Origin of the sequence: Paenibacillus allorhizoplanae, assembly GCF_927798215.1 — a bacterium.
In the GTDB taxonomy this organism is placed as follows: Bacteria; Bacillota; Bacilli; order Paenibacillales; family NBRC-103111; genus Paenibacillus_E; species Paenibacillus_E allorhizoplanae.
The window spans coordinates 1-115,343 of record NZ_CAKMMW010000021.1; the positions used below are offsets into that span (position 1 = coordinate 1).

Consider the following 115,343-nt stretch of genomic DNA (forward strand, 5'->3'; position numbering starts at 1 on the left):
TTCTTTAGGTTACCTTTCACCAGTTCAATATGAAGAAAACTACTACAAAGAAGTTAGTTAATTCTCTTAATAGGTGTCTACTTTCTTGACAGAGGTCCAGAAATCCATCTATTCGCATAAATGAGTAACCTAACAGGCTAGGAGGTGTGGTGGGGCTTCAGGGGTAGGTTGAGGTGACTCCAGGGTTAGGTTGGGGTGACTCCAGGGTCGGGGACTATTCCCCCTACCCTTGCCCCTCTCCCTTCATCTTCAAATAACACTCAATCCCATCCAAGATCCGCTCAAGTCCGAAATCCAGATCGTTGCCGATCGGATTCTCCACCTCATCCGTGTAAGCACCTGCCATCAAGATGGGATGCAGATGGGGGAAACGATCCGGCTTGACCAATTGCTTTAGTGCTGCGCCATAATTGACCCCACTAAATGCTTCCGGACTCGCACCATCGCGGATAGCCTTATCCATATCCCGCGCAATCAGACCGCATGCTCTGGAGTAGCTGCTGACGAGAAGTAGAAATGACATCTTTTCAAAATCGTTCAGCGGAAAATCCCGCATAATTCTCAACATCCAGTCGATCACCTGAAGATTGTTTGGCCCGAGGGGAACGCTCGTAATATGCATATCGCCATACCACGCATGTTTGCGGAACACATCTACGCAAGCCCAGACGTATTCCCCCATTTCCTCGCGCCACGGCTTACCTGGCACCTCGGATGGAATCGGAATGTCACACACTGCATCCTGCATCAGCACGAGCAAATCTTCCTTACTTGTGATATAGCGATACAAAGACATCGTCGTGTACCCCAACGACTGGGCTACCCTGCTCATCGACACTGCCGCAAGTCCATCGCTGTCAGCAATAGCAATCGCCGCGTCAACGATTTTTTTGATGCTGAGCTCACCTTTGGGCCCTCTGCGGGACGGTTTAATAATTCCCCAGCTAAGAGCTACACCTGAGGGTAAGCTCTGTATGATTTCATCATCGATCTCGTCGCCGATCTCCATGTTGTTCCATCCTCCATTATCCTTGCAATCCGAAAATGTATACATCATATACAGTATATCACAATCGCATCTAGATTGATTAGTGGAGGCAACCTAAGAGGACGATTTGAAAATTTACAATTCCGTAATATTCTATTTACATGCCCCTTACATAGTTTTGGTATAAGTAAGAAGTTAAGAGAAATGTGGGTAACCACGAGGGGAGATTTACTACTAATGAAACGTAAATGGATCGTGTTAACATCTTTACTGCTTGCTCTTCCTGTGGCTGTTTCTGGAACAGTAACTGCTCAGCAAGTGAACGGAGTAACCTCCGAAAATGTAACCTATTCGAGCAATGGACAAGTGATTAAACCATCAGCACCTGCTGTAAATTTAGAAGGCAGCTTGTACATGCCAGTTCGTGCGCTTTCTGAAGCTTTAGGTAAATATGTGGATTGGGACGAGTTCCGTAACAGTGTATCTTTAACGGACAAGCCTGTTTTAACTGGTAAATATGAGCTCAAGGCACCAAATCTTGCAGAAGGTATCAAAATGGGAGTTGGCTCATCCTTAACGCACATTCCAGGAGACCCTGATAATGTATTCTATACAACGGCTGATCGTGGGCCAAATGGTCAACCTACTATTAACGGTAAAACTGTGCGTACGTTCCCACTGCCAGACTATACACCAACGATTTATAAAATCGAAGTAAGTAAGGGCGAAATTAATATTTTAGACAAGTTTCCTTTGAAGCTGTCGGGTATAGACCCTGTTTCAGGAAAAGCAACGATTACAGGACTACCCAATATTAAAGGTCGCGATGAAGAGCCTTATGATGCAAAAGGTGAAAAAGTGCTGGCATATGACCCGTACGGACTTGATATTGAAGGCTTAGCTTACAATCCTAAGGATGATACTTTCTGGATTTCCGATGAATATGGTCCATCCATTGTCCATGTGAAGCGTGATGGTACGATCATTGAGCGTATTGTGCCTAAAGGTTGGTCAAATCAAGCGTCTGCTCCGCTTGTGCCATCCCGCGAGATGCTGCCAGAAGTGTACAACAAACTTCGCCAGAACCGTGGAGCTGAAGCGGTAGGCATTACGCCTGATGGCAAATTTATGTTCATGGCTATGCAGAATGCGCTACGTAATCCTGATAAAGCCATGGACAATTCACGTCAGGTTCGAATTATTAAGTTTGACCTAGCGACGCTTAACCCTGTTGGTGAATTTGTATACGTCCTAGAGGATGCGAAGCAATTTAAGGATCTTGCGCAAGGCGATATCGTCATTTCCGATATGGTTGTCGTAAACGAGAACACGCTGTTAATCGATGAGCGGGATAAATTCTCTGGCGATAAAGCACAGTTAAAGCGTATTTATGCCATTGACCTTTCAACAGCTACCAATGTTAGTGGCAAATACGACAGTGCGACAGCGGCAGGTAAAACGCTTGAGCAAATGACGATTGCAGATCTGAAAGCCAATGGTATTCTGCCTACGACGAAGCGAACCGTACTGGATGCAGTTGCATTCAAGTTCCCTTACGAGAAAATTGAAGGTGTTTCGCTCATCAATGGTGATACACTTGCTATCACGAACGATAACGATTTCGGCATTGACAGCACAACACCAGAAAATGGAACACTACTTTGGACATTTAAACTGCCATACACAATTAAATAGGGATTCGCAACGAACAGACCCGGAAGTCCAATGATGGACTTCCGGGTCTATTTACGTCACGCTATCCCTTCCTCACCGCATGCGCTTTGCCATATACTCCCTGGGCGTCATCCCAAATTTAGCCTTGAATAGCTTATAGAAATAACTCTCGTTCTCTACACCTACGCGCTGCATGATCTCCTGAATACTTAGCTTGGAGTTCTCCATCCATTCCACCGCTTTATGCAGCTTCACTTGATTCATATATTCGGGAATTGACATCCCGAGGTGAATCTTGGATATTTTGCTCAACTTGTAAGCAGGCAGTCTCATCATTTCAGAAATACTTGCAGCGGAGAGAGAAGAATCGAAATAGTTGGAATCGATAATCTCTTTAATCGTATCGGCGACAACTTGGTTGCCTTGAATCCCTTTTTCCTCACCTTCACTATGAATGGCGCGTACCGCTTCCAATAGAAGTCCCTCGAATTGCTCAATCGTTTCCTCCTCATACAGCTCGCGACTCATCAGCCTAGCGGGAACAGCAATTGGCTCTTTACTCGTACGGTTCATCTCAAAAATAGTCTTCTTCAAATGGTGCACCACCTGCATACTAACCAGCATGATGCTGCCATAGTCTAGCTTGCGAATATGACCGAATACGTCACGGAGTCTCTCTTCTGTTTTGATCGCATTGCCTTTGGGAACGGCATCGGTAAATTTGCTCACCAACTCCAACACTTGCTCTACATCCACACTCCCCATGTTGGAAGCAATACGTGCTTGTGTAATCACAGACTTCGTTCCAAACACATACCGATAAGAGCTGTTAGCTAAGGTTTCATTATAGGCGGCAGCAATCGCTGTATATTCCATAATGACATTGCTGACCGTTGCCGAAAAAGTGATATGGTAGTGCTTTTGAATGTAGTTTTGCGCTTCATGCAGTGATTGTTCCACCTGTTCCACGGATTCGTGTTGTCCATCAGCCGTGTTCAATAAAATCGTAAACGAGTCATCTTTCATATCTACAATTTGAGCGATACCTATTTGAGATAGGGCATCCGCAGTTACATTCGCAATCACAAAGCGGAGCAACTCTCTTTCAGCCAAGCTTTTATGACTTAGGATTTTTTTATACTCATCGATGCGCAAAACACAGATTAGGAACGGTTTATCTTTCGTCAGGGCATCATTCAACTGCCTCAATATATCCTCAAATTCAGCTGCATTCATACTGTAGCTATCTGATATCACCTTTTTCAAAAAGTAAATCTTCATAATACTCGTATTATTGTTCTTCTCGAGATTGTACTCATAGAGCTGTTCTCTCGACTTACGATACACCTCGGTCAAATAGGAAAACTCGTCTTTCACGCCAGGCTTCAGGAAGCCCTCTCTTCCCGCTCCACCGAGCGATGTCTGTTCCATGAGCCGCCTCACCGGCCTGTAAATGCCTCGAGAAACCGATAGCGTTAAAAGCAGCGCCCCGACAAAAACAGCTCCTGTAATGAACAGAATCGTATCCATCAGCTGCTTCAGATTCGCGTACACTTCTTTATACGGCTTCGCTTCCAACAGCGTCCATCCCGTATTCTCCAAATAAATATAAGAGACAATGAATTTCTCGCCATCGACTTTCGATTCGTAAAATCCAGCCGGCTCTCCCGCATGCATCCGATCTTGGGAAACCGATGTTTCAAAGGCTTGCTTAATCGTAACGGCCGAGGCATTGTCAGCGATCAAATGGGTGGTATCGGTTTCAATAAATTGATTCTTGTTGTCTAAAATGTATAAATCGCTTGGCGTCCGCGAGTCAAATTGATTAATCGTTCGAATATTATCGACGAGCCAGTCCAACTTCACATTGAGAATGATGGCACCGTCCATCACGCCTTGTTCATCCACATTTTCAAACATGACATAACTCAGCACAGTATCGTAGGTAGGCTTGGCGCTGCTGCCTCCGGTTTGCATTTTCCGCACAATCGCTTTCAAAGGCGTAATATGAGGATTCTCCGCGAGAACCTTATCTAATTCAGCATCCTTATGGTACAATTCACCAAATGTGGAGTAATACAGCTTCTTATGGTTGTTATAGACATAGACCGATTGAACGAATGGATAATTGGCAACGACGGTCGCATTCAGTTTATTAATCGTATTCATATGATCATACGTCTCTTCGTCATTCAAATACATGAGCGCTTTGACGTCATTATTACCGTAGGTAGAAAAAGTCAGCTTGCTGATCATCGTATCCAAATAATCGATATTGTACTTCATTTGGGACAATAACTTCTGGCTTCCTTCGTATTCGCTTTGAAACACATTTTTCTCAACATTCACATAGATAAGACTGGAAAATGAAAGTAAGATGAGCAGGATCATGCAGTTAATCCATAGAAAAATGCGCAGCAAATACTTCTTCTCCTGAACGATTCGCCAAAGTTTCATGCCAGTTCCCCCGTATCTAAATCTATCTCTGTACGAATAAATCTACCTTATTATAACGCTTTCAACAAGAACAGTCCCTAATGATTTGTCTCATAAAACGCTGAGCTTCAGCGGAAACTGCAAAAGACAGAGAAAAGGGAGACGGGGTACTAGCACCCCGTCTCCCTCCACCACTCACCCCATCTTACTCTTGTACTGCGTCGGTGTAACCCCTGTATGGCTCTTAAACAATTTACAGAAATAGCGATAGTCGGAAATGCCGACTGCGCCGGATACTTCGTATATTTTCATCGTGGTCCGCTCCAGCATCTCGCTCGCTTTCTCCATACGAACCCGGTTCACGTATTCCAGAAAGTTCTCGCCGATCTCCTGTTTGAACATCTGCCCCGCATACGAGGGATGCATATGAACGAGCTTAGCAAGCTCTGCCAGCTGCAAATCCGCTTGATAGTGCTCGCGAATATAGCGACACATCCATTGAATCTCCTTGCGTACAGTCACCGGAGGCTGGGCTTGCTGATTCCACCATTCGCAGATGGCATCAATGGTTGCCAGCCACCACTCACAGTATGTGTTCCACGTCGTCAACCGATCGATGCCACTTAACCTAGCGACGACTGCGTCTGGCAGCCGCACAAGTTCAGGTTGCAGCATTTGTCTCGTCAGACGGAGCAGATCCCCCGGATGAATCGGTGGCACGCCGAGCGTGATCATCACGCTTACCGCCTCCCGGAAGGCCTCCACATTCTCACGCTGCAGGGCTTTGACGACAGCTGCCGTCCACTCCCTCGTCTGCTGCGCATCGAGTCGCCGAAGCACGATCGGGGGTTTCACACCCTCGGAATAGAAATACGCTGCCAGCCCATCCCTGCCTTTACGTATAAGGTCGGAAAGCTGTTTCTCTGTCAATCTTAGCTTCCCTAATTCTTCTACAGATCCAATATGAACGAGGCTTTTCACAGGAGCAAAGCTACTTACCGCATCTTGCACCATTCTTGCTAGTTGGCTCAAATGAAAGGCAGGAATCTCTCGCTTCGACCCGATTAGCAATAGTAAATGGCTATGTTGCAGGGGCAGGATTGCCAACCCGTTACCATCGCCTAGCATCTGTGCATCTAGTTTGGCTTCAAGCATTTCGGCTAGTTGGCTTTGCAGCTGCACGAGCTCCTCCATAGATGGGCCTGCTTGCCCGGCAGCTATCTTCTCATTTACATTCGCACTTATATCCACATTCCCCATCACACGCCAACCTACAGTTATACCCGCGACATAACCTGCGGATTCAACACCTGTGAGCCACTCACTTGGTACTGGAAGTTCTTGCATACTTCCATCACCATCCATCAGACGCTCTGTCCATTGGCGTTTCCGCGCCCACTCTTTTTCCCGTTCGAGCTTAAGCTGCATCTCCAGCTTCTGATCAATATCAAGCTCTTGCTCCAGTTCCTCTGCTACCTTGCGGCAAGCTTCAAGAATTTGCTCAGGCGTTTGCGCAAGCTTAATTAAGTAGTTATCCACACCTAGTTCAATCGCTTGCCTCGCATATTCAAATTCACCGTAAGCGGTCAAAATAACGATTCGGACACGTGGCCACCTTTTCCTCACATAAGCAGCCAGCTCCAATCCGTTCATATTCGGCATCGTAATATCGGTAAGCAGCAAATGGGGCACTTCCCGCTCGATCATGCTGATTGCTTCTTTGGCGCTAGAAGCCGCGCCCATGAACGTAAATCCCCCGTCTGACCAAGGAATACGCTGCGCAAAGCGCTCCCTGACCCATTTCTCGTCATCTACCATCAGTATTTTCAGCATGATCGTTCCGTCCCCTCTCCCTGACACTATCCTTGCTCTCTCGGCTCTCCGTCCGGCAGATGAATCGTCACCGTTAACCCCTCATCCGGTTCATTGGCAAAATGCAGGCCATACGGATACCCGAATGTCATCCGCAGTCGCTCTTGGACATTCCGCATCCCCAAATTGTTTAACCCTTTGTTCGCATTGACAGCACCTGTTTCCTCTAGCAGCAGCTTCAGCTTATCCGGCGGAATCCCCGGGCCTGTATCAGAGATTTCCAGCACCACGCCTTCTCCCTCATGCTCTTTGCCACAAACAATAATATGATTGACACCTTCTTTACTGAGTCCATAAAAAATACTGTTCTCCACCAACGTAATCAACGTTAGTTTCGGAATCGGCGTCGCATTATAGATCTCAGGAACGGCAATATCCATGACAAATACGTCCCCATACCTAAGGTTCATAATCTGCACGTAATTGTCCAATTGCGCTAATTCATCCTCGACCGTTACAATGTCCCCTACCTTGTCTGTTGAGTATTGCAGCAAACCCATTAATGAACGAATCATCTCGCACATCTCCTGCGTTTGTCCCGTTTCTCCCAAACAATAGATGGCATTGAGCGTATTATTCAGAAAATGGGGATGAATCTGCGATTGCAGCACCTTGAGCTCGTGATGCCGCTTCTTTTCTTCCGCTACGCGCAAATCATCAAACAAGGACTGGATGTCATCCATCATGCCGTTGAAACCATTGGCAATATGCGTGAACTCATCATTGCGTTTGAGTTTGATGCGAGCTTCGAGCTCTCCGCGCGCCGCTGCCTTGAATTGTCGTGTGATGGCTGTCACGGGTTTGCGAATATAGTTCGTAATCCAAACAGAAAGGATGAAGGCAAGGATGATCGCCACTAACAACACAAATACCAGTTGCTGTTTCAGTGACTCCAGTAAAGGAAAAGCTTGCGACTCCTCAATAACGGAGAAGACGAACCAATCCCAACGGTTTTGATTAGAGCTTAGAACCATATAGTTGCCAAATGAGGTGTGAACGGTGTTAAAGGAAGTACCACTTTGCTGCGTAAGGACCTGTAACGCCTCTTTCATTTCCAAATGATTGAGATACGTCTTCGGGTACGCTAGATATGTGTTCGTGGAGAGATAATCGCCTTGGCCTGTAAACAAATAAATGCGCCGCTGATTGTCGGGATCGTCTTGAATAATTTGCGGTCCGGTCAGGGCATTTAAGTTGACATCCATGGCCACCACTCGCCGGCTGTCGATTTGCTTAGAGACTGTGAGGACGAAGTGGTCATTGATCGTATGAGGAGGGCTCCACCAGAAGCCCGTTTTACTCGTTTGAGTGGTAATTTCCGCTATGCGTTCTGCCGGGACATAAACACGATAACCAAACGGAGAGCTGATCCGTACCTTGTCATCTTCAATGACATAAATACTGGCGATCTCCTCCTGATGGTAGGACAACACATTTTCCATGAGTTGGACGAAATCTTTTTCCCCCATATTGTAGAGGACTGGCGTGGAGAGGAAAATCAATTGCGTTTGGATATTATTCATTAGGGTTTTAATATAATTTTCGACTTGTACGACGGAGCCTTGCAGTACTTTTTCGTTGTTTTGCTTGATGGGCTCGAACAGCCGTTGGTAGCTGAATACACCGATCACCAGAAACAGAACGATAACAGACATAAAGGTAAGAATGAAAAGCTTAGTGGAGACGCTGGAAATGAAGTTAGTTCTTCTAAGCCGACGAAACATGCCAGATCCCCCTATACCCTACAAACCATAATATGGAACTCTTATATGTAAGTATAGAAAAATATTAGAAATTTAACTAGCATTCATTGCTAGAATCTCCATAACGGACAACGACGCCCAGCACTTGCTGTGGCGCTTTGCGGTATAAGTCATAAGCTTCTCCAATACGCTCCAATGGTAAAATGTGCGAAATCAGCGGCGCGATGCTCAGCTTCCTCTCTGTCAATAAACGAATATATTCCGCCATATTGCGGCCCTCCGTCCAACGAACAAGTCCGATCGGATAGTCGATACCCTTCTTCTCGTAATCGCCCAGATATCGTCCAGGTCCGCCTGCACGGGAGATGAGGATTTGCGCTTCCTTTTGAAACATCAGCTCCCGATTGAACACCATGCTTACATCACCCACGATAATTAGCTTCCCCTTATCGCGAATCCAGCCCAGCGCCTTATCGATCATCTCACTGTTGCCGCCACCGACACAAAGAATGACAGCATCCACACCAGCTCCTCCGGTAATATCCGAGAGGTTACGCATCATGTCTTCCTCTTGATCAAAAACATACCGTACGCCGGAGGCGGTTAGCTTCTCCGTACGCTCTGCAACACGATCGATACCGATCACGATGTTCGCCGAGGCTTGGGCAACTTGGCACACGATCTGCCCCAGTATGCCTAAGCCAACAACGAGGACAGACTCCCCGAATCGCAGATCGGCTTGCCGCAACGCATGAATGGCAATCGTGCCGAGCCCTACATGAGCTGCTTCTTGGGCATCCACTTGCTCCGGCAACGGGGCCACCAGATGCTTCGGTACCTTGAGAAGCTCGGCATGACGAACAAACGGCGAACCATAGCAGGCGACGCGGTCCCCTTTTTTCACATGCGAAATACCTGCTCCAACTTCCTTAACCTGACCCATGGCACTATAGCCTAACGAAATGGGCTCATGAGATCGGATATCCTTCAACATCATTTCGGTGCCTGGACTGATCGCAGAGTATGCCGTTTCCACTAACACGTAGTTGGCTTCTACCGCCGGCTCTTCCAGATCAATGATTTCCACGCTGCCTTCTCGTGCAATGACTGCTCTCATCGATGTTACAATCCTCCATTACCCCTTAATTGAACCCAGCAATGCGCCTTTCACAAAATACTTTTGCAAGAAAGGATAGATAATTAATAGCGGTAAAGTAGCCACAACAACGACGGCCATCTTGATCGTTTCTGGCGGCAAGGCATCCAGTACGAGTGAATTAATCGATAACTCTGTAGAGACATTCGGCGTTTGAATCATACTTCGGAGCACGACCTGCATCGGCATGAGTGATTTGTCAGATAGATAGAAAATCCCTTTGAAATATTCATTCCAATGGGTAACGCCGTAGAACAGACCAATCGTCGCCATAATCGGTGCAGACAACGGTAGAACGATCCGAAATAACGTAGCTAATTCGCCACAACCATCAACTCTCGCAGCTTCCTCTACTTCGGTAGGAAGATTCTCAAAGTAGGTTTTGACAATCAATAAATTAAAGGTGGATACCATACCGGGTATCACGAGTGCCCAGATCGAATTATATAAGCCAAGGCTGCGCACCATAATATAAAGCGGGATAATACCCCCGCTGAAAATCATCGTAAACACAAGTGCCATCAGGATAAAATTGCGGCCTGGCACTGACTTTTTGGATAACGGATAGGCCAGAAGTGTCGTCACAATCAGATTCAGCGTCGTCCCTACCACCGTGATGAATACCGTAATTTTCAGTGCTTGTGGGATACGTGGAGAGCTGAATATCTCTTTGTATGCTTGAAAAGTCATGTGCTCGGGCCATAACACGAAGCCGCCATTTCTCATAACTTCCACATAAGGCGTAATAGAGACGATAGCAACATAGTAGAGCGGGAATAACGTGATCAAGGCGAAAAAGCCCAAGACTGCATAAATCGCCACGTCTACTGCATGATCCCCTTTGGTTTTATGACTCACAAAAGACATGCGAATCCCCTCCTTTTCTAAAATTGCTGTATGCTGTTACCATATCCCCGAGCCCCCGAGCTTCTTAGCAAGCTTATTTGCGCCTATCACGAGCACAAGCCCTATGACCGATTTGAACACACCCATGGCTGCAGCCACACCAAACTCAAGACGCTCAAAGCCATAGCGATACACCCAAGTATCCACAATATCTCCAACATCGTAGACACGTGCATTTAAAAAGATGAAAACCTGATCGAAGCCTGCATCCAAGATGCCGCCAATGCGAATAATCAGCAGGAGCACGAAAACATCACGGATACCCGGCAACGTAATATGCCAGAGCTGACGCCAACGTCCTGCACCATCTACGACGGCAGCCTCATAAAGTTCCTGGTTGATGGATGCCAGAGCTGCTAAGTAAATAATCGCTCCGAATCCGGTATTTTTCCAAATTTCGGTTAGAACCAGCAAAGGCCTAAAGAAGTCCTTATTCGTTAATAAATCAATCGATCCCCAACCCATATCGCGTACGAAGGTACTGATCAAACCAGAACCTGGGGCGAGGAAGGAAAAGGCTAAGCCATACACAATGACCCACGATAGAAAATAGGGCCCATACGTAATCGTTTGTACAGCGCGCTTAAACCATCTGACTCTGACTTCATTCAACATCAGTGCAAGGATCACATCCGGCACCATGCTGCCAACGATTTTGTAAATACTAATCAATAAGGTGTTTCTCATAATGCGTACAAATTCAGGATTATCAAAAATGACACGAAAATTATCGAACCCCACCCAAGGACTTCCCCAGATGCCCTTCATGAGGTTGTAGTCTTGAAATGCAATTAAAGCTCCCACCATCGGGGCGTAGTGAAACAGCGCATAATAGACCAACCCAGGGATCATCATGAGGTAAAACCATCTGCTGAGATATATGCTGCGTAGCTTGCCCTGCCTCATCGGGCGTGAAACGGTAGGTTTCTCTTGTCTTGCAGCTATGGTTTCCGCCATCGCCATCTCCTCCTAGTTGTCTTCTCCAGGTAGAAGGCAGAAGGAAACCCCCAAACAACCTAGGGTTCCCCTCGATGCCTAGCCACATTTATTTGAAATCGTTCAGCTTCTTATCCTTTAGTGCCGCGCTGATTTGCTTCGTATACTCCGTGAAAATTTCCCTACCTTTGAATTTCGTCATCAGCTCTTCACGGTATTGCGGCCAATTTTTGCCACTCTTATCTTCAAGCACTGCTTTGATGTGGTATTTACTCATTTCTTTACGGAAATCTCCGATATTTATGCCAGCAGGAGGAACTAAGCTTACAGGAGGCAACGCGTTATGCTTCGGAAAGCTCTCGACGGTTTTCAAAATCGCACGGTCGTGCTCAGAAATACGGGAATCGATCAGCTCAAATCCAAGAATATTCGGCTCATCTGGTGTAAAGGCAGCGTACACATTCAACCAGTTGCCAGCTTTCGCGATATCCGCTTCGAAATTAGCCACGTTCAACGTAATCTTGTTGCCAGCTTTGGTATAATGTTTGCCTTCTTGACCATAATGCGTTAGCAAGAATCCCTCTTCACCTGTTAGCCAATTGAGAATTTCCAAGGAGCGTTTCACTTTGTCAGGGTTTTTGTCGGCCGTTGTTTTACTAATTAGAATCGTACTTTCAGGTACGTTGTATTTCCAAATGATCGGCTTATCCAGCGGGAAGATAGGCTGCCAATTCGCTTTAGGATCAAGTGCCTTCGAGCGGTTTTGCACGCTAGTTGCTAAGCTGTCCAAGGCGACGTTTTTATCACCGCTGAAGAACATGCCAATCTTGCCTTGAGCTGCTTTATCTAACTGAGCAGGTGCCTTATTTAAGAACCAATCCGGATCTACAATCCCTGCATTGTTCCATTCCACGACTTGTTCAAGGACACCTTGCACTTTAAGGTCCGTGCGGTTATCCACGTAGCTGTTGTCAACAATTTGGAAATCCGCGACGAAGCCGTTATTTAACCATTGTGGGAAGTCGAAAGGCAAGGTTACACCACCGCCTGCTGTTGAGAAGCCATACGTATCTTGCTTACCGTTGCCATCTGGATCACCTTTGGTGAATTGCGTCATGACATTGGTCAATTCAGCGTAATTTTTTGGAGATTTAAGTCCCAGCTTATCTAACCAGTCCTGACGGATGTACCAAGCTATATAGGTATTACGTTGAAAAGGATCAATCGCCCGCGTGAATTCGCCTTGCTTAAGCTGGAACGCGTCTACCTCCTCTTTGGACACCCATTTGAAGTAGTTCGGTAAAGCTTCTTTCGTGAAGTAAGGAGTTAGATTAGCTGTGATCCCATCCGTGATGTATTTCTGTGACTCTGCACCGCCTGCTATGAAAAGATCAGGAGCCGCTCCTCCAGCCAATGTGGCGTTGAGCTTGTCATGGTACTCTTTGCCCATCACCATATAATCAATTTTCAAATCTACGTTGAATTTCTCTTCGATGGCCTTCTTCACGAAATCTTTGTCCCCGGAAGGTAACGTCACATTCGCTAGGTAACCGCTGGCTACAGACCAGTTCAGAGCGAGCTTAGCTGGCTTCGCTGTTCCCGTTGCGTTGGGTGATCCCGTTGCTGTTCCCGATGTTTCTGTGGTTTTGTTATCTGAGCATCCTGTAAGCGCAAACATGGTGGCGAGTCCTAATAGAGTCAATTTTTTCATTGTAAAAGCACCCCTCCTATTTATTCTTCGTGAGCTGTGGATCGTGAAGCGTGATGCCGTAAGCGTGTAGCGGTAAGCGGAACATAAAACACTAAAAACATTGGATACTTCGCTGCTGGTCCAACTATTTGGTAACGTTTACTTGTTCTTAGTATAGGTCGGTTACATGAGTGAAACTAGCAGACGATTTCAAGAAATAGTGGAGATAATGCAGAACTAACTTAAAAGTGTGGAATTAATTCGACGTTGTAGACTAACTTGTCTTCACGTGCCTTTGTCACGACACGCAAGTCGATAATATCGACTTACACACTCCTAATACCTTTGTCACGCACCCACAAGTCGAAAAAACCGACTATTTCGTCTCCCACTCACTATGCGATTACTCCCCCAACGCCCATTAGTCCGACATGATCGAATTAATCTCCCTGTCCACCTCATCAAATCTTTATTAGTCCTAAATAACCCAACTAATTCGCCCCAAACAACCGCATCGTGAGGAAAATGAACAAATAGTTCGGAAAAATCTGACTATTCGTCCTTATCAAATGAAATCCTCGTTTTAATTCAGAAATATCGGACTAAAACAAAAAACGCCGCATGCTCCCACAAAAGGAGACTACGACGTTTTTCATTACTCTGTATCAGCTAACCGAGTTGTTTCTCGTTCTATAAAAATAAGCGGGACTTCAAATTCTCGCTCCTCGCTGGCCTCTACGGTATGTCCAAACTTATGAAGCAATTTATGGATGGCCATTTGCGCCTGAAGCTCATAAGGAATGTCCCAGCTGGAAATACCAGGGTAACTATGCTTAGCCATATAGTCGTTATTAATACCGATCATTTGTAGGCGGTTCGGGAAGTCGATCTTCTGCTTATTGGCTGCCGAAAGCAATTTTAATGCAACGTGATCATCAAAAGCGACGATTCCCGTGCGCTTCGCTGGCCCATCCATCACCTCTTGGAGAAATACGTCCACGTCCAGTTCCTTCATTTCGACGATACGATGGGAAATCACAACGCTCAGTTGTTGTAGACCCAGATGAAATCCAAGCCGCCGCTGTTCATCAATCACATTCGAGTGCTTGCTGCCCACGTAGATAAGTTCATCGCAGCCACGCGCCACGAGCAATTTCGTTGATTGTCTGCAAGCCTCGGCAAAGCCTAAATTTACAGCCCCAACGGATATATCCTCGGGCCAACCCCAGCCATTAATGAGCACAAGAGGCGTTCCGCTATTTACGATGGCGCGTGTGGATTCCTTCCCCATTGCTAAGCCATGACAGATAAGTCCATCCACTCTTCGCTGCAGTAACACTTCTAAGTTTCTTCGTTCAATCGTCGGGTCGAATCCTCCTGAGGAAAAAACAGATAAATGATAGCCCGCATGGTGGGCTTCCATCTGTAAAACCTCCGCTAACCGTCCATAATAACTCGTCAACCCAGGAACGATGAGGCCAATTTCAAAGGTTTTGTTACGACTTAAACCTGCTGCCATGGTATTGCGTCGATATCCCAATTGTTCTGCCGCTAATTCGACCTTGCGAATCGTCTCCTTCGACGAACGGATTCCACCTCTATTCAGCACATTGGAGACCGTGGCAATCGATACCCCAGCTGCTGCTGCCACTTCTACAATTGTGACTTGTTTGGGTCTGCTCATATGTGTTTCAGCTCCATCGGTTAAACGTTTAACTTGCTCCTTTAGATTAAATTGATCTAATAAGCCTGTCAAGCGAAATCCAATGGAATCCCCGCACCTTTGCAAAAAAAATCGCTCCCAGAGCATGAACCATGCCCTAGAAACGATTCTTGTCATCTGTTAAGCCTAATTAATGTGGGTATACCGTCTCAAATTCATCGCCGCAAGGACCGCCACTCGGGTTAATCTCCAAGGAGACAGCTTCCCCATTTGCTCGATACAAAGGTCGGTAATGATTACTAATATGTGTCGCAGAAGCATTGGCATAATGGCAGATGAACGCGCGGCGGAAGCGATCCTTAGTCTTATTTCGATAGGAACCATGAATTAGATTGCCATTGAAAAAGAGAACATCCCCCCGGTCCATGATGACTGGCATTGCCTTCTCGTCCTTCGGCGGTTTCACGTAGTGAGTCGTAAAAGATTCCTTCGAATCTGCGATATCGGGACATGAGATTTCGAGGGCATTCGTTTTTGGTACAACGAGTAATCCTCCATTTTCCTCATCAGCCGCGTCAATAGCTGTCCATGCTGCAATACAATTGCCTGGCTCCACCTGCAAATAAAAGTTATCCTGATGAAGCGCCTGCCCCCGGGAGCCTGGTGGTTTGTAATAAAACATACTTTGCGCAGCGAGTGCTTCTTCCTCATACAAATCTGCTAGAACCTCTAACACGGGCTGATGAAGCATGTAGGTTTTCGCAGTCTCATTAAACCGATGCGGGTGCATGACACGCGGGTAGCGTTTCAATGGGTCGACGATCTCCGTCGATAGATCAGGTTCAAAATATCCTGGAACCGTCTGATTGCTAATCGCTTCAAAGGTTTCATCAATTTTAGCCAAATCATCTTCTGAAAATAGCCCTTTCACGATTACATAACCCTCAGTCTCAAAATGCTGTTTTTGTTCCTTCGTTAATTTAATTAGTGATTGTGTCATCGTTATTCCCTCCAATTGAACCTTTATTTCTATGTCTTTAGCATATCGAAATAACCCGTTACATAGAAGTAATAATCATGCTATTGATTCCTATAATCCTGCTATTCCGTGCTATAATAAAATCTAACTTAATTAGCTTGAGAAGGGATTACCCAACATGATATTGGATGCAAATGGATTGTTCGCCGGCCATTACATAGAATCAGATTCGTATGTTACTAAACGTCCTCAAGGTCGGGATGATTGGTTATTAATTTTCACACTGGAAGGAGCAGGTTATGTTAATTACCTTGGTGCAGAACATGTTTGTAAGAAGGGTGTCCTCCTTTTAATAGCACCTGGGACTCCCCAACACTATGGCACATTGACAAACCATACCTGGCAATTCGTATGGGCGCATTTCCCCCACACACTTTCTGAAACCAACTTGCTTCCTCAGGAAGATCAAATATTCCTTACCATAGAAAATGAGTCCTTACAGGAACGGATATACTCAGCATTTGCCCGTATATTAGCGGATTCGCGGGAACGCGGCGAGTATTGGTTCGAGCTCTGTTGCAGCTCTTTACGAGAAATCCTGCTAATCATGGCGCAGAAAAACATACGCAAAATGGATCCCCGCATTGAAGAGGTTCTCCACCTACTCTCTGGGCAGATGCGCGAACAGATTCGGCTTGAGGATCTTGCCCAGACCGTCGGTCTCTCCCCGTCGAGATTATCTCACCTTTTCAAAGAGAGCACTGGCTACTCCATTATCGATACATTGAATCGCATGCGGATCCAACAAGCCGTTATGATGCTAGCCCATACGGGACGCAGCGCTTCGGACGTTTGTTACGATGTTGGTTTTCAAAATTATAATCATTTCACGAATCAATTTCGTAAATGGCAAGGCATGACCCCGAGTATGTTTATGAAACGTCCACGTTAAAAATAATTTTCGTTTATTCCTATCAGAATACTATGAATTAATGTATAATGATGATAATAACTATTCATTGTGAATGGAGGAGGATGACGATGAGAGCTCAATTTTGGCATGGCGATTACGATTGTATAGATGAGGTTCCCTTGCATCGCGTGCGGGGTAATCAACTAGGGATTCTGCTAAGTATACTGGCCAGCGTTCTCAGTCAGCAGCTATGGATTCTCGTCCTTCCGTTAATTGTTCAGCTGATTAGTCGTACTTATGGCGTGAAATACAATGTATTTGTCCGCCTGTTCTCTCCACTTTTTCCGGTTAGCACACGAACGGAAAGCCGCGAATTACTGCGATTCAACAACTTATTGGCTATCCTATTTCTCATCGTTACCATTACGGCATTGCTTTTAAATATGACGACGCTCGCATACATCACACTAAGTATGTTAACTATTGCTGTCGTGCTGGCGTTAAGCGGATTTTGCTTCGGGTGCTTCATCTATTTTCAATGGAAACAGTATTGGGCACAAAGAAGAGATGCATAAGTGGCCATGCCGAAAGAGGCTGTTCCGGAAATGGAAAAGGAGCTGGTGCGTTTGCACCTAGCTCCTTTTTTATGTCTATACAGTACCCTCGTCTGTCACTTCTGCAATCATGCTCGCTTCTCAGGTGTCGAAATATCCACATACACATTCCCCTCAATGAGGAGTGGTTTATATCTTTCCAGTTCTGGCAGCACCATACCTACGGACGTTCCCACGATATCAAACTCGGCTCCGTGACAGGGGCACCAGAAGAAAAGCTCCTTTTTCCGACTTCGTTGCGCTTCTGTAGCTGGCTCCACCGAACATCCCAGATGCGTGCATGCCGGTGAAAGGATGACAAGCGCGCCGCGCTCATCTTTGGTCACATAGACGAAGCCCTGCTTAGGCGTTTTTACCCAGGCATCCTCGATCGTAGCGGTATAAAAAATTTTCTCATAGCCTGTCATAGCGTGCAGCTGCTCTATTGCGCCAACCTTTACGAAACTAGACGGAATCTCCCGTGTGGCCGGCTCATCCTGCTTTTTCCCATGAACCGCTCCGTAATAAAACAACGCTGTATCCCCAAGTAACACGCCAGATACGCCTAGTACAACTTTGCTTGAGGTGCTCAAAAAGGCTCTTCTTGTGATCTTTCGCGGTAAATGAACTGTCATTCGAATGTCAACTCCTTCACGATGTGCGAGAACCGCTAATTGAGTACCCTGATGCTTTTAACTGTAGGCCGATCCATAGAAACAAGGAAGGTACTACAAAAAAACAAAACGTAATATGTGGCCCAGGATCCAAATTAAGCGCATCTACCACTCCGAATATATACAAGTAATATCCTAAAAATATCATCCAATTAAATCCCATCATACTTGGAAATAACCATGCATATAGCCCAATTAAGAAACCGACTAAGCTTACAAATGATACCGAGAGAAGATTTGTAGCAACTGACCCGAGGGGTTTAAGAAAGATGTTGCCAAGTAATGTATAGCCAGAAAGGACCACCAGCATCACAATCATGCTAAACAACGGATGATTACCTATTCGAAATAGAATTCCTGTCATCACTAGGAGAAGGAAGTGAAATACAAAGGATAGTAGGATATTACGCCCGCCCATTCCTCCCGCCTCCACTTTACTTTTGACTTATAGAATACAAAATGTGTAAACAGGCCTCCGCCCCTTCAGTCGCATAGCCTTTTCCCCCTCCTTCTTTTTGACATAACAATTCGCTTTATAATTTTTCCTTATTTTAACATATACCAAGAGATTTTGTCTGATTCTACCCATTCAGTCCGTGAAAAGCACAAAAAAAGCTGGATCTATGATCACAGCTTCTTCATTCTTGCGTTTATCCGAAACGAGAATTAAACATATTGCAGGCAATACTTCAACAATTTTCATTCCAATATGGATACATTTATAATTCGAACATTATCCGGTAAACAGGTTTACTTCTAATTTCATTGTTAACGCAATAAAAGCTAGTATTGCCCAAATGAATGTCATATATACATAGACGGGAAAATTATTTCTTTACAGCAACCTTTTGGCATAACAGTGCCTTGGCTTACCATTGTACATGGGCCGGGTGAATTGAAGGACGAACCCTGCAGCTTCTAAATTATGTTTGCTCACCAGATTGTCGGGATGAACTGTTGAATAGATGTATCGGTAGCCGTTGTCCCGTGCTCGCCTTTCACGTAATTCATGGAAGTAGCGTTGCAACCCCAAGCCACGAACGGTTTCATGAACGATTGTTGCATCGAGAATCGCTACGTATGCTAAATCTGACTCTGGCACCCCAAACTCCCTGCCCAGATTGCTTTCACTCGAACCAGGAAACGCTAGAGCGGAGTAAGCTACAAGCTTCCCATTTTGAAAAGCGCCGTAGATTTCACCCTTTTCCTCGATATGAGCGTTCAAATACTGTTCATCGTCCATGGCAAAAAGTTCTTGTGACGCCAGACGAGACACAACATCAACCATAAGCGCTCGAATTGCTGGAACATCCGTATGCCCTAAACGGCGGATCTCCAAATTAGCTATGTTTTGAACCAACATTAGAATACTCCTTTATCTATGATGTTAATTATTTACTAGGCATAGGTCTTACTATTAGAAAAATAAGAAGGATCATCCCCATATACCCGAAGAGAGGGTAAAGGTATGTAAGAAGTGAAGTAAAACCAACCTGACTGATCAATAAACAGGTCAGCAAAATAGCCAGAACTACCCAATTGCGTGGCAGCGGATATATACGCCCAATATGTCGTGTAATTCCGAACACATTCCCAATCAACGTTGTTACGATTTCCCCGTAAATAACTAAGATGAATAGCACATGGAAGAACCGTCCAAAACCTCGTATAATTTCAGCCATCGGAATTTCAAAATTCAAAATCTCCGGCATCCGCGAATGTATCGCAAAATGACTGATCAATAGCATGACACCTAGCCCAATGCCGCCCCATAGGCCGCCCCACTTCAGTATGCTTTCATCCAGCACCTCACTACCTAACGGCACCAAGACCGCTTGAGCAAAGGCAAAATTTAAGGCGACATACGTAAGTGGACTCAGGATCCATTTCAAGTGGGTGCTTCCTTGTAGTTCTTGCCAATTCGTCGCTTCCCCAATCCCATCTATCCCAACAACTCGGATAATCACAAGCACCATGAAAAAAAGCATTAACGGCATCACAAGAGAATTAATTGCTAGAATCCCATGCATTTCTTTGCTCATGACCAAGTAGCATAGCAACATACTAATAATAATCCCAAATTGATAGGGTAGTCTTAGCTGCTCCTCGAAAATAGAGCCAGTCCCCGACATCATCACAGCGGTCACGCCGAACAGGATGATAAACGTCAAGGTATTCGCGACTTTTCCAAAAAAACCTCCAAATAAATAATCATTCAACTCCTGATAGGAAGACGCCTTAAGTCGATGCGAGAGGACCATCATTTTCGTCCCAATCCATATAAAAAAAGCCGTTGCAATCAATATGCCAACTCCGCCATAGGCTCCGTAGATTGTGAAGAAATGCATAATGGACTGCCCCGAGGCAAATCCCGCCCCCACCACAGTCCCCATATACGTTGCGGCAATTTGTAAAATCATGAGCGTTTTTGACTTCATAGCTCCCCCATAGTCAAGCAATATCTTGTACATCTCCATTGTATGTAAGATAAGCTTGTATATGCCAGTTGACTGGAGCTTTGTGTTGCTAGTTACTGACTTACGAACTAAACCAATTGGGCATACACTTCTCAAAGTTTTGATGATCATCCAACACAACCCGAATTCTACCCAACATAGATTCAAGCTGCTCTGGAATCACCTGCAGCGTCCAAGTAACTGTCCCAAAAATAATCATAGCCGTGTACAGCGCATACAATCGCCAGAACTCCTCCGGAACAGTACCATCGAAGTAACCTAGTATTTGCCCCCTGCAGAACGGGATACTAACCTCGCGGCTAAAGTAGGCGATTTTCAAAAAATCATGGTAAGGGTCTCCCCAGTCGAATCGGTTAAAATCAATGACCCCCGCGTAGCTGCGATTATGAATGAGTAGATTGCTCGTATGAAAATCATCATGCTGGAAGCGATTAGGGCGATTGCTCATGTAAGTCGCATTTTGATTAATAAAAGAAATGATTGCATCCTCTTCGGGAAGCTTAACGCCGCAATTGCGATAACTCTCATATTGACGAATATGTTTGGAGAATCTGTTTTCATACCAGTCTTCTTCGGAGTGAGGAGCAGGTATGTCATGCATGAGACGCAGCTCTCGTCCAGCTTGTAGGCCAATTTGGTATTGTTCGTCATCTGATAAGGAAGGTAAAATATCAAAGGCATCCTCGCCTTCCACATAACTCAGCAGCATATAGCAAATATCAAGCGATTCGATGGCACCGAACTGAATGGGTTTCGAAGTTTTTACCCCACGATCAAATACCTTCGTAACAACTTCAAATTCTGAATCCTTCTTTTGCATTTGCTTCAGAGGGGCCGTTCGTAATACATATTGAGGCGTTTCGCTATTTTCATATAAAAAATACTTACTATCAAAGGAGAAGCCTTTGGTAATCCGTGTAATTTCGGTCACGTTTTGCAGGAAAGGTAAGTGCTTCTGAAGATCTGATACGTTCATAGGAATGCTCCTTTGGATGAGAGGATTTCACAATAAGACAATTTTATTCGGTTTCCAAAAATTACACAATCCGATATAAAGATAGCCACTACCTTTTATGCCCAGCACGTTCTACGATAAGAACTGTAACATGTAAGCGTTATCAAAATGAGGAGGTAATTTATGTCTATGTCCATGAAACTCCCAACTAGATTTGCACAGTTACAAGTCACAGTACTCATTATGATGTTCGTTCTTGCACTAATCGTTCCAGGGCGCAGCTACGCGGCTACTACCAATTGCAGTACGGCTTCCTGCCTTACGAGTGCGCTTGCGAGCGCTGCAGCCGGTGATACCATTATTCTCGCAGCTGGTACTTACACTGGGAATTTCGTTGTTGCTGCCAATGGAACCTCGTCTAACCCAATTATCATTAAGAGTGCAAGCGCTACTTCCAAAGCTATTCTGAATGGAGGCGGCACCTCAAGTGGTTATGCGTTGTACATTACTGGAGATTATGTTCAAATTAAAGACTTGAAAATTACAAATGCGAAGAAAGGGATTATGCAAGATAACGCAAACAATGGTTTGATTGATGGCGTTGAAGTTTACAATATCGGAGAAGAAGGCGTCCATTACCGCGATGGGAGCTCGAATAATACAATTCAAAATTCTTATGTTCATGATACGGGCACGCTTACCCCTGATTACGGTGAGGGTGTTTATGTCGGATCTGATGTAGGTAAATGGGGAACTTATAATGCGGCTACGGACAATAACAAAATTAGCAATGTAACCATCGGCCCGAACGTTAGGGCTGAATCTGTCGACATTAAGGAAGGCACGACGGGGACCATTGTGGAAAATAGTACATTTAACGGTACGGGGATCAGTGGAGCGAATTACTCCGACAGCTTTATGGATGTCAAAGGGAATAATTCGATCATTCGCAATAACACCGTGAATCGAAACGGGAATTCGGTCATTATTGATGCCTTTCAGGTTCATGAACGTTCGACAGGCTGGGGCTTTAACAATGACTTCTACAACAATATAGCGAATATGGATAATAGCACACCTTACGTTGTCAATGTAGATGGCGGGTCTGCAAAAGCATGCGGAAATACTCGCAGTCCTTCTGGCAATATGTATGTGGGCAGCGTTACTACCTACACCAGCTGTTCGAGTGGCGGAGGCACAACTCCTGTCCTACTTAACGTATCCGCCATAACGGATAGTGGAAATGACGGTAATGTCCCGCAAAATACAATCGACAACAGCTTGAGCACACGTTGGTCCTCACAAGGTGATGGACAATGGATCAGGTTCGACTTGGGTTCCAGTAAAACGGTTGGATACTTGTCGATTGCTTTTCATCAAGGGGATGTACGTACCACAACGTTCGATATCCAAGTCTCAACTGATGGGTCCGCGTGGTCAACGGTCGTAAGCAATAAAGTGAGTACGCAGACGCTCTCACAAGTGCAATACGATTTCACAGACACGGTAGGCCGCTATGTAAGAATCGTTGGGCATGGCAATTCATCCGGAAATGGATGGAATAGTATCACTGAGGTAGATATTTACGGGAATTAGTTGAGGAATAGATATTAAAAACGGCTGTCCAATAAGTAGATGCTTCTACTTTAGGACGGCTTATTTGATGTGGATCTTAATCGTAATTTATCTGAGAAAATAGATAGCAAACAGGTGGAAAGGAACTATAACGGAAACCGTAGTTCCATTCCATGGGACCTCCACATAAAAATTTCATTACAGCACTTGCGCTATCTCCCACACATGCCCATCCGGATCGGCAAAACAAGCCGTACGCCGCCCCCAAGGACGCGTTATCGGTCCATTCAATAACTTAACGCCACAGACTTTCAGCTCATCACATACCTGGTCAACGTCTGGCACTTGAATCGTAAACTGAAACCGCGCGCCATCTCCGTTGCCACCAACTTGTGCCGGCTCAATCAACTCGCGGGCATTCGATTTATGTAACAGATTGATACTTGTATTGCCATAATCGAACACCACGCAGTTTTCATCTTCAAATATGATCGCAAGTTTGAACGTCTCTTGGTAAAATGCCTTCGACCGATGCAAATCTTCTACAAACAATGTAATCTCAGTAATTTTGTTCGCCCAGCCACATGTCGTCATGCCATTCGACCCCTTTTTTCATTTTTTTCCCGCTAAAGATATAGAGCATAAAAAATCGCCACCTTCAAGGCACAAATCTGCACCTCTTTTTAAAGCAACACATCGCAACTGCCATCCATGAAAGATTAATTTGCTGAAAGCCTTTATCAATAAAAATAGATATTGCAAGAATAACTTTTAGTAAACTAAACAAAATTCCTAGTGTTTTAATTACTTTCCTCAGAATCAATCACACTCCTAATCGCGAATCACAGTCACCTTATTCCACTTGCCTTTAAAATTCTTCTGTACGATTCGTTTATCGTATATCGCAGCAAGGTGCTTATTCTCTGAGAAATAGGGAGTTGGCCTAATAATAATTTCAAGTACATCGTCAATTCCACATGGGGCAGCTAAGCGTACATGATCCTGATCGTCTAGCATCAACCCCAAAGCGGTTGCTGTCTCAGGGAACTTGGACATTGCATCCGTGGAAGACGAATAGGGAGGGTTGTCATTGACCACATGCATTCTTGCCTGGTTTTTTACGGACCAAGGTATGTTTGGAATGATTTGTTTTAACTGTTCCTCCAATCGTTTTTCAATATCCTCACTTACATTTGATGCATCAAAATAGATGACATCTACATCGGAGAGTGGCGTTCGTTCTTCATATTCATGAAGGGTATCCCAGATTTTTGAACGAACAAAGCCCGCACAAACCCACCAATCAGGGAGCTGTAAGGACCGAGCAGCCCTGAGGACGTCCATCATCCATTCATCCGCACATATCAGGGCAATAATATCCTCTTTACTTTTTATCAACTCAAGAGCCTCCTCGATAAGAACGTATATTCCTATATTATAGAAGGCAATGTTGTTATTGTAAAGTTATCCCATTTTTTTACCGTTCACTTTTGGGGTAAAAAAAAGAACTACCAACAATATGCGAATATCGCGATACTGTTGGCAGCCTTTATAAGCTTTTAGTCTAGCTTCATGTAATAAAGATTTGTAACATCCTCTTTGATAATGGTATGTGCGCCTGGCGCAAGTGAAACACTAACAATGCCATTCGTCATTGCATAACTTGTTCCGTCTATTTTAACCTTGAGTCCGTTTGCTGGATTAAACACTAAGGTTAATGTTTTAGCTGTTGTTGTGGTAAAATCAATAATGGTTGAACTCTCCATTTTTAAACATTGCGTTAGAGTTAACCCATTGTATACCACGGTTCCCTTACTTGTTGAAAGGTTCCCGACAATCGTGAAGAAGCTGCTTGTTTTGCCATCTGTGGTAAAGTTATGAACAATGGAAGTACCTGGTGTAGACGTTGGGGCTGGTGTCGTCGTTGGTGTAGCTGTTGGTGCTGGCGTAGTCGTTGGTGCAGGTGTGCCTGTTGGTGGTGTTGAGTTACCACCTACAGATACAAGTTGAGATGTGTAACTTAGTATTTTGGACATAAGTGCTGAATTAAGGTCAGAAGATGTGTCATCAACTGCATCATTAAATGTCCATGTAAAGTCTCCATTACCAAGGCGTCCAGCTTCTGACGTAACAACTTGTTCTACCGTGCTTACACTATCAATGTCAGCTGCATTTACTCCCGTATCGATCGTCGTATCAAAGTTATTATAAGTTGTTCCACCTACTAGTGCTTTGTATGAACTTGGAACTGTCTCATTTCTTGTTGAAGCTAAATACGCATCAAATGAAGTTGCATTAGCTGGAGCTGATCCTGCATTGGAATTTGCATAAATAAGACCTCCAACAAGATCTACGATACTATTATTGTAGGCTTTAATCATACCACCATTCTCACCGGAGAATGTTCCTACAGACCCACCTGCAATATCCGTACCTTGTAAGGAAATCAACATCGGATTTTTAGAATGTCTGTAATAATTTGACTCTACAAATGCCGAACCTGCTGTTGTAATACCAGTTCCATATTTGGAGACACCATCAAAGAAGTTATTATAAACATGAATAGTTCCTTTTCTTATACGTGGATGACGTGAGTCTGAATGGTCAAACCAGTTATGGTGAAAGGTTACAAAGAATTCAGATGATTCACTCAAACCGATTAGAGCAGCTTTTCCAGAATCCCAGTAGTGATTGTACGAGATTGTCGTATACGTTGATGCGCCCTTAAGGTCAGTTGAACCATCACCTTTGGCTTGGTCAGCATCTGATCCTGCTTTTCCATATGTAATATCATTATTATGCACCCAAATATTAACATTTCCTGTATCCATTGAAACGGCATCATCTTGGAATAACAAAATACCAAGGTTTCTTACTTCTACATTACCGACATTTCTAAGTAGAAATCCCCATCCATAAACAGTTGCATCGTTTCCGATACCTTCAATTGTTGTATTCATTCGCGTATAAGCTGAAGCACCTTTTACTTGAAGAAATCCACCGCTGTTAATGGATGAACCCATGTTAGCATCTGTCACTTTTCCAATGAATCTGATTGCAAGTGGTGTTTGATCGTAGCCTTTTTGTCTTAGTGCCAGAATTGCACCTAGACCAACAGCCGTTTGTTTATCACCTGCGCTATTAATTTTCACATCAAGAGATACGGTTTGTGCAGTCGCAGATGTTATATAAATAACTTGCGCACCACTCGGAAGTGTACCATCTTCGTTATAAGCACCTGATCCTGTGCCAAATGTAGATTGATTTGCAAAAGCAAATCCAGATCTGTCATGTGCCGTTACGGATACCGTATTTGTAACCGTACTTTCTTTTGAACCATCTGATAGTACTGCTTCAACTTTCATTACATAACTTCCAGCTGCAAGCCCTACAGCATCAGCTCTCCATTTGGAAGGGTATTGTCGGATTAATTGCGTATCAATTTGTTGGTATTGCGAATCGGCTGCACTTGAAGGTTTAACATATACATTATACCCTTGAGCATTGCTTACAGGTGTCCATTCTACATAGGCTGTTTCATTCCAGCCTCCACTGCCCGTGATCGAAACTCCGATAGCATGTACGGCCTTACTGGCCACTCCGCTTGCGATAATAGATAGCGCTAAAGCAAACAATAAAACGTAACTCGTTACTTTTGAAACACTTTTTTTCAATGTAATTCCTCCCACGTATAATTGTTGTAACGTATCAGAAACCGCTTACAAATCTACGTATCCCCCCTCGCCTCATCCAAGCTCAGACTCAGCTTATCAGTTTGGAAAGAGGTTCCGAAACAATCATTTGCTCATATTTTCCATTTTTCTGAGCTAATGATTATCGGAGAGAAATATGATACTCTCGACAAATCTTCAAAATACTGGGATTCATCGAGGTATAAGTAAAAAAAGTTACCAACTCGGTTGGCAGATTTGCGATTTATATAAATTACTTGAACCCATATTATTCATGGGATGCTCTAGTGAAGATTTTCAAATATATACCATAAACAAAGAGACCCTCAGCAACAGGCTGAGGGTCTTCGTTTTAGTCATCCACTTTACACCAACTGTGCAATTGCAATAAAATCCAAGAGATCAAATAGACAATGACGGATTCGAAACTGGGAACCAACATGTTTTGCGGCAAAGTCTCTTAGTTCCCCGCAAGCGCTGCGATATCCGTAGCCGTCAATGCGTTGCCAAAAGCAAATACCTCGTCGATCTTGCCGTTAAAGGCATTCGAGAAATCCGGCCGTCTTCCTATAAACACATGGCTGGTGTTGTTGTATTGTGTCGACGGAATTGAACTGATGTTGGAGTTGCTTAATGTGCCGTTGACGTAGAGCCTTAACGCGACACCCGGCTCGTAAACGCCCGCCAGATGGATCCATTGGCCGACCGGCAGCGTACCTGCTGTCTCCACGGTTATGGAAGAATTCGAACCCGTTGCGATCTGGAATACGCCTTTGCCTCCTGATTTCACATTGAGGCTCCATGACCTGGAGTTGGAACCGTATTCCTTTGAAATGATTCTGCCATCGCCCGCGAAGCTGTCGACATAGATCCAGGCGGCAGCAGATATGGCACCGGTGAATTGCAGCGCAGCGGGAGTTCCCAGATCGATTTCATCGTTTATACCATCGAAATCCAGACTGTTTCCAATCTTGCCCGCTGTCCATACGGGGCCGTTGATCAGGGTTCCGTTCAAATGATTACCCGAGGAATCCGACGCAACAGTTCCCGATGTCTCATCAAGGTTCCAGTGGCCCACAACGGATGTTAAATACGATACTGTAAACTGAATCGTATACGTATTGCTCGTCGTTCCATCGGAAGATGTCACCGTCACAACAGCCGTGCCCGGTATACTCGTCGGCAACGTATATGCCACTGTAGAAGGCCCGGCCGAGCCGGCATCCAGCGATGTCGCCGTCACCGTCGGTACGGGTGAGCCGGCCGGCAGGGCGACAACGTAGCTATACGTATTCGGGTCGAACCCTGCAACGGACTGTCCATTCACCTGCAGACCGCCAAGCATCGCCGGCACCCGCACTCTGTACTCTGCTTGGTTTACCCCATTAACCGAGCTGTTTGCCGTAATCGTTGCACTACCAGCGTAAGCTCCGGTAATCGCTACAGAAGCTACATCCGTAAAACTTGTAGAAGTTATAGGCGCAGCAGCACTGCTTGATTTCCAGTCTGCACTCAAATTGGCTGTGTTCGGAAAAGCTTTAGTTGAATTGATCTGCACAGTCTGCCCTACGGGAATCTCAGTAACCGAATTATCTGCTTTGATCGTAATCGGCACTGAAAATCCATTCGCCAGCCTTACAAACAAGGTAGAATATTCCGCAGCTCTATTAAATGACGCTTTCGTTCTATCGACTTGGATGGTAAAGGTTACTTGGCTATTGCTTGCAAAAGTCCCCGAAACAGGTGTAACCGTGTACCAGTCCTCTTCCGTATTGCGGCGAATCGTATAGTTTCCTGAACCGGTCAAAGCACCTGTAGAGATTGTAAAACTAGCCGAGTTATCCGTAGCAGGGATCGCGACCAAATATTTGTCCGATTGGAATGGAATAGGTCGTTTAGGAAACAGACTGCTTCCCCCCGCTTCAAACGCACCGATATCCGGAGCGCTGCCAGAGTAAGACTCCGCGAAGTTTTTCACAACAGTTCCTTGATCAATGACATTCACTTCTCTGGCCGTATCGACACCTGAAGCGGTTGGTGTGAAAACACCAGCGCCAGGGTTGGTCATCTTACCAATCTTGAACAACCCGTGTGCTTCAGCACCAGCGTTGGCTAATATTTGACCTGCTCCATCTGCAGCCGTTGTGCGCCCCAGCGCATCGTAATCGAAATTCGTTCCTGGATTGATTAATGGATTATCTTCAATATTATAGTAACTAGATGTACCGCTGGTGAAATTCCTCATGACAACGATCAGGTTATTTCTAGTGCCGCCGTACCAGCCCTTTGGCGTACTGCTGCCTACAATCGCTTTCGGAACGGCATAAATTGTATTATTAAAAAACCAAGTTTCGCCATCATACGTCGTGCTGCTATTACCGCCTAATTTGATGACTGATCCAGTCCCCGTACGTCTGAAGTCGTTCATATTGTATAGTACGTTATTAAAGGCATAACTAGGACCCACCATGTTAGGTGCAAAACTCAGCCCGGCATAGCTCATCTCTACACGGTTGTCGAACACCCTGATATTCGACTGTCCGCCGTCAAACTCAACACTATCATCATTGGCGTAACCAAAGAAGTTGCCATAAATATCAGCATCTTTATAGAACCCGCCGCTTTCTTGGCTATTATAATAGCCGCTGATAACATCATTAAACCGGTGATATTCATCCGCTCCACTGAAGTCGTTATACCGAACTACGATGCCGCCTGCACTTCGAAGATACATGGCTTCAGGACCTTGCGGGTGAGAATTACTGAACGCTTGACCATCGGAGGTGATTCCCGTCCAAGGATTCGCGTAGCCTCTCGGCTCGTGAACGTAGCTTCTTTCCACAACAATGTTCTTGGCATCTTCGATTCGTAAGCCGGCATCCCCTTCCAACATGTTTCCTTGATCGTCAATAGGTGTTCCATAGCCAACATCACTCTTATTAATAAAATCAAGCTGCTGCTGCGTATGAACGGTATCAACGGCTACCCGTCCCCAGCCGGAGATGTCGGCATTGGTGATTCTGACATCATGATCGGTATTGTTCAAATAAATACCGTTTTTCTTACCACCTTTGACAATAAAGCCTTCTAATATCGTATAAACCGAATTCGTCACAGTTACGGCATGATCCGTTGCAAACCCTGCATCAATCGTCAACCCTGTGTCATTGACAATCTTAACCCAGCCATTATTGGTTCCCGTTATTCCATCAATGGTTAAACCACCGCTAGTGTATAAACTGGATAAAGAAATGGTCTGTGCAATCGTCGGAGTCGACGTCCATGTGCGAACCGTACCTGTCTCCGATTTGATCAACGTACTTCCATAATAGATGTCCGATTTCACATCATAGGAGGTATCTTCATCAAGCCTTACAATACTGCCAGAAAAGATCCCTTTATCCGGAATCGTAATTGGCTCCAACGCTTCCTTCCATACCGTATCCGCAGACTTCTTATAGTAAAGATGACGAATTAAATCATCCCGGCCTCCAGCGATATAGACACTGATCGAACTAAAAGACGGCGTTAGTGTTAAACCATATACCGGAACAGGCATCCCGGCCACAACACTAACCTGCGCTGACGCCGTGTAGACTGCATTGGTTACACTAGGCGGTGTTACCGTCGTCGAAGTCGCAGTAATCGTTGCCGTCCCTGTATTCACAGCCGTTACCAATCCTGAATTGACATCCACGGTTGCTACGTTGGTATTGCTGCTGGTCCATTTAACAGCTTGAGGCGCGCCAGCCGGACTAACCGTTGCTACCAGCGTCTCAGTTCCTGCTTTCTCTATCGTCGTAGATGCCTTGTTCAAACTTACACCTGTAACAGCTACTGGCGTCGAACCTGCGGTTTGAACGATGCTGATATCATCCACATAGGCAATCATGCTGCCGCTAGTAGCGCTAATCGAGAAGACATAAACGCGCATATACTTCGCGTTCGCAGGAACCGTAAAGCTTTTCTGAATTTGGGTGTATCCAGACGTAGTTGTGCCTGTTATACCACCGACATTCACATCATTACCGACTTGTGTTGCACCTGTGTTACTAAAGTTATCCGGATTTACTTTGCTATCATAGAACCGAATCGTCATGCCTGCAGCCGATCCACCACTGACACAAGCAGCAGTACAAGTAGCTACGTTCATATAATAGGATGCATCGAAAGTCTGTCCGGGAATAACTGAAACATATTGCTGAGCAGGTGTTTTCTGCGAACCCGAACCCGCCGAAATCTTCAGAGCATTATTCCCCGTGCGAGCATAGGTGGAGCCTGCTGGACTGCCATTCGTAGCTTTAGCCCCCGTAGAGTCAATCTTCCACCCATCGAAAATCGTTACACCTGAACCTGTAGCACTCTCAAATCCACCATTGAGCAGCGTTCCATTCCCATATGCTGAGGCTGGAGCAGCCATACCTAACGGGATAAATGCCAGCATCAAGCAAAATACTAATACTCTACACAAATGATTTTTAAAAGAATGAGTCATCAACACTTTCCTCCTTTGATTCGCTTCCTTACAAGCCCATTTTCAAACATCAGTCAGTGGATTCTGGATGCAACCTTCAATTGCAATCGCTTTCAAATAACTAAGAATGATCCAACAACCTTGTCATCCTTTCCCTTCCTCCTCATCCCCCCTTCCCTCACGCGGGTGATCCTCCTAGTATCATTGCTGCTAAGGGCCTCTTCCACGTGCTCAGTATGTGTTCGCAAGCAAATGACAGTCAACATTCATTTGTTCAGCAGCCGCTTTCCATGACTTTTCGCAGGTCCATCACGTACACATGCCGTCTTCCCTCGTGAATAGAATCGAACGATATATGAGTCCCTGCTTGATTCCAGCGCGGGTGCAGATCGCAGCGTATGTCTCCATCGATATCCGGCAAAGAGTAATAGGAACCGAGCGTCACACCGCTTTTATTTTTCAAAGAATAGACATACAAGTGCCGATAACCATCCGCATCAGGATAACTGTCATAGAGCATGTACTGACGATCTGGTGAGTAACTGCAGTGACCGTCCCTCAAGAAGAATGCGGTATCGATTATCTCAGCTTCATGAGTCAGATCCCTAAGCACATATAATTGATCACCTGCGTCGCCGCTTTCTGCTCCGCGTGAATGGAAAACAATGCTCTCCCGGTCACGCCAATGATAATGAGATGCATACGAATAATCGGACAAGAGGAATAGGTCAGAACCATCACGGTTGACGGTTAGGATAGCCGTTTCCCAGACTTCTCCAGGTTCAGGAAAATAACGAACAAGGAAAACGAGACGGGAACCGTCCGTATTAAAAGTGATATGGTTAATCAGTAACTTCTTATCCTGACCAGGAAAGCGGGACTTCGTGAAATCCCATATGTGTTGAAGTGATAATATGAGTCTGGATTCCCCTGTTGCTAATTCGATCAGAAAAATACCGTCATTCGGAGAATGACGAACTTCTTTATACAGGTCTTCTCTCCCTGCGTAGCCATAACCAGGCCGAAAATCGAACATCCGGTCGAAATTGATACTTACCGCATACATACCTGTTGGATCGACATTCGCCACCGGGAGCTCCAGTTGCCTGGAGGATCCTGTATGAATATTTTGCACCGTGCCTCTGTAAGTTTCGCCATCCCAAGTGTTGTAGATGATCTCCTCTTCTGGACAAGCAGGGTGCCACTGCAGCATACTCCCCTGCTGGAAATTCCACGCAGTCGTTTCCGCCACGGGATGGAAAGAATGGTCCCGCATATCGATGTATCCCACAGTGGCGCTGTCTGCCGCATGCGGAAGTCGATCCATGAAATCAACTTTATGACATAGATGATACCGGTCGCTTAAACTCCACGCAGGTGTATCATAATAACCAAAAAAGTAATGCGCATCTTCCTGTGTTAGCCGTTCCGCTTTCACTAGCTCGTTTTTAATAGTAAGCATGAGATTCTCTCCTCCCTATTTGTCTATCCGCCTGTCACTCTTTATCGTTCGGTCCCAATCTGCCCTAGCCATGTAGACATTCGATTTGCCGCCCTTGTCGGAGGAGAACACAATATGTTGGTCATCTCGGGTAAAAAGAGGATGCGGATGCGACATCTGGCTGCGCCAAGAGGTACCATGAGCACAAAGAAGGCCGACTTCAATGGCATCCCCTTTATATCTCAATAAGGACATATAGTTCCCTTTATCCTCCATCACTTCGCGAATCGGTGCACGATCACCGACACCCATAGTTTCCTGGTAGTTCATCTGAACATGGGAAGGCCGAGTGTATGGATAATAGTATCTTCTCTCGTTCGAGCCATCCACGTTGATAAAAACATCACCATGCAGCAAAAACTCATCTCCGATCCTCTCTCTAGAGGAATACTGCGCACCAATCCTGCCGCTGGCGGTAAAAAATTCATGTCCGATCCGTTCCAAATTGACCTTCTGATCCACGAGCGGATACACTTTGTCATGGTCGATACGCGCCGTCCACATTCGCTGAACTTGCAGCCATGGACCTTCATGGCAAAACACAATGATATTCGAGTCCACCGGGCTTATATTCACATGGGAAATATATTGACCTTCTCCCCATACCACATAAGGAGATCTTTTTTCGATGTCATAACGGATGACCACGCTCGTTGGTCTGCGGAAGTGCTTTTCCCTGTGTGTTGAATACGTACCCCCTGTTTCCGTACAGAGTTCCATATGTTCCACATACGAAAAGGCAAGGAATCTCCCAGAATTATCAATAGATAAATCGCTGGGTTTAAAACCGAGTGGAATTTGCATAAGCTCCTCGACTTCCAGATTATCCAGGCGAACCCGCATCAGTGTACGGTCGGCAAAATAATAAACAATATGATGCCAAGCATCGAGCACGGAACTGAATGGACTAACTCCCTCTTGATCGGTAACTTGCACCATTTGTCCGTCCTTGAACCGTAACGTGTACAATTGCAACGAACCTGTGCGGTTAGAAGCCAGTAGGATGTAATTATTTTCCGAATCAATCAATGTTTTGGTGAAATAGGGATGATACGTATCACCGGAATTGTCCGTAAGCTGTATCACCTCGACACCCGTCAACTCGTCTTGCTTTCTGGTGATCGTTGAGTAATATACATCGCCTTTCATATCTATCCACTCCTTATCAGTTATTCTACTGCCTATAAAGCTGCTAACATCTGGTTCATTGCATCAGCTTCAATTCCAGCTAGCAGGACGATGCCAATGCCGTGAGGGTCGTTCGTGACGACCTTAAGCTCATATTTGTAATAATCAGGGGAGAAGGAATATTTGGAGCCACAGCATACACCATGAACAGATCCATTCCCTTCAAAGGCATGGGTGATCAATCCGCTCCATGCTTTGCGTACGGCAATTGCATATGTGTGGGGCTTATCCAGCCAGCCCAAGCGTACACCTCTCGCATACGCATATATAAACATCGATGTGCAGGACGTTTCCTCGAACGATCCCTCATCGGTCAAAACTTGATGCCACAAGCCATTCTTCCCTTGGCGGGCAAGTAAGCCCTCGGAGAAGTCACGGAAGAAGGCAAGCAACGCTTCCCTGTCCTGATGCTCCTCTGGCATAACCTCCAACAGCTCCGATAGAGAAAAGAGTACCCAACCGTTTCCGCGTCCCCAAGGTATCTCATTAGCCATTGGGAATTTGAAGTCATAGACATGGGACATCAAATTTTTCTCAGAAAGATACAAGTATTTCTTAAAAAGAAGAAACTGTCTGGCGGCATCATCCAGCCATTTGCGCTCTCCTGTTAACTTGTAGTAACGGCACAGGAAAGGGGTACTCATATATAAGTCGTCTGCCCACAACGTATTTTCCATGTAATAACCTTTGGATTCCCGATAGAAAGCTCCGTCGTCCTGCCGCTCTTGCGAGTTGGCCATATAATCGGCAATGATATGGGCCAGCCTGACAAAACCATCCTCTTGTGCTTCTTTATTCGCCTCCAGCATCGCACTGCCGATGGAACCGCAATCGTCCAGCATCTTCATATCAACCAACTTCGTGTTAATCGCTGGATACCCATACTGCTCACGATCCCACAGCGCGTAGCTGTACATGGTCGTACACGCTTTCAGATGTTGAAGTACGTATCGGACGATATCATGTCTCGCGAGCTTTCGGCCGGTCTGGAGGAGACCATACAAGGTTACACCGATCGGATAATTCCATCTTGCGTAACGGGCATTGTGCAAGTAGGGCCTGACCCACAGTCCCGGCCTGTCTACCCGCCAATAGGTCTGGTTGCCATCTTCCGTTTCGAACAAACGAGACATCGATTGCAACTCTTCCGGATTCGGGGCTACGGAACACTCCATCGGCCCTACGTACAGCCAGCATTCATCCGTACCTCTCACCGGATGCGGCTGACTGAACGAATACGGCTCATCGTAAACGGTCACTTCCAGTGAGAAACCCCAGTCTCTCTCCCCGCCGCAAGCCGACTCGACTAACCAATTATGTGCTCCGAATGGGAGATTGACCTCAACCTCAAATGACCCTTCCGTCTCGGATATCGCGACAAGTTCATTATTGACCCAAATTCGCAGCGGGCCGGTTGCCCATCCTTTCAGGGCGAATGGATTCCTACCGGGGAGGACGGATTCTCCTTTCGACCACGCATAGGCCACTTTATTAGGCTGAATCCCGAATAGGCGAGCGCAATTCATCAGCGACGCTTGATCCGTCGTCCATGCACGAGATGGAAACCACCGCACCGGGGAGTCTGATTCTAATCCTTTCACATCGGGAAAATTAGTTTCACTGAACCGTTCCTCGTCTTGCGGCTCCGAATACACCCAGCCACCACAGTCATAGCGTTCATGGAACGGGTTCATGAAATCCAGCGGATTCGAATGGCTCCGGTTTGAGCCAAATACACAGCCAAACCCAGAAGCTACCTTGCGGAAGACGAGTAGGAAAGCATTCCAGCCTTTTTGCAACGGCACTTCAACGATCTTGCGTGTCTCTACGTTTACCTCTTCGGCTACACTTGATTTATACAGCAGCTTGCCATTCAGCAGCAGCCTGGTCGGACCATAACAATTGATGGCTGTTTCGACAGACCTGACATTGTCACTCCACAGCATGCCAAGGGCGAAAGCATATTGACCAGAGAAAGCATCCGGATGCTTATCCTGCATATTAAAATCGAATCTGCCATCCTGCAGCTGAGGAATCGAAAGCCTGCTATAGCACCGAAATACGAACGGATGCGGGGGATTGTTCGCTATATAAGCACCAGCAATCGTCTCCAGGATCGTGTCCGTGTTCTGATCTGCCAGCTTATAGGCCATGCCGGCTTCCACTTCGAAATACCGTTTCATACTCTCTCCTCCTTTCGCCTTTAAATATAGGTTCCATGCTGGATATCAGTCTATATTCATTTGTTCAGATATGAAAAAAGGCAGCGAGCTGCCGGCGGGGACGCTTCCCTTGCGCACAATAGTTGTGCGCTAGCGCGCGACGCACGGCAGAGCCTGCACCAAAAACGCCCTTCTTCCGGTTGTTTCCCCGGTTCGAAGGGCGCTTAATTACTCACTTATTTGGCCCCGCTTCCTGAAGCGGGAATATCTTGCATCCGTTCGCGGTACTGACCAGGAGTCTCGCCTTCAACCTTGCGGAAAGAACGGATAAAATTCGTTGAATTCGTATATTTCAACTTTTCGGAAATATCGGAGATTTTCATATTCGTTTCTACGAGCATCTTCTTGGCGATCGTCAGCCGGTATTGTAACAAATAATCACCGAAATTAACGCCGGCTTCTTGGCGAAAAACTTTGCTGACATAATGGGGATGGTACTCGATGCGGTCGGCACATAGTTCTAGCGTTAAGTCCGTATCATATTCTTCGTGAATGATCTGGATGACAGCTTCCGAAATTTTGCGGAATTGATGGCTACGTCTTTCCTCCAACAGTAACAATACCGGACCTACAACGACTTCCTTAAACCAAGCCTCGACCTCTTCCGTTGTTCGCAGTTTGAACAAGCTTTCCACGATCGATTCGTCGTCTTTCATTAGCGTGCGAATCGAAATCCCTTGATCCTGAAGCAGACTGCCCAGTTCGGATAAAAACCGAATAAGGGAAAACTGGTAGTCATGGAAGTGAAACGGCTGCACGACCAGTTCTCGGACCATTTGATGCAGAAGAAGGGTCGCTTGTTCCAAGTCCGAGGCATTAACAGCCTGCCGGAGTTCATCCGAAATTTTGACGGGATACGAAGTCTCCGCAGGGGAATCCGCAAAAATATCACGTATGGAAATAATCGTCTCGTGACCGAGCTTAACGCGGTATCTTAGCGCATCTATGGCTTCTTTATACGCTTTAGGTACCTTCGTCCATTCCTCAAATACATAACTAAGTCCGACGCTAACTGATATATTCAAATACGTGCGAACCGCTCGTTGAATCTCCTCTGCCAGCTTATATACGTCCTCTTCCCAAGCTGGATCAGTACGGTCCGTACCCAGAATGGTCAACTGCGATTCGTTCAGAACGATTGGGTTGAGCAGGGTTTGTTGTGGAGCGAGCTCCCCCGCAATATTGTTTACGGCAAACAAAAGCAGATCCAGATCCTTCTCCTCATATCGGCTTCCTTCGAGCGTATCAATTTCGATCGCCATCACATACATGCGTTGCCAACTCTGAGGGAATTGTAGAACCGACAACTTCTCCTTTATTTCCCTCGGTCCAACCTCGCCAAAAAAGAGCTTTTGCACAAAAAATTGATTTAACTGTACAACCTGCCCCTGGATTTGGCCAGACATTTCCTGTTGGCGATCCAATAAAGAAAGAAACCGTGTGCCAATTTGCTGCAGCTCATCCTCGCGTTTGAGATTATGGAGTGGCTGCTGCTGTACATCCTGACCGACAACTGTCGCATAAAGCTTGCGTATAGGACTGTAAAATCGATTAGAGCCCATGACCGAAAAGATAAGAACAGCAAGAGTAATAATCAAGCAGATCCAGATTGTAAACCGACCAATCGCTTTTGATTCTTGGGTGATCATATCGATTGAAACCGCCGACACATACATCCATCCCGTGAGACTGGAACGAATATAGGTAACGGAATACGCCTGCTTGCCATAATGCACATTGACTTTGCCCCCATCGCCATCCAGCCGTTTCAGTTGATTGGCTAGCTCCGTTTCACCGAGGAAGGCACGCGTAAAGCTTTCATCTTGATAACCAAGCAGGTTCATCTCACTATCCAACATAAAAACGCTTCCAAGTGGGCTTGTGTCTAACAGCAGCTTACGCAGATGTGAAAAAGGGATATCTGCCGTGATGATCACATCGGGGTCTGGATCATACGCTGGCTTTTTGCTGATCATACGAATCCCATTTTTATTCGATTCCCATATTGTCTTTTGCGGAATTCCCATAGTTGGATGGCTGTTATCTTGGTTGAAAGGATAAATCCCCTTATTTCCGATTTGCCATTTACCGTGCATGTTGTAGAATTCAATATCGCTAACACCCAGCTCAAACACCTGCAATTGACGAATCGTTCCTGTCAGTTGTTCAAATTCGTTATAATATTTACCCTCCAGCGGCAAGGAGAGCACACTCTCCACAAACGGGGAATGAAGCATCGTTATAGCGGAAGCTTCTACCGTCTTCAAGTTCTGCTCGATGCGTGACTGGCTTAGTTTTAATATTTGTAAATTGCCTTCCTCTACATAGTTTTGAATTGTACCGGAAGTGCGAAAATAAGAAAAAAATCCCAAGGCCAGCAGAGGTACAACACCAAGTACAAACCCGTATAGCACTAATTTATTTAAATATGTTAGACCTCGAGTTTTCATGAATATACCTCCGCTGCTGGATGCTTGATCTTTCAGTTCTTATTTTAACATATAACCAATGATAGCTAGTCGATTCCCCGTTCGTAAGCGGAAAAAGACGGAAGAGATCTCCCATCTTTTTAATGCCGATTATTTACCGCCTTGTTTCTTGTAGTCTTCTGTAAATTCCTTGATGATTTGATCGCCGCCTGCTTTGCTCCACTGTTCAAGGGACTTTTTGTAGCCAGCTTCGTCGATTTCACCCATGATGAATTTAATCTGGGCATCACGGCTAATTTTATCTAATTCTGGACCTTTCTCGGTTTTGGTTTTGGAATCTAGTGGTGTCGTTACATCGTAAATGGCAATCTTGGCATTGTCAGCCACCAGCTTTTTACCTTTGATAACTAAAGGGTCTGTTGATTTCGTTGGTAATTCAATATTTGGATTGGCGACTCCAAAAAAGAGATAGTTGGCATCTGACTTTCGGTCATCGGCGCGTGGATTAACAGGTTCAACGAATCCCCCATCCACGATCTTGTAATCGATATCTTTAATGCCTTTACTCATCAATGTCATGATTTCAGGGGTCGAGATTTTGTCATAGAACGCTAGAATTTTCTTTAACTCCGCTTCCGTTTTAATGCTGCTCTTGGAAAATAACATGGCTCCGTTATACCCTGAAGTAGCCGACACCTTCAGCCCTTGTGGTCCTGCCACGCCTTGAATCAAATCGAATTCAGCTTTCGGATTCAGCTTTATCGCATCTTTATAAACCAACGGAGCATCCGTTTCTACGGCGATCATGATACCAGCTTTCCCTTGTGCCATCATATCCCGGCGTTGCTGCGCATTGATAATCGCAAAGTCTGAATTCATCAGTTTTTCGGCATACAGTTTCTTGTAAAATTTGAGACCTTCCAAATACTCGGCCGTCATGAAGTTGGGAACCACTTGCCCGTTTTGCACACCATAATTCATCGGGGCTCCATGATAAACAGCAATGCTACGCACTAGGGCATTTAACATATCTTCCACAAATCCGACCGTATCCTTCTTGCCGTTCCCGTCTGGATCATTTTCTGTAAATGCTTTCGACACTTTATACAGATCATCCAACGTCTTCGGCATCGCTAGCCCCAATTTATCCAACCAGTCTTTGCGGATCGTAATCACGTGACGAGCAGCATCGCGGTGACGGGGTAGCATGTAGAACTTTCCATCAATTGCGATTCCTTTCAATACCTCTGGATCCATTTGTTTGCTCAAATTCGGATAGTCCTTTAAATAAGGACCCACTTCCCAGAATGCTCCCGATCTTGCTGCATTGATAATGTTAGCGGATTTTGTTTCATTCGTGAACATGACCTGTGGAAGCGTTCCAGAAGCCATTGTGGCGTTCAACTTCTCTTTATACGCCGTTTCCGGTACCCAAGTGATGTTCAGCTTGGTATTCGTAAGTTTCTCCAGCTCTTTTTGTACATCACTTGTTTCTTTCGGCGCTACGCCAGTCAATGTGCTCATAATTTCAATTGTCGTAGGCGTTGCGTCCTTCGCTTTTTCCGTTTGCTGTGCAGATGTTGGTTGATCGGTTGTTTGCTTCTCAGCGGAACACGCTGTCATCAGTAAACCAACCATACTAACTGCCACCACTGCTTTTACCCCTACATTTTTACGCATGTCCATGTGATCAAGACCTCCATTTTTATAATAGATGAGAATACTATGGTTAAATGGGTTCTAGTTATTATCAACCTTTAATAGAACCCATCATAACACCTTTCGCGAAATGCTTTTGTAAAAAAGGATAAACGCATAGGATCGGAAGCGTAGCCACCGTAATGACAGCCATTTTCACCGTCTCTGGCGGCAATTGGATACCGTCATCCTGACTCGAAGGATCGTCTAACCGGCCTTCGGATAACAGAACAAAGGAGCGAAGCAGCACTTGAATCGGCCATTTGTCAGTATCTCGGATATACAGGATGGCCGACATGAACGTATTCCAATGGCCGACTGCGTAGAACAGTCCGAATGTCGCAAGTGCCGGCAGCGAGAGTGGAAGGATGATGCGCACAAGGATATTGAGATCATTGGCACCGTCGATTTTAGCTGATTCCTCAATACCGTCCGGCATCTGCTGGAAGAAGTTTTTGAGAATAATAAGGTTAAAGGTACTAATTGCACTCGGAATAATGAGTGCCCACATGGAGTCCAGCAGTCCCAAGGCTTTTACAATCAAAAACGTAGGAATCATGCCTCCACTGAAAAGAAGCGTGAAAATCACCATCATCATGATCGGCCTACGTCCGATCAAATCTCTTCTGGAAAGCGGATAGGCCATCAGGCAAGTCATGATTAGGTTTACAATGGTCCCGCCTACTGTGATGATTATCGTGACAAGCAGACTCTTCAGGATACGATCCGTTGAGAAGATAAAGCGGTAAGCATCCAATGTAAAATGTGTGGGAAACAACACGAAATCTTTGGTAAGCGTTTCCGTCGGACTTGCAAATGAAGAACTAACAATATGAACAAAGGGAAGCAGTGTACTTAGCGCAAACAGGATCAGAATTGTAGAATTGATAATGTCAAATAAACGAGAACCCCAACTTCGATCGTGAATCATGTGTCTCACCCTTCCTTAGAAAATTCCCTCTTCACCGAATTTTTTGGATAACCGATTGGCAATGACGACTAGAATAAGGCCAACCGCTGATTTGAACACACCTATGGCCGTTGAATAACTGTACATTCCGTTCAGGATGCCGGCTGTATAGACATACGTATCAAATATTTCAGCTACTTCTCGGTTGAGCGAATTAAGAAGCAAATAGACATGCTCGAATCCCAGCTCAAGAATATTCCCAAGATGCAAAATAAACATAATCAAAATGGTGCTTCGTATCGACGGCAACGTGATATGCCACATTTGACGCAACCGACCTGCGCCGTCCATACGTGCCGCTTCATAAAGATGGGTATCTACGCCTGCCAGAGCTGCCAGGAAGATGATCGTCCCCCATCCGGTATCGCGCCATATATTTTGCAAGATATACATCGGGATAAATTTATCGGGGTCCATCATAAACGTGAAAGGTTCGAAACCAAGTGAAACGATCCACTTTTGAAATAAGCCATCATGCGACTCAAATAGGACATAAAACATGCCGATAATGATCACCCAAGACATGAAATGAGGGATGTAGATCAGCGTTTGTATCGCTTTCTTAAACTTTTCTTTCCTTAGTTCATTGAGCATAAGCGCTACAATAATCGGCATTGGAAAAACAACAACCAGATTAACGAGCGACAAGATCAATGTGTTCTTCAGTATCGTAAAAAATGTTGGTTCACTGAACAACCTGATAAAATGCTTCAAACCAACCCACTTACTTCCGGACATCCCCTGGAATGGAGAGTAATCCTGAAACCCAATTACAATTCCCCACATGGGCCCGTATTTGAAAAGTAAGAAGTAGACAATACCCGGTAACAGCATCAGATATAGCCACCGATCTTTAAGTAACTTTCCAGTAAGGCGATTCATCCTTCTCCTTTTCGCTTGTGCGTCAGCTTGTTTATGTGCTGAATAATCAATCGCAGCCATTATCTCGTTCACTCCTTCTGTCTACTGAATCATGCCCACCGCATCCTTCCGGAGCGACGTTTACAATTCAATACTAGTAAGTGGAGGAAATATCCGTCTATATTCATTTGTTCAGAAAGTGGTTTCATCCGTTGTCCCGTCTATAATTAACCCGTTTTGATCATTTGTTCCGATGGTCCTTTAGGGATGATTGGTTATAAAAAAAGCCCCAGTGACTGTACTAGCTCACCAGGACCAACAGTATCGTTTAAAATAATTCGTTAAAGCCCTTCTTGGGTTTGTGACTTCTTCCCCTTATGATAATCTTCCCATAGTGGGGCGATGTATTGCTCTAATATTTTCACCACGTCATCCCTACGGCTCTCTTCGACATTTATAGTGTCGCTTGAAATCTCATTTCTAATTCGTATGAGCACAAATAATGGGGGCAATGCCGCTTCACGAAAAGCTTTAATCATATTTTCTTCTTGTGGCGTAATAATCATAACGTATCATACTTCCTTTCTGGCAGATTCCTGCTCGAGATAATCTCAGTATAAACATTGACATCAGTGTTAGAGTCAAGAGGTAAACGCGTATGTTAAAGCAGCAGTTGTGTTACACTGTTGGAAAATAGAGATAGAGGTGATTGTATGCGGAAAATCGCAGTCATTACTGGCGGAGGTCAGGGCATCGGACGAGCCATTGCGCTTTCTTTTGCTCAAGAAGGGTATGGCATTTCCATAGCGGATATTCATCAAGATCGAGGATTAGAGACAATTGAGCTCCTACGTCCCTTTACAGATGATGCGCTCTTCATGAAGGTCGACGTCTCCAAGAATGAGGAGGTTGAGCAATGGATGGAACGTACATCTTCCTTGTTGGGCAGCATCGATGTATTGGTGAATAATGCAGGAATCATGCACAATACCGATGTATTGGAGCTTAGCGCTGAGCAATTCCAGCGGGTCATTTCCGTAAATCTGGGAGGTACTTTTCACTGCTCGCAGGCTGCAGCCCGCATCATGAAAGCACAAGAAAGGGGAGGCGCCATCATTAATCTCTCGTCAACGAGGGCTGTTATGTCAGAGCCTAATACCGAGGCATATTCGGCCTCCAAGGGAGGCATCTCTGCACTGACCCATGCGATGGCCATCAGTCTAGGCGGCTATGGCATTCGCGTCAACGCGATATCTCCAGGGTGGATTGAAGTAAGGAACGCGGGCAGCTTTTCCCATACGGAAACGGATAAAAGCCAGCATCCAGTAGGCCGAGTAGGCAGACCAGAAGATGTTGCAGAGGCTTGTCTTTATTTAGCTAGCGAGAAGGCAGGATTTATAACGGGTCAAAACCTGACGATAGATGGCGGTATGACCGTTAAAATGATGTACATGGAGGAATAAAGGAAAAGAGACAAAACCGCTCCATGACAGGGATGGATAACAAATTCGATATAGGTAATCCTAATCCCTAATAAAGGAAGGGGTGGGCAAGTTGAAGGATGAGACAACAATTCCTCAAGAGCAAGAAACTTCACACATGGCAGAACCTGAATTTAATCACGATTACGATCTGATGCGTGCCTATGCCCAACAAATGAATGGCGAGGTTGAAGCTAGAGAAGAGTAACCGCTCGACTTGATGATGAATGCCGCGGGGTTTTTGCGGCATTTTGTTTGTTTATAACCTTAATTAGGCTCCAATGAAATGACTTATTGGAAGTTCCTTAGTTAGTGTAAAAACGCTGGCTGAACTGCACATCATTTCCAACCAGCACGTTGTAGTATCTCTCTCACGAACTCGCCTTTAGCTTCCGTGTATGCTAGACGGTCATTCTGGAATCGTTGTGCGAGTTCTAACTTTAAGTCACCATATTGTTTGGCATCCTCTGGATGAATTCTCAAATAATCACGAAAAAGGATATGACGCTTATATTCAGAGTTTTCCATGGTACAGACGTATAGGTGATGCCAAATTATATTGGTGGGTGGAATAAAAGCCTCACGTCCGGTAGTTCCTAAGTCCCCTTCATGAACGTAGCCAATCTTGGCTAGCCTTTGAATAGCGTTAAGGACATCCGATTGCGTAGACACCACCACGTCCATATCAACAATAGGCTTCGCTGCCAATCCTGGAACGGATGTACTGCCAACGTGCTCTATTGCGACTACAAATTCGCTTAAAACAGGAAGTACAAAATCTCGTAACTGTTGAAACAATTGAACCCAACTAGGGTCATATTCACGTACTATTAGACTCGTTCCCATCAAACTTCTCCTAACTGTAAGGACCGCCACCGTAGCAGCCCATCAGATGTTTAACTAGCTTTGATCGTTTGCCAAACGAGGAACAATTCCAATCTGGTACTCGTCCTCATAAATAAGTATTCCAGGAAGATCATTAGAGATTGATTTAATTATCTCGATGTTATATTTCTCGGCAATATGAAAGAATGGCTTCAATTGAGTTATCATTTCTGCTGCCTTAATTCCATCCTTGAACCATGTTACTGCATTTACTAGATTGTTATCATCATAAAATGGCGGATTGGGTAAATTTTGTTCAAACCATTCTTTGGTATCTAGATACAACTTAATTTCTCTTTCCGAGAGTTTACCATCACGATATAAGTGATAAATAACAACAAATATGCCATAAGGTTGCTTAAGCTTAGGACTTAGATAATTACCATGAAATCTAATGTACATAGATCTCTCCTCCTTGTTAATAGCGAAGCTCGATTACTCTTTCATCCAAGGCAAAAACGCGCTCTGCCGTCCTCAGGAGGCAGAGCGCGTTTTGTTATTCTTATGATGCTTCCGTATATCGTTTGAAACTATCCAGAATCGCTTGCCAACCCGCCTGTTGGAATTCAACGGGGTGAGTGCTCTCGGCGTCGAAGATTTCAACGACCTTCGTGGCCTCGCCTTGATCAACGAACGCAATATCCACTTTCCGTCCGTCTCCCAATGTGTAAGCAATCGTCTCATGCAGCTTCACTTCGTCGTAAATTCCGCTAAAATCAAAACCCATGCTGCCATCCTTCGCTTCCATCCTTGTCAGGAATTCGCCGCCGACCCGCAAATCGTTCTCCGCTCTTGGCGCATGCCATTCTTCGGAAGGTTGAGTCCACTTCGTAATGTGGTCCGGCTCGGTCCAATAGCTCCATACTTTTGCTACAGGGGCTTGAACGACAGTCTCTACGGTTACTTTCGTTGGATTGCTTGTTTCCATTGTGAAGGACACCTCTTTACAGGAATTTTGTTTCTCACTAATATAGACGAATGCCAATCTCCGAATTCATCGCTCTATTTGTTCCGGAAGCCCTAATCGGGAAAATAATTTTGCATTTATGAAATTTTGAACATGGAATATCCGATTATCTTTCACTTCAATCACGTGAATGCCCCAAGGCACCAGGACGGCTGCCTCCTTGCCCGGCACATACTGCGCCAGAGCGGGATAACCGCCATTCACTGTAGTTGGCAAAAATTTGGACCCCTCGCAATGCCAGCGCGTAAGTGCAAAAAACGCAGACAAATCTTCTTGCCCGCTTATCCACATGGCGAAAGGCGGCATGGACATACAACCTTCCTCATGGAACAACGACACAAGCGCATGGATATCGAATTGCTCAAACGCTTCCACATATCGCGAGAGAAGATTCTGGTCAGGATTGACATTCATCTTACTAAACTCGTCGGAGCGAAGCCGCGTTCGGTCCATCGTCTCCCTGGCTCGTTGCAGGGCGCTGTTCGCCGCGGCCGGCGACATTCCCAACGTTTCCGCAATTTGTTTCGAAGACCATTCAAAGACATCCTTCAGAATAAGAACCGCGCGTTGACGAGGCGGCAAGTTTTGTAAGAGTGCAATAAAGCAGAGCTGAAGGGTATCCTTGCGAACGAGAGCATCTTCCGGATTTTCTCCAAATTCGGGTGAGGGCCAAATCCAGGACGAGTCTGGCAGCGTTTCGTTCGGTTCGACAATCTTGATCGCCGGGTCGGACAGGTCAACGGGAAGCGTACGGCGCTTCGCTTGCCTTAGCTTGTCCAAGCATAAGTTCGACGCTATGCGGTAGATCCATGTTTTAATGGATGAGTCCTGTCTGAAGCGATCCCAGCTCTGCCATGCCCGAATATAGGTTTCCTGTACAGCATCGTCCGCATCATCAATGGATCCCAACATTCGATAACAATATGAGGTTAACCCCGGCTTGTAGCTCTCAAATAACTCCATATCAAAAGCGGCTTCGTTCATCTTCGCCTCCTTAGGTCAATCTACTTGAAACATCCTCCTTCCATCATATTCGAATCATCCGGCAGCCACAAGGCGAAACGGCCACATCGTCCTTTGGCGGCGTGGCTCATTTCGTACCAAGAAGTATGGATTCCAAATGCAATTATAAGCGTTCATTAATTTTGATCAACAATTCCTTTAAGATTTGTCTCTCATCTTCGGAAAGGACTTGAACGATTTCGTCCTCCACTTTTTGAAAGGATTCATTAAAATCTTCAATCAATTCAACGCCCTTTGGCAAAACATAAATATTTTTTTGTCGTTCATTATTGACTGGGATTTTACGCTCGATGAATCCTCTTTGCTCAAGACCTTGAAGCATACCTGTGATGCTAGCCCCGCGCAGATGAAACCTATCAGCAAGATCCCTCTGAATTAATTCCGTTTCTTGGTTTTCGTAGATATAGCCAATCATTTTTCCTTGTTGAGCGTTTAACCCTAACTCTTTTATACTCTCGTCCGCTTTTTTCTTTAACTTAAGACCAATAACCTGAAACAAATCTAGATAAGTCGTATTCTTGTGAGGCTTCATGAGCGTACCTCCTCATATTATTAGAAAACTAACTGTTAGTAAGTAAACTATACAAATATCCACCTTTCATGTCAATTAAATATTAGTTTGTTGACAGTTAGTTACCTAACAGTTATACTCCAAATTGTTATAAAACGTATCCAAGGAGGATAACAATATGAAGAATGTAGTCCAAAGCTCTTCGGCGGAAAAAATTACTGCTATTACGAATGTGCGTATTTTCGATGGAGAAAAAGTAATAGAATCAAGGAGTATTGTCATCAAAGGGGAAACCATTGTTGCAGTAGGTGGCGACATTCCGGCGAATGCAACAATCATCGATGCTGAGGATGCAACATTATTGCCCGGCTTAATTGACGCGCATGTTCATACTTCCATCGGTGGATTACGGGATGCATTAAATTTCGGTGTGACAACAGAACTCGAAATGAACGGTGACTTTACAGAAAGAGGACGTGCGATTCAATTGAAAAATACGGATGATATCGCTGATGTCCGTTCTGCAGGTACGGCAGTCACCGCTCCTGGTGGTCACCCGGATGAATTGCTGCCAGATGGGGATGAGATTCCAGATTTCGTATTAAAGGAATTGGAGAAGTTATCGAAGGAAGACCGGGAAGCTATGCTCGCTGCTTACGCCCACGATCACGATGAAGTGCCGCAAGTAACAACGGTGGAAGAAGCGATTAAACATGTTCATACCCAGATGGAGAATGGAGCAGACTATGTAAAAATTATGATTGAAGAAGGAACAGTCATGGGCGCTCCTGGACTGCCTGTTTTAAGCGACGAAATTCTAAAAGCAGCGGTGGAAGAAGCCCATAAGTTCGATAAAATCGTCATCGCCCACGTTTTGACTGCTAATTCTTCCCAAACCGCCATCGATCTTGGCGTAGACGGATTGGGCCACCTGTTTATCGACAGGCCCGATTACACGCCGGATCTAGTGCAATCCATCGTCGATTCTGGCGCGTTTGTTACACCGTGTTTGGTTTTGAACTCATCTATTCTTGGGAACCCAGCATCGCAATTGGCGAATGACCCACGTGTTCATTCCAAATTAAGTCCGGAATGGATCGATATTTTGAACTCAAGCTTTAATACTTTCCCGCAAGGCAATATAGAAAATAGCTTTAAAAATGTGATGGATCTTCACAGGGCCGGTGTAGATATTCTGGTTGGGACGGATGTCGCCCCCGTCCCCGTTCCGAACCTTGGCGGCCTTGCTCATGGAGCCAGCGTACATCACGAATTGCAATTGCTGGTTACAGCCGGGTTTACTCCAACAGAAGCACTTCAATCGGCTACCTCCAAACCGGCCCGCCGGTTCGGTCTTTATGATCGTGGCCGTATTGCCGAAGGTGCTCGCGCTGACCTAGTACTGGTCAATGGCGACCCGACTATCAATATCTCGGATACCCTGTCTATTAAAGTTATATGGTTCAAAGGTGTACAAAAACAAATTTGATTATTTCCAATTTTCGTAGCAGGGCACTCTATTTCGAGGAGTGCCCTGCTATTCGACTTTGTAATTAATCAACCCAATAGCTTAATGAGGCTGCCACTCGTTTTCGCGGTGGCAGCCTCATTTTGTAGTTATTGAAGTAACGTTCACCGTTAGGTTATTAACTATGCGTAATAACCGCCCTTAGAAACGTATTCATGATGTTCAAGATAATGCTTATATATCTTTCCGAATACTCTGTTCGCCATAGATTGTGATTGCTTGTCGTTCTTTAGTTTAACTACTTCATCCATCGGAGTGTCCATAGAAGTTTCACCACTAATTAACTTGGGGATATCAACTTCAAATACTCGATCTTTTTCCTTTAAGCAACTTCCAAATGTATACTCTGCAACGGTACCTCTTATCATCACTAATTCAAATTCTAAACAAATTGCCATTTCGTAAACCTCACTTCTATTTATTAATAATAATCACCTCAAAATAATATACCAGTCTGAATTCCTGGCAATCTGATGTCATTTAGTATCGTTATCCGTTAGCTTAATTCTCTAAGTGATGAAAACTAGTTTAGCTGTCGCTGTATTATATCGAGCAGAGTGCGTTGCTCCTCCTCCGGAACGCTCTCACCTAGGCGTGCCGCCATTAGCGGAAGCTCCCACTTAGCGAGCTCCTCCCGGCTGTATCCGGTCAGTTCGAGATATGTGTCCTCGTACGTTTGCAGTAATATAGTTCTAAGCTGAGCAAACGTCTGGATAACGACCTCGGGAAGCTCCGACGGCAAGACTGCGTGACGTAGTATAATAATCGTTCTGGCTGTATCGGCTTGTGCCGGACCACATACTGCGGTCATCCAGTCGATGACGACAGGACCGCTCTGACTTAAAAGCACATTGCCAGGATGGAAGTCACCATGGCAAAGATGATCACCCCCGGGAAGCTCGGATAGACGGCTTTCGATCACCTCTCATAACGGCTCGAAGCCAACGTGACGAATGCCGCTGATCATATAAGCCAGTCGACTTTTAATGGATTCCAAACGACCGGTTGTTGCCTTGACGCTGTGTATCTTGGCGTGAAGCTGAGCCAGCTGACGACCGTATTCTGCAGCTTTTTCCGGCTTACCCATTAGAATCTCTAACATGGAAGGTCCCAGGATCCTCTCATATGCAAGTCCGGTAAGACCGTCAGTTTCTACGATTCCATAAAATTTTGGGGCACCTACCGCTAACTCCTCAATAGCGGTACTAATATTCCGCTCAAGGTGAAGCAGTTTCGGCTCGCGAAATACTTTAAGGACCTGTTTCGACCCTAGTGCATAAATATCCGCAGTGTTGCCTCTGCCAATCCGTTCGCCGACTCCCATAAGAAACACCCTATTCCATTTTAGAATAATATTCCTATGAATTACTATAATCGATAAGGTAAAAAGAAAAGCAGGCAATCTCCTTAACGTCCGCCTCAGTCATGCTAGTAAATTGTGATAGTGATTATTGTAACAAACCTGCTCTCTAGCATAATGAATAAGAGTATCCTGCCGTCGGCAAACTACTCCCTGGTTCCTGAACTATTGTTAACAGTTAGCGGAATGACCCATCCGCGCTACCTAACTAGGTTTTGGATAATTTTCCTGTTCGAAATTCTCCGGATCCTTTATTAACCACGTAACGTAAGTTAAATATTCGTCATTTGGCGCACGAACTTCCTCAAAGTCCGTTACAAGCTCTTCTCCAGAAGCGATAAATCTATATATGAGAGTAAGATTTGCTATATTTGCAGCTACTTTTCTATCATCAATATTTACAAACTGATATTACCTGGCCGAAGCTCAACTTTAATCGCTCTCTACATATTTTTGTTAAATTTTATATGCTCGTTTTAAACCGTATGTGCTAAGGTTTCAAGACAATCTTTATTGCATGATCCTCTTTATTATTGAATATCTTATAGGCGTGTTCTGCGTCACTTAGTTGAAGCCTATGACTGATCACATCAGTCGGATCAAACACACCTTCCTTAATCTGACGATATAATTCAGGCATATAGTGAATAATAGGAGCTTGTCCCAATTTCACAGTAATATTACGGCTAAACAGATCACCAAAAGGAAATGCGTTATAATTTGCGCCATATACACCAGTTACTTGTATAGTGCCTCCTTTGCGCACAAGTTTAGTGGCCATCCTGAATGCTCCTAAACCGCCACCTTGCAGCTTAAGCATCGTTTCTACCTTTTCGACAAAAGTTTTCTCCGAATCCAGTCCTACGGCATCAATAACCACATCTGCACCACCACCCGTAAGCTCCGCAAGATGTTGTAGCAGCTCGTCCTGCTTTTTAAAATTGAAGACTTCTACACGATTTGTTTTCCGAGCATGCTCCAAACGATAATCAACATGGTCGATGGCTATAACGCGATTTGCACCTTTCAGCCAGGCAAATTTTTGCACTAGCAAGCCTACGGGTCCACACCCTAGGACAATGACGGTGTCTCCAACTTTCACGCCTGCATTGTCCACACTCCAATAGGCTGTAGGTACAATGTCAGATAGAAAGAGGAGCTTTTCATCTTCCATTTCAGCATCCTCAGGCACTTTAAAAGGAACGAAGTTCCCATAAGGAACACGGAGAAGCTCAGCTTGTCCGCCTGCATACCCGCCAAAAGTTTCGGAATACCCCAGATAACCGCCTGTATCACCATGTAAAAAATCATTCGAATGGTCACATTGGCTTTCCAGTTGATGAGTACAATACCAGCAATGACCGCATGCAACATTAAAGGGAAGAATGACACGGTCTCCCTTTTTCACTTTAGTCACATCTTTGCCAACCTCTTCGATAATCCCCATTGGTTCATGTCCAATTATGAAATCCTTTGGAGTGTTAGGAATTTCTCCGTTATAAAGATGAAGGTCCGAGCCACATATCGTCGTTGTTGTGATGCGGACAAGGATATCATCCGACTTCTGGATTGTTGCGTCAGGAACTTCTTTAACCTTCACATTTTTTAACCCTTGGTAGGTTACAGCTCTCATTTATTTACTCCTTTGTTTTATTCTATGTATTCTTGTTTGCTGAATTATCGATGGTCGTTCACTTTGATAAATAACCTTTTGCTCTTGCACCACTTTGTTATTGAAAGCAAGCATTTAATGGTAATCTGTGCGGATTACATCATTTCTATCCCAGGCACCGAATCCAAGAGTAATAAAAAAAACGTAGAACGAATCGTTCTACGCCTTGTTTGCTCAATATAAAGTGGAACAGGACATCTTCCTCGGTGTTACAAAATGACCTATACAACAAGAGATACTGATAAATCATGAATTTCAAGCTGATACCAGTGACTTCTTCGAGCTACTCCAACCAAAGCCTCTTAACTTCTATTAATTCATGATCTTTGAATTCTAATTTATAAATGTCTGGCATCGAAGTTGATTCCCAAAATTCAAAGTCAAATTGGTTATTAAAATAATTCAAAATCAAGGTCATTATATCCCCATGTGTCCCGATTACAATTTTCTTTTCTCTATACTCATTTAATATTTTTACAATTGTTTTTATTGCTCTTCCTTGAGCACTGATGGTCGATTCACCATCAGGAAATGAGTAATAAATGTCTTTATAAACTTTCAGTTTAGCTTCCCTAAAATTCATTTCTCCAATCTCGCCTATTTCTCTCTCTTTAAGATCTTCATAAGTTACAATCTTTCTAGTATCAGCTGCGTGTTTAATCGTTTGAATTGCTCTTTCATACGGACTAGATATAAAAATATCGATTCCTTCATCTATTAATATTGATTTGATCTTTAGTGCATCTAATTTGCCTTTATCAGATAGTCCTCTTGTTCTCTCCATACCTTCAATGTATGGTGATTCGGCATGTCTGACAAAGTAAATAATGGTTTTCATTTTTTTCACTTCTTTCTTTATCTGCTCTGCATTGGTTTCAGCTAACGGCTTATTAATGAACTTCGCAACATGTGACCTCATCATCGAGTAACTTTCAATTGATTTTAAATTGGTTTCCATGAGTGTATTACTTTATTGTTATGCCTTAATAAGGCCGAGCGAGCTATGCCCTTCTCACTTAAGTCTGCAAGAAGTTGATAGTAATCATCATGAAGATTTAGAAAATTATCGTTTTTTGAATACTCATAATTCACCTTTCGCTGATGAAAGAATACTGCTTCCTTGAGAATGTTCACCTGTTGTAAATTCTTTGAGTCCATTCTCCTTAGTATTTATATACATACGTCCACAAGTGAAACACTGGTAAACTGTTTTTTGTAATTCACCAATAAGATATCTAATACTCATTACGGCTTGCTCTTTATCTTTTGCTGTTGGTCCTGAATTTTCTATTGCGTTATCTACTGCATCTAAGAAGTCGAAATAATCTTGATCTGAAATGAGATACCCTTTATTTGAATGAAAATCCGTTTGATCTACGATGATATCTCCACATCTACATCTAATCTTCATGTATTTCACCTCAAAAAAATATATTTAGGACATTGCATATAACGCCAATTTTATGAATTTCGCAAATTCCCCAAATTAGAGGTATTCGTGAAGCGATTAAGCAAATCTCCCCGTTACTTTAACGGATAATGGCAGCCGATCGTATATTCCGGCTGCCACTGTGTCTATAGTTACCTTTTATTTCAGGCTATGTACCAGATGTGACCATCAAGGGTATGTTCTTCATTTCATAGATTTTTTGGAGAGTATGGACACGCTTCGTCTTCTCAACATCAGCCTCTGTGTGGAGATACCCTTCCACAAGTCTGTATCCGAATACGAGAAGGATTATCTCGTAGACACAATGATCGGCAATTCGAGATACATCCGCATACTCCGAAAAGCCTTTGTAATACGCAGGGATACATCGCTGGTAGTGTTCGACCATGTGATCGATATCCGGTTCATCCGCAATCAGGCTTGCGAGATCCTCGCCTAGGTAGCCCCATCCGCTGGTATCCCAATCGATTAGCGCGAAATTCCCGTCAGCGTAGATCAGATTGGTTACCCAAAAGTCCCGATGACACAGCACGAGGGGCAATTTTTCAATACGGGCGAATATCTCGTCTGCTTGCTCAACGATGTCGATGAGCATTTGCCGCACGTGCAGAGGCAATTCGCAGTCCTCCGATCGTATATAATCGTAGACGACCGGCCATGACCGGTAATGCAAATACGTATTCTTCATGAGATCCGCATGACTCAGGTTGGTCAGGCTCTGCAACACGGCGGGTTGCACAGCATACAGTTTGCCTTGAAAGCGCCCTAACTCCAGCGCGGCCTTTTCATACATGTCACGGGTCAAGTCTAAACCGGTTACGCCATCGATATATTCAAGCCACAGATGGTATTCATTAACTTCGGCATTGAACTCGGCGTGATAACATGTCGGCCAGCGGAGGGCTTGCGAAAAAGTCGCTCCCAAGTCAGATGAATAGAGATCATATTCCCTACGCCATGAACCCGGATCGCCGTAACGCTCCCATTTGTTCTGAATTTTCAGCACTATACGGTAAGGCAATTTTTCGCCATCCACGGTTTCGGCGATCCCCGTTACCAGGAAAACTTTTCCCACGGTTCCGCCCTGTAACGGCATAGTTTGGCAGTCGGTGGAGATGATATTCATCTTGAACCGTTGGGTTAAAGCATAAATCAGCTTTTCAAGTTCAATATTCATTTATTCCTCCATTTTCTTCTTTGTCGCCTAGCTAATGAGAAAACGACAGTCGTTATACCAGCTGCTTAAATGATTATATCAAATGTAATCCTTTATTTTGGGAAGACTTTAATTATAACAATTCTGTCTGTTAGCAGAGCGGTTAAGGTAATCTTGTCGGCAATCGGAATTTCTTGAAGTATCCGCTCCGAAAATCGAACTCCTATAAAACCGCGGTTTATTAAATTATCATTTTTCGTAAGTAACTGCGTTAGTATTATACCGATCAATGTCAAGATAATAGTGTACTTCTACTACCACGATACCGAATGGTTTTTCATCTATATTAGCTTTATATGTTGGATTGTTTATCGAATTTACGGATTATTTTTTTTGCTCACAACACACCTCAATGAATCGAATGAATCCACAAAAAATGGAGTGCCTCAACCGTTGCCAGTTTGCACTCCATTTTGTCAACCTAAGATTACGTGTAATTTATATGTTTACTTTCTACATCTACTGATTTTAAATATTCTTTTATAGCGACTACCGCTTCATCTATTGTGTTTGCTCGAATCGTAATGATTTCTTGCTCGTATTTATTCATTGCGTGTTCATATCGCGGATCATAATAATGCTCCAATAAGAAGCTAACTGCTGTCTCAAATTGATCTTCATGGAGAGCTATTTCAATATCTTTGGCGATCGGGGTGTGGATTCGGCCCTTTATTCTACTATAAGCTTTAAGCAATTCCACTTTGTTTTCCCAAGGGCGATAATCTTCAATGATATGACGAGCACGCTCACGAATAGGCATTTCAATGTATAGTTGTGTACCTGTATCCTTTTTGCTAACAATGAACTCAGGAATGACTGCTTTTCCAATCCGCTTGCTTTCTCCCTCAATCAGAAAATAGGGTGAATCCTTCAACTGAAGAAGTTTAGTAACGAGATGTGCTTCAAATGTCTTCTGATTGTTTGCTTGGAGGCCGACATGACCGAAAATAGAACCCCGATGCCCTGCAAGAGCTTCTAAGTCCAGTACAGGATATCCATCTTCTTGCAGACGTCTTAATATCGCTGTTTTTCCTGCTCCTGTATTCCCGGAAATCACACATACGCGAGGTTTAAAATCCATTTTTTCAAGCGTATCGACGACCCATCTACGATAGGAACGAAAGCCTCCTGTTAAACGGTAAGTTCGGATACCCATTAACGCTAGAACTGTAGCAGAAGTATGACTTCGCATACCACCGCGCCAACAGAAAACCGCCTTTTGCTCTTTGATTCCTTCAAACGTTTTTATAAAAGCCGGCAATTTGGCCGAGATGATCTCCAGACCTCTATCTTTAGCAGCCTGAACACTCACTTGCTTATAAATGGTTCCTATTTCTGCACGTTCGTTATCATCAAAAAATGGAATGTTTATGCTTCCTGGAATCGTCGCGTCCTGAAACTCCGAAGGCGAACGAACGTCGATCATAACTAACTCTTTTTTGTCTCTAAGAGCTAATAATTCTTCTATGGTGATGTCTTGAAACAATGAATCTCGCCCCTTTAAAGTTTTCATAAGAAAACTAGCATAGCATTAGCTTAGATGACCACAATACGGCACGAATTGTCTTCTGTTATTTCTCCGATCATACTTGCTTCGACCCCAGCTAGTTTCAACTTACTAAGCAATTCATTAGCCTGTTCTCCCGCCACGGAAATTAGAAGGCCTCCGGATGTCACGGCATCACATAAGATCCATTGACCGATCTGATCTAATGTGTCTGGGAAAGTAACTGAGTTCTGTACATGGGCGAAATTATTCTTAGTGCCCCCAGGAACAAAACCTTCTTCAGCCAACTCCCTTACTCTCGGCAATAAAGGCACATCATCTGCAATAAGGCGAATACCGACTCCACTACCTTTTGCCATTTCGAGAGAGTGTCCGATCAAGCCAAAACCGGTAACATCTGTGCAAGCATGCACTTCAAATGGTTCCATCGTTTCTGCAGCTGTTTTATTCAGTGTAGCCATGACCTGTGTTACTCGCTCCACTTCCTGATCATTTAACCTATCCTTCTTAATCGAAGTAGTTAAAATGCCTACACCAATTGGCTTCGTCAGAATTAATTTATCTCCTGGAATCGCTCCCGCGTTAGTACGTATCTTCTGAGGATGTACCAACCCTGTAACTGCAAGTCCGAATTTGGGCTCGTTATCGTCAATGGAATGTCCGCCTACGAGTGTAATGCCGGCTTCCTTCATTTTATCGCCTGCGCCACGTAATATCTCAGCTAACACATTTTTGTCTAATGTACGAATTGGAAATGCTACGATATTTAGCGCGGTAAGCGGCCTGCCCCCCATGGCATAAATATCACTAATCGCATTCGCAGCAGCTACTTGTCCGAACGAATAGGGGTCATCCACGATAGGCGTGAAAAAATCTACCGTTTGCACAAGCGCAAGCTCTTCGCTCAGTTTATAAACTCCGGCATCATCACTGGTGTCAATGCCCACAAGAAGGTTTGGATTTGGAAGAGCTGGAGGTAATTTCTTAATGACCTCCGAAAGATCTGCAGGACCAATTTTACAGCCGCATCCACCTTTGGTTGAATAAGATGTAAGCTTAATTTTATCAGTTGTCGACATAGTGCGCTTCTTCCTTTCTTTTTATCAGCAGGAAACATGAATTTTGTATTTAATATTGTCTTTTTCACGATATGATACCATCATAACCTATTTACCTGACCATAATCTAATCTAAGGTAAAACAAAAAGCTTCAGCTATCAGAGATGTTAGTTGAAGCTTTCTGTATAGTTTATTGTAATTTCCGCACTGAGTAGATCAAATATCCGAAACTTGTCCCGTTTAGCTTGTAGAAACCGAAGAAACTACCGGCAAATATACATCAATCGTAGTCCCCTGTCCTTCGATGCTCGATATGTTAACGTTCCCACCGTGTGATTTGATAATCTTGATTGTTGTCATCATGCCAAGACCGGTCCCATTCTCTTTCGTTGTATAAAAGGGAGAGCCAATTTTGGAGATTAACTCCTTTGGAATTCCTTTTCCTTGGTCTACGACCTGGATCAGCATAAGCGAAGTACTTGGCATGGAAGCTTTGATTTCAATGACCCCGCCTCCCGGCATGGCTTCCATCGCATTTTTGATGAGATTAATAAAAACTTGCTTTAACTGCTGCCCAATACATAGCATGGCGGGTAAGCAAGCTAGATTTTCGGTTCTGATTTCTATTCTATTGATTAAAGCCTGTGAGCCAAGGAGCAGCACAACATCCTGAATGATTTTATTCATTTGTTCAATCTTAAATTCCTGGGCTTGCGGTTTGGCTAAAAACAGCAGTTCACTCGTAATGAGCTCTATCCTACCCAATTCTTCCATCATAACACTAAAATATTCTTTATTGACCCCCGGTACCTTATTCTCAATCAGCTGCACGAACCCTTTGAGAGAGGTAAGCGGATTTCTGATTTCATGGGCTATTGAAGCGGCGAGCTGTCCAACGGCAGTAAGCTGTTCAGACTCCAATAATAGCAATTCATTCTTATTTTCCTGTGTAATATCTCGCGCAACCCCGTACACACCGATAGGTTCATTGTTCACAATGATTGGCATATTGGTAACTTTAACATCGAGAATCTTCCCGTTTTTATGGTAAACTCTCGTCTCGTAATGCTGTGTGATGCCCTTAGATGCTTCCAAAAAGTAATTCATCGTCTTATCCAATTCTTCAGATGGGATGAGCGGAATAAATGTCATGTGTAGAAGCTCATCTTCGCGATATCCCAACAAACATTCTGTTGCTGGGTTAACACTGAGGTAATTCCCTTTTAGATCCAAAGAAAATACCGCATCGGGGTTATATTTAAAAAGCGACTCGTAATGCTGTTCATTTCGTAATAGGACCCGCTTCTTGCAAGTAATATCCTTAAAGTATACCGAAAGACCATTAGAGGATGGATAGACCCTTACATCAAACCACTTTTCTAAAGAAGGAAAATTGGCTTCAAATTCCACAGTCACTTGTTCATGAATCGCCTTGATATAGTGTTCATAAAATGACAAATTTAAGGCTTTCGGAAATTCATTCCATAAACATTTACCAATGAGATCCGTTTTCCCATGGAACAGTAGTCTAGACGCTTCGTTGTTCAAGTATGTAAGTACCCACTCGTTATTAACTGCAAAAAATGCATCTGTAACTCGATCAAATACATGAAGGTGTTCAGGAATATCAACCATGTGCTCTCCTCTTCTCACAAAAAGTCAAAAAAAGCCTAAATAGAAGGTGCTTTCGCATCTTGTATTTAGGCTTATGTCCAGCACTATCTCTGGCTCATTACCGCCGAATTATCGACTTGGATTTAAAATAAAAGCGATGACGCTTTTATCAAGGTGAAAATCCCAATCCACAAAAACATCAATCACCTGCGATTTTAAAATATCGGCAAAATGACTGTTGTTATGTAAGTGGTTTTTTTCTAGGTTACGTTTTGCCAGCTTCAAGCTCTCTTCGTGGCCGATCCGAATTAATTCTTTCTCGATACTGATTAGAATGCCGTTTCGAATGACAAGAAGTGTTCTTTCATTGATCATACAAGAGTAGAGCTCTTCCGGCCTCTTTTGCACTTGGAAACTAATCGTATCAATTTCTTGGTGAAGCTCCTCTTTACCGGTATACCTTTCCTGCAAACAGGCTTGTAATCGATCCTCATCTGTTTCGATGCCTACCATTACGCCTGAATGATTATTTAATCCCCAATCATAATAAAACTCCCGAATCTGCATGCCTGCAAGTAATAACAAATAGGCTTTAATTTCAGGAATTAATGATTTCATCACGAGGTCTCTCGTATTTTGAATGGAGAAAATCTGGTCCTGCTTAAGAAGTATTCTCTCAGTCGGTGATAAAAAGCTGCGCAAATAGATAACAACGAACGGACGATTAATACTTACGAAAATAGATTCCGGCCCTTTACCGAAAGCCTCTCGAAGTAATCTGCCAACATGGCCTGCGATTTCAAAATTTGTCTGTTTCTCGGTCGTGTTCAAATCATTCATCCTCGGTATAGGCAAAAGCGTTCTGTCTTTCACCCTATGCTAATTTTAAATACTTTTACTAAATAAAACAACGAAAGAACCTTCGAATATATTATCTTCCTTTTTATCCCATACTATCCCTTACATAAGAAAAACACTACTCGGGTTTATTGACTTGGATTTAAAATGAACACTATGATGCCTTTATCCAGATGAAAATCCCAATCAGTAAAGACATCCATAATTCCTGAATGTAATATGTGCTGAAAATGTGCGTTATTGTTATGTAGATGTCTTTTTTCAAGATTGCGCTCCGCTATTTTTAAACTTTCCTCAAATCCAAGTCGAATGAACTCTTTCCCGATGCTGATCAGAATACCTTTGCGGATAACCACGAGTGTTCTTTCATTAATCATGTAGGAATAGATGTCCTCAGGACTCTTCTGAATCTGACGACTGATTTGTTCAACTTTTTGATGAAGCGCCTCTCTTCCTAAGTATTCCTCATGTATGCTTGCCGTAAAATGGTAGTCGTCATCTGATCCGATCCCAACAAAGACGCCTGATTGATTGTGAAGTGCCCAGTCATAATAAAACTCACAAATTTCCATACCAGTATGAATAAGCAAGTAGGCTTTTATTTCCGGGATTAACGATCTCATCACCAGGTCTCTTGTGTGCTGAATGGAAAGAAGCTGATCCTGCCTAAGAAGTATTTTCTCCGTTGGCGACAAGAAATTCCGTAAATAAATGACTATATAAGGGCGGTTGATGCTAACGAAAACAGATTGAGGACCTTTTCCAAAAGCATCTCTTAGCAATCTGCCAACATAACTTGCAATTTCATTTTGAGATTGTTTAACGTTCTTATCCAAAAAATTCATCCTCGACTTAGGTAAAGCATGCATCTTTTACCTTGATGTAGTATTTACGAAATTAAAAAAAGCCTAAATAGAGTTGTCATAAACAACTTGTATTTAGGCTTATGTCCAGCGCTGTCTCTGGTTCATTCATGCCAAAAGCGATATTAAAATATGAGAAATAACTTAGATAACTTTAGGTTAAAGCATAATATCTTTTACCCCGATTTTTATTGTAATAACTTTTACTAAATAAAACAACCGTTTGTTTGTGTTTGAAGTACCTCATGCTATGATCTGTGAAATCCTTCCAGATAATAGTATCTTCTTTATCTTATGGTTTCATTTATAAGATTCACTTCTGATGCTAGAAGTATAGTATAGTAGGAGTAATTGAAAAAATTATATTTCAGGAGGATACAGCTATGAAACAGGAGATTTGGATTAACCTGCCGGTCAAAGATGTTGAAAGGTCTACTGCCTTTTTCAATGAGATTGGATTCCATGCGGTGAGCTTTGGTAACGAAAGAGCCAAGCTTGCCATAGGTCAAACAACGATTCTGCTGTTCCCGGATGAGGCGTTTGAGAAATTTACAGGTTCAAAAAAAGCAGATACTTCCCATAGCGCAGAAGTAATATTTTCCATTGGCGCTGAAAGCAGAGAAGAAGTAGATACCTTCATTCAAAAAGTAGAGTTTGCCGGAGGAAGTATCTTTGGCAAGCCGAGTGAAGTTGACGGCTGGATGTACGGCGCAGGATTTTCCGACCTGGATGGTCACCGCTGGAACCTGCTGTACATGGATGAGAGCAAAATGCCAAAACGCTAATATGGAAACGCCTGTCACTTGCATATGGTCACCGGCGTATAAGAAAAAGTGCTTGTGTGGGTTCACACAAGCACTTTTTCTATAGTTAACGGACGAAGTGCATGGCTTTCGTCCACATGAACGAAGGCGTCGTACCGCCGAGCCATCACTGAGGGAACGTAGTTCCCTCGCTCAGAAGTGGGGCGGTACACGACACCGATGGCACGGTGTCCCAGGACCTCGTGCCCGAGTAACGGATCCTCCTTGTTTAACAGGAGGATCTGATCATACGCGCCAGCGCGATGCATGAGCTCCTCCCAGCTGCCCTGCTGTGCAGCGGGCACTTGCATCGTCGCCATCGGCGCGCCCCAAGATTTCGCGGCAATGACGGTACCGCGGTAAGTGCCGAAGCCAATTGCACACACATCAGATTCACCGTACGCTTCGCGCACAAGCTGGCCGACGTTGATCATGCCGTCGGTCATCATATCGGTTGCGCGCGCATCGCCAATGTGTGTGTTATGCTCCCAGACGATAACTTTGGCATCTGAGCCGTGGTGGAGAGCGAGGCGGCGCAGCGCCTCGACCATGTGTCGGTCGCGGACATTCCACGATTCCGCGTCATGCTTGACCATGGTGCTGTAATAATCCTCCGCGTTTACGGCAACAAGCGCATTTAATTCTGCACTAAGGGCGGCTTCGCTATCTTCGTCGTACCGCACTCGTTTCACGTGAAGCTCCTTCAGCAATTTTACGACATCGTCCTTACAGCTCTCACCGTAGAAAGCCGCAGAAACGCCGTAGTTTTGCCCCTCTTTATCATAGGAATTGAAGCACTCAAAGGCTTTACGAGCTAAAGCTAACTGCTCAGGTGTGCCTTTTTTCTTCAGGTAGCGTTCAATTTCTTCCAGGGACTCCCATAAACTATAAACGTCAAGTCCATAGAAACCGACGCGCTGCTCAATCGGTTTGTCTTCATTATGCTTTTTTAACCAATCCATTAATTCCCCAACTTCTTCATTTGCCCACATCCACGTTGGCCAGCGATTGAACCCTTCCATTACAGCACGAGTGCTTGACTTCGCATCCTTGTACTGCTTCACATACCGGTTAACCTCATAGCAGGATGGCCAGTCCCCTTCAACCGCTATGAAGGAAAACCCCTTCGTTTCAATCAATTTACGGCTCAATTCCATGCGCAGCTTATAAAATTCGGAAGTACCATGCGTGGCTTCACCAAGTAAAACATACTTCTTATCGCCAATCGCTTCGATTAATACCTCCAAATCATCTGTACTGTTCAAAGGCACAGCCTGTTTCTTGATTTGTTCCACGATAAGTTCATCCATGTTCACTTGAGTTACTCCTATTCATAATGAGTTTTCTTACGTAGTATGCACAAAAATACGAAGAAAAAGCGCTTCACGGGGAAGCGCTTTTTTCTGAAAATTCAATGGTAAACAGATCGCATCGGCGATATGCCCCACATACTTACCTTCCTACCAACATTAAAGATCCAACCTCAGGAAGAAGCCAGCTCATACTTAGAACGTCAAATAGAACAATTCTAGCTAAAGATAGAAAAATCACCTCTTGTGTCTTATACGTAGACGATATTTATAACACAAGGTGAATATTGAAATGTTGCGCTCTTATCTCTGAGATGGCTGCCGTTCTAGGACTATCGGCAGCCTTTTCCTGATGTCTTTTGAGCTATCGTTCTCCCGTTAGCTGCCAATTATGGTTCATCATTAGTTTAATGGTATAATTAACTATAGATAATCTAAAATACATATAGTGAGGCGGTAATTAGAATGGAAACAGTTAATCAAACAATAACGGTAGAAACCACAGTACATGTACCAGTTGAAAAAGTGTGGATATACTGGACAGAACCACAGCATATAACGAAATGGTCTTTTGCTTCTGATGATTGGCATGCACCAAATGCCGAAAATGATTTAAGGGTAGGCGGCAAATTTCTTACAAGATTGGAAGCAAAGGATGGAAGCTTTGGATTTGATCTTGGTGGAGTTTATGATGAAGTGAGAATTAATGAATTTATTTCTTACACTTTGGGAGATGGAAGAAAAGTTGCAATCACTTTTATTCGTCAAGAAAACGATACTAAGGTAATTGAATCTTTTGAGGCAGAAACTACTAATTCCATTGAGATGCAAAAAGCAGGCTGGCAGGCGTTTCTAGACAACTTTAAAAAATATTGTGAAATTTCTAAATAAGATTAGGATAAAGTAAATCGAGGACGTTATTCGTGAGTCGGATTCAACTATCCTGCCCGTGTAATTGAGAGAAGGCAACCAATCCACTAGGACTGGTTGCCTTTTCAACTTATTATTAAGCTTTTAGAAGAACTTCGGGATTTGATTGCAGATTATATGGTCAACTACAATTCATTAAGTGTGAACATTAAAGAAGATGACCAATGACCAGTTCAGGGACCATCTCCTTGCCATCTTCTTCTGAGAAGGTTTCTTTAAGGGAACACATCGCTGTTAGTCATTATTACAACAACCTTCGTCTCCGTTTAAGTGCCCGGACCGCTCGATTTTCGTCTTCAAATATTTCTCGTTATATTCGGATACATCTCCCCAAAGCTGTACACGATCCTCTACATCCATTCCTGCTTTACGAAGTGCATCTAATTTTTTGGGATTGTTTGTGATCAGCGTGACCGGCTTTGTCCGAAGTGCTTTTAAAACCTTTATCGCGTCGCTATAATCACGTGAATCATCAACAAAACCAAGTTGAAGATTGGCATCCACCGTATCGTATCCGTTTTCTTGTAGAATATAGGCAAGAGCTTTGCTAAAGAGCCCGATACCGCGTCCTTCATGATTGGCTAGATAAAATAACGCTCCGCTTCCATGGTCGGAAATATGTTTCAACGACTGATTGAGCTGATAACCACAGTCACATCGCTTACTGCCGAAAATATCCCCGGTATGACAGATGGAGTGAAAGCGAATTAAGGCATGATCTGCATTTTGAAAATCTCCATGTACGAGTACACTCGACTGTTGATATTCCGCTAAATTAGCAGAAGATAATTTGGCGACAATACGTTCAAAATCTTCAGTCGTTTCGTTGCAATTGAGCCAGCAGTACCACTTAAACTGGACTGTCTCTCCATTTAAGTTAACTGGCAGCTTAATGGGTCCGACAAGATATACTGCTCTTTCTTCGTCCGTTTTGATCAGTTTTATTCTCTCTTGTAACAGTGAAATTACTTTAGGGTCAAATTTTTGCACGACAGGCATGAATACTTCTCCTTTTCAATCTGCATGGGGATTTCCGACAATCGGCGCAGCGGTTACTATATCTTTTCAAAAGCTTCATATCTCAAAACAACAACCTTCAAATAAATGATCAGCACGATCGCCACACCCTTTGTCTGTATACGGACTTTGCCCCCTTAGCCATGCACCAAATTAACAGAAATAATACCGTCGCCATACCAATTAACATCACGATCGGCTAAGCGAACTCATCGTGCTTAATTAAATTGCCAACAGCTTAAGCTTAGATTCCCGTATTGATAGCTACGGTGAAGCAGATTCGCCTGACGATTGGTGTCACCAGATCCCATTGCAAGAATCAGCGGAATAAAGTGCTCACTCGTTGGCACGGCTTCTTGAGCATGAGGAGCCAGTTCGTGATATTGAAATAGTGCCTCTGTATCCCATGACTCGAGCTTATCCTGGAGCCAATTGTCAAACTGTTCAGCCCAATCATCATTTCCTTCGGACTGCCAATTCAATCTTCTTAAATTGTGGACTGTTCCTCCGCTTCCGATAATGAGAATATCCTGTTCCCTAAGTTCCGACAACGCTTTGCCGATTTGATACTGATGCTCGTTGCTCAGATTACGATTCACGGATAGTGCGACAACTGGGATATCCGCCTCTGGATAAAGTAACTTCAAAACCGCCCAAGCCCCGTGGTCCAGTCCTCTACTCTCATTCAGAACGCTCTGAATGCCTTTCTTTTCAAACAATGCTCGAACACGTTCGCTTAGAGAACGATCACTCTTGGCCGGGTAGGTCATTGTATAAAGCTCATCCTGGAACCCGCCAAAATCATAAATAGTTTCATACGTTTCAGTAGCACTGACTGTCTGTACCGACTCCTCCCAATGAGCGCTAAAGAGTACGATTGCTTTCGGTCTAGGTATATTGTCCTTAAAATTCTTAAGCAGTTTTGTGTATTCGTTATCCTCAAGCACGATCGATGGGGCGCCATGCGCGAAAAAATAGGAAGGCATCATACCATTTCTCACTCCTTAGTTGTAATCAAACCAGCATCCTGCTTAAGCCAATTCAGAAAATCAAACTGGTTCTCTTCCGATACCCCATGGTCCGTTGGATATAAATGAAATGTTAGGCGCGGCGTCTGCTCCTTGAAATACGTCGCTGTCTCGTGACCTATCCGAACTGGAAATACGGAGTCATACTCGCCATGGGAAATAAACACGGATACATCCTTCACGCTTCGCAATGGATACTCCGTTTTCACAAAGTCAGGAACGTACCCGTTTAGTGAAACGATTCCCTTCAGCTCATTTCCCATCGTAAGTGCAAGTGTCATCGACAGAATCGCACCTTGGCTAAAGCCAAGCAAATACCGTTTACTTGGATCGATCGGATATTTTTCCGTCGCATATTGAATGAATGCTTCAAGCTCTCTTACCGCTTCGTCAAACATCTCTCGAATAGGATTACCCAAACTTTTCAAATCATAATACTGGTATCCTGCTCCAAGCGGTAAATTACCGCGAATACCGATAATGATAAAATTATCAGCCAACGGAGCTACCAAACCGAACATATTTTTTTCATTGGAGCCTTTGCCATGCAAGGTAAGGACTGCCGGATATTTCTTGTCTGGGTCCATATTCGCCGGTAAATGAACATCGTATGAATAAGCGGAATTCATAAAAAATCCTCCTCGTTTTAAGTTATTAGCTGCGCTTTTTCTTAATAAGTCTGTGGAATATCAATTGAGCTGAACCATGCATCTACATACTAAGTCTTCAGGAATATTAGTAATAATAAAATATTGTTTATATAAGTAATTTAATATATGGCATGCTAGCGTGTCAATAGAATATTTGTTAATATGTAATTAAGTTTTGTATTACTAATATTTTATGAGAGGTGCAATCAGGATGGATATCGGCTCAACGATACGGGCAATTCGGAAAAGAAAAAATATTACTATCGCCCAAATTTGCGAAGAAACCGGCTTGTCCCAAGGCTTCATGAGTCAGGTTGAAACCAATAAAACCTCCCCCTCTATTTCGACGCTTGAGAACATAGCACAGGCTTTAAAGGTGCCTTTAGCTTATTTGCTCTTGAGGAAAGAGGAGCGAATGATGGTTGTTCGCAAGGAAGAACGAAGCATTACAACAAGCGGTTCTGACAATTTAAAGGTAGAGCATTTAAGCTCCACAAAGAACGTCAAGATGATGGTGGTAGAGTTCCCTCCTGGTGCATCAACGGGAGATATACCTCATGCTCATGAAGGCGAGGAGGTCCATGTCGTTATTAAAGGAAGAATATTCGCAGAACAGGGTGAGGATGCGGCTGAATTCGGAGAAGGTGATTCGTTCAGTTGGAACGCATGTACACCTCATTTGGTAAGAAATATAGGGAAAGAATCGGCAATTGTGCTTATTTCCATCTATACAGAAAGCGACAGCGGACGAGACCTTATCTAAAGTAAGAATGCAGTCTGTATTCCTCATTTCGATTAAACCTTACAACGCCCTCAACCGAGCCATATGGATTAGTTGAGGGCGTTCTTTTTCAATAGTTATGCAAAGACCAGTCAACCACACGTTATATATCGTATGGTTGTCTGGTCTTTGTTCATTTAGCATTCAACGGTCTTTATTTATTCATTTAAATAAGTCATCACACGATTCTGAATCAGCTTAGCGACAGCTTCAGCAGTCTTTTGCCCAGTGAAGAAAGCCTTGGACTCCTCAGCGATAATCGATCTAACCTTGTCGCTTTTGGATATTGGAAGACTCGCTTCTGAGATCATCGTCTTAAGGACCTGGATGTCTTTCTCAGAAACTTTGACGTTTCCGCCTTTCATAGTACTCACTGTGCCTTTTTTGGCATCATTTGAGATTTGATCAATCAACCTCTCGTTCACTGATTTCTTCAATGGGAATCCCGTTTGTTGAGGAATACTTTGCATCTCTTCAGATAAAAGGAATTTCATGAAATCCCAAGCTGTTGCTTTGATTGTGGAATTCGCGTTCATAGCAATGGATTGCAATCCGCCAAAGGCAACACCAGATTGCTGTTCGGCCGAATGCGGTTTCTGATAGATCGTACCACTCGTATAATAGAGAGAATTACGCGTGATGAAATCACTTGGCGAAAAAAATTCCGACAGTAAGAAATTACTATCCTTGGCTCCCAGCGGTTTAGCCGAAATGATTTTGTCATCGTATAAACTCTTTACACGTTTAAGCAGATCAGTGAAATCTGTCGAATCAAAATTCGATTTTCCTTTAGCCCCATCAACAAACCGCTCATAATTGTCCGAAACAATGGCATTCAGCATATTCTCAGGATCCAAACCACTTAACGAATGCGTATGAGCACCTTTGGCAGCTAAGGATTTACTTACATCTGCAAACTGGCTCCACGTCCACTTTTTATCATCAATCGCAACGCCTGCTTTTTCAATTGCCACCTGATCTCCGAACATCGCTTGCAAGTAAAACATGGTTGGTAAGACATAGAGCCCACCATTCATTTTGGAATTGTCAAGGATGTTCATATAATACTGGCTTTGGTCAAAGGATGTATCATGTTTAATGAATTCTCCAACGTTCACGAACGCTTGCTTATTTACATACCTGTCGATCGGTAAGTCGACCGTTGTAAGAGCGAATAAATCAGCCCCTTTTCCGGATAAAATCTCGGTTGTAGATTGTTTTATATACTTCTCTACTTCGGATGCACTCATAACACCACTTCCGCTGCCTGCCTTAACAAATTCCTTAAATTCAATTTTCGTATTTGGATGGGCTGCCTCATACCGCTGCTTCGCTTGTTTGTAGAAATCGGTCGCAGAAAGAATCGAAACGACAATCATCTTCTTGCTGTCTTTATTTTCATCTTCAATTCTCATTTCTTTTCCAGCAGGGCTATTCGTTGGACTACTCGGGCTTGCAGTACTTACCGCATTGCTGCTAGTCGGTTCGCTTTGGTTGACCGATGTTCTTTCATTGCATGCTGTCAAACTGAACATAACGACTAAAATCGTGAGAATAAGAAACTTATTTTTCATATTTACTTCACTCCTTGATTAATTTCAAAAATTCTAATTTCTTCTTACACGTCCACCGTCTGTGAGCGATTCACTACTATCTGTAATGATCATCTGCCCAGGGTACGCACCCTTTCGAACGATCACGGCATCTTCAGTGGCTTCTCCTACCTCAACGAACACTTTGCGTGCATGATAGGTGTTCCCGAGTGGACTCTTCTGTTCGTCTATAACAAACATATATTTGTTCGTACCCTCACCATGTATAGCTTTAGAAGGTAGAAGCATGCCTTCGCCGGTAGCAGAACTTACGGTTAATTCCACATTAGCCTGTTCGCCGCCTTGCAATTGGGCATTTTGCACAGTTAAACTTACTTTTTTCTTTTGCTCATCCGAATTTTCAATCCCAGAAATGACACTTTCATAGGTTTTTCTTTGCCCATTGATTTTGACAGCAATATCCTGTTTGCTGCCAAGTTCTAACTTTGCTGAGATCGCTGATGGCATTTGTAATACTAACTGATACCCTAGGCTCGAATTCGAGATCGTTACATCACCCCCATCGCTGCCTGAGGCAAGACCTTTCACAGCAGATAACTTTGAAATGACGCCTTCGAATGGCGCGGCGATTTGACTTAGGCTGGCGAAGTCATCCTTCAACTCTTTTATCTTTCGCTCTTGGACGCTTTTATCCAGTTGAGCAATCTCCAGCTCTCGTTTGGCGGCACGAATCTTGAGGTCATCACCGCTTTGTACAGCTTCAATGTAGTGTTCTTGCATGCCTTCCATCATTAATTTCTGCCTAGATAGTGACGCCTCCTCATCTAAAATGCGACGAGATGCTTCTTTGCTCTCGTAAGTCACGAGTATCTGCCCCTTCTCGACATGGTCTCCGATTTTCACCATAACATCTTTTATCGTCCATCCGGACTTGTTGGAAAGCTCCACTTTGCTAATCGGTTGTAGATCACCACTGCCGCTGTACTGTTGAACGAGTGGTTCTGATTTCCCCTCTTCCGCTACGACCTTAGGTAGATTCATCGTGAGAATGGTATTGCTATAAAGGGTAAGGATAAGTAATACAGCAATAAATAAGATCGAAGCCCATTTCATTTTGGGATTTAAGCCAGTTCCAACCTGATCCGAAATTTGAGTTTTCAAGGTAATCCTCCTTTCTTAGATGTGATCGTTGTACTAGCCTTTGATCCCAGACAACTGAACACCCTCAATAAAGTAACGCTCTGCATATAAAAATAGGAGTAACATGGGAGACATATACAGCACGGATGCTGCGAAACCAATACCTTGCGCTTCTCCTTGGATACGTGATAAGTAAAGCGACAATGGTTGTTTGAAGGCATCTTCCAAGAAGATTAGAGGTTGCTCGACCATATTCCAATAATCCACAAAGAGAAGCACGACAAGCGCAGCCAAGCCAGGTTTAATTAGCGGAACAATAATACGCTGAAAAATCATGAGATGCCCAGCGCCATCCATAATGGCTGCTTCAACATAGGAATACGGAATTGAAAGCATAAACTGTCTTAGCATGAAGACACCGAACGCAGCAAAAATTCCAGGCAACACGATGGCACTTGCACTGTTTAATAGGCCAAGTTTGTCAGCAATAATATAGTTCGGCACCAAAGTCACTTGAAATGGCATTAGCATAACCATGACATAGGCAAGGAATAAGGGTTCGCGCCCTCGAAAACGTAGTTTAGCTAAGGCATAAGCCGCCAGTGAGCCCACAACAACTTGCCCGATAATCATTGGCACCACCAGGAAAACAGAATTCCAGAACATGTTTAAATACGTTGGCGTTTCAAAAAGAATCTTCCCGTACTGTGCAAAGGATACCCAATCGGGAATGAGTTTTAATGTAATGAATTGCTCTTTGCTTTCTGTGCTCTTCTCGACCATCTGGCCAATCAAATGATAGTTGCTACTTATTTCATTCTCCGTCATCAATGAGTTCGTAAATGTGAACACGACCGGGAAAATCATACAAATTGAAATGACCAATAACGTACCGGATACAATGCATTTTTGAAAAAAAGCTAATTTTTTCATAATCACTCCATGAATTGTCTGAATTTGCGCTCCAGTGTCATCATCCCAAGAACAAGAATAAAGATCACAATGACCATTAAGGTTGCTGCCGCTGTTAGCTTCTGAACATCAAGAGAGTAAAACATATTGTTCATGTAGTGCTGAAGCATATAAATACTGTCATGCGGATAATCCCCTGCGATTAAATACGTCTCACGGAAAATCTTGAAAGAGTTGATAATCGACATGAGAACAACAAAAAATAAGGTTGGTATTAAATAGATCAACGTAATGGAAGTTAGTTTTCGAAAGGGTCCAGCCCCTTCTAAATCAGCTGTTTCGTAATAATCGGTTGGAATACTTTGAAGGCCAGCTAGAAATAAAATAATGTTATAGCCAACATTTTTCCAAAGGTACGCAGCGGATATGACCCCTCTCGCCCACTCGGAATTCATCCAATCAACACGCTCATGACCAACTTGATGCAGCCACCCGTTTAACGCACCATTCCAATCGAAAAATATCTGCCAAACCATAACGATCGATGCCACAGGTACTACAAGCGGTAATACATAAGCGGTTCTAAGCCATTCACGGATAAAAATATGTTGATTTAAGAGCAACGCAATAAGTAGAGAAACAACGATTAAAAGCGGCACACTAATACCTGTAAACAACAAGGTGTTCGTTGAGGCTTTGCGGAAAGAATCGCTTGCTAACAGCTCCAGATAATTAGCTAAGCCTACGAATGACCCATCAATCGTACGATCCATAAAGGAGTAGACGACACCTAGAGCAAATGGTAATAAATAAAAAATAGCAAATCCAAAGATGCTTGGCGCGAGAAAACCAATCGCAACGACACTTTGTCTTCGTAATAACTGTTGTATCTTCATTCTTGTAAACACCTACTTAACACTTATTTCTCTCTTGAACCTTACTAAGATCTTAATCTGCTCACATCAAGAAAAAGACAAGTCAAAATTTCTCCCACAAATTGGACATCAACGTGGTCGCCATAGTTCCCATCATCGTTGGAAATTGTATATTCATGGCCAATTGTCTTGAGCTCTTGTTTGCTCTCAGCTGGTAATTGGAACGTTGCAACGGGCATGTGCAGTTTTAGATCCGAATTCAAGTTAGTCACAACAATCTCACAGTTATCAGTATCCACAGAAACAGGTATAGAACCGACTAGCGTCATAGTAGCTAAGATGATAGGGATGATTGTTTTTCTCAATAGGATATCGCCTCGATTCTCATAGTGTGTTATTCTTTTTCTACTTGTCTTCATTGGGTTATTCTACTACCCTTATGCAAATCTAAAGTGGAATCGAAATAAAGATGAGATCAAGAATTTGTCGAAAACGATTACGTTAAAGTAAGAGATAATACCTTCCGTAATTGCTGTAGCTGCCTTGATTTGAAAATCTTGTGATTGAATTCGCTGTTCGTCAGCTCGATTGGATATATATCCTAACTCGAGTAAAAGAGATGGGCTTTGATTCTCTCGAAGTACATGATAATCAGCTTGTGCTACACCGCGGTCTCTGGTATCTAGGTCTTGCTCGAATAGCTCTTCATGTATCAGAGTTGCTAATTTTCGATCTGATGTTTTGTTGTAATAAGTTGTTATACCAGCTACATCATTCGTAGTAAATGCATCAAAATGGATACTAATAAATAGGTCTGCCGCGTGATTCTCTGCAATCTCCACTCGCTCCTCAAGCGACAGAAAATCATCCTGTTCACGAGTCAATACAATATTTGCTCCCGTTTTCTTAGCTAATTCCTGCTTGATAGTTAATGCCGTTTGAAGCGTTAAATCTTTCTCATGAATGCCTGTTTGTCCTGTTGCACCTACATCTTTGCCACCATGCCCTGCATCAATGACGATCGTTTTCCCTGCTAAAATACGGTTTACTTTATTCATAGAGTTGCTAGTAGCAGAATGTACGTTAGTCTGTGCAGCAGATTGAGAAGTTTCATTTTTAAAAAGGCTGCTAGCCTGAACGTTATATACAATAAAGCCGGAAATAAGTGTACTTATGACAGTGAAGGCAAGAATTCCATTTTTTTTCATAGGTGGAGCTCCTCTCATTATACAAACTCTATCTGGTTGAAACTTTCATTTCATAGAGTTAGTTTAATAGAGGTGTATAAACATAGAATGGAATTCAGATAAAGATGAAATGAAGAAATGAAAACCAAAAACCACCTTCCAAGACGCACATACTCACGTCAAGAAAAGTGGCAATTTCAAGCTTTATTTAAGTAGAAATAAAACAAAACTCCGTCTTCCGTATTCGCCGCGCCAAACTCAGCACCATGTAACTCCAAGATGTTCTTGGAGATGGCAAGGCCTAAGCCTGTTCCGCCTTGTGAACGATGGCGCGCTGAATCTCCGCGGTAGAAACGATCCCACACTTTCGCCAACTGATCCTCGGGGATATGCGCTCCTTTATTCTCGATACTAAACTTAACTCTCACTAACTCTTCGTCTACGTTCACATAAATATGTTCATCTTCTGGCGAATAGCGAATTGCATTGGTCAGAAAATTGGAGATTACTTGCTCAATGCGATGCTGATTGGCCATGACTTCAACAGAGACAAGCTCCATATGCACATGAAGCCGTTTACTGCTGAATTCCAATGATAGCTTCTCACAGATTCCATCTATGAGCTTATCGATGCAGAACGCATCCATCTCCATTTTATAGGTACCGGATTCAAACTTAGCAAGCTCCAACATATCCACGATCAAGAGGTTCATCTTATCGACTTCTTTATTCATAGCTTCGAAATAATAATCTGTCTTCTGTACGGCAACGCCATCTTGAAGGATTGAAATACAGCTCTTCATGACACTCAGCGGCGTCTTTAACTCATGGGATACACCAGAGATAAACTCTTTCCTTGTACGTTCCAATTGTTTTTCTTTTTCAATGTCCTTCTGCAGCTGTTCAATATAGGAATGAAGAGTTAGAGAAAGTGAATTAATATTGCGTGATAATTCTCCAATCTCATCATTAGATCTAATTGGTATCGTCTCCGAAAAATCTAATTGAGCTATTCGTTTCGTTGTTTGATTCATTTTCAATAAGGGTTTGGCAATCTTTCTTGAATAGTACAAGGCAGCAAGTATAATCAGGAATAAAACTAACGCAATCATGTATACATAATAGTCTTTTAGCATTTGAACGGCTTCATCGACAGGCTGTAAGGAAGCCATCGAAAAGATGTAAGTGGGTATGCCAGCCTGATCTTTATTTGGATCAATAAACATTTTATACTTTACGTCGTTTTGGACGAAATCAAGAATTTGCGGGCTATCCAACTTGTTGTTCGATTCATTGAACAACAAGTTCGCTTGAAACTCTTTGATTCTGTCCATAAATAAACTGTTTGTGTAAATGAAGCTAGAAGATTCATTCCCGCTCGGGAACTGAACTGTAGTAACCACTCCACTAAGTGTAATAGCAGGAAAGTCGACATTTTCTTTCTTTGAATACTTAATATCTAACGTTAAGTCATCCAGCATTTTTGCTATTTTATCATTAACCCAAACTAAATTACTTTTTTCAACTTGCAAACGATAGGGAATGAATACGGCATCCTTTTTATACTCTGCTACAATGACACGAGCTTTTGGAACTAACATAGCGATCGTTTGACTTGATGTTTTATTTAATACTTCATTAATATCGATCATCTGGTAGAGAGGTACCGTAATCGTTTTGCCAAGATATATATTGTTGGTTTTAGGTGAATCAATTTTCACTTCAACATAAAAATCATTCGCATTTTTCAAGTTCCCCTGGCTATCTAAAGTTGTAATCCAGGTGTTATTTTCTCGATAGAAATCTTGCTCGAGCTTCTGAATAGCCAGCAAATTCCCTACACGATTAACAAACTCATTTTTAAATGTTTGGATATTCGTTTTAATTTCATTGACTTTTCTGTTCTCGTAGTATTGTTTGAAAAATATTGTTTGACCTACATAAATCGTCGCAAGGATGAAAAGGCATAACATGGTTGTTAGTGTAAATAATTTGATGACAATACTGATTCTCATACTTTCCCCTCGAACTTATAACCTGTTCTTACTATGGTTGTAATCAGCTTAGATTTATCACCTAGCTTACTTCGTAAATTTCGAATATGCGTATTCACGGTACGATCATCCCCTTCATATTCATAACCCCATATTTTTAGTATGAGTTGCTCTCTAGTTATGACAATACCGTTATTTTGCATGAAGTAAGCTAAAATTTGGAACTCTGTATAGGTCAAATAGACAGGTTCCCCATCAACCGTTAATGTCCTCGACGGGAGATGAATGCTAATTCCTTTTAAGGTGATGGAATCGTCATTAGAGGACTCAGAGGTGTTGGTTTGGCGATCTTCCCTCATCCTGCTTTCAATCAGTCGCTTGGCTCTAGCTAATAAGACTGGCGGACTATAGGGCTTGGTCACATAATCATCTGCACCTAGCTCAAATCCCAGTAACGTATCATCTTCATCTACTCTAGCTGTCAGCATGATGATAGGTACATTGGATGTCTTCCGAATTCGCCTACATACGGACCACCCATCTAGCTCTGGAAGCATAATATCTAGAATAATTAAATCGATATCATTTTCTTGGAATAAAGCTAAGGCCTCTTTCCCATCTACAGCTTCTAAAACCTGATAGCCTTCATTCAGAAGATAATCTTTAATAATTTCACGCAAAATATCTTCGTCTTCTACGATTAGTATCATTTTTGGCATGTAGATTCTCCCCGATAATGAGCAAATTTCTAATTGAATAATATAGTATTTACCCACTGGAATTTTTTATAAAAAATTGCACATTCGTATTTGTAACATAGCCAGATAAAGATTGTGTAAAGATGTTCTTGATAGTTCATGAAAAATCCCAACCCGTACCTAAAAAGAAAACTACCTTACGATAGTTAATCATAAAGTAGTTTTAAAAAATAACTTATGACAAGAGCCTTACAATCGCTTAATCCTTACATACTTGCCATACAACCTGAAAATACCGTACCCCAGTAGGCCTCCAACGCTATTTAGGATCAGATCATCTACATCAAAATTTCCGATGGAAAAAAAGACCTCCAAACATTCCAGGAGTAAGCTCAGTCCCAGTGATTGGATAAATACGCTAATCAGCGAAATCATTTTGCTTTTAGACATGAGTACAATAAAAATTCCATACGGCATGAATGCCAAGATATTCCCCACCAAATTGATTACTCCATGTGTTGACGGAGTTAGAACGGTAACGGAAATGGTTTTAAACGGAATAAAATTACCATACAGCATTCGGTGCATACTATACGCTGGGTTTGGGTTTTCAAGATTTTTGTGTAGTCGATCCCACAGAAAGTCCGTATCAATCGAGCCGTACTTAAATAAAATGATTCTAAATAAAGCAAGCATATACAAGACAAATAGTACTGGTAGCACAATGCGATTCATTAGTTTCGTTAGTTTCACTTTGCTTTCCTCGCTTTTGAGTTCTATGCTCGCTCGAGGTTTACCCCAATAAACTATCCTTACCTCTTCGTACAATTAGGATAAGGGAAACTGTTTAAATAAAAAGTGGGGTATTTATAAAGTTTTCCTTAAATTTCATGAATGATTGCGCCTGATTCAAGATATTGTCCGAGTGTTATTTCATTCAATACAATCTTTATGGTCTGCAAGAAAATCATTCACAACTTGATAAAAACCGTCTAAATCATCAGAGTGGACACCATGACCGCATTCTTCGAATACTACAAGCTTAGTGTTAGGTCTTTTTAATTCCATCTGTTCTGCCTGGTTGATGTTAAGAAAGAAGCTTTTTTTACCATGAATCAGCAAAAAAGGGCAATTAGATGATAACCAATCTTCCCACCAAACCCCATTAGATTGCGGTACGGAAATTTGCAGCCCCGCTAGATCTGTACGGAACCCCCACCCTAGTTCATCCTCGAACACGCTTTCTGAAAAATAATCAATCGCCCGAAGCCCTGCACGGCCAAGTGAATCTCTTAGTTCTTTTAAAGAGGAAGATCGAAATGGAAGCTTGTCGGCAAATGAGAAGTCAGCGTTAATTTCCACACCGATATCCTCAACGATAACGGCTTTGACCCACTCCGGATAACGAGCCGCGAATTGATAAGCGTTCAATCCACCTAGAGAATGCCCCAGCAGTGTTACGGGTTGTCCTCCGAGTTCATTTTGAATCAGGTTTACTATGTCATTGATGTAATCATTCCTTGCGTATTCCTTCTTAGAGGGATGATCACTCCAACCGTGTCCGCGTTGATCTACAGCGATTACCCGCCAATCTTTAAATTTGACAGCCAGCTCCGAAAATGTTCTCGCATTTGCCATATACCCATGTAACATAACTAACACTTTATTACTTTCACCACCAAAGTCAAGATAGGAAAGCTGAAGATTGCCAGATTTAAAATATTTCCGTATTGCCAAAATATTATTGTGTGAATTCATTATCGTTGTTTCTCTCCCTTTATTAAATATTCTTCTTAAAATTCTCAAGTACTCGTTGTTTTCGTCCATATAAACAAGCAAACATGGCGGAAAGCGCCATAAATATAGAGCTTGATGTTACGCCAAATTTCAAACCGTACCGCTCGACAACCCAGCCTCCGACTATGGGACCTATAATTTGCCCTGCTGCAAAAAAAGCGGTAGCTACACTAAGGCAAACCGTATAGACGCTATGTGGTGCATAACGACGAAGAAGCGCGGTCGTCATCAATGGCGGAGTAATAAATGAAACCAACCCAATCATTACTGCTCCTAATGAAGTAAGTAGAATATGATTTGTCGTTACACCTAGCACACCAATCGTGCCTAGTGCTAACCCCAGTGCAAGCGTATACCCGCTAGGCCATCGGTCAATGGCTCTGCCTCCAATCCAACCATTGAATAAACCAGCAAATCCGATACCCGACCAAATCAGTCCAGCATACTTCGACGGAATTCCATTATTCACAAGATAGGGAATCAAAAAAGTGAAATAGATAATATAACCCCAACCAAAGAAGAAATAAGATCCGAGCAAGAATAAAAATTTATTTGGGCTAAACAAGAGTCTGTAAACGTTCACTTGTTCCTGTAAATTCGATTCAAGTTGTGTGGATATGGATCTCCCAAATATTTCCTTTCTTGTTACCAACTCAAAGCCCAACGCAGCAAGAATACCGAAGACACCCATGGACATCCAAGCATAGCGCCACCCCTCCAAATGAGCAGGCTCTATGATATAAGGTGCGAATAAGCCTGTAACCAGAATTCCGACAGAGCCACCTAACCAGATTAGCCCCGAAGCCATTCCTCGCTCAGCGGGTTGAACGACGTCCGTAGCAATAGACAAGACCAAAACCGTGGCCAAAGCTGAAAAAAAACCAATCATGAACCGCCATAACCCAAGCTGAATGAAATGATCACTAAATGCCGAGCCAATCATGCCCAATCCAAGTAACAAACATGATATTCGATTGATCACATTCTTTCTATGCTGCAAACGGGAAATTAATGGCGGTAGACATAGGGTTCCAACCAGATAACCAATGAAGTTGACGGTTCCTAACATGCCTAATTGACCGTAACTCCCCCCTATTTCCGTTTGGATCCCCGGCAGGAACAAGCCGTAGGATAGCCGCGAAAATCCAAGGATTAAAGCAAATAAAAGTGATGACCATAAGGTGATCCAATTGAATGCCGATTTATAACCCAAACCCATAGCATTCCTCCTGCCCAAAAATAGTTCTTGTAACTATTGTAAGTTGGCATCATAGTTTTGTAAAATTGAACTATCTGAATGAATTGTTCATATTAAACAAAGGATGAGTATCATGGATCTGCGAGCATTAAAAACATTTGAAGCGATTTTACGTCTTGGCAGCTTTCAGAAAGCTGCTGAAGAGCTCCAATATGCACCTTCTACGGTAACACTTCAGATTCAGCGTCTTGAAGCTGATTTAGGTGTCTCTTTATTTGTACGTGATGGCAAACGCATGATTGCTTCTGAAGCCGGCCGGTGGCTGTATCAGGAAGCAACCGCTTTGCTGAAAACGATTGGATCTATGAGACAAACGATCTCGGATATCGATACGGGGGATGGCGGAGCCATTCGCTTTGCCGCGATTGAACCCATTGCGAGCCAAATGATCGCGACTATCGTAGCTGATTTTTGTAAGCTTCGTCCGCAAGTGCAGTTATCTATGGAGATTAGCGGTAGTAAATCTATCGCTGAAAGAGTTCGATCCGGTGAATTAGACTTCGGTATATGCGCATCTCCAGCAACAAACCTCATGCTGGAGTTTGAGCCACTAATCGAGGAAAAGTTGGGAGTAATGATGAGGGCCGACCACCCGTTAGCCAATCAAAGCTGCATCTCTGTGGACGACCTCATAGGACAAACCATCCTGTTAAAAGAGCAAAACTGTATTTATCGGGAGTTATCAGAAGGGATGTTAGTTCAAACGAGTCGAAATCCTTTTTCGGGTATCGAGGTGGGAAGTTTTTATGTGATTCGGCAAATGATTAAGGCAGGTTTCGGCATAGGGATTGTTCCTATGTATGACAGTTTGGGACTAGAAAGCACCTTGGTTATCAGACCTTTTGTCGATATTGACCCCGTTGTCGTTATAGGCTTAGTTTATAAAGATAACAACATCATGGGCAGAGCAGCATTATTATTAATGAATGCCTTAAGGGAGGTTGAAAAAACAAAATGATATACATTGTGTGGTTTCTTCGACCTCACCATATTCGACAAAAAACGTTCACCCAAATGAGTGAACGTTTATCCTTTAGTACTTATAAGCTGAATTCACTAGGATTCAATCCAAGTGAATTGCATATGTCACGAACCGCGGCTTTCTCTTTATCATCGAAATCACCATCTGCAGCTCCGATTGCGCTACATACACCAACGATGACTCGCCCAATCTCAGGCTTATTACTAAATTTGGCAATTGACTTTAGTGCTTCTTGTTTGCCAATCATGGCATCAAACTCAAGGTTTCCAACATAGTGATTGAATCGAGCAATAACATCGCTCATATCAAACACTTTTAATTCATCACTACGGCTCATGTATCCAGCCATTTTTTGCTTTTCATTGGCATCAATGGACCCGTCCGCTGCAGCTACAACCGCACATCCAGCAACTACGGCATCCATAAAGTCTTTGTTCTTGAATTTCTTAACCTGTTCGGTTAAACCTTGTTTTGAATTTTGCAACCATGATTTGAATCCAATACTCATATAGGAAGCCTCCATTATATTTATTTGCACGCTTCCTTTATTTTAGATACAATTTTTAGATTTAGCAAATTATGTAGAAATAAATCGAGTTGTACTTTATCTCAGCAAAGCTTGAATCTGATCAGATGATCGGTCAAATGTTCTCTCTTTAAGATTTCAATCTGCTTGTTCCCTATTAAATCGTTCCAGATCACAGCACTCCACCTATTCCAAAAACACATCCCGTTATTCACTTATCGACTACGGCAGCAGTCTAATTCTAAGACCAAATATATAGAATAATAGTACTTTAAATGTAATAGCAAGCAAAATAACAATGAGTCCTGTTACTACAATTGTCAAACGCACTTTCTCTTCATCTTTAAAGATCAAGGATAATACTCTATATACTAAAATCCCAATTAATCCACCTAAGCTATTTAAAATAATATCATCAATGTCAGTAGCTCCAATTCCAAATATAAATTGGAACATCTCAACAAGTACACTAGTAAGAAAAACTATTCCCATACTTATGGATATTTTCTTGTCTTTCTTTAATAATTGAACATACACGCCTAAAGGTATAAACAATATAATATTACCCAATATATTCGTCATTACGATAATAGGAGAAACATTCAGTTTACCTGATAAATAGCTATATATCGTATAAAATGGTATGACATCTACAGATCTATCGTATAATCGATCTGGACTAAATAATTCCAATGGTGAAACATACTTAAAAATAAAGATGAGAAGAAACAGAAAAATATAAGAGATTAAAAAAACACCAAATAATATAAATGATTTAATACCTTGCCTTATATACATAATCACTTTCAACTCCACAAAATATTAATTCGTTATAAAGTCCCAACTTTATATCACACTGTTGAAAATATTCCCTATCCACGTTAATAAGCATTATATCACAAAAGCTGTTTTGTCCTTCAGCCATTTATCAATGGCAACATTCGTTGTGAAGAACTTCTACTCCTACTTTGCTTATAGATATAAAAAAGGAACAGCTGCCTATTTCGGCTAACTGTTCCTTCTTTTGTTGAACAAATTTATTTACTCCATGGGGTTTCCGTTTTATGCTCGATGACTTGTTCCACTTTTCTTGTAATATCTTTTTCAATGGGACTACTGCTTTTAGGGACTTCACCTTTATTCTCAGCTTGAATTTGCGCGTCAACCTGTGTTTTCCCAATGGCATCTAGCAATTGTTTTTTTGAAACATTTCTAGATGCTGCAATCTCAACGACAGATTTTCCTGTAGCTAATTCTTGCTTTAATTCTTGTGCGCTTACTTTTAATAACGAAATTAATTTTTCATCGTTTAGGAAAAAGTCTGCTGTGTAATCTGGCTTACCATCTTTTGAAAATAATCCTTCTACTTTAATAGTTGAAGGTGTTGGTTCACCTTGTAATACAGCTTCAATTTCTTGGGGCGTTGGTGCTTTATCCGTTGTTTGAACGTGTACTACCTCATTTACTTGTTTTGTGACTGTATTGGATGCGTTCGCTGCATATGTACTAGCAGCTCCTACTAGTAGTACTGCTGAAATACCAAGTACTGTAATTAATTTGGTTTGATTCTTAATCATGTTAACTACCTCTTTTCTTTGTTTTAATTGTTGTTACAGGTATGAATATAAGGCTTACATATCAAGATGAAGTGAAGATCATATAAAGTTGAAATTGAGATTGTATTAGTTTTGAAGTGCAAAAAGCCAGCAAACTCAGAGTTTGCTGGCTTCACATTTATTTCGTATACACAACGGGAAAATCTGCTCCAGTCAAAAGTTCACCTGGTTGAACTTGAATATGTTTACTCATTGGGTGGTTGCCGACGGGCTCAAAACGAATGTTCCCCGGCATATAATGAACCGCAATTGCACGCCGTTTAGTTTGGGAGTGATTAGGCAAAGATCCGTGCCAAGTCATACAGTGATGGTAGCCGACTTGACCTTTCTTGATCTCGAACGGTACTGGCTTTATCTCCACACCTGCGGGCAGCAATTCAGGACGTTTATGTTGAGGCATATGGTCTGCACCGTGAAGCAAGTGCCTTTGATGATCACCCCAAGTGTGACTACCGGGTACCATCCACATGCAACCGTTCTCAATAACCGCATCGTCCAACGCTACCCAAGCGCTAATCAGCTCTGAAGGTTTAATGATCGGCCATAGGGGATGATCCTGATGCCATTTCGTTGGCCCTCCTGTAACTGGCGGCTTGTATTGAATTTGATCATGCCAAATCCGTAATGTGTCAGTACCCGCGAGTTGTGCAACCTCTTCGCATAACGTGCGATTAGCTGCATGCTGCAAATAAAGATCACTAGCCATCCAAATGTTCACAACTTGAACGATAGTTTCATTAGCTTCCATACTCATACCATATTCGCTTTTATCTAGTAAATTACGATTCAAAACCGGTTTCTTTTCCGTTCTTCCTTCCAATACTAGATCCAATTCTCGACGTAGCAGCTCAACCTCCTCGTCATTTAGCACAACCTCACCTTTTATAAAACCATCACGCTCAAAGGCCTCCAATTGTTCCACTGTCAGCATGTTTAATCCCCCATCCATGATTTGTTGTTAGCCACGGTTGCCGCTTACAAGATCAAGTGTAACAGTGTGCCTTCCACAAGTCGTTGCAGGAAAGAGTAGATTTAGTTGTACTTTTCAAAGGTTTTTAATCACAAACAGCGAAATATGTGAGGATAAAAGATTGTTTAGGGAGAAAATCAAATGGAGCATTCTCGCTCGCTGGGGCCAATGGGCTTATTACTTCCTGCTGTGAACTATGCCAATATACAGAACGTTAAGGCCGGTACAGTTTACGGCCCTCGAACCATTCCTGATTATCAGCTTGTCTATGTGGTATCTGGTCGTATGGATTTGTTTATCGGCTCCGATGAATATGCGATTCTTTCAGGTGAATGTGCTTATTTGGAATCAGATACGCTGCACAAGCTTACCGTTCATCCCGATAACTCCGTCACGTTTATCAGTCTACACTTTGATTGGATGCGTATATCTCCAGAGCCTGTTCATCCAGGTCCTAAGCTAAAAAACTTCAATGAGAATCCCCCATACGAGCCATCGTTGCGCTGTACGGTTGAAGTTGAGGGTTATGGCAGCGTCACAATCCCTGTTCATTTCAGATTCATGGAAGGTGAACGAATTCTTCATCAAATTGTTCAAGAATACAAAGAAGAAGAACATGGCTATACGTTCGTATTAAGAGGACTTCTGATGCAAGTCTTAACTGAAATCATACGTCGTGAGTTAGACGTTGTTACCACACATAGCTCGAAGCGAAGTATGATTAACAATGCCCTGCAGATGATTAAGGAACATCCCGAGCATGCATGGAGTATAACAGATCTAGCCGAGAGCTGCGGTTACCATCACATCTATTTTTCCCAGCTATTTAAGGAAGTCATGGGTGTTTCGCCGAAGCCATACATGATTCATAAACGCATGCAATTAGCTAAAAAGCTGCTTTTAAAAGAAGAAAAAGTTGAGGTTGTTGCTAGTAAGCTAGGCTATACTTCTATCCATTACTTCAGTCGGCATTTCAAATCCATTACCGGAATGTCACCGTCGACGTTTAGACTTTATGGTGGTGAGGATGACCACAAGAATATGGCTGATCGATAGACAGCCTACTAGTATCTTCTATCCCTGATTGCCCTCGACGGCAATCAACAGCACGGCGGCCGCTAAGGCCAAACGGCGATCAAGCTTGTCGTTATTGTCAGCGGAGAAATCGAGGTTTAGCTTATGGACGATTGTCAAAAGAGGGGAACCCAAAAATCCCCTTACAAGGAAGTTTCTAAGTTCATGAAAGCACAGAACTTAAATTCTGTCCGCCGTAAGAGGATGATTTCTGATATGCTGTTGCTTCGACTTCCTCATACATGGTTTTGAATTGAATCGCTGTCACCCTTCCTCCTTATTTTCGCCATTGCAACTTGGACAGCCACCCGAATCTCTTCGTAGCTGGTGCAGCGGCAAAGATTCGACTGCAGCCAGCCACGGATCTCTTCATCATCAGCATCTGGATTCAATTGTAGAAGGGCATGGGAAACCATAATAAACCCTGGTGTACAAAATCCGCATTGAAAAGCAAACTTTTCAATAAATGCTTGCTGCACGGCCGTCTCTCCACCCAATCCTTCAATCGTTGTGACCTTGCGGCCAGGAGCTTCAACAGCAAGCATAAAGCAGGATTTGATCGGCGTGTCATCGACCAGCACGGTGCATGCACCGCAGTCCCCATTCTCGCATCCAGCTTTAGCGCCAGTAAGCCCAAGGCACTCCCGCAGGACACGCAGCAACGTATCGGCTGAACGAAGGGTCACCTGATGTTTTTTCCCATTGACCGTGAGTTCGACTTCTCTTTTGCCGCTACCACGTCCTTGCATCATCGATCTCCCCTCCGTTCCAATGCGGCTAATGTATCCGATAAGGTGTTGCGAAGCACGAATCTGCGATAGTCAGCTGAAGCGAGTATATCGTTTAGCACCGGTAGCGGCCAACTTCGAATAACCTGATCAATCCGCAGTTCAGGAGGAAGCGAATGATCATTCAACCGCTCATCAATCTGCTGCGAGCGAAAGGGCACCGTGCTTACACCACTGAAGGCGAAGCGCATCCACCCTCCCGTGTTCATCGCGCAAATACGAACGATGGGGTAATCGATGTAGGCCATCTTGGTACGCTTCACTGTGAATGTGGGCTGATTCAGATATCTTTGATCTGTGATGATCTGAATCAAAACTTCTCCTCGCTCCAAGCGGAGTTCCCCGTTGAAGACGGAATGAATCGACACCTGCCGCACGCCATTTGGACTAGCAAGAACAACTTGACTGTCCGAGAGTAAGAAAGGCAGCAGCGCTTCCCGATAAAATAGCTTCCCGCATAGATGGCCTCCAATGGTTATTTTGTTGCGGTTCGTCTGATCGGCTACATGCAGTACCGTCTCGGTGAGCAGTGGGAAAGAATTGTCGTCGGTGAGCTCGGTAAGGGTCCGTGCCGCCCCGACGATCCACTGACCATCTTTATGCAGCAGCACATTGGATTCTGGAATCGCCTTTACATCGATTATTGCCCCCGTGCGAAGCTGATTTAAACGTGCCATCGTTATAATCTCCGTGCCTCCTGAATAATAAAGCGGATCCAATCCCAGAGAGTCGGCACGCTGAAACGCTTGAATCGCCTCTTCCACTGTATCCGGTAATACATAATCGAAATCAAAAGAGATCATGTGCAGCCCCCCTTGCGCGCCATATCAATTCGGGTGTAAGAGGCAGTTGGTTCAGTTCAACCCCGGCGGCGATCGAGAGTGCATTCGCCAGAGCGCCCGGCATACCGATCGTTCCACTCTCCGCTACGCCTCGAGCACCGTAAGGGCCATCGACAAACGGTGTCTCGACAAAATCAACCAAATATTCGGGCTGATCACCAAAGCGAGTTATTTTATATGTGCGAAGCTGAGGATTCAATACGATGCCTGCTTTGTTAAACAGGAACGCTTCTCGGCTCGCGAAGCTCAGCCCCATATTCATCCCGCCAACGACTTGCCCATGCGCCGTCCCTGCGTTGATCACTTTGCCGACATCGATGACGGAAGCTGCCTTCATAATCCTGTACGTACACTCCCGTGTATCGAATTCGACAAGAACCGCATGTGCGCTAACAGTCCACTGCTGGCCAGGAATTCCCTTGCCCGTCTCGGGATCCAGCGCCTTCTGATGATGCACGCGATATCTCCCGCGGCCGATTACCATATTTCCAGAAGCACGGCCACCTGGGTACATATATCCACTAACGAGCATTCGTATCTCCAGGTAAATACCCGGCTGATTTTTCACATATACGTTTCCGCCGCCAACCACCAGTTCCTCCGGTGGTCTATTCAGCACGACGGATGCGTTATGCTTCAATTGGGTGATTGCATCATCCGCTGCATCAAGCACAGCACGGCCAACCATCATCGTACTGCTGCTTGCGACCGTCTTCCAATGTTCCGGCGTGATTTGGGTATCGACATCAAGTTTGATATGAACCTGATGAACCGGCATATTCATTCTCTCCGCTGCTAGCTGAGCCATGGCTGTTCGGTTCCCTTGACCGATCTCGATTGAACCAACACTCAGGTTCAGAGATCCATCGTGATTAAACGTGATGGTAGCGCCTGATCCGGTATCGATCATGGAACCGGACACTTTCCAAACACATGAGATCCCAGTGGCTCTGACCTTGAAGGGATCTTGCTGCACTTGCTGCACATTCTCCCCCTGCATCAGATCGTTCAACTTGCGAATGCATTGCCTTAGATCGCCAACGCTGCTATGGTTCAATAACGTTTGCGTCGGTGTAATGTCCCCAGGTTGAATGGCATTGAGGTACCTTAGTTCAAGGGGATCTATCTGTAGCTTCTTCGCCAACTTATCCATCGCTCTCTCTGTACAATAGAGCACTTCCGTGTGGCCGAACCCTCGAAATGCGGTTGCATAAGGATGGTTCGTGTATACGCTTAGTGCATCACAATGGACATGCTCGATACGATAGGGCCCTGTACAATCCACGGCTGCAGATTCCGTCACGGCAGCACCTTCATCCGTATAACCGCCATTGTCAAACAAAAGTGTGATCTCTGCCGCAGTTAGCAGCCCGTCACGCGTGGCGCCGAGCTTCACTCGTGCTTCCAATCCGATGTGACTTGGCGATCCGATCATATCGGTCTCGCGGGTATTGTTCACCTTGACCGGACGGCCGCCGCAGGCGAGAGAAGCCAAATAACCGATGTATTCGAGTTGTACGGATCCTTTCCCCCCGAATGCCCCTCCGACTAACGGTACGCGAACAATGATTTTAGATTGATCAATCCCAAAAAATCGCTGAAAAAATCGTTTCATCGTGAAGGGGTCTTGTGTCGACGTCTCAATTTCTACCGTACCATCTGGCTTCACTTCTACAATTGCGCAGCGAGGCTCCATTGCGCTATGATCCGATGTGTTGAAAGCGTAACTGTCTTCAACCACCACTTCGCTTAGCGCCCACCCAGCTTGCATGTCACCTTTTCGAATTTTCACGTGATTGCCAATATTGGTTCCTGGTACAGGATGAACCTCATTTGTCTTGGGATAGCTCGCCAAGTTCTCATGAATTAAAGGCGCTCCGGCTCGAAGCGCGCTACTTGGCGAATTAACGACAGGAAGCGGTTCGAAACCAGTCCGAATCAGCCTTGCTGCTTCCTTGGCAATGTGCTCGTTATCCGCAACGACGACTGCATAGGGCTCGCCGTAATATCGTACCTTGCCTTTTGCTATCGGTGGACGATCCGCGAGCCCACTGCCAACAAGCACGGAGTGATCAGCCCCCGTTACAACCGCGTGAACTCCAGTTACTTGGAGTGCAGCAGCATAATCAATATATTGAATCCGGGCATGGGCATGCGGACTTGTCAGCAACCAGCCATGCAAGTGACCAGGAGACTGCGTATCATTCGTATATCGAGCAACGCCTGTTACTTTATCTTTGGATTCAACTCGCGGAATAGCTTTACCAATGACGGTCAAGCTTCACTCCCCCCCTTTTTCCGATGGTCATTGTACATCTTATATGGAAAAAGGTTGTCCTATACGTCCTACTTAATGGGTACCCCACAAGTTTCTCATTAAGTAAGAATAATAGGTAAAGAATAACTCGTAATTCGCTTATGGACGATACTCATTACACGCAAGAATCACCCATGGTTGCATAACGAATGATATGCTGCTTCAAGAATTCTTTACTTTGCTGCCCAACCCAAATCTCTACTTGATAACCATCTTTAAACAGTAAGAAGGTTGGCACGCTTGTCACACCGTATTCCGCTGCGAGTTCTTTTTCCTGATTGATATCAACTTTAGCAACGGTTGCCTGATATCTTACTTCTTGAGCCAACTTTTCATCAATGAGAAGCTGTTCATGACAAGATTTGCTGCTAGGCTCATAGAAGTCAACAAGTGTGATTCCATGATCGATCTGTCCCCTAAAAGTTGCTTTTATTAATGAGTGAATTTCCATTCCGTAACCTCCTTATATTTAATTCATTTAATATGTCACTTAAGACAATGAAAACCCCGCTTTCGCAAGCGGGGTTTTAGAGAAATAAAACGTTAGCCAATCACATTCGATATGACTTCGATATTGCCTTGAGTTGCTCTAGCATAAGGACAAACTTTATGGGCTTCATCAACAATTTCCTGAGCTACACTGATATCTACGCCTTTTACGGTAATATCGAAATGAACTGCAAGTACATAGCCGTCATTCGCATCCTTACCAAGTGAAACATTTGAAGCTATTGAGATGCCTTCTGTCTTAATACCTTTTTTCCTAATAACCGTCCCCATTGCACCTTCGAAGCAAGCAGCAAATCCTGCAGCGAACAACTGCTCCGGATTAACACCGTTACCTGGGCCGCCAAGTTCCTTCGGATATCTCAAGTCCAAGTTAAGATTGCCATCGCTCGAAACTGCTTTACCTTCTCTTCCACCTTCAACATTTACAGTAGCCGTGTACAATTTCTTTTCCATTTTTATCATAGTAACATCTCCTTTTGACTGGTTTATTCTTTGCGATTTGTGCTCAGCTTATCCCCAACAATACTCAATTATTGCGACGTCATTTTAGTGAAATAACGATTAAACCTAACGGAATAAATCAACACGTAAATGACGATTAGTGCAGCAAACAGATTAAAAATAACCAAAGATACATTCAAATTGAAAAATTGAGTTAGTACGCCTACCCCGACAGGGGGCACGATAAACCCGAAATACGCACACAGATAAAATGCTGAAATAACTCGCGGACGTTCTTCCGGTTTCGGCAGCTGTCCGGCAAAACGCAATGCAACCTGAAACGTCCATCCAGCACCAATTCCTTGAATAAATATGCCAGCCCAGAGTAAAAACAAGCTCTCTGCCTGACCGGAAAAAACAATAATCCACGATCCAATGGCCAGAGACAAGATTGCAATCCGCATCCGTGTAACGGGATTACGCGGCCAAGGGAAGAACTGCATCAGCGCTCCTCCACCTAGAAGCATTAAGATTAACAATCCTGAAATAGACAGATTGTTCGTGTGAATGACATGCTTGACGAATGATGGAATTAGTGAAAACACAACACCCCCTAATGTAAAGACGGTAAAGATCGGAAGCCCGATAAAAGACCAGAAATGAGTGCTAATATTATCTGGTACACCGAGCGATATCTTTGCTTTAGCCGGCTTCTGTGCCGCTAAAGTCTCGTGCTTCGGCAGTAATTCCAGCACAATCAAGGAGCTGAACAACATGATGAGTAAAATCCAAAACGGCAAACGAAGCGGTTGAACATGCAGATACTCCACGATTAATCCCGAGATCGCTGGGCCCAAGCCAAAACCAATGTTCACGACCACCCCTGATAACTTTAGTGCTGTTCCCACTTTATCTTTAGCGGTTTGTTTTAACAGAAACGCGCTGGCCGTACCTGTAAAAGCGCCATAGGCGATGCCTTCCATAATCCTTCCCGCATATAGCATCCAACTGTTGGAGCTAATAATAAACAGAAAGGTTGATGCGATTGATATCCAAATACTGTATCGAAGTACATTCTTCAATCCCCAGGCAGTCCCCCTCGCTCCTACGACAAGTAAGGTTGGCAGTAAGGCAGCGGCATACACGGCAAACAAAATCGTGATTTCCAAACTGCTCATTTGATAATGCTCCCCATATAAAGGGAATATGGAAGAAATAAACGTGGCTCCACAGGACATGATTAATACAACCCAAAGCATTCTTATCATACAGTCTCTCTTCTCCTCTTTAAGGAAAGTAATTTAATCCCTTCCTCTATTTACATTTAGTTTGCTACAGTATGACCTGTTTATTGCAAGTTACGTCCAATGATTTTTAGTCTCATATGCCCATATTTAAAACAGCACGCTGAACAGAGTATATTATTTTGACGTAGGCATACATCGAATCGACGAGAAGGATGAATAATACTAAGATTATAGTCCTTACCGTCGATATTCTTTAGACATTCAGTCATGTATGAAAATTGATGCCAATTACTTCATCCATCATGTTCCTCATTGAACCTGCATGATCTTTGCCAAATTTCTCTTCGAATTCAGCCTGGGCCCGCTCCCAGCCGAGTCTCCCTAATTCCATGCGACTTCGTCCTTCGTCGGTAATTGATACGATTCTAGCTCGCCGATCGCGTTCGCTTACCTGAATATTTACCAAGCCATCACGCTCCAGTGGCCGTAGATTATGTCCAATCGTGGCACGATCCATAGTCATAAGTCCAGCTAATTCATTCATTGTCTGAGCCCCTCGGTTCTTCAGGTAACCTAAGATGGCATATTGAGTAGCTCGCAGGCCCGATCCTGACTCTGCCAAGCAGGTATCGTAGAAACGTGAAATATGACGTGCTGCACGTCTTAACTTTGTACAGTTACAGAGTTCCATGTTGGTAATCATCATTCTACACCTCCAAACGTTTGTTGACTCATCGCATAAATTGATTTTAGTCTCATATTCCCCTAATTGCAAGAGGAAGAACATGGTTAACCAATTATGCTACCGATAGGATCGGTAGCATAATTGGTTAATGTTATCTTACATACTGAAACAAATGTTCTTTTACCTTTGCCACTTCGGCCGGCGTGCGATGCACTTCAATGCACTCGTTGACGTCAAATTTATTGCCGTCAAGATCATAGAAGACGAAGTTGATACCGCATGCGCCGCGATCCGCAGGATGCTCCATCTGCACACCGCTCGATTGCAAATGGTCGTAGAGGTTTTCGATCTGCCTCACTTCGAATGTAAACCGAAACATCGGATAGCCTTCCTTGTTCGGAAACGCATTGTCGATCTCACCTTTCGTCTCCACCAGATGCAGCCATTGTCCGTCTGATAGTTTCATAATCGCTTGGGCTTCCTCCGGATTAAACGGCACCGCGAATTCTAAACCGAAATTCCTCTTCCACCATTCCGCTGATAGGAGGGGATTTCGTACCGGCACGTATACAGAACAAATGCACTTCAAACTGTTTCCCAATCTTTGCGGCGTGCTCTCATTCATTTTCATCATCCCTTTACACTCATTTCTCTTACATTAGAATAAACGAGATTCGCGTCGGAAACCTAACAACCGAATACATATTATTTTGCCACCACGTGAAATAAGTTGCCGTCTGGATCTCTGAACGTAAAATGTAATTGTCCTCCGGACGTAAGCAGCTGCGTGAGCTGAGTACCTCCCTTGTTCAATCCGAGATAAGCTCTATAAATGTCGTAAGGATTTCTTCGATGGAAAGCATCGACTAACGCGTCAAAATGTACGGTCTTCACTGAATGAGCTGGTGTTTGCTCGCTGCTTTTCTGAGCCAACTCTTTTAACCTTCGGCGAGCTCTCCCAAGGGTGACATGCACCGTGGCCTCATTCATTTCTACGAATACCGCCGTTTCTTTCGCCTTAAAATCGAAAATGTCCATCAGTAATAAAATCACGGCCATCTTCGGCGGAAGCCGTTCGGCGAGTTGCTCGAGCAGCTCTCTACTCAACAACGATGCATCCGTTGAGATTGCATCATTGCCCGCTTCGATGGAAACAGTCTGAATTCGCTTCTTCCTCTGCACATCAATCCATGCATTTCGGACGATACGGTAAAGAAAGGCTTTAGTCACTGGCCTTTCCGGTTCCTTATGCAACGCTTCGTTTAATTTGATCCACGCATCCTGGGTCAGATCGTCGGCATCCCATCGATTTCCAGCTACATGCATGCTGTATGTATATAGTAATAGTTTATAGTCCATTCCACTACATTCTACTAGGCGCTTGCGAATTCCTTTATTGATTTTTCGGACTTATCCTTGCTGACAGTTACATGAGAATAGTAGTCAGTATTACGTGGTTTAACTGTATAAATTTGGTACAGTAAGTCAATACTTGGAGCAACCTCTGTGAGGTTAGAGAGGGAGTGTTCATGTGCAGCCTACAGAAAAAATTACAGTTAATCAATTAGGTATTATCCTATTCTCTTTTGTCGCTTCCACGATCATCTTAACGCTTCCGGGATTGATGGCGATGTTTGCCAAGCAAGATGCTTGGATTTCCGTATTTCCATCCACCTTGACCGGTTTATTAAGTATTTGGGTGATGATCCTACTTTCGAAACGTTATCCTGGTTTGACAATAATCCAATACAGTCAAAAAATTCTCGGGAAATGGTTAGGAACATGTCTGGGGTTATATTATATCTATTTTTGGTATATGTCGATTTCCATTATGACCATACAGCATACCTTTTTCATTAAAGCGCTGTTATTACCAAGAAGTCCGTCCATCGTAGGAAGTCTGACGTTATTAATCCTTTGCGGTTTAGCCGTCTATATGGGAATAGAAATCATTGGAAGATGTACGGAGTTTTTGACACCAATGAAATTGATATTTTTGTTCCCGCTGTTAATTTTGAAGATAGGTTCAGTAGATCCTGAACAGCTAAAGCCAATCCTAGGAGACGGAATTCTGCCAGTTTTACAAGGAGCTCTCCTTCCGGGAGGTGCATTTATGAATCAATTGTTTATTCTAGGGTGGCTACTTCCTTATTTGAATCAGCCAAGGAAGGCAGCCAAAGTCTCTCTGTTTGCACTTTTAGCTATATTTATTTTTGTTTTTCTCGTTGTCATTACGGCGATTATGATTCTCGGTTCATTAACAGGTCAACTGAACTATTCGTATTTAAGTGTCATGCAATACATTGGCATTGAAGGTTCATTTGAACGTCTAGAGGCAATCGCTGTTATGATATGGGTTCTTGGAAGTTTTTCAAAAGTGTCCGTGTCGCTGTTTATACTGTGTATTAGTATAAGCCAAGTATTCCGCATTCAAAATTATCGTGATCTCGTTGCACCGATAACCCTATTGTGCCTTATTGGATCGGTCTGGGTTTTCAAGAATGGCGCGGAACTTCAAACGTATCTGACATTGATTTACCCGAGCGCTGGTTTAGTCACACAAAGTCTTATCCCCCTGCTGCTTCTCATGATTGACTCCATCAAAGGAAAAGTGAGCCGTTCACTGCATTAAAAGCATAGTTCCAATGGGTTCAAATATAATTTTGAACGGGACAACCATACTCGGCAGGTTGACCCGGAAAATTAATAAAGAACCGACAACAGAGGACACACCAATTAATGTGCCGAATACTGCCGCTTCTTTGTTTTTTTTCACGCTCAGGAAAGAGCCAATTCTTACAAAAGACCATACAAGCAGGAAACCTACATATACGATTGTATAGAAAATCATTTTTTGATCTCCTTTCTCTCCAAGTGTAAAGGAGGACCTGCCATCCCGCTGCCTAATATGTTGATCGATACTTCAAGCGAAACATCTACCTCTGGAAACCTATCATTCCACCCAGCTTTCAACGCTTTCCACTGTTTCGGCTTATTGCGGTAAATTTCTCTGCCGAACCCAACACTATCAACCTTGTACTGCGACTGGACCTTAGTTAATGTATCTTTGACTTGTTTTTTGACGGAAGTCTCCAATGCCTTCTGAACAAGCTTAATGTTCTCTGGTTTACGAATATCTAAATTCGTCGTATTTTCCCAAATGTTACCTTCCCCTTGCAGCTGTATCTTGAATGTAACCTGATCACCAGTGATCTGCGGGGTGATTTTTCGGTTTGCCTTGGCCAGAATCATCCCTACTGTTCCATCAGTTTCGGGTAAACTGGCGTTAAGACTGCCGTATTCCATTCGATCTGTTATCCATAGGAGCCCATTGGTTTCACTTTCATTTAGAAATCCTGCTAATTTGAAATCTTTAAAAATCGCTGACCCAGCTAGCTTAAATATATGGTCTTCTTTTAAACCTTCTGTTATGCCATCAGGTGATATAGCTCCCAATACCGGACTGATTCCCTCTCCTGATGATGCTTGAAAAAAGTCGCGTAATGTAATCGCCAACTCGTTATTTAAAGCTTCCATTTCTTTAATTGCTTCGCTGGGTACTTGTTCAAAGGGGTATTTTACTTTCAGAATATCCCGTCCTTCTCCCCCCTTAACCACCATCATGTATGTTTTTAAACGTTGTTTCGAATCGTGCGTGTAAATGTCCAGAATATCTTCAATCCCACTTTTGGATAACCGCTCACCAATAAAAATAACAACGCGATGTGCCGTAAACAACCTACGAGAACTCTTTTTCTGAAGCCTATAGAATGCTTCGTTAATACTCTTACCTACAGCAGATATCACAAAAAACTTCTCATTGCTGCTTCCACCACTCCCCGGTCCGCCCTGAGAGGAAGAAGGGATCGCAATTTGATGAGATAAGATATAATCCCCATCGTCTGTGATGTCAAATGCCGTTCCCATAATGAATGCGAGATCATTAATTTCCGTACGATCCCAACACCCACTTGTGATCAATAATGTGAATAGCAAACCAATGTAAAGGAATGGTTTCATTCTGAAGTCCTTTTCCCTTTCCCTGCATTTTCTGGACTTGGTTTCTGACCTGCTGGCTCACGGACTGGGTTGCTGGATGCTGTTGATTGTGGCCGCTGCGTTTTCGCCCAAATCGGTATCCGAACGAAGACATCCTTCAAATCCGACAAAGTCATCGGGGCTGCTGGCGTGAAATAAGGGACGCCGAATGAGCGAAGCGACGTGATATGTAACACAATGCCCATAAACCCAATGACAATGCCATATAGTCCGAGCGTACCCGCTAACAATAACATAGGAAACCGTAATAAACGGATGCCATTTGCGAAACTATAACGAGGAATCGTAAACGCAGCAATACCCGTAATCGATACAATAATGACGACCGGAGCGGAAATAATACCCGCAAGTACAGCCGCCTGGCCGATGACCAATGCCCCGACTATGCTAATCGCTTGGCCAATCTGTTTCGGCAATCGAATCCCAGCTTCCCTTAAGGCTTCAAAGATAATTTCCATGATAAAGGCCTCGATTACAGCTGGAAAAGGAACGGGTTCTCTTGATGAGGCAATACTTAACACCAGATTGGTCGGAATCATTTCTTGATTGAAAGTCGTAATCGCCACATATAGCGGAGGAGCAAATATCGCGATACTGATGAAAAGGAATCGAATCCACCGTACGAAAGTTGCAATAGGCCAGCGAACATAGTAATCCTCACTAGCCTGGAGACCTGTCCAGAACGTCATGGGAACAATGAGTACAAATGGAGATGTGTCAACGATAATACCTATTTTCCCTTCCAATAACTCGGCAGCAACAACATCTGGTCGTTCCGTACTGTGCACAAGTGGAAAAGGAGAAAAAGGACTATCTTCAATAAATTCCTCTACATACCCGGAGTCAATAATACCATCAATTTGAATCCGAGATATCCGATCTCGAACTTCCTCAATGACCGCTTCGGAAGCAATACCTGCGATATACGTAATGACGACTTCGGTTTGAGTAAGCTCTCCAATCGTGAGGCATTCCATTTTAAGTCTTGACGTCTTAATCCTGCTGCGGATTAACCCGATATTCGTTGAGAGGTTCTCAATAAATCCATCTCTCGGACCACGAATGACCGGTTCAGATGAAGGTTCTTCAAGGCTTCGTTGTGACTTATTGTTCACTTTGACCATCATGGCATCACTGTTTCCAATGGTAAGAACAGCTGCTTGGCCTTTTAACACTTGTTTGACAATTTCACTTACTTTGGAAGTAACACACGTCAACCCAGTCGAGATAATATGATCATCCAGCGAGTCTGTTTTCTCAATGACGACATGTTCCTGCTTGTCAGATTTAGCTATCATCGGTTTCAATACATAGTCTTCAATCAGAACTTCATCAACAAGCGTTTCAAAGTAGATGATCAGCCAATGATTTTGGCCACACATTTCAACTTTGCGGAAAACAATATCATCACTTTTGTGGAATATACGTCTAAAAATGAATTCATTCTGCTCTAAATCCGTCGTTAATCCGGACTTCTCTTCTTCAGATAGATGATCCTCAGGTATAATGGGATACCCAGGTTTCGTGTATAGCCATTTCCTAAACCATTTCACTGAATGAGCCTCCCAAAGAATTGCTAATAATACTAATTTTCCATTTTTTCTCTAAAAATATTCTGAAGGTCGTGATCCCGTTTTCTGCCCCTCATAAAAAAAGAAACCTGCCTTATGAGCAGGTTTCCTTATCACCTGAAAGACAGGCGAATCTCCAAGCCGTTCTGATTAATCTTTTAACCACGCGTTTGCTAACGCAATCGCGCTTCTAGCCGCAGCCGTGTTCGCCAAAGCGTTAAGCATAACGAAATCATGAATAATACCTTGAAAGCGGACAGCAGTAACATGAACACCTGCTTCGCGCAGCTTATTCGCATATGCTTCGCCTTCATCGCGCAACACATCGGCTTCAGCCGTAATAATGAGTGCTTGCGGGAGTCCTGCCAATTGCTCTGTGGTCGCGCGCAGCGGGGCAGCATAGATCTCTTCTTTATCCCGCGGCTTCGCCACATACTGCTCCCAAAACCAAGCCATACCATCTTTCCGAAGGAAATACCCGGTTGCGAATTCCTTATAAGATTCCGTATCCAGGCTCGAATCCGTGACAGGATAAAAGAGCAGTTGTTTATGAATCTTTGGACCTTTGCGATTTTTTGCCATCAATGTAATCGCAGCAGTCATGTTTCCACCTACGCTGTCACCAGCAACATAGAGGCGCTCCGTATCGAACCCGTTTTCTTCACCGTTATCCGCAATCCATTGCAAGACGGCGTAAATTTCTTCGATAGCCGTAGGATATTTGGCTTCCGGCGAAAGGCTGTAGTTCGGGAATACAATGCACGCCTCTGTTCCGACCGCTAACTCTCGGATGAGGCGGTCATGTGTATGTGCGTTGCCGAATACCCAACCGGCGCCGTGTATATAAAGAATGACCGGCAACTTGGCCGTTACGTTTTTCGGACGCATCAGCCTGATCGATACTTGACCGCTCGAACCACCTTCAATCATTTTGTCTTGAATGTCGACCGGTAGTTTCTTACTATCTCCAGATTGGACGGCATCGACTGTTTCGCGCCCTTTTTCAGGACTCAGCTCATATAAATACGGTGGGTTTTCATTATCTTGTACAACTTTTAGAGCGGCTGCTTCCAATACTACTTTTTGTACTTTTGGCATGAAAAACATCTCCTTTGGGTTAGGCCTCTCCCTACCTTTAACCAAAATAATGTTCGTCGAATCAGGTTGACCTCAAGCTAAACCCGTATGATTGATTATGACAATACGGGTGCCAGCCCCGCTGCCACAACCACCAATACATCTTGTACCATTGATTCTGCGGTGCGATTCTGAGGATTTCGACTCCACTCCACGGCAGATCCAAATATGCCCCAGCTCGTGACGAGTGATGTAGCTTGTACAATCTCTAGCGAGACCTTGTCTTCTGACTCTGCGCGTAACCATTCGAATAGGAGTTGATAAAGCTCTTTTTGCATTGCGATTTCAAACAACGGCTCAAATTGACGGTCTTCTGAAGACATGTACTCCCGAGTACGGGCAAGAAACTCAAATACGGCAAGCAGAAGGATTCGCAAACTACTCATATTCGATATGGACGAATTCGGCAAAGCATCTTTCAGTTTCTTCTGAAATTTTTCCCTCATCCAACACTCAAGAAATGCAAATTTATCTTCAAAATGCGCATAAAATGTGGCTCGATTCACAGTCGCCCGAGCAGCAATGTCTTGAACTGAAATGGAGTAGATATTCTTCTTTTCTAGTAGCAATTCCATAAAGGACTGCATGAGTAACTGACGCGTGCGCTTCACGCGAGGATCGTTTGCGTTTATAGGCATAATTCTCTTCACTCCTCATTTAACTTAGACAACAATATCGCATGGTTGTTGTTTAAACCACGATAACAACCATTTGCTGATTGAACAGATCGCTCAAAGCGTTTATCATTCATTTCACCGTGTAGTATACACGAAACTGATGTGTAAGCAACAGTGTTGTATTTCTAAGTTGGCTACTAAGATCAGCCATTGTAGGCTGACAAAAAACAAGAAAGGATGATTGGTATGATAGCAAAAGTAACAACACGAGTTGGAGGACCCAATGTCATTGGCTCTCTCTCTTGGAGGTGGCCATTATGATCGTCGTTACCACGCCCACCGGCCAGATCGGCCAACAAGTCCTCGACAATATCTTTGACAGTACTGAGGCAGTCCGTGTGATTGTGCGCGATCCATCCCGTCTATCCCCGCGCATGCGTGAACGCGTCGAGGTCGTGCAGGGTTCGCATGATGATATCGCTGTCGTTACCAAGGCGTTTGAAGACGCCGACTCCGTGTTATGGCTGGTACCTCCAAACCCACAAGCTGAGAACCCTATGAATTACTATATAAATTTCACCCAACCGGCTTGTGAGGCGATCAAAAATCAAGGCGTTAAGCGCGTGATCGGGGTATCGAGTCTTGGTTACAATTTCGGCACTCCTGCTGGTTTGCTGACACCTGCGTTTGCGATGGATGATCTTATTGAAAACTCGGGCGTGAACTACCGTTCACTGCGGATGCCATTCTTTATGGAGAACTTGCTCCACCAAGTCAATGCGATCAAGAGCCAGGGCATGATCTTTATGGCTAACGCTGGAGATCACAAATTAGCAACCTGTGCCACCCGCGATATCGCCGATGTTGCTACCAAACTGCTGCTCGATAACACATGGACCGGTCAGGAAAGCGTCTCGGTAATCGGCCCCGATGATCTTTCTCCCATCGACATGGCGAGGATCATTTCACAGGTGTTGGAGCTACCGGTACGTTATCAGCAAATCCCTAGCACGGATTATAAGGCGACAATGATGCAGTACGGGATGTCGGAGGCATGGGCACAGGGCCTGATCGACATGGCAGCGGCCCAAGATCAGGGCATTTACAACAACGAGTCACATACGGCTCAGCGTACTCCTACTAGCTTTATCCAATGGTGTGAAGAAGTGCTAAAGCCAGCTATTCTAGCGTGATTCTCCATCATTATTAGGAACAAAGCTTGCTTGTTAACAGACAGAAGGGCTGCCACGCGGCAGCCCTTCAAATGTTACTATCCATTGTTCCGTAAGCTTAACATCAGTTTCTATCCTAGAACGCACCATTCTCATTTGGAGAATTCTCTGGTATGCGCTGACCAACATCCCAGAATTCGACAATGAGATCGTTATGGAAGCGAAAGATATGGACGACAGTTACTCCAAGGTCTTCTTGATTTTGTTTTACATGGGAGTGAACCGCAACAAAATCCCCCTCTTCGATGGTATGTTTGATCTCAAGTATTTTCTCAGGATGCATGATGGCGTTCTCTTCCATTGCAAGCATAAGAGATTCAACATCACCACGAAAAAAAGGATTGTGATGGCGGAAACCCATCCCAATATACCTCCGGTATGCTTCGCGCACTTCACCTGATGCCACAAGTTGCAAAAATGACACTGCTTTATCTTTGAAAGAAATCTCCATTACTCATTCAACCTTTCTTTTATTTGATTTATTGTTAATCCCTCTTCTTCTTTCATTACACGAATTTCTTCAAGTCGCTTTAGTGCTAATTCACGTGAATATCGTCTTGTTAGTCTTGTATCCTCTTGTTCAAATGGGATCATAGACTCTTCTGTGTAATATTTAATGGTACTGTATCGAATGCCAGAAAGTTCAACCAATTCACTAATACTTACATACTCTGATGATAAAATATTATCTAAAGTCCTTTTTCTCCCCATATTTTTCACCCCTATGTTGCTGCAATACTGAAGCTAGTATCCATTATCTATATTTTGGATAGCGATATAAATCGTTCTAATTATTTTATAAATGTCCTCTTTACGCAAAATCTCTAGTTTTTGCTTTAACGTTTTTTGTTCGTAATCAGAAAAATAATCTTTTAACATACTTTTAGTGTTTAAGAATAACACCAAGGCTACTGTATGGTCTTCTACATTTCCATTCTCTAATAACTCAGCTCGAATTTTCTCCACGATGTGGTTCCGTGTATTTGCGACATCCGTATATTTTTTTACTGGAACAATGAATAAAACTTCCGTATCTTCAATCTCTAGAACTCCTTTTTCTACAAGGCTTTCTATAACCATTTTATAAATTTCTCTTTGTTTGAAGTAGTAAAAATAAGAAACCCACTTCTTTAGTTTCTTTGGTTTCTCGGCAATCATAATCTCGAGTAATCTGTCCAGATATTTTTCACCTGTAGATGCTGAATTAGATATTCTGACAGTATCATCGTTATCAATTGTAATGTTGCCATTTATATAAAGTTCCACTATACAAGCCATTACCGTATACAAACCAACATGCATACGAAAAATAGATTTTATTTTTTTGGTATCACGATCTAATGCAAGTAAGACAAACTCTTGGGGTAATGATAAATTTTGTAACATGGCGGTATCATCCTTTCGAAGACATTTACTTACTACTTACTACTTACTACTTACTACTTACTATATTGCACGAAATACAATTAGTCAAAGGGTTTGTTAATCGATTTGTCAAATTACAATTAAGATCATATACATAAAAAAGCCTGATTCCTCAGGCTTTTGCATGATTTTATTTGGATTTATGTGTACCCAGTAACGATTCATGATAACCACTCCGACCAAATACACCTCCACTATGCTCATAAAATTCAGGAAACAGTTGGAATTGCCCGTCAATGGTCTGAATCCAGCTGCCATTAGGCATTGGATGATTCCCCCTCATTATTTCCCAGTTGCTATAGTTTTGTCTGCCGTTGGATTCGATCAATCCCATAGAGAGTCCAGGTACAGGTAGTAAATGCGCTGCAAGATTCTTGTTCCAATCAACCATGATTGGATTTGCAGTCAAATCAGCGCAGAAGCAAGGAATTCCATGCTCACTAGCTAGCTTCGCAACTCGCAAGCTCATGCTCATCGTTTTGGCTACCGGCTTTAAGGCAAAGGCCCCGTACCCCATTTGGATTCGCTCCATAGCATCCTTTTCATTATGCACACTTTCATCGCCTGCGACCCTGACCGGAATATCTGTAACATCCACGTGGGTATTCTCCGGAAACGGCTCTTCCACCAATAAGATGTGCTCTATAGCCCCTATTCGCTCTGCTGCGTCCACCAACCTCCAGAGAAGCTCTTTGCTGCCGTACCTCCCGTTAATGTCAAGGTAATAGGCAATTTTACCGTTTGCAGTATGAAGGCAGTCACGGTTCCCTGCTATTTGGTGAATCTCTTTCAATCTTTGGATATCCCATTCCAGCATTTTCTCGGGATCTCCATCCTGGTTCGGGTCCGAGCCCAATTTAATTTTCAGCACAAAATAGCCCTCATCAAGCAAAGCCGTAACATCCATCTCTGTCATCCCATAAGAAACGACCGGCGTACAGGCAAGCCGATCATGCCGAGAGACCAACATGGATCTATACGCTTCTGGGATCAGTTCTTTAAACTGGATGCCTGGTGTTTTATGGCTCAGCAGCATCCAGGCTGCATGATCAACAGGAACTAGTGCGTTGAGCGCAAAGGTAACCCTGAGCGGTTTCCCGTCCCACACGCGGGAGGCATAATCATAGGCTTGCGCCACCAGCAGATCCAACATGTCTATAGGGGTTTCATATGAGGTATTCTGAGCTGCCAATAACGCATATCTGGTAATCTCGTTCATGAATACATTGCCTCGTTCATTACCCCAACGTGTATAGACCTGTGGATCAGACCAAAGTACACTTTGGACACCATACCCCACACCGATATCTCCCTCCAGATCCTCCATCGAAATAATGGATTGCCAGAGCTCATTCACAAACCCACCTTTAAAACCAAATGGAGCAAGTAAAGGTTCGCGTTCAACCATAAAATTCGTTTTCTTAATCGTTATCATCCTAATGTCCTTTCGCTTTCTCTCGATATTGTGCAGCGAAAGAGGCCCCTTCATAACCTTGATCTTCGTGGGATAATTGCTTCAAGGCTATCTGCTGTCCTCCTAATAAGAAAGATTTTCTGGCTGCCATCGCAGCAAGTTCCGCCTCTAGCAGTTGACTTATTGAAACGAAAGGTTCTGCATCCCCAGCCAAGTATGGCAAGCTTGCTTCCAAAAAAGAACGATATAATCGGCTGTTATCCACCTGCAGATGCTTAACTGTATTCTCGGTCACAATCGTCGCATAGAAGGGCAAATATCCCTGTGTAGTTCCGATGCTTAAGAAGCCCTTGCGCCCATCCTGCCATGTGAGTTCAATTTGATGCTGTAAATGTACACCTGCGGATCGTACGCTTTCGATTCCAGGTCCCATGATCGCTTGCAGGAAGTAGAAAGCATGTATACCGTAATTAAACTCATCAACGGAACAGCCCGCCAGCACAGTCACGATCTGGTCGTTCGGATCGTGCTGCCGATGCCATTCTCTGACCTCTTCGCAGACGCTTAACGAAGAACCTCCTGTTATTCGTACGCCACGGCGTTCCCACTCTTGGAGTTGCTGGATGTCACGCAAGTTCCCTGCCATAGGTTTATCTATCATGACAGCTTTACCTGCTTCGACAAAAGGACGTGCACGCACAACATGCAAGTCCCAGTTCACACTGTGGATAATTGCTATGTCTACGAGCTGCGCCATTTCTTCCAATGATTCACAAACAACTTTGATTTCGTGCCTCTCGGCAAATTGTGAGGCATAGCCTTCCTCATGAACGGTTCCCCCATCGAATACGGCAACCACTTGGTGGCCTAGTTCCTTGAGTATGGGCACCCAATTGTTCGGATGTGATGTGTCCAGATCTACAATTCCAATCCGTAGCGTTTGCATTCTTTTGCCTCCTATTCAAAGCTTAACTCCCCCATGCATGTATGCGCATATATTTGAGTCGATGTTATTCGTTTACGGGTATAAATCCGTACTTAGATATTTCAAACCTGAATCGTTAATGGTCAATACGATCCGTGCCCCTTTCTCTCGCGATTTCAGCAGTTGCAGGGCTGCAGCAACGTTGGCCCCGGAAGAAAAACCGGCAAAAATCCCCTCTTCACGCGCCAATCTCCTACAAGCTTCAATCGCCTCTTCATCGGTAACCGTCAAAAAATCAGAGATCAGCTTTCGCTCAACCAATGGCAGGTTCATACTATAACCGCCGCCTTGTAGCCTGTGGTTTGGATTGGTCAGCATTCCACCTGCTAGATAAGGTGAATCTTCCGGTTCTACCAAATAACAGCGAATGACCGGATTATAGGCATGCAACCTTTTGGCACAGCCAGCAAACGTTCCACCGCTTCCTGCAAAGTCAAGAAACACATCGAATTCGCCACTCGTTTGCTCCCATATCTCTTCTGCTGTATGTAACTCATGAGCGAGTAAACTCCCACGATGATGGAATTGATCTGCACGGAATGCGCCTCGTTCTTGAACGATATGGAGAGTTACTGCATCAACAAGCGCAAGATCCGCGCCAGACACTTGTCCGGGTATTGAGCCAGTTGCTTGATCGACCAGTACGACCTCAGCTCCGAGCGCATGCATCATTCGCGCTCTCTCCATCGAATTACCTTGCGACATAACAGCAACAAACGGGTACCCTTTCACCGCGCAGACGATCGCAAGCCCAGTTCCGGTATTGCCGCTAGTTAGCTCCATGACGGTCTGACCTGGCGTTAGCGTACCATCTAGCTCTGCTTCTTCTATGATTTGAAGCGCAATACGGTCTTTTTTGCTAAAACCTGGATTGAGGTATTCGAGCTTGGCGTAAATTTCTCCGTTTAATTCCTTGGTTAATCGGCTCAATCTAACCATGGGTGTGTTTCCTATCGCTTGATGAGCGCCATCCAGTATTGTTCTACGATAGTCAATCATTTGTCCAACACCTTCCCATTTCTCTTTCGTAGTTATCATTCATTCTTATGCTTGCAATTCAAAGCTCTATTCGCCCAGGCATGCACCGGGATTCTTCTGCTCGGCGGAAATAATCATCCATTAGCTCTAGCCCAAACTCTGCAATAATATCTTTCACATTCAAGTCATCAGATTCGCTAGTCAACAGGACACAGCCCAGAAACCCAGGGTCATGAATCTTGACTTTTGTTCCATATTTCTGTTTGATCTTAAGGAAATGTGCACCATTCTCATCGATATGAATAACAGCGTAATCCAAATTTACCTTGGTTGAAATAAATGAGTAGTAATTCGTGCTCTGTGCCGCAACTTCTCCCAATGGCGTTATCACTGTGCAAGGCAAGCCCGATATCGAACCGGCAAAATAAGATCTGCAGGAGTAAGCCCAGTAGTTTTGCATAATCCCCCCATGATACATGGAAGGAAATACGATCAAATCCGGCTTTGCTTTCGCATACTGCTGCCGAAGCTCATCAAAGTTCAAATCAAAGCATATCGCTGCTGCAACTCTCCCAAAATCACATTCAAAGATGGGGGCTTCCTTCCCATATAGAATATGATTCTTGTTATATTCATCAGGAACCAAATGATTTTTATGGTATACCCCCATCACTTGCCCCTCGCGATCAATCAACTGCATCGCATTGCGCCAACTGCCATCCGCAGCTTCTATATGTGCTGGATACGTGATATAACAACGATGCTGCTTCGCAACCCCAGCAAGAAAATCCCGAATTTGATTTTTTCGAAACCGATAATAAGCTAACTTTTGATCTTGCGGATACCTCCCTAGATCCGGCCTGTCACAGGCTTCATGCAGCACGATCAAATCTGGACGATCTGGGAGTACTTGATTCATCTGATTTTGCCAATGTTGGATCATTCGTTCCACCGACTCTTGGGCAGGAGTATCTGCTTCTATCACCAGAGGTCTAGGACCTAAACAACTTATCGTAATATATTTCGCCATGAATACCGCCACCTTAAAAGAAAAATTGGACAATATGAATTTCTATGTTCGATTTATGCCTCCGAGATCCACCAAGCCTTTGCCGTATGAGGTTCCATGATAATTTCTTCTTCTAAAATAGAGATGGGTTGCCTGCTCCAGAATTCTTCATGCGCCCCCTTCAAGCCAGCAAATGGCCGAGGCAGCTTCCTTGGCAAATAATCATCGCTAAGATTGAATATCGCTAGAAGTTTGCGGCCATCCCCCTGGGCAATTACGATAGGCAAATCATCTCCATCGTAATCGAACAGATTGATGGGTACTCCACGTTTGACCGGTTCTTGAAGAACAGTACATAGCAATGCCATACCTGTATCATTTAGATAATTCAGCGCATCTCCGAGGACCATATCCCCTCCGGTCAGATAGCAAGCAAGCAGCAGTGTCTTCGCTTCGTCCAGATTCATCTCTCGTCCTGCATACCAGTTAGCACCCGATTTCCAAGGCTTTTTGGGTAAGCGCCGACTACGATGCACATCATCCGTGGTGCGATCACACCTGACAATAGCGAAATCAGGATCTGTGTTTCCTACCGTTCCTTGCATCCACCAGCGTGCCAGAATCGACCTTATATTTTGCCGGATATGGCTCCAATAATGATGAATGTCTCCTGTCGTTCTGTGGGAATCGGCAATGCCGATAACCGTCTCGTAAGGGGCGCCGCATGCAAGCAAGTAGGCTTCCTCCCCTATCGAACCTCGAATAAGACTGAATAGTTCGCGAAGCATACCTGCGGTTGTTATGTCGTCACGAAAGAAGCGGGACGCGCCCAGCAGCATCTGTGTAAAATCACATTTGAAGTAAGTAAAGCCTGCTTGCCGTAATTGGGTGAATATCGTACATATATGCTCGCGCACTTCATGCTGGGTGATGTCGAGTTGAGCCATGGAGCCATACCCGATACTTACCAGATAGGGGTTACCGGTGTTATCGTCAACAAACCAATTCGGATGTTCCCTATATAAGGGGGTAGAAACATTAACCATGAGCGGAGCCGTCCAAATCCCCGGTTCAAATCCGGCATCACGAATCGTTTCGCATAGTGCTTGCAACCCGTCGGGAAATTTCCATCCTGCTTCCCAAATCCCCCACTGGCTTTGGTATCCTTCGTCGATGACGATATAGCGAATAAAGTCAGCAAATTGTTCCTGTGCCTTACAAGTATTCTGGGCGATATCGCGCTGTGAAACAGCCCCGGCATAATAATCCCAGGAATTCCAACCGGTCATGCGCCGTTTGCCCAATAAGGATTGAGGAATTCGATTTCGAATGTGATCCGCATATTGCTCCAACAAAGTAATCCCGTCCTTGCCGTGAAGCATGATCAAGTGGGCCAGCACCACCTCTGAATTCGAAATGATTCGGCGTGGTGAGGTTAATTGAACACTTAATTGGAAATTACCGTCTCGATGCGCGCTTTCGTGCATAATTGGGAAGCTCACGAAACAGTCTTCATATGGAGGCAAAGCCCCTAGCAGCAATGCTTCGCCAGGCAGTCTGCGTGAGATCACGGTAACCATGGAAGAGGCTTCAGTAGGATCCGACCAATCGTTGGGACGATGAAGAGGACGTACACCTGCCAATTTTTCAAAACATTGAGAATGATGAAGTTGAACATAACTTCTGGCATCCAAATACGGAGAAACATCCTTCGATTTCCATTCCAAACTGATATATCTCAAGTGAATGTCATGAACGCTAATATTATGAAACGTAACACTTCTGACGACCTGATCTTGACTACAGATCATAGAGACAGCCAAAACATCCCATCGCCACGTTTGATGACCACTCTCCACTTCTTCCTCAAATATGGCGTCGCCACATACAAACGTTCGATCGGAGCATATGCCCCGTAAAGAAACCCGATTAAATTGAAACTGATCTAAGAGCTGCACTACCATGCCCCACCCTCCATTCATACACACTTCCAACATAAACTGGATTACAAACAAAAGGATAGTGCAAGATCTGCACTTTTATCTATTATGGAACTGTATGTTCCAATTTTTCTTGTTGAATAGCGGCGGTTCACAAAAATATAAATGTTTCAGCTGCATTCAGGAGTAAAGTGCGGATATTTGACTATTTATTATTTGTCCAATTGGTAAGTTAGAAGTATGGATAATATCCAAAACTACTTAATGAGGAGGACTGTGTAATGCGAAAAAAAACGAAGCTTGGTTCAGGCTTGGCGTTAACGATAGCGCTTGGCTTTATTGCTGGGTTGCTGCCAGCACCAAGCGTACTTGCAGCTGCTACGACCTACTACGTGGCTCCAAGTGGAAATGACTCCGCAGCGGGCAATTCAGAGGCGTCCCCTTTCAAAACCATCAATAAGTGCGCACAATCCATGCTGCCGGGGGATACGTGCATCATCGCAACAGGTACATACCGCGAGACGGTTACACCGGCTGCTTCAGGCCAAAACGGTCTGCCCATCACGTTTCAGACAGCCCCTGGTGCAACGGTCATTGTAAGCGGTACCGAGCCAGTCAGTGGCTGGACACAACACGCAGGACAAATTTACAAGACAGATCTAAGCTGGAGCCTCGGGAAAGAAAACCAGCTATTCGTTAATAACGGCGCAGCCGTCGCCCCGCTCTGGGAAGCACGCTGGCCAAATATCAGCGAATACACACTGCCTGGCTTAAAAGCAGGTACGGCAACCGCCGATGCAGGCTCGGCCACGACAATTGTGGATTCCAGCATTACGCAGCCTTCGGATTTTTGGAAAGGCGCGCTGGTCTGGGAACGAGGCGGCAATGCCTACCAAGGCATGACTAGTAAGGTAACAAGCTACAATAGTGCGACCCACACCCTGACGTATGAACCAATTGCAGGTGACTATCAGGAACTGTATCCTCGGCTTGGCAGTACATACTTCCTTAGCGGGGTTTTGGGCGCATTAGACGCTCCAAACGAGTGGTATGTAGATGATGCTGCTCAAAAAGTATACTTATGGGCACCTGATGGCGGGGTTCCCTCCAATGTTGAGGTTAAAAAACGCAAAACTGCATTCAATTTGAACGGGAAATCCTTCATTAATATGAAAGGTATTCGTACTTTTGCCGCTAATATCACAATGAACGGTTCGAGCAATAACATTTTGGATGGCATCCAGGCGGATTACGTTTACTTTTCAAACTACTCACAGAATACAACAAATGCCGATCAGCTTAATGGCGGAATTAGCATCGTCGGAAACAACAATGAAATCAAGAACAGTAAGATTGGCTACTCGTCGGGAACACTCATCAATATTGAGGGGAACAACAACCGCATTGTGAACAACATTATTCATAACGGCAGCTATATGGCCTCCTACGATCCCTTGGTCAAGCTTTCTAGCGGGACTGCCAACCTGATCAGCTACAACGAAATCAGGGACTCCGGAAGATTCAACATTTATTGGAGATCTGGCAGTGGCGAAATTTCGTACAACGACATCTCTAATGGGATGTGGCTTTCTCGAGATGGTGCCTTGCTATACAGTTGGGGTCTTGATATGGGCAACAGTGATATCCACCACAATCTGATCCACGACAGCAAAGGATCTGATATGAGCGTCGGACTCTATTTCGACAACTACGCGAACAATGTGGTAGCTCATCATAATGCCATCTATAACAACGATGTAGGAATCCAGATGAATACACCGGGTAACTACCGACTCATCTATAACAACACAGTTGTGAATCATAGAACCAGCAGCATAGGCTTCTGGGGATCTCCTCCATATAACCAGGAGTTGTTTGGATCTAGGGTATATAACAACATTTTTACAAACAGTGTCTCCTTAACAGCAGATACGGCAAACGGCTATAACACGACATCGAGCACCGGCGTAAATTTTGTGAATCCAGCTGCGAACGACTTCCGGTTAAATGCTGGTTCAACAGCTATTAACACAGGTGCAGTCATTAAGGGAGTTACGGACGGTTATGTAGGTATTGCCCCGGATGCAGGTGCTTTTGAATATGGCGGAACCGATTGGACGGCAGGTCCGAATTTCACCAATCCTCCAAGCGTAACTTACACCCAGATTGATACGCCTTATATGAACTTAATTAAGAACAGCGGCTTTAACGGGACTACCGATAACTGGCTGAAATGGACGACGAACGGCACTACGGATGTCCAATCTGTACCAGCCTCTCCAGACTGGCAAGTACGTGGTAGACAATACCGCTTGAAATTGGGGCCAGGTGGAGCCGGTGTGGAACAAAAAATCACGGGTCTTAAACCAGACACCGAATATAAATTTGTAGCTTGGGTTTACAACGAGCCTGGGGAATCCATCGTTCTCGGCGTATTTAATTATGGCGGAAACGCTATCGATACGACTGTAAAAGATAACCAATTTGTTCGCAAAGAAATTACTTTCCGAACAGGCCCAACTAATACGGATGCAAGAGTGCGCATCTATAAGCCTGGATCAGCCGTGGGCATCTCATACGCAGACGATACGGGTTTGATTGAAAACACGCAGTTCGATGCAGGGGTAAGCCAAACTTTCTTGAAAGAAGTCCAGTTCACGACACCAGTAAATCTCTTTACGGTCGGAGAGCAAGGGATCTTGAATTTGACCGGAACACAGCAAAATGGATCGCCGGCGGATCTGTCTACGGCCGATATCCAGTTGATTTCCAGTGACCCTCAAGTACTGCGTATTAATAGCGTCAACAATGGTTCTGCTTCTGTAACAGCCCTTGCAGCAGGTCAAGTCACTGTGTCGGCAACTGTTTCCAAGGACGGCATGACGAAAGCAGCATCACAGATCTCGACGGTCTTCCCTACTGGCGGATCTGATACTGGGCCGGCAGGCTGGGCTCTGAAGACGTACGGTTCCCATAGCAAAGGCTTCGTCACAACGGATTCCGATGGCAACTATTCGCTTGTAGGCGTTGGAGACAATGTATGGGACAAAACGGACGATTTCGTTTATCTTAGCAAAAACGTTCATATCTCCGACCCTAATGCTACAGTCACATTTACAGCAACGATTGACTCCTTCGACTACGCGGATCCGGCATCGATCGGCTTGATGTTCCGCGCTAAGGACACAGCGGATTCTAAACATGTTCAGTTCCGTACGGACGGCACTGGTAAGGTGCTCCGATATGTATTCCGTAATAACGAGAGTATTCTGGATTCGCAAAATCCACCTGCACAACAGAAATACTGGGGTTCGTCAACAGGCCTGCTGCTGGACTATGCGGGCAAGAGCATCAACACTCCGTTCCAGATGAAATTGGTTAAAGAAGGCAATAAAGTAACTGGTTATTATTATAAAGATTCGCAGTGGCTATCTATTGGATCCACAACAGTAGAGTTTGAAGGAACTGACTTCCTCGCGGGGATCGGAATGTTCTCGGGAAGCGGCAAGCCACCGGTGAAAGCCGTCATTTCGCAGTTGGACATCCAAGTTGAAGATGTGCTTAATTCTATTTCCATAGCTGCGGATAAAATGTTTGTAGGAGCTGGAAGCCCTGCCGTATTAACGGTGACTGGCTATGTATCCGATGGATCTCTTGCAGATTTGAGCCAGGCAACGTACTCATACAGAAGTGACAATAACGCAGTGGCAACAGTGGATAACAATGGCATGGTAACCGCAACTGGGGAAGGGATTACTTCCGTTCATGCATCCGTTACCTTGGGACCTGTAACGAAGGAAGGAAGCATAGGTATATTGACGGATCTCAGGGCTCCAGTCACAGTGGCTGAAGCTGTTTATGGGACACAGATGACAGTGGTTGCCCTTTCAGCAACCGACAATTTGTCTGGTGTCGCTAGAACCGAATATCGGGTCGGTGACAACGGAGCTTGGAATCCGTATACAGGACTTTTTATAATTCCTCAAGGTGGTGCAACTACGGTTCAGTATCGTTCTGTCGATAAAGCAGGCAATGCAGAAGCAAATAAAGTTATCGTTATTGGCAGCCAAGACGTAACTTCTCCTTCTTTGTCCGTAACGCTGGACAAAACAGTAATATGGCCGCCAAACAAAAAAATGATCGCCATCAATGCCTCAGTGAACGCTAGTGATGCGGATTCAGGCGTGGCGTCGGTCATTTTGAACTCCATCGTCTGTAGCGATCCGACCAGCAGCCCTAGCGACATTGAAGCGGCCATTGGTACTTCAGCTACAACGTTCAGTCTGAGAGCCGTGAAAGATCGTACGTACACAATCACCTACACGGCTACCGACAACGCAGGTAATAAAACAGTAGTTACCAGTATAGTTACCGTTCCTCGTAATATGGCTGGGAACTAAGTGGAAATAGGATATACCATGATGGGTAGAAATCGTGAAGGAGCTAAGCGATATAGACGCTTAGCTCCTTTGCTTTTAGTATTCAAGTTGCAGAAATCGGTGCTAGTTCGATTTTGCCAGGCTGTTCCAATCCATGTGCAACGAATTTCCAGATTCCATGGAAGCATCCGCTCGAAACCCGACAAGATGTCCGACGATGCTATGCTCCAACGACGTGGAAAATTGGGCGGAAGTATCTCCTCGCACGACGCGAACGAAATCTTCAACAAGTCGGTGATCCCCGCCACCATGCATATCCCTGCTAACCGGAATATTGACGCGGTGCTCGCTATAAACACCGCCTTCCCGCAGATGCGGGTGACGTACCACGAAGAAGCCTTCCTCAAGCACTCCGTAGATTTCGCCCTTTGTTCCTGTTATATGTAAGGTGCGACAAGCCTTCGCTGCCCCGCCCACCAGATTGTGTACGGCGGTGCTTCCATTCTCGAATTCCAGCATTACGGCCTGGTGATCGACAATGTCATTATCGCACTTCCAGACGCAACGACCGAAAGGATTGTCTGTTCTTAGACTCTCCAGCTTCTCTTCATCGCTGAGCCGCACGCCGTCTAAGTATCGTGGCCACACGTAAACCGGCCATAGCGGCTGCTCCACGTACAGCTTCTTCGCTGAGTACACACAGTTCTCTTCGATTTCGCAGTCGGCCAGGCAACGAGTCCCCGAACCTTGGGGAGCCCGCGAATCGCGGAAATACGAGCGGCCGCCATAACTACTCACCTTGACTGGCCGTACTTTCGATTGGAACCAGGTGATGAGATCGAGGTCATGGCAGCACTTTTGCATGAGGAAAGACGAGCCTCCTCGCTCCTTATTTGCGAATTTTCCGCGAACGAACGCCGTGGCCATGTGGTGAAAATCCACATTTTCTTCCGTCTGAATGTGAAGAATTTCCCCGATTGTCCCTGCCTCTAGCTCACGCTTCAGCTCCACGTAGAACGGGGCATAACGCAGTACATGGCAGATCATGACCTTGCGACCGTACGCATGCGCTGTGCGATGCAGCTCCAGTACTTCGTCCTCCGCTATCCCAATCGGCTTCTCAAGCAGCAGATCATAGCCTTTATGCAGCAGCGGCAGACTCGTCGACACGTGCTGCGCGTCCAAGGTCCCATTAATCGCCGCATCGGCCAATCTCGGCCGAGCAACAAGTGACTCCACATCCGCAAATAACATGTCCTCTGCTAATCCATAACGTTCAGCCGTATGCGCTCGCCGAAGAGGATTGGGGTCCACCACCCCAACCACCTTAAGCTGTTCCGGGTGCTTCAGCGCGTAGCTCGCGTAATTCATACTGCGACTGCCTGCTCCAACAATGATGACCTCTATTGGTTTATTTTCAGCTTTCATGGCTCTCTCCCCTTTTGGTTGACTCCGATGCAAAAGTTATCGCCTGATTGACTCTTTCTCTCAGCCCGAGCAGCCACTCCGCATCTGACGGATAACGGCTAAAGCTCAAAGGCTCTGTCAGACCCTCTTCAATTAATGCCAGCACCCGGTCGCGCCCGACCAAGCTTTCTAGCAACTGCAGCGCCCTTAGATCCTGCAAGCCCTCATAGAACACTTCCATACGGATCGACTCTACCGGCCCTTCCTCCCCGGGATAGACCAGAAAAGCATCGCCGGATGGAAAGCTGCGCCCTGCGTCGGTGACGCGAAACGGATCAATCGCTTGCAGTGAATACTGTGTATTCCAGAAGTTGTAGCCCCAATGCAAGAAACCAGCAATCTGGAACTTATACAACTGCACACCGATCACCCGATTACGGGCGGATGGCATATTGAAGAATCGATTGGAAACTTGCTGGTATTGTACGCAGCAGTAATACGTCCATAGCTCCGGTACCTTTCGATTGAGGAACGGTTCGATGTGGTCGTTCGCCGGTATCGGCCCTTTCACAAGCCCCTGTTCATAGTACTCAACATTGGTCAACGCATCGATAATTGGAAAATCTCCCAAGTACGCCTGCATCAACTCGCTTGCGCTGCGATACCAGGGCATATGCTCAAGAAGTGGCTCATCCGAAATGTGAAAATAACACTGATTTTCAAGTCCTCGCTCTTGAAGTAATGCTGTAAGTTTGGGTAAGTATTGACACAGGAAGGACTTGTACGCCTCCCCAGTTGCATCTGTTTCCCAGCCAAAAATGCGATGCACCTCACCCTGTTCCTCCGCTACAATCTTCGGAGCGTGCTTCGCCCCCCATTGAGTGAAAAGGTGGGAGAATTCGAAATAGCGGATCCCCACTCGCTCGCATAGCTCTATCCAACGCACTAGTCGGTTGAAGCCGAATTCGTACGTGCCGTCTTGCTCCTTACGCACATCCACCAATTGAACCGTCGGGCGCTCGCCGCCGACTTGGGTATCCAGAGGGGGCGTGAAGTGTGGCGTGAGCACCATGTTCATGCCATGCCGTACAGCGGTTTGCATATATTTATCAATTAACGCCCAGTGTGCTTCACTAAAAACCTCAACTTCGTAATAATTTGCTAAACAATCGGCATGAAACCACTCTGTGTGAATTAATGTCTGTGGCGGTAACACCGCTGGCAAGACATCTAGTTGAAAGCACTCCCCGCCAAGTCTCTCTCCCGTTACAGTTGCAAATTGCACATCCAAGGAGTACTCCTCCGCTGGCGTCTCTTCATCCACCTCCACAGTGACCCATATGGATCTCCATTGATAATGGATCCCCACAATGCCCCGATCTCTAACGATTGGGTACAACGGATCTGGGTAAAGTCCTGGCGTAACCCGCAGCACATTGTCATCATGGCGGCGCTGGCAAGGAAGCTCTGACGGCGCTAAACCTACCTCTCGTAAAGTAATTACTGCTTGTAAGGTGGAAGTGACGCTCACATGAATTGGCTTGGTCAAAGCAGGCGCCCGATAGGCGACCTGAAAATTAAACGTTTCTCCGCGCAAGACGGAGCTCCTCGTATAAGACTCGGCTCTAAGTTCCTCGTCCGAAAACACTTTGACTAAGGAATGGAGACTGCGTGTCTCAAATACAATTACATCTTGCATGTAAATTCCCCTTTGTTCTCTCGACTTAAGATCAGAGTAACGCCCTGAAAAAACAAAAGAAAGTGCAAGATTCGCACTTTCTTTCACCAAATCAATGAACAATTTGAACTTTTATGCACAATGACGTTTCGAAGCGATCTGCCTATAAGGACAGCGATTTCTTGATGCGATAATCCTTCGGCGTCGTGCCAAAGCGCTTCTTAAACAGTTTGAAAAAGTAGCTCGGTGAGCTGAATCCAACCTTCTCGGAAATTTCGTTCACCGGCAAATTATTGTTCTCAAGCAGCATGACTGATTTCAACAAACGAATTTCATTGATGTAATCCGCCACGGAGAGCGTCTCCTGCTTCTTGAAAATGCGGCCAACGTAGGCAGATGACATCCGGAGCATATCCGCGATTTCCTGCAGGCTCAGATTGGGATTGGAGTAATTTGCCTGAATGACATCTTTAATCGTATCGATGATAAAATGGTCTTTCGTCTCCGTCCCCCGCTTTTGATCTTCGAAAATCGCGCTTAGGATGGCGCCGAACTCTGCGAAGATTTCGTCCAGTGTCTCCTTTTCGAATACGAGGCGATCAATGGAGCGAAGGTCGATAAGCAGCGGTGACAGCTTGTTCTGATTAATTTCACGAACCGTCTGTTTAATCAGGATGCCAAGCTGGATCACCGATTGCACGACGGCGTCGGAGCTCATCCCCGCGATCAGCCGGCGCAAATGCTCCAGTTCCTGGATGACGTTGTCTGGACGGCTCGATTTGATCGCCTCTGCGAATTTTCGCTCGAGCTCGAGTGGGATGTGTGCCTCGAGATTGGCAAGATTGCTCTGCACCATCTCTGGTGTGATCACGGAGCCATGGCCAAAATTCATTTTGTATAGATGGTAATCCAATGCTTTCTCGTAACGGGCCGTCAGCTCGTGATAATGGGACGCGACATCGCCTAGCGCTACTGTGAAAGTGACATGGTAGTAATCCCCGATGATCTGCTGCGCTTGTTGCACCAGTTTGGTAATAGCCGCATAGCTTTCTTTCTGACGTGTGCCAGCTTCGAAGACCAGCACCAAGTATTCGCCACGAATGTCGACGACATCCCCACGCAGCCCCTCAGGAACAATTTCCCGAATGATATTGGACACAGCAAAATTCAGCAAGTTCACATTCACGCCGAGCAAGTTGTCTTTCAGCTCTTCGTAGCGATCGAGCTTGAGGACTCCGACAATGCTCTCTTTTTCCAAATCAGCATTCACATATCCGCCTCGCACGCACTCAGCCCATTCTTCCGAGGAGAAAGCTTCGCTATCGGTCACGAGCTTGCGCAAATAGTAAGAACGCACGATTG

At 44.1% G+C, this 115,343-nt stretch carries 100 protein-coding genes and 1 pseudogene (1 of these 101 running past the window's edge); 15 read left to right on the forward strand and 86 right to left on the reverse strand.

Annotated features, from left to right (window positions below):
- Positions 1–223: 223 nt before the first annotated feature.
- Positions 224–1,009 carry a TetR/AcrR family transcriptional regulator gene (locus tag L6I86_RS26295; protein ID WP_236291367.1) on the reverse strand — a complete coding sequence of 262 codons (786 nt, stop codon included), beginning with the start codon at positions 1,007–1,009 and terminating at the stop codon, positions 224–226.
- Positions 1,010–1,225: 216 nt separating this feature from the next.
- Here L6I86_RS26295 and L6I86_RS26300 point away from each other — a divergent pair, with 216 nt between their 5' ends.
- Positions 1,226–2,683 carry an esterase-like activity of phytase family protein gene (locus L6I86_RS26300; RefSeq protein WP_236291368.1) on the forward strand — a complete coding sequence of 486 codons (1,458 nt, stop codon included), beginning with the start codon at positions 1,226–1,228 and terminating at the stop codon, positions 2,681–2,683.
- A gap of 72 nt (positions 2,684–2,755) precedes the next feature.
- On the opposite strand, the gene L6I86_RS26305 is transcribed toward L6I86_RS26300, so the two are convergent.
- The 9 genes from L6I86_RS26305 to L6I86_RS26345 form a co-directional block, all read right to left on the reverse strand.
- A complete protein-coding gene (locus L6I86_RS26305; RefSeq protein ID WP_236291369.1) occupies positions 2,756–5,119 on the reverse strand; it encodes an AraC family transcriptional regulator in 2,364 nt (787 codons plus the stop codon).
- 174 nt (positions 5,120–5,293) lie between these two features.
- Positions 5,294–6,931, reverse strand: coding sequence for a response regulator transcription factor (locus L6I86_RS26310; RefSeq protein ID WP_236291370.1), 1,638 nt, complete (start codon positions 6,929–6,931; stop codon positions 5,294–5,296).
- Between the two features lie 26 nt (positions 6,932–6,957).
- Positions 6,958–8,694, reverse strand: coding sequence for a sensor histidine kinase (locus L6I86_RS26315; protein WP_236291371.1), 1,737 nt, complete (start codon positions 8,692–8,694; stop codon positions 6,958–6,960).
- Between the two features lie 76 nt (positions 8,695–8,770).
- The gene (locus tag L6I86_RS26320; RefSeq protein WP_236291372.1) at positions 8,771–9,790 is read right to left on the reverse strand and encodes a zinc-dependent alcohol dehydrogenase; all 1,020 of its coding nucleotides are present in this window, start codon (positions 9,788–9,790) and stop codon (positions 8,771–8,773) included.
- Between the two features lie 18 nt (positions 9,791–9,808).
- Positions 9,809–10,696: a carbohydrate ABC transporter permease gene (locus tag L6I86_RS26325; protein ID WP_236291373.1), complete on the reverse strand. Its 888-nt coding sequence runs from the start codon at positions 10,694–10,696 to the stop codon at positions 9,809–9,811.
- 36 nt (positions 10,697–10,732) lie between these two features.
- The gene (locus L6I86_RS26330; RefSeq protein WP_236291374.1) at positions 10,733–11,692 is read right to left on the reverse strand and encodes an ABC transporter permease; all 960 of its coding nucleotides are present in this window, start codon (positions 11,690–11,692) and stop codon (positions 10,733–10,735) included.
- Between the two features lie 88 nt (positions 11,693–11,780).
- Complete coding sequence (locus L6I86_RS26335) at positions 11,781–13,382, reverse strand: type 2 periplasmic-binding domain-containing protein (protein WP_236291375.1); 1,602 nt, start codon at positions 13,380–13,382, stop codon at positions 11,781–11,783.
- 634 nt (positions 13,383–14,016) lie between these two features.
- Entirely contained in the window at positions 14,017–15,045 is a 1,029-nt protein-coding gene (locus L6I86_RS26340; protein WP_236291376.1) for a LacI family DNA-binding transcriptional regulator, read from the reverse strand.
- A 169-nt stretch (positions 15,046–15,214) separates the two neighbouring features.
- Positions 15,215–16,024, reverse strand: a complete 810-nt coding sequence (locus tag L6I86_RS26345; protein ID WP_236291377.1) for a phytanoyl-CoA dioxygenase family protein — start codon at positions 16,022–16,024, stop codon at positions 15,215–15,217.
- Between the two features lie 157 nt (positions 16,025–16,181).
- On the opposite strand from L6I86_RS26345, the gene L6I86_RS26350 reads away from it, so the two are divergent.
- Both L6I86_RS26350 and L6I86_RS26355 read left to right on the forward strand, forming a co-directional pair.
- On the forward strand, positions 16,182–16,955 hold the full coding sequence (locus tag L6I86_RS26350; protein ID WP_236291378.1) for a helix-turn-helix domain-containing protein: 774 nt from the start codon (positions 16,182–16,184) through the stop codon (positions 16,953–16,955).
- Positions 16,956–17,044: 89 nt separating this feature from the next.
- The gene (locus L6I86_RS26355) at positions 17,045–17,491 is read left to right on the forward strand and encodes a DUF4395 domain-containing protein (RefSeq protein WP_236291379.1); all 447 of its coding nucleotides are present in this window, start codon (positions 17,045–17,047) and stop codon (positions 17,489–17,491) included.
- Between the two features lie 107 nt (positions 17,492–17,598).
- Here L6I86_RS26355 and L6I86_RS26360 read toward each other — a convergent pair whose 3' ends face one another.
- The 4 genes from L6I86_RS26360 to L6I86_RS26375 form a co-directional block, all read right to left on the reverse strand.
- A complete protein-coding gene (locus tag L6I86_RS26360) occupies positions 17,599–18,144 on the reverse strand; it encodes a Rieske 2Fe-2S domain-containing protein (protein ID WP_236291380.1) in 546 nt (181 codons plus the stop codon).
- An 874-nt stretch (positions 18,145–19,018) separates the two neighbouring features.
- Positions 19,019–19,546 (reverse strand): GNAT family N-acetyltransferase, encoded by a 528-nt coding sequence (locus tag L6I86_RS26365; RefSeq protein ID WP_236291381.1) that lies wholly within the window; start codon positions 19,544–19,546, stop codon positions 19,019–19,021.
- 28 nt (positions 19,547–19,574) lie between these two features.
- The gene (locus tag L6I86_RS26370) at positions 19,575–20,621 is read right to left on the reverse strand and encodes a YkvI family membrane protein (protein WP_236291382.1); all 1,047 of its coding nucleotides are present in this window, start codon (positions 20,619–20,621) and stop codon (positions 19,575–19,577) included.
- A gap of 100 nt (positions 20,622–20,721) precedes the next feature.
- Positions 20,722–21,636 (reverse strand): aminoglycoside phosphotransferase family protein, encoded by a 915-nt coding sequence (locus L6I86_RS26375; RefSeq protein WP_236291383.1) that lies wholly within the window; start codon positions 21,634–21,636, stop codon positions 20,722–20,724.
- A 168-nt stretch (positions 21,637–21,804) separates the two neighbouring features.
- On the opposite strand from L6I86_RS26375, the gene L6I86_RS26380 reads away from it, so the two are divergent.
- Positions 21,805–23,211, forward strand: a complete 1,407-nt coding sequence (locus L6I86_RS26380) for a discoidin domain-containing protein (RefSeq protein ID WP_236291384.1) — start codon at positions 21,805–21,807, stop codon at positions 23,209–23,211.
- 177 nt (positions 23,212–23,388) lie between these two features.
- Here L6I86_RS26380 and L6I86_RS26385 read toward each other — a convergent pair whose 3' ends face one another.
- From L6I86_RS26385 to L6I86_RS26440, 12 genes are all read right to left on the reverse strand, one after another.
- A complete protein-coding gene (locus tag L6I86_RS26385; protein WP_236291385.1) occupies positions 23,389–23,784 on the reverse strand; it encodes a VOC family protein in 396 nt (131 codons plus the stop codon).
- Between the two features lie 237 nt (positions 23,785–24,021).
- Positions 24,022–24,537: a nucleotidyltransferase family protein gene (locus L6I86_RS26390; protein ID WP_236291486.1), complete on the reverse strand. Its 516-nt coding sequence runs from the start codon at positions 24,535–24,537 to the stop codon at positions 24,022–24,024.
- A 212-nt stretch (positions 24,538–24,749) separates the two neighbouring features.
- On the reverse strand, positions 24,750–26,864 hold the full coding sequence (locus L6I86_RS26395) for a pectate lyase family protein (RefSeq protein WP_236291386.1): 2,115 nt from the start codon (positions 26,862–26,864) through the stop codon (positions 24,750–24,752).
- Between the two features lie 478 nt (positions 26,865–27,342).
- Positions 27,343–31,353 carry a LamG-like jellyroll fold domain-containing protein gene (locus L6I86_RS26400; protein ID WP_236291387.1) on the reverse strand — a complete coding sequence of 1,337 codons (4,011 nt, stop codon included), beginning with the start codon at positions 31,351–31,353 and terminating at the stop codon, positions 27,343–27,345.
- A gap of 277 nt (positions 31,354–31,630) precedes the next feature.
- The gene (locus L6I86_RS26405) at positions 31,631–32,818 is read right to left on the reverse strand and encodes a TolB family protein (RefSeq protein WP_236291388.1); all 1,188 of its coding nucleotides are present in this window, start codon (positions 32,816–32,818) and stop codon (positions 31,631–31,633) included.
- Positions 32,819–32,833: 15 nt separating this feature from the next.
- On the reverse strand, positions 32,834–34,006 hold the full coding sequence (locus tag L6I86_RS26410; protein ID WP_236291389.1) for an oligogalacturonate lyase family protein: 1,173 nt from the start codon (positions 34,004–34,006) through the stop codon (positions 32,834–32,836).
- Between the two features lie 32 nt (positions 34,007–34,038).
- On the reverse strand, positions 34,039–36,228 hold the full coding sequence (locus L6I86_RS26415) for a glycoside hydrolase family 88/105 protein (RefSeq protein ID WP_236291390.1): 2,190 nt from the start codon (positions 36,226–36,228) through the stop codon (positions 34,039–34,041).
- Positions 36,229–36,443: 215 nt separating this feature from the next.
- Positions 36,444–38,717 carry a helix-turn-helix domain-containing protein gene (locus L6I86_RS26420; RefSeq protein WP_236291391.1) on the reverse strand — a complete coding sequence of 758 codons (2,274 nt, stop codon included), beginning with the start codon at positions 38,715–38,717 and terminating at the stop codon, positions 36,444–36,446.
- Between the two features lie 129 nt (positions 38,718–38,846).
- On the reverse strand, positions 38,847–40,382 hold the full coding sequence (locus tag L6I86_RS26425; RefSeq protein WP_236291392.1) for an extracellular solute-binding protein: 1,536 nt from the start codon (positions 40,380–40,382) through the stop codon (positions 38,847–38,849).
- Positions 40,383–40,446: 64 nt separating this feature from the next.
- A complete protein-coding gene (locus L6I86_RS26430) occupies positions 40,447–41,325 on the reverse strand; it encodes a carbohydrate ABC transporter permease (RefSeq protein ID WP_236291393.1) in 879 nt (292 codons plus the stop codon).
- Positions 41,326–41,340: 15 nt separating this feature from the next.
- Positions 41,341–42,246, reverse strand: coding sequence for an ABC transporter permease (locus L6I86_RS26435; protein ID WP_420851935.1), 906 nt, complete (start codon positions 42,244–42,246; stop codon positions 41,341–41,343).
- Positions 42,247–42,566: 320 nt separating this feature from the next.
- Complete coding sequence (locus L6I86_RS26440; RefSeq protein WP_236291394.1) at positions 42,567–42,791, reverse strand: hypothetical protein; 225 nt, start codon at positions 42,789–42,791, stop codon at positions 42,567–42,569.
- Between the two features lie 147 nt (positions 42,792–42,938).
- On the opposite strand from L6I86_RS26440, the gene L6I86_RS26445 reads away from it, so the two are divergent.
- Positions 42,939–43,688, forward strand: a complete 750-nt coding sequence (locus L6I86_RS26445) for an SDR family NAD(P)-dependent oxidoreductase (protein ID WP_236291395.1) — start codon at positions 42,939–42,941, stop codon at positions 43,686–43,688.
- 91 nt (positions 43,689–43,779) lie between these two features.
- Positions 43,780–43,914, forward strand: coding sequence for a hypothetical protein (locus tag L6I86_RS35730; RefSeq protein ID WP_276574898.1), 135 nt, complete (start codon positions 43,780–43,782; stop codon positions 43,912–43,914).
- Between the two features lie 131 nt (positions 43,915–44,045).
- On the opposite strand, the gene L6I86_RS26450 is transcribed toward L6I86_RS35730, so the two are convergent.
- The 5 genes from L6I86_RS26450 to L6I86_RS26470 all read right to left on the reverse strand — a co-directional run bounded on the left by L6I86_RS26450 (position 44,046) and on the right by L6I86_RS26470 (position 47,113).
- Complete coding sequence (locus tag L6I86_RS26450; RefSeq protein ID WP_236291396.1) at positions 44,046–44,552, reverse strand: GrpB family protein; 507 nt, start codon at positions 44,550–44,552, stop codon at positions 44,046–44,048.
- Between the two features lie 54 nt (positions 44,553–44,606).
- Positions 44,607–44,993 (reverse strand): hypothetical protein, encoded by a 387-nt coding sequence (locus tag L6I86_RS26455; RefSeq protein ID WP_236291397.1) that lies wholly within the window; start codon positions 44,991–44,993, stop codon positions 44,607–44,609.
- 100 nt (positions 44,994–45,093) lie between these two features.
- Positions 45,094–45,519: an SRPBCC family protein gene (locus tag L6I86_RS26460; RefSeq protein ID WP_236291398.1), complete on the reverse strand. Its 426-nt coding sequence runs from the start codon at positions 45,517–45,519 to the stop codon at positions 45,094–45,096.
- Positions 45,520–45,585: 66 nt separating this feature from the next.
- Positions 45,586–46,542, reverse strand: a complete 957-nt coding sequence (locus L6I86_RS26465) for a sigma-70 family RNA polymerase sigma factor (protein WP_236291399.1) — start codon at positions 46,540–46,542, stop codon at positions 45,586–45,588.
- A gap of 142 nt (positions 46,543–46,684) precedes the next feature.
- The gene (locus L6I86_RS26470) at positions 46,685–47,113 is read right to left on the reverse strand and encodes a MarR family winged helix-turn-helix transcriptional regulator (protein WP_236291400.1); all 429 of its coding nucleotides are present in this window, start codon (positions 47,111–47,113) and stop codon (positions 46,685–46,687) included.
- Between the two features lie 157 nt (positions 47,114–47,270).
- On the opposite strand from L6I86_RS26470, the gene L6I86_RS26475 reads away from it, so the two are divergent.
- A complete protein-coding gene (locus L6I86_RS26475; protein WP_236291401.1) occupies positions 47,271–48,581 on the forward strand; it encodes an amidohydrolase family protein in 1,311 nt (436 codons plus the stop codon).
- A gap of 161 nt (positions 48,582–48,742) precedes the next feature.
- Here the strand turns inward: L6I86_RS26475 and L6I86_RS26480 are convergent, their stop codons facing one another.
- From L6I86_RS26480 to L6I86_RS26530, 11 genes and pseudogenes are all read right to left on the reverse strand, one after another.
- Entirely contained in the window at positions 48,743–49,018 is a 276-nt protein-coding gene (locus tag L6I86_RS26480) for a hypothetical protein (RefSeq protein WP_236291402.1), read from the reverse strand.
- Positions 49,019–49,143: 125 nt separating this feature from the next.
- Positions 49,144–49,944, reverse strand: a pseudogene (locus tag L6I86_RS35830) (aminoglycoside phosphotransferase family protein).
- 526 nt (positions 49,945–50,470) lie between these two features.
- Positions 50,471–51,613, reverse strand: a complete 1,143-nt coding sequence (locus L6I86_RS26490; protein ID WP_236291404.1) for a zinc-dependent alcohol dehydrogenase — start codon at positions 51,611–51,613, stop codon at positions 50,471–50,473.
- A 322-nt stretch (positions 51,614–51,935) separates the two neighbouring features.
- Positions 51,936–52,610, reverse strand: coding sequence for a histidine phosphatase family protein (locus tag L6I86_RS26495; protein WP_338113446.1), 675 nt, complete (start codon positions 52,608–52,610; stop codon positions 51,936–51,938).
- Positions 52,611–52,733: 123 nt separating this feature from the next.
- Positions 52,734–53,063, reverse strand: coding sequence for a hypothetical protein (locus L6I86_RS26500; RefSeq protein ID WP_236291405.1), 330 nt, complete (start codon positions 53,061–53,063; stop codon positions 52,734–52,736).
- A 187-nt stretch (positions 53,064–53,250) separates the two neighbouring features.
- Positions 53,251–54,279 carry an aminoglycoside phosphotransferase family protein gene (locus L6I86_RS26505; protein ID WP_236291406.1) on the reverse strand — a complete coding sequence of 343 codons (1,029 nt, stop codon included), beginning with the start codon at positions 54,277–54,279 and terminating at the stop codon, positions 53,251–53,253.
- Between the two features lie 466 nt (positions 54,280–54,745).
- Positions 54,746–55,804, reverse strand: a complete 1,059-nt coding sequence (mnmH, locus tag L6I86_RS26510; RefSeq protein ID WP_236291489.1) for a tRNA 2-selenouridine(34) synthase MnmH — start codon at positions 55,802–55,804, stop codon at positions 54,746–54,748.
- 50 nt (positions 55,805–55,854) lie between these two features.
- Entirely contained in the window at positions 55,855–56,904 is a 1,050-nt protein-coding gene (gene selD, locus L6I86_RS26515) for a selenide, water dikinase SelD (RefSeq protein ID WP_236291407.1), read from the reverse strand.
- A gap of 220 nt (positions 56,905–57,124) precedes the next feature.
- Positions 57,125–58,519 (reverse strand): PAS domain-containing sensor histidine kinase, encoded by a 1,395-nt coding sequence (locus L6I86_RS26520; protein WP_236291408.1) that lies wholly within the window; start codon positions 58,517–58,519, stop codon positions 57,125–57,127.
- Between the two features lie 108 nt (positions 58,520–58,627).
- Entirely contained in the window at positions 58,628–59,338 is a 711-nt protein-coding gene (locus L6I86_RS26525; protein ID WP_236291409.1) for a Na-translocating system protein MpsC family protein, read from the reverse strand.
- A 146-nt stretch (positions 59,339–59,484) separates the two neighbouring features.
- A complete protein-coding gene (locus tag L6I86_RS26530) occupies positions 59,485–60,192 on the reverse strand; it encodes a Na-translocating system protein MpsC family protein (RefSeq protein WP_236291410.1) in 708 nt (235 codons plus the stop codon).
- Between the two features lie 410 nt (positions 60,193–60,602).
- Between L6I86_RS26530 and L6I86_RS26535 the strand changes: the two genes are divergently transcribed.
- Positions 60,603–61,004: a VOC family protein gene (locus L6I86_RS26535; RefSeq protein ID WP_236291411.1), complete on the forward strand. Its 402-nt coding sequence runs from the start codon at positions 60,603–60,605 to the stop codon at positions 61,002–61,004.
- 62 nt (positions 61,005–61,066) lie between these two features.
- Here L6I86_RS26535 and L6I86_RS26540 read toward each other — a convergent pair whose 3' ends face one another.
- Positions 61,067–62,332, reverse strand: a complete 1,266-nt coding sequence (locus tag L6I86_RS26540) for an erythromycin esterase family protein (protein ID WP_236291490.1) — start codon at positions 62,330–62,332, stop codon at positions 61,067–61,069.
- Positions 62,333–62,797: 465 nt separating this feature from the next.
- Here L6I86_RS26540 and L6I86_RS26545 point away from each other — a divergent pair, with 465 nt between their 5' ends.
- Positions 62,798–63,223, forward strand: coding sequence for an SRPBCC family protein (locus tag L6I86_RS26545; RefSeq protein WP_236291412.1), 426 nt, complete (start codon positions 62,798–62,800; stop codon positions 63,221–63,223).
- A gap of 273 nt (positions 63,224–63,496) precedes the next feature.
- On the opposite strand, the gene L6I86_RS26550 is transcribed toward L6I86_RS26545, so the two are convergent.
- The 3 genes from L6I86_RS26550 to L6I86_RS26560 all read right to left on the reverse strand — a co-directional run bounded on the left by L6I86_RS26550 (position 63,497) and on the right by L6I86_RS26560 (position 65,936).
- The gene (locus L6I86_RS26550; RefSeq protein ID WP_236291413.1) at positions 63,497–64,261 is read right to left on the reverse strand and encodes a GTP cyclohydrolase II; all 765 of its coding nucleotides are present in this window, start codon (positions 64,259–64,261) and stop codon (positions 63,497–63,499) included.
- 236 nt (positions 64,262–64,497) lie between these two features.
- Entirely contained in the window at positions 64,498–65,268 is a 771-nt protein-coding gene (locus tag L6I86_RS26555; protein ID WP_236291414.1) for a DODA-type extradiol aromatic ring-opening family dioxygenase, read from the reverse strand.
- A gap of 8 nt (positions 65,269–65,276) precedes the next feature.
- Positions 65,277–65,936, reverse strand: a complete 660-nt coding sequence (locus tag L6I86_RS26560) for an alpha/beta hydrolase (RefSeq protein WP_236291415.1) — start codon at positions 65,934–65,936, stop codon at positions 65,277–65,279.
- Between the two features lie 232 nt (positions 65,937–66,168).
- On the opposite strand from L6I86_RS26560, the gene L6I86_RS26565 reads away from it, so the two are divergent.
- Complete coding sequence (locus tag L6I86_RS26565) at positions 66,169–66,720, forward strand: helix-turn-helix domain-containing protein (RefSeq protein WP_236291416.1); 552 nt, start codon at positions 66,169–66,171, stop codon at positions 66,718–66,720.
- 176 nt (positions 66,721–66,896) lie between these two features.
- Here the strand turns inward: L6I86_RS26565 and L6I86_RS26570 are convergent, their stop codons facing one another.
- The 11 genes from L6I86_RS26570 to L6I86_RS26620 form a co-directional block, all read right to left on the reverse strand.
- Positions 66,897–68,312 carry an ABC transporter substrate-binding protein gene (locus L6I86_RS26570; RefSeq protein ID WP_236291417.1) on the reverse strand — a complete coding sequence of 472 codons (1,416 nt, stop codon included), beginning with the start codon at positions 68,310–68,312 and terminating at the stop codon, positions 66,897–66,899.
- A gap of 33 nt (positions 68,313–68,345) precedes the next feature.
- Entirely contained in the window at positions 68,346–69,452 is a 1,107-nt protein-coding gene (locus L6I86_RS26575) for an efflux RND transporter periplasmic adaptor subunit (RefSeq protein ID WP_236291418.1), read from the reverse strand.
- A gap of 33 nt (positions 69,453–69,485) precedes the next feature.
- Positions 69,486–70,364, reverse strand: coding sequence for a carbohydrate ABC transporter permease (locus tag L6I86_RS26580; RefSeq protein WP_236291419.1), 879 nt, complete (start codon positions 70,362–70,364; stop codon positions 69,486–69,488).
- Between the two features lie 2 nt (positions 70,365–70,366).
- Positions 70,367–71,239, reverse strand: a complete 873-nt coding sequence (locus L6I86_RS26585; RefSeq protein WP_236291420.1) for a carbohydrate ABC transporter permease — start codon at positions 71,237–71,239, stop codon at positions 70,367–70,369.
- A 44-nt stretch (positions 71,240–71,283) separates the two neighbouring features.
- Entirely contained in the window at positions 71,284–71,547 is a 264-nt protein-coding gene (locus tag L6I86_RS26590) for a hypothetical protein (RefSeq protein ID WP_236291421.1), read from the reverse strand.
- A 108-nt stretch (positions 71,548–71,655) separates the two neighbouring features.
- Positions 71,656–72,426 carry an N-acetylmuramoyl-L-alanine amidase family protein gene (locus tag L6I86_RS26595; protein WP_236291422.1) on the reverse strand — a complete coding sequence of 257 codons (771 nt, stop codon included), beginning with the start codon at positions 72,424–72,426 and terminating at the stop codon, positions 71,656–71,658.
- 176 nt (positions 72,427–72,602) lie between these two features.
- On the reverse strand, positions 72,603–74,420 hold the full coding sequence (locus L6I86_RS26600; protein ID WP_236291423.1) for a sensor histidine kinase: 1,818 nt from the start codon (positions 74,418–74,420) through the stop codon (positions 72,603–72,605).
- The gene (locus L6I86_RS26605; protein ID WP_236291424.1) at positions 74,417–75,118 is read right to left on the reverse strand and encodes a response regulator transcription factor; all 702 of its coding nucleotides are present in this window, start codon (positions 75,116–75,118) and stop codon (positions 74,417–74,419) included. The genes L6I86_RS26600 and L6I86_RS26605 overlap by 4 nt, the downstream gene beginning before the upstream one ends.
- A 228-nt stretch (positions 75,119–75,346) precedes the next feature.
- Positions 75,347–75,850 carry a VanZ family protein gene (locus tag L6I86_RS26610; protein WP_236291425.1) on the reverse strand — a complete coding sequence of 168 codons (504 nt, stop codon included), beginning with the start codon at positions 75,848–75,850 and terminating at the stop codon, positions 75,347–75,349.
- A 180-nt stretch (positions 75,851–76,030) separates the two neighbouring features.
- A complete protein-coding gene (locus L6I86_RS26615; protein ID WP_236291491.1) occupies positions 76,031–76,855 on the reverse strand; it encodes an alpha/beta fold hydrolase in 825 nt (274 codons plus the stop codon).
- Positions 76,856–76,877: 22 nt separating this feature from the next.
- On the reverse strand, positions 76,878–78,113 hold the full coding sequence (locus L6I86_RS26620; RefSeq protein ID WP_236291426.1) for a YbfB/YjiJ family MFS transporter: 1,236 nt from the start codon (positions 78,111–78,113) through the stop codon (positions 76,878–76,880).
- A 103-nt stretch (positions 78,114–78,216) separates the two neighbouring features.
- On the opposite strand from L6I86_RS26620, the gene L6I86_RS26625 reads away from it, so the two are divergent.
- Positions 78,217–79,110 carry a LysR family transcriptional regulator gene (locus L6I86_RS26625; protein WP_236291427.1) on the forward strand — a complete coding sequence of 298 codons (894 nt, stop codon included), beginning with the start codon at positions 78,217–78,219 and terminating at the stop codon, positions 79,108–79,110.
- Between the two features lie 82 nt (positions 79,111–79,192).
- Here the strand turns inward: L6I86_RS26625 and L6I86_RS26630 are convergent, their stop codons facing one another.
- From L6I86_RS26630 to L6I86_RS26645, 4 genes are all read right to left on the reverse strand, one after another.
- Positions 79,193–79,642, reverse strand: a complete 450-nt coding sequence (locus L6I86_RS26630) for a tellurite resistance TerB family protein (protein WP_236291428.1) — start codon at positions 79,640–79,642, stop codon at positions 79,193–79,195.
- A 240-nt stretch (positions 79,643–79,882) separates the two neighbouring features.
- Entirely contained in the window at positions 79,883–80,458 is a 576-nt protein-coding gene (locus L6I86_RS26635) for a VanZ family protein (RefSeq protein WP_236291429.1), read from the reverse strand.
- Positions 80,459–80,697: 239 nt separating this feature from the next.
- Positions 80,698–81,237 carry a hypothetical protein gene (locus L6I86_RS26640; protein ID WP_236291430.1) on the reverse strand — a complete coding sequence of 180 codons (540 nt, stop codon included), beginning with the start codon at positions 81,235–81,237 and terminating at the stop codon, positions 80,698–80,700.
- A 157-nt stretch (positions 81,238–81,394) separates the two neighbouring features.
- Entirely contained in the window at positions 81,395–82,207 is an 813-nt protein-coding gene (locus L6I86_RS26645; protein WP_236291431.1) for a phytanoyl-CoA dioxygenase family protein, read from the reverse strand.
- 180 nt (positions 82,208–82,387) lie between these two features.
- On the opposite strand from L6I86_RS26645, the gene L6I86_RS26650 reads away from it, so the two are divergent.
- The gene (locus L6I86_RS26650; protein ID WP_236291432.1) at positions 82,388–83,302 is read left to right on the forward strand and encodes an AraC family transcriptional regulator; all 915 of its coding nucleotides are present in this window, start codon (positions 82,388–82,390) and stop codon (positions 83,300–83,302) included.
- A 254-nt stretch (positions 83,303–83,556) separates the two neighbouring features.
- Here L6I86_RS26650 and L6I86_RS26655 read toward each other — a convergent pair whose 3' ends face one another.
- From L6I86_RS26655 to L6I86_RS26695, 9 genes are all read right to left on the reverse strand, one after another.
- The gene (locus L6I86_RS26655) at positions 83,557–84,069 is read right to left on the reverse strand and encodes a (2Fe-2S)-binding protein (RefSeq protein ID WP_236291433.1); all 513 of its coding nucleotides are present in this window, start codon (positions 84,067–84,069) and stop codon (positions 83,557–83,559) included.
- Positions 84,069–84,911 (reverse strand): FAD binding domain-containing protein, encoded by an 843-nt coding sequence (locus L6I86_RS26660; RefSeq protein WP_236291434.1) that lies wholly within the window; start codon positions 84,909–84,911, stop codon positions 84,069–84,071. Before L6I86_RS26660 ends, L6I86_RS26655 begins: the two co-directional genes overlap by 1 nt.
- Complete coding sequence (locus L6I86_RS26665) at positions 84,898–87,228, reverse strand: xanthine dehydrogenase family protein molybdopterin-binding subunit (RefSeq protein WP_236291435.1); 2,331 nt, start codon at positions 87,226–87,228, stop codon at positions 84,898–84,900. Before L6I86_RS26665 ends, L6I86_RS26660 begins: the two co-directional genes overlap by 14 nt.
- Positions 87,229–87,382: 154 nt before the next feature.
- Positions 87,383–87,718 (reverse strand): thioredoxin family protein, encoded by a 336-nt coding sequence (locus tag L6I86_RS26670; protein WP_236291436.1) that lies wholly within the window; start codon positions 87,716–87,718, stop codon positions 87,383–87,385.
- A 92-nt stretch (positions 87,719–87,810) separates the two neighbouring features.
- A complete protein-coding gene (locus L6I86_RS26675; protein ID WP_056625771.1) occupies positions 87,811–88,239 on the reverse strand; it encodes an organic hydroperoxide resistance protein in 429 nt (142 codons plus the stop codon).
- Positions 88,240–88,307: 68 nt separating this feature from the next.
- The gene (locus L6I86_RS26680; protein ID WP_236291437.1) at positions 88,308–89,486 is read right to left on the reverse strand and encodes an MFS transporter; all 1,179 of its coding nucleotides are present in this window, start codon (positions 89,484–89,486) and stop codon (positions 88,308–88,310) included.
- 244 nt (positions 89,487–89,730) lie between these two features.
- Positions 89,731–90,168 carry a MarR family winged helix-turn-helix transcriptional regulator gene (locus tag L6I86_RS26685; protein ID WP_236291438.1) on the reverse strand — a complete coding sequence of 146 codons (438 nt, stop codon included), beginning with the start codon at positions 90,166–90,168 and terminating at the stop codon, positions 89,731–89,733.
- Positions 90,169–90,301: 133 nt separating this feature from the next.
- Positions 90,302–90,784: a VOC family protein gene (locus L6I86_RS26690; RefSeq protein ID WP_236291439.1), complete on the reverse strand. Its 483-nt coding sequence runs from the start codon at positions 90,782–90,784 to the stop codon at positions 90,302–90,304.
- Between the two features lie 71 nt (positions 90,785–90,855).
- Entirely contained in the window at positions 90,856–91,509 is a 654-nt protein-coding gene (locus tag L6I86_RS26695; protein ID WP_276574899.1) for a sigma-70 family RNA polymerase sigma factor, read from the reverse strand.
- Positions 91,510–91,681: 172 nt separating this feature from the next.
- Here L6I86_RS26695 and L6I86_RS26700 point away from each other — a divergent pair, with 172 nt between their 5' ends.
- Complete coding sequence (locus L6I86_RS26700) at positions 91,682–92,782, forward strand: GerAB/ArcD/ProY family transporter (RefSeq protein WP_236291441.1); 1,101 nt, start codon at positions 91,682–91,684, stop codon at positions 92,780–92,782.
- Here L6I86_RS26700 and L6I86_RS26705 read toward each other — a convergent pair.
- From L6I86_RS26705 to L6I86_RS26725, 5 genes are all read right to left on the reverse strand, one after another.
- Positions 92,771–93,001: a hypothetical protein gene (locus L6I86_RS26705; protein ID WP_236291442.1), complete on the reverse strand. Its 231-nt coding sequence runs from the start codon at positions 92,999–93,001 to the stop codon at positions 92,771–92,773. The two genes, L6I86_RS26700 and L6I86_RS26705, sit on opposite strands and share 12 nt — an antisense overlap.
- A complete protein-coding gene (locus tag L6I86_RS26710; protein WP_236291443.1) occupies positions 92,998–94,146 on the reverse strand; it encodes a Ger(x)C family spore germination protein in 1,149 nt (382 codons plus the stop codon). The genes L6I86_RS26705 and L6I86_RS26710 overlap by 4 nt, the downstream gene beginning before the upstream one ends.
- Positions 94,147–94,166: 20 nt before the next feature.
- Positions 94,167–95,762: a spore germination protein gene (locus tag L6I86_RS26715; RefSeq protein WP_236291444.1), complete on the reverse strand. Its 1,596-nt coding sequence runs from the start codon at positions 95,760–95,762 to the stop codon at positions 94,167–94,169.
- A 168-nt stretch (positions 95,763–95,930) separates the two neighbouring features.
- Positions 95,931–96,878: an alpha/beta hydrolase gene (locus tag L6I86_RS26720; RefSeq protein ID WP_236291445.1), complete on the reverse strand. Its 948-nt coding sequence runs from the start codon at positions 96,876–96,878 to the stop codon at positions 95,931–95,933.
- 95 nt (positions 96,879–96,973) lie between these two features.
- Positions 96,974–97,555, reverse strand: a complete 582-nt coding sequence (locus L6I86_RS26725; RefSeq protein ID WP_236291446.1) for a TetR/AcrR family transcriptional regulator — start codon at positions 97,553–97,555, stop codon at positions 96,974–96,976.
- 296 nt (positions 97,556–97,851) lie between these two features.
- Here L6I86_RS26725 and L6I86_RS26730 point away from each other — a divergent pair, with 296 nt between their 5' ends.
- Positions 97,852–98,727: an NAD(P)H-binding protein gene (locus L6I86_RS26730; RefSeq protein WP_236291447.1), complete on the forward strand. Its 876-nt coding sequence runs from the start codon at positions 97,852–97,854 to the stop codon at positions 98,725–98,727.
- A gap of 115 nt (positions 98,728–98,842) precedes the next feature.
- Here L6I86_RS26730 and L6I86_RS26735 read toward each other — a convergent pair whose 3' ends face one another.
- The 8 genes from L6I86_RS26735 to L6I86_RS26770 form a co-directional block, all read right to left on the reverse strand.
- Positions 98,843–99,217 (reverse strand): nuclear transport factor 2 family protein, encoded by a 375-nt coding sequence (locus L6I86_RS26735; protein WP_236291448.1) that lies wholly within the window; start codon positions 99,215–99,217, stop codon positions 98,843–98,845.
- Positions 99,217–99,477, reverse strand: a complete 261-nt coding sequence (locus L6I86_RS26740) for a MerR family transcriptional regulator (protein WP_236291449.1) — start codon at positions 99,475–99,477, stop codon at positions 99,217–99,219. The genes L6I86_RS26735 and L6I86_RS26740 overlap by 1 nt, the downstream gene beginning before the upstream one ends.
- 33 nt (positions 99,478–99,510) lie before the next feature.
- Positions 99,511–100,152, reverse strand: a complete 642-nt coding sequence (locus L6I86_RS26745; RefSeq protein ID WP_236291450.1) for a GOLPH3/VPS74 family protein — start codon at positions 100,150–100,152, stop codon at positions 99,511–99,513.
- A 169-nt stretch (positions 100,153–100,321) separates the two neighbouring features.
- Positions 100,322–101,626: an enolase C-terminal domain-like protein gene (locus tag L6I86_RS26750; RefSeq protein WP_236291451.1), complete on the reverse strand. Its 1,305-nt coding sequence runs from the start codon at positions 101,624–101,626 to the stop codon at positions 100,322–100,324.
- Position 101,627: 1 nt separating this feature from the next.
- Complete coding sequence (locus tag L6I86_RS26755) at positions 101,628–102,551, reverse strand: Gfo/Idh/MocA family protein (RefSeq protein ID WP_236291452.1); 924 nt, start codon at positions 102,549–102,551, stop codon at positions 101,628–101,630.
- 72 nt (positions 102,552–102,623) lie between these two features.
- Positions 102,624–103,628: a PLP-dependent cysteine synthase family protein gene (locus L6I86_RS26760; protein WP_236291453.1), complete on the reverse strand. Its 1,005-nt coding sequence runs from the start codon at positions 103,626–103,628 to the stop codon at positions 102,624–102,626.
- A 19-nt stretch (positions 103,629–103,647) separates the two neighbouring features.
- Positions 103,648–104,598 carry a carbon-nitrogen hydrolase family protein gene (locus L6I86_RS26765; protein WP_236291454.1) on the reverse strand — a complete coding sequence of 317 codons (951 nt, stop codon included), beginning with the start codon at positions 104,596–104,598 and terminating at the stop codon, positions 103,648–103,650.
- 53 nt (positions 104,599–104,651) lie between these two features.
- Positions 104,652–106,541 carry an alpha-galactosidase gene (locus L6I86_RS26770; protein ID WP_236291455.1) on the reverse strand — a complete coding sequence of 630 codons (1,890 nt, stop codon included), beginning with the start codon at positions 106,539–106,541 and terminating at the stop codon, positions 104,652–104,654.
- Between the two features lie 257 nt (positions 106,542–106,798).
- Here L6I86_RS26770 and L6I86_RS26775 point away from each other — a divergent pair, with 257 nt between their 5' ends.
- The gene (locus L6I86_RS26775; protein ID WP_236291456.1) at positions 106,799–110,917 is read left to right on the forward strand and encodes an OmpL47-type beta-barrel domain-containing protein; all 4,119 of its coding nucleotides are present in this window, start codon (positions 106,799–106,801) and stop codon (positions 110,915–110,917) included.
- Between the two features lie 102 nt (positions 110,918–111,019).
- Here L6I86_RS26775 and L6I86_RS26780 read toward each other — a convergent pair whose 3' ends face one another.
- From L6I86_RS26780 to L6I86_RS26790, 3 genes are all read right to left on the reverse strand, one after another.
- Positions 111,020–112,357, reverse strand: a complete 1,338-nt coding sequence (locus L6I86_RS26780; protein ID WP_236291457.1) for a Gfo/Idh/MocA family protein — start codon at positions 112,355–112,357, stop codon at positions 111,020–111,022.
- The gene (locus L6I86_RS26785; protein ID WP_236291458.1) at positions 112,314–114,002 is read right to left on the reverse strand and encodes a DUF4091 domain-containing protein; all 1,689 of its coding nucleotides are present in this window, start codon (positions 114,000–114,002) and stop codon (positions 112,314–112,316) included. Before L6I86_RS26785 ends, L6I86_RS26780 begins: the two co-directional genes overlap by 44 nt.
- 142 nt (positions 114,003–114,144) lie before the next feature.
- On the reverse strand, positions 114,145–115,343 hold the 3' portion of the coding sequence (locus L6I86_RS26790) for an AraC family transcriptional regulator (RefSeq protein WP_236291459.1). It continues 1,153 nt past the right edge of the window; 1,199 of the gene's 2,352 nt are visible here — the last part of the coding sequence; the start codon falls outside the window, past its right edge; the stop codon is at positions 114,145–114,147.

Coding starts and splice junctions, on each gene's coding strand:
- L6I86_RS26755 (WP_236291452.1), bottom strand. CDS start 102,551: ATGCAAACGCTACGGATTGGAATTGTAGATCTGGACACATCACATCCG.
- L6I86_RS26760 (WP_236291453.1), bottom strand. CDS start 103,628: ATGATAACTACGAAAGAGAAATGGGAAGGTGTTGGACAAATGATTGAC.
- L6I86_RS26595 (WP_236291422.1), bottom strand. CDS start 72,426: ATGAAAAAAAATGGAATTCTTGCCTTCACTGTCATAAGTACACTTATT.
- L6I86_RS26580 (WP_236291419.1), bottom strand. CDS start 70,364: ATGAAAAAATTAGCTTTTTTTCAAAAATGCATTGTATCCGGTACGTTA.
- L6I86_RS26300 (WP_236291368.1), top strand. CDS start 1,226: ATGAAACGTAAATGGATCGTGTTAACATCTTTACTGCTTGCTCTTCCT.
- L6I86_RS26455 (WP_236291397.1), bottom strand. CDS start 44,993: ATGTACATTAGATTTCATGGTAATTATCTAAGTCCTAAGCTTAAGCAA.
- L6I86_RS26415 (WP_236291390.1), bottom strand. CDS start 36,228: ATGAAACGGTATTTCGAAGTGGAAGCCGGCATGGCCTATAAGCTGGCA.
- L6I86_RS26620 (WP_236291426.1), bottom strand. CDS start 78,113: ATGGGTTTGGGTTATAAATCGGCATTCAATTGGATCACCTTATGGTCA.
- L6I86_RS26375 (WP_236291383.1), bottom strand. CDS start 21,636: ATGAACGTATCAGATCTTCAGAAGCACTTACCTTTCCTGCAAAACGTG.
- L6I86_RS26670 (WP_236291436.1), bottom strand. CDS start 87,718: ATGGAAATTCACTCATTAATAAAAGCAACTTTTAGGGGACAGATCGAT.
- L6I86_RS26465 (WP_236291399.1), bottom strand. CDS start 46,542: ATGAACGAAGCCGCTTTTGATATGGAGTTATTTGAGAGCTACAAGCCG.
- L6I86_RS26695 (WP_276574899.1), bottom strand. CDS start 91,509: ATGGACTATAAACTATTACTATATACATACAGCATGCATGTAGCTGGA.
- L6I86_RS26480 (WP_236291402.1), bottom strand. CDS start 49,018: ATGGCAATTTGTTTAGAATTTGAATTAGTGATGATAAGAGGTACCGTT.
- L6I86_RS26680 (WP_236291437.1), bottom strand. CDS start 89,486: ATGATAAGAATGCTTTGGGTTGTATTAATCATGTCCTGTGGAGCCACG.
- L6I86_RS26750 (WP_236291451.1), bottom strand. CDS start 101,626: ATGATAACGATTAAGAAAACGAATTTTATGGTTGAACGCGAACCTTTA.
- L6I86_RS26325 (WP_236291373.1), bottom strand. CDS start 10,696: ATGTCTTTTGTGAGTCATAAAACCAAAGGGGATCATGCAGTAGACGTG.
- L6I86_RS26360 (WP_236291380.1), bottom strand. CDS start 18,144: ATGACAGTTCATTTACCGCGAAAGATCACAAGAAGAGCCTTTTTGAGC.
- L6I86_RS26765 (WP_236291454.1), bottom strand. CDS start 104,598: ATGGCGAAATATATTACGATAAGTTGTTTAGGTCCTAGACCTCTGGTG.
- L6I86_RS26745 (WP_236291450.1), bottom strand. CDS start 100,152: ATGTTACAAAATTTATCATTACCCCAAGAGTTTGTCTTACTTGCATTA.
- L6I86_RS26725 (WP_236291446.1), bottom strand. CDS start 97,555: ATGCCTATAAACGCAAACGATCCTCGCGTGAAGCGCACGCGTCAGTTA.
- L6I86_RS26475 (WP_236291401.1), top strand. CDS start 47,271: ATGAAGAATGTAGTCCAAAGCTCTTCGGCGGAAAAAATTACTGCTATT.
- L6I86_RS26705 (WP_236291442.1), bottom strand. CDS start 93,001: ATGATTTTCTATACAATCGTATATGTAGGTTTCCTGCTTGTATGGTCT.
- L6I86_RS26460 (WP_236291398.1), bottom strand. CDS start 45,519: ATGGAAACAAGCAATCCAACGAAAGTAACCGTAGAGACTGTCGTTCAA.
- L6I86_RS26785 (WP_236291458.1), bottom strand. CDS start 114,002: ATGCAAGATGTAATTGTATTTGAGACACGCAGTCTCCATTCCTTAGTC.
- L6I86_RS26555 (WP_236291414.1), bottom strand. CDS start 65,268: ATGATGCCTTCCTATTTTTTCGCGCATGGCGCCCCATCGATCGTGCTT.
- L6I86_RS26495 (WP_338113446.1), bottom strand. CDS start 52,610: ATGGAAACCAATTTAAAATCAATTGAAAGTTACTCGATGATGAGGTCA.
- L6I86_RS26545 (WP_236291412.1), top strand. CDS start 62,798: ATGGAAACAGTTAATCAAACAATAACGGTAGAAACCACAGTACATGTA.
- L6I86_RS26625 (WP_236291427.1), top strand. CDS start 78,217: ATGAGTATCATGGATCTGCGAGCATTAAAAACATTTGAAGCGATTTTA.
- L6I86_RS26565 (WP_236291416.1), top strand. CDS start 66,169: ATGGATATCGGCTCAACGATACGGGCAATTCGGAAAAGAAAAAATATT.
- L6I86_RS26405 (WP_236291388.1), bottom strand. CDS start 32,818: ATGCTTACTATTAAAAACGAGCTAGTGAAAGCGGAACGGCTAACACAG.
- L6I86_RS26315 (WP_236291371.1), bottom strand. CDS start 8,694: ATGTTTCGTCGGCTTAGAAGAACTAACTTCATTTCCAGCGTCTCCACT.
- L6I86_RS26370 (WP_236291382.1), bottom strand. CDS start 20,621: ATGAAGTCAAAAACGCTCATGATTTTACAAATTGCCGCAACGTATATG.
- L6I86_RS26590 (WP_236291421.1), bottom strand. CDS start 71,547: ATGACGCTAGTCGGTTCTATACCTGTTTCTGTGGATACTGATAACTGT.
- L6I86_RS26335 (WP_236291375.1), bottom strand. CDS start 13,382: ATGAAAAAATTGACTCTATTAGGACTCGCCACCATGTTTGCGCTTACA.
- L6I86_RS26410 (WP_236291389.1), bottom strand. CDS start 34,006: ATGAAAGGCGATGTATATTACTCAACGATCACCAGAAAGCAAGACGAG.
- L6I86_RS26385 (WP_236291385.1), bottom strand. CDS start 23,784: ATGACGACATGTGGCTGGGCGAACAAAATTACTGAGATTACATTGTTT.
- selD (WP_236291407.1), bottom strand. CDS start 56,904: ATGTCGACAACTGATAAAATTAAGCTTACATCTTATTCAACCAAAGGT.
- L6I86_RS26605 (WP_236291424.1), bottom strand. CDS start 75,118: ATGCCAAAAATGATACTAATCGTAGAAGACGAAGATATTTTGCGTGAA.
- L6I86_RS26645 (WP_236291431.1), bottom strand. CDS start 82,207: ATGCTGACAGTGGAACAATTGGAGGCCTTTGAGCGTGATGGTTTTATA.
- L6I86_RS26655 (WP_236291433.1), bottom strand. CDS start 84,069: ATGCAAGGACGTGGTAGCGGCAAAAGAGAAGTCGAACTCACGGTCAAT.
- L6I86_RS26420 (WP_236291391.1), bottom strand. CDS start 38,717: ATGAAAACTCGAGGTCTAACATATTTAAATAAATTAGTGCTATACGGG.
- L6I86_RS26550 (WP_236291413.1), bottom strand. CDS start 64,261: ATGCCTGTCGTGCAAAAATTTGACCCTAAAGTAATTTCACTGTTACAA.
- L6I86_RS26470 (WP_236291400.1), bottom strand. CDS start 47,113: ATGAAGCCTCACAAGAATACGACTTATCTAGATTTGTTTCAGGTTATT.
- L6I86_RS26585 (WP_236291420.1), bottom strand. CDS start 71,239: ATGAAGATACAACAGTTATTACGAAGACAAAGTGTCGTTGCGATTGGT.
- L6I86_RS26390 (WP_236291486.1), bottom strand. CDS start 24,537: ATGATGGACGTCCTCAGGGCTGCTCGGTCCTTACAGCTCCCTGATTGG.
- L6I86_RS26570 (WP_236291417.1), bottom strand. CDS start 68,312: ATGAAAAATAAGTTTCTTATTCTCACGATTTTAGTCGTTATGTTCAGT.
- L6I86_RS26425 (WP_236291392.1), bottom strand. CDS start 40,382: ATGGACATGCGTAAAAATGTAGGGGTAAAAGCAGTGGTGGCAGTTAGT.
- L6I86_RS26295 (WP_236291367.1), bottom strand. CDS start 1,009: ATGGAGATCGGCGACGAGATCGATGATGAAATCATACAGAGCTTACCC.
- L6I86_RS26600 (WP_236291423.1), bottom strand. CDS start 74,420: ATGAGAATCAGTATTGTCATCAAATTATTTACACTAACAACCATGTTA.
- L6I86_RS26770 (WP_236291455.1), bottom strand. CDS start 106,541: ATGGTAGTGCAGCTCTTAGATCAGTTTCAATTTAATCGGGTTTCTTTA.
- L6I86_RS26735 (WP_236291448.1), bottom strand. CDS start 99,217: ATGGAGATTTCTTTCAAAGATAAAGCAGTGTCATTTTTGCAACTTGTG.
- L6I86_RS26535 (WP_236291411.1), top strand. CDS start 60,603: ATGAAACAGGAGATTTGGATTAACCTGCCGGTCAAAGATGTTGAAAGG.
- L6I86_RS26505 (WP_236291406.1), bottom strand. CDS start 54,279: ATGAATATTGAACTTGAAAAGCTGATTTATGCTTTAACCCAACGGTTC.
- L6I86_RS26365 (WP_236291381.1), bottom strand. CDS start 19,546: ATGTTGGTTCAAAACATAGCTAATTTGGAGATCCGCCGTTTAGGGCAT.
- L6I86_RS26320 (WP_236291372.1), bottom strand. CDS start 9,790: ATGAGAGCAGTCATTGCACGAGAAGGCAGCGTGGAAATCATTGATCTG.
- L6I86_RS26500 (WP_236291405.1), bottom strand. CDS start 53,063: ATGAAGATTAGATGTAGATGTGGAGATATCATCGTAGATCAAACGGAT.
- L6I86_RS26310 (WP_236291370.1), bottom strand. CDS start 6,931: ATGCTGAAAATACTGATGGTAGATGACGAGAAATGGGTCAGGGAGCGC.
- L6I86_RS26435 (WP_420851935.1), bottom strand. CDS start 42,246: ATGAATCGCCTTACTGGAAAGTTACTTAAAGATCGGTGGCTATATCTG.
- L6I86_RS26440 (WP_236291394.1), bottom strand. CDS start 42,791: ATGATTATTACGCCACAAGAAGAAAATATGATTAAAGCTTTTCGTGAA.
- L6I86_RS26430 (WP_236291393.1), bottom strand. CDS start 41,325: ATGATTCACGATCGAAGTTGGGGTTCTCGTTTATTTGACATTATCAAT.
- L6I86_RS26640 (WP_236291430.1), bottom strand. CDS start 81,237: ATGATTAAGAATCAAACCAAATTAATTACAGTACTTGGTATTTCAGCA.
- L6I86_RS26340 (WP_236291376.1), bottom strand. CDS start 15,045: ATGAGCAGACCCAAACAAGTCACAATTGTAGAAGTGGCAGCAGCAGCT.
- L6I86_RS26650 (WP_236291432.1), top strand. CDS start 82,388: ATGGAGCATTCTCGCTCGCTGGGGCCAATGGGCTTATTACTTCCTGCT.
- L6I86_RS26540 (WP_236291490.1), bottom strand. CDS start 62,332: ATGGATGAACTTATCGTGGAACAAATCAAGAAACAGGCTGTGCCTTTG.
- L6I86_RS26350 (WP_236291378.1), top strand. CDS start 16,182: ATGATATTGGATGCAAATGGATTGTTCGCCGGCCATTACATAGAATCA.
- L6I86_RS26720 (WP_236291445.1), bottom strand. CDS start 96,878: ATGCCAAAAGTACAAAAAGTAGTATTGGAAGCAGCCGCTCTAAAAGTT.
- L6I86_RS26730 (WP_236291447.1), top strand. CDS start 97,852: ATGATCGTCGTTACCACGCCCACCGGCCAGATCGGCCAACAAGTCCTC.
- L6I86_RS26630 (WP_236291428.1), bottom strand. CDS start 79,642: ATGAGTATTGGATTCAAATCATGGTTGCAAAATTCAAAACAAGGTTTA.
- L6I86_RS26690 (WP_236291439.1), bottom strand. CDS start 90,784: ATGATGAAAATGAATGAGAGCACGCCGCAAAGATTGGGAAACAGTTTG.
- L6I86_RS26560 (WP_236291415.1), bottom strand. CDS start 65,936: ATGAATTCCGCTTATTCATACGATGTTCATTTACCGGCGAATATGGAC.
- L6I86_RS26355 (WP_236291379.1), top strand. CDS start 17,045: ATGAGAGCTCAATTTTGGCATGGCGATTACGATTGTATAGATGAGGTT.
- L6I86_RS26675 (WP_056625771.1), bottom strand. CDS start 88,239: ATGATAAAAATGGAAAAGAAATTGTACACGGCTACTGTAAATGTTGAA.
- L6I86_RS26305 (WP_236291369.1), bottom strand. CDS start 5,119: ATGAAACTTTGGCGAATCGTTCAGGAGAAGAAGTATTTGCTGCGCATT.
- L6I86_RS26380 (WP_236291384.1), top strand. CDS start 21,805: ATGTCCATGAAACTCCCAACTAGATTTGCACAGTTACAAGTCACAGTA.
- L6I86_RS26685 (WP_236291438.1), bottom strand. CDS start 90,168: ATGATTACCAACATGGAACTCTGTAACTGTACAAAGTTAAGACGTGCA.
- L6I86_RS26490 (WP_236291404.1), bottom strand. CDS start 51,613: ATGAGAGCTGTAACCTACCAAGGGTTAAAAAATGTGAAGGTTAAAGAA.
- L6I86_RS26525 (WP_236291409.1), bottom strand. CDS start 59,338: ATGAATGATTTGAACACGACCGAGAAACAGACAAATTTTGAAATCGCA.
- L6I86_RS26635 (WP_236291429.1), bottom strand. CDS start 80,458: ATGTATATAAGGCAAGGTATTAAATCATTTATATTATTTGGTGTTTTT.
- L6I86_RS26450 (WP_236291396.1), bottom strand. CDS start 44,552: ATGGGAACGAGTCTAATAGTACGTGAATATGACCCTAGTTGGGTTCAA.
- L6I86_RS26775 (WP_236291456.1), top strand. CDS start 106,799: ATGCGAAAAAAAACGAAGCTTGGTTCAGGCTTGGCGTTAACGATAGCG.
- L6I86_RS26660 (WP_236291434.1), bottom strand. CDS start 84,911: ATGATCTCTTTTGATTTCGATTATGTATTACCGGATACAGTGGAAGAG.
- L6I86_RS26330 (WP_236291374.1), bottom strand. CDS start 11,692: ATGGCGGAAACCATAGCTGCAAGACAAGAGAAACCTACCGTTTCACGC.
- L6I86_RS26345 (WP_236291377.1), bottom strand. CDS start 16,024: ATGACACAATCACTAATTAAATTAACGAAGGAACAAAAACAGCATTTT.
- L6I86_RS26520 (WP_236291408.1), bottom strand. CDS start 58,519: ATGGTTGATATTCCTGAACACCTTCATGTATTTGATCGAGTTACAGAT.
- L6I86_RS26615 (WP_236291491.1), bottom strand. CDS start 76,855: ATGAATTCACACAATAATATTTTGGCAATACGGAAATATTTTAAATCT.
- L6I86_RS26445 (WP_236291395.1), top strand. CDS start 42,939: ATGCGGAAAATCGCAGTCATTACTGGCGGAGGTCAGGGCATCGGACGA.
- L6I86_RS26740 (WP_236291449.1), bottom strand. CDS start 99,477: ATGGGGAGAAAAAGGACTTTAGATAATATTTTATCATCAGAGTATGTA.